The following is a 115,343-nucleotide window of genomic DNA, read 5'->3' as shown; positions in this document are numbered from 1 at the left end:
GAATGCAGGTTGAAGGTGCGGTTCACCGACACCGCGTTGGGAATGGGCGGAATGGACAGGCCGCCGGGCACGACCGACCCCAGCGAGCCCGCGGCATTGGCCAGCGGCGAGGTGTCGAGGTTGAAGGTGGTGGCGACCCGGCCCGAAAAGCCCGAGAGCGACAGGGCCGGGCCCCCCAGGTGGGCCAGGGCCTCGGCCTTGAGGTCTTTGGCCTGCACGTCCATGCGCGCGTTGCGCACCTGGCCGGACGCCTCTTGCGCCTGTTGCAGGGCCTGCGCGTAGTCCAGCCCCTGCGCCAAGGCCGGTGCGCTCAGCGCGAGCAGAGCGGCCACGGAAACAAGGCTCCGCCAGTGGCGTGAAAAAGGCTTGGTCATCGGGACATTTCGCAGCGATGAAGGCATGTTGGACTGGCTGTAGAAAGTACCGGTGCCGCCCGTTGTTCCCTGCGAGAACACCCCACCCAGGCGGCGAAACGAACATACCACAGCCACCCCGCTGGCGGCCTCGATGCCCTCGGGTGGCATTAGGGAGGTGCCTCCATGGCGGGAGCGCATGCCATCATCGCCATGGCCCCGCCTTCCCGCACCAGGACCCGCCCGACATGAAGCTCCCCGACACCCCGCCAGCCCACGGCGTGCAACTCACCCCCGAAGGCCTGCCCCGCCTGCTGGCACAGGCCGGCGCGCTCGGTGCCATCCGCGTCGCGGTGGTGCACCCCTGCGACGAACTCAGCCTGCGAGGCGCGCTCGATGCGCGAGACGCCGGCCTGATCGAGCCGGTGCTGGTCGCGCCGCGAGCGCGGCTGGAAGAGCTGGCCGCGCAAGCCGGCCTGGACCTCTCGGGCCTGGGCATCGAGGACGTGCCGCACAGCCACGCGGCGGCCGCGCGCGCCGCCGAACTGGCCGGGCGCGGCGAGGTCGAGGCGCTCATGAAGGGCAGTTTGCACACCGACGAACTGCTCGGTGCCGTGCTGCCCGCCTCGGCCGGCCTGCGCACCAAGCGCCGCCTGAGCCACTGCTACCTGATGCAGACGCCCGCCTACCCCCGGCCCTTCATCATCACCGACGCGGCCATCCACATCGCGCCCACCCTGGAGGAAAAGGCCGACATCGTGCGCAACGCGATCGAACTCGCCCACACCATCGGCATCGACCTGCCACGCGTGGCGCATCCTCGCCGCGGTGGAGACCATCAACCCGCGCATGCCCGCCACGCTGGACGCCGCCGCCCTGTGCAAGATGGCCGACCGCCGCCAGATCACCGGCGCCCTGCTCGATGGCCCGCTGGCCTTCGACAACGCCATCTCGCCCGAGGCCGCGCGCGTCAAAGGCATCGATTCGCCCGTGGCCGGCCGCGCCGACGTGCTGGTCGTGCCCGACCTGGAAAGCGGCAACATGCTCGCCAAGCAGCTCGAGTTCATGGGCCATGCGGCCAGCGCCGGCATCGCCATCGGCGCGCGCGTGCCCATCGTGCTCACCAGCCGCGCCGATTCGCGCGCCACGCGCCTGGCCTCGTGCGCCATCGCCGTGCTGCTGGCGCACCGCTACCGGGTCAGCCGACCATGAGCGGCATGGTGCTCGTGCTCAACGCGGGTTCGTCCAGCATCAAGTTCGCCATCTTCGACGCCAGCGGCCCCACCGTGCCGCGCGAGCCGGCCTGGAAAGGCCAGGTGCGCGGCATCGGCGGGCCGCGGCCCACCACCGCCGACACCGACACCCCCGAGACCGCGCTGGCACTGGACCCCGCACAGCCCTACCACGAGGCCCTGGCGCACATCCTGCGCCGCGTGCGCGCCCACCTGGGCGCCACGCCACTGCGCGCGGTGGCGCACCGCGTGGTGCACGGCGGCCGCCAGTACTTCGACCCGGTGCGCGTGGACGCGGCCGTGCTGGCCGATCTTCAAAGCTACATCCCGCTGGCGCCGCTGCACCAGCCCTTCGCGCTCGACGCGATCCAGGTGCTGCTGGCCAGCGACCCGCGGCTGCCGCAGGTGGCCTGCTTCGACACCGCCTTCCACCACACCCTGCCCCAGGTCGAGCAGATGCTGCCCCTGCCCTACGCGGCCTGGGAACGGGGTCTGCGGCGCTATGGCTTTCACGGCCTGTCCTACGAGTACCTCTCGGTGGCGCTGCCCGAGCGGTATGGCGAGCTGGCGAAGGGCCGGGTGATCGCCGCGCACCTGGGCAGCGGCGCGAGCCTGTGCGGGCTGCAAGGCCTGCGCAGCCTGGCCACCACCATGGGCTTCTCGGCGCTGGACGGCCTGATGATGGGCACGCGCACCGGCTCGCTCGATCCCGGCGCGGTGATCTACCTGATGGAGATCGAGAAGCTCAGTCTGGAAGACGTGGGCCGCGTGCTGTACCACGAGTCGGGCCTGCTCGGCGTGTCGGGCGTGTCGTCCGAGCCGCGCCGCCTGTTCGCCGAGGAAGGCCGCGACGACCCCACCGGCGAACGCGTGCGCGCCGCGCTGGCGCTCTACGTGCGGCGCATCGTGCGCGAGATCGGCGCGCTGGTGGCCGTGCTCGGCGGCTTGGATCTGCTGGTGTTCACGGCCGGCGTGGGCGAGCACAGCGCCGAGATGCGCCGCCGCATCTGCCGCGACCTGGGCTTCCTGGGTCTGGCCCTGGACGAGGCGGCCAACGAAGCCAACGCCGCGCTCATCTCCGCACCCGGCAGCGCGGTGGCGGTGGCCGTCGAGCCGACCAACGAGGAATGGATCGCCGCGCGGCACGCCGCCGCGCTGATGCTCAGTCCGCCGGCCGCGCCACCTGGTGCAGCGCCCTGACCAGGTCCGACTCGGTGATGATGCCGGCCAGCCGGCGCTCGGTGTCGATGATGGGAATGTGGTGGTGCCCGCCTTCCGAGAACAGCGGCACCAGCTCGCTCACGTGCCGGTGGATGCTGGCCACACGCACCTCGCGCGTCATCAACTGGCCCACCACCTCCGGTTTGTCCGAATGCACCGTGCCGCTGCGCCGCATCAGCGCGCGGAAGCGGTCGCCGATGCCCTCGTGCCGGTCCAGCTCGGCGTGCCGCATGAAGTCCGACACCGTCACGATGCCCACGATGCGCCGCGCCCGATCCACCACCGGCAGCGCCTTGATGCGGTGCTGGCGCATCAGGCCCCAGGCCTCGCGCAACGGGGTGCCGAAGGACACCGCGATCGGCTCGGGCGTCATGATGTCGCCGCAGCGCAGGCTGCCGAAGTTGCGCTGGTAGGCCGCCGACTCGGCGTGGTGCAGCAGCTCCTCCAGGTCGTCGCGGCTCACGTCCAGCACCTGGTTGTAGTGCGCCAGGGCCGCGTCCAGGTCGGCCGCGCTGAAGCGGGCCGGCGCGGCGGTCGGCTCGTGCGTGGCCCGCACCTGGGCGTGCGGGTAGCGCCGCCCGCTCAGGCTGTTGTAGACCACGCCCGCCACCACCAGCAGCAGCGAGTTCACGAACATCGGGAAAACCGCGAAATGAAAGCCCACCGCGCCCAAGGAGGTCAGCAGCGCGGTCGCGCCGCCCGGCGGGTGCAGGCAGCGCAGCGCGAACATGAGCGCGATCGCCGCCGCCACGGCCAGCGCCGCCGCCCAGGCCGGGTCGGGCACCAGCATGGCGCAGGCCGCGCCCACCAGCGCCGAGAGCGTGTTGCCGCCCACCACCGACCAGGGCTGCGCCATCGGGCTCGCGGGCAGCGCGAACACCAGCACCGCACTGGCACCCAGCGGCGCCACCAGCCAGGGGCCCATGGCATTCGCCCCCGCCCACCATCGGCTCACCAGGGCCGTGAACAGGATGCCCAGGCCCGCCCCGGCCACGCTGCGCCAGCGCTCATGGGCATCGACGCGCACCGGCGCCGGCCAGAACGCCGCGAGGAAACGGGTGGCGCCTTCGAAGCGCGCGACGGGAGGCTGGCCATTGGGGTTCAATCGGGTCTCCGGAAGTCTTGAGATGGATCAAGGAAGCGCCGCTTTGGCGGCCCTGGCGCACGCGGGGGTGTCCGATCTCCCATAAGATTGATTCTAGATGGATCTTTTTGCGCGCCGAGGGTGCGGGGTCCGTGCACGGGAAACATCATGGGCGTCATGGCGGTCTGCACCGAGGAAGAGGTTTCGAGCATGGTCCATGCGTTCTACGCGCGGGTGCGGCGCGACGAGGTGCTCGGCCCCATCTTCAACGCCCACATCCACGACTGGGACAACCACCTCGCGCAGCTGGTGGACTTCTGGTCCTCCATCCTGCGCCGCACCGGCCGCTTCACCGGCGCGCCCATGCCGCGCCACGCGGCCCTGCCCGGCCTCACCCCGGCCCTGTTCCAGCGCTGGCTGGCCCTCTTTCACGAGACCACCGGCGCCCTGCCCAACCGCGCCATGGGCGAGCAGGCCTTCGCCATGGCGCAGCGCATCGCGCAAAGCCTCTGGTACGGCTACCAGCTGAGCAACAGCCCGGACGAGGTGCCCGCCGACCTCGTGCTCGACGGAGGCCCGCCGTGCGCCTGACCACCATGACCGACTACGCCCTGCGGCTGCTGATGTACCTCGCGCAGCAGCCGGATCGCCTGTGCACCATCGCCGAGGCCGCGCAGGCCCATGGCATCTCCGAAGCCCACCTCATGAAGGTCACGCACCACCTCGGTCTGCTGGGCTGGATCGAGACCGTGCGCGGCAAGGGCGGCGGCATGCGGCTGGCCCGCGCCCCGCACGAGATCGGCCTGGGCGAGGTGGTGCGCGACATGGAGCCCGACTTCCACCTCGTCGAGTGTTTCTCCAGCGGCAACACCTGCGTGCGCACGGGCGATTGCGCCCTGAACGGCGTGTTGCACAGCGCCCTGCAGGATTTCCTGGCGCGGCTCGACGGCGTCACGCTGGCCGACATCGTGCCCACGCGGCCCCTGCCGGCCACCCGCGTCGCGGTGCACCGCGTGGCGGTGCGCTGAGGCCTCAGGCCCGGGGCGGGTTGGGCCGGCCCAGCTCGACGATGGGCCCGGTGGAGGCGTACTGGTTGCCGCCCAGGCGCGTGAGCGGGCGGGTGCGCACCACGTCGAAGCGCCCGCTGGGCTCGATGAACTGGTCGTCCAGGTGCAGCGCCACCACGCGGCCGAACACCACGTTGCTGAAGGTGTCGCCGGGGCCGACGGGCTCGATGTTCACGATCTGCAGCAGCTGGCATTCCATGCAGGCGGGCGAGGCCGCCACGCGCGGTGGCCGCACCTTGTGGCTGGCGGCCTTCTCGAGGCCGGCTATCTCGAACTCGTCGGTGCCGTGAGGCGCGTTGAACGAGGACAGGTTCATCTGCTCGCGCAGGTCCCAGGTCACGAGGTTGGTGACGAACTCGCCCGTGGCGCGCACGTTGGCGATGGTGTCCTTCACCTCGCGGTCGTCGGGCGCGTTGCACGAGAACATGACCACCGGTGGCGCGGTGGACACCAGGTTGAAGTGCGAGAACGGCGCGAGGTTGACGCGGCCGTCCGCGCTCACGGTGCTGATCCAGCCGATGGGCCGGGGCGCGACGATGGCGTTGAAGAGGGAGCGCTTGAAGTCGGTCGCGGTGTCGAGGTCGATGTACATGTCAGAAGAATTCCGGGAAAAGAGTCAGGGCGTGGCGTTGACGATGGCGGCGCCCGCTTCACCGCGCACCACCTTCGCGAGGTTGTCGGCAGCCTGCTGGCGGCGGCCGAAGAAGCCCTCCCAGGTCCACGAGGCCACGTGCGGCGTGTTCAGCACGCGCGGGTGGGCGAGCAAGGGGTCGTCGCGCGCCGGGGGTTCGGGGTCGAACACGTCGAAGGCCGCGCCGGCCAGGCCGCCGGCATCCAGCGCGGCGATCAGCGCCGGCGCATCCACCAGCGTGGCGCGCGCCGTGTTGATCAGCACGGCGCCGGGCTTCAGGCGCGCCAGCGCCGCCGCATCGAGCAGCGGGCGGTCGCCGGGCAAGGCCGGGCAATGCAGCGACACCGCGTCGCTCTGCGCCAACAGCTCGTCCATGCCCACGGCTTGCACGCCCGCGGGCAGGTCGCGGGCCAGCGGGTCGTGCACCAGCACGCGCACGTTCCAGCCCGCCACGCGCTGCGCCAGCGCGCGGCCGATGCGGCCAAAGCCCACGATGCCCAGCGTGCTGCCGTCCAGCCCGCCGGCGAACACCTGGGGGCTGCGCCAGCCGCCGCCCTGCAGGTGGCCGCGGGTCCACACATGCAGCTGCTTGCGCAGCGCCAGCAGCAGGGTCATGGCGTGCTCGGCCACCGCCACGGAGTCGTTGCCGCCGGGCGTGTTGCAGACGGCAATGCCCAGGTCGCTCGCGGCCGCCACGTCCACCGTGTCCACACCGACGCCGATCTTGCTGATCACCTGGAGGCCGGGCAAGGCGGCCATCACCTCGCGCGTGACGCGGATGCCGCCGGAAATCAGCACGCCCCGGCACCCCTGGGCGTCGGCGATGAAGTCGGCCTCCAGGTGGCGGCGGTAGCCGGGGTCGTGGTTGGGCTTGCCCAGGCGCACGTCGAAGCCTTGCTCGCGCAGCCAGGGAATGCTGGGGTCGTCGGGCATCACGCGTTCCCAGATCAGGACGGGTTCGTTTCGTTGGGCGTTCATCAGGCGGGGTCTTCTCGGGAAGGGGGATCAGGCGTCGGGGAAACCGAACACGCGGGCGGGGTTGTGGACCAGGATCTGCTCGCGCAGGGCCGCGTCGGGCACGGCGCGCGCGAGCAGCTCGACCAGGTCGGCGTCGTTGGGCATGGTGGTCGTGGCCACGTCGTACAGCGGGTGCGGCCAGTCGGTGGCCCACAGCATGCGCCAGGGGTTGAGGGCGACCACCCGGCGGATCAACTCCACCGCATCGTCGTAAGGCGGTGCGAAGCGGTGGTCCACGCGCGAAACCTTCACCCACCAGTGGCCGCGCGTGACGGCCTCGCGCAGGAAGCGGAAGCCCTCGCCGTCGAGGTCGCCCGGGTTCAGGTAGGCCAGGTGGTCCACCACCACCTCGGCGCGGATGTCCAGCAGCAGGCGCGCGTGCGCTGCCAGTTCGTCGGCGGAGGCGTGCAGCGAGATGCTCCAGCCCAGGGCCTCGGCCCGGCGCACCTGGCGGCGGAAGGCCGTGGTGTCGAAGGCCGCGCCGAAGCGCGAGAGGATGTTGAAGCGCGCGCTGCGCACACCCGCCACATGCAGCTCTTCGCAGGCCGCGTCGGACACGCTGTCGTCGAGCAGGGCCACGCCCCGGTAGCGCGCCGGGTCCGCGCGCAAGGCGGTGAGCAGCACCGCGTGGTCGTTGCCGTACACCGAGGGCTGCACCAGCACCGCGCGCTGCACGCCCAGCCGCTCGTGCAGTGTGCGCAGCTCGTCGAGCCAGGCCACCGGCGGCTCGTAGCGGCGGCCGGGCAGCAGCAGGTCCACGCGCGCGGGGTCGAAGACGTGGACCGCGCAGTCGCACGACAGCGGCGGCAGCGCCACCGCCGGCTCGCGCGTGTCGCGCCGCCAACCGTGGTGCGCGTTCACGCGGACGCCGCGCTGGCGCTGTAGTCGCCGGCGTTGTGCACCCAGCCGCGCGCGATGAAGTCCTCGCGCGGCGGGCTGAACAGGTCGAGCAGCAGGTGGTGGCCGTCGCCCACACCCTCGGTGGTGTGCACCAGGTCCACCGGCACCACCACCAGCGAGGGCGATGGCGCAGCCAGGTGCTCGTCGTCGCGCCAGAGGTTGGCGTCCTTGCCCCAGGTCACCCGCAGGTGGTGGACGAAATTCCCCGCCAGCGCGAGCGAGCCTTGCTCCAGGTCGCCGTGGCTGTGCGGGCTCAAGGCCTTGCGGTCGCGCACGCCGTGGTACGACACCCAGTTGATGCTCAGCGTGTCGGTCTGCAGCATCTTCAGGCGCGGGTTGTCGGCCGGTGCCGGCACCTGGGCCATGTCGAACACCTGCACCAGCGGCGCGCCGGGCTTGCGGCGGAAGGGGCGGCCGGTGGGCTTGATGCGCGCGTCCGGCTCGGCATACGCAGCCTCGTTGAGCACCGTGGCGGGCTCGATGTCGGGACGGTTCGAGGCGATCACCGCGCAGGTGCCGGGCGCGGCGAGCCGCACGCTGGAGCGGCCGGCGGCCAGCACGCACACGCTGCCCGCGTTGGGCACCACCACGCTGGGCCCCTGCCCGGCTGGCGAGATGACCGCGCCCGCATCGGGAAAGACCAGCAGCATCTCGGCCGTGCTCTCGACGTCGAAGGGCTCGGTGCCTGCCTCGATCCACTCCACGATGAGGTTCTGCGCGCGCATGCGCCGGTGGCGGTTGCCCGCGACAGTGAGCGCGGGATGGTCGAGAAAGGCCGCGAAGCTGCGCGGACGGACACCGGGGGACGAAGGAGCGGGCGTGGATGGCATGAAGGGTGCGTGGAATGGATCGGGAATGCGGTGATCATCACCCGGTCCGCACCCGCGAGGCAATGCGAACGCGGCCGTTTTCTGCCTGCCGGAAAGCGGGCCGAGTTTCGTTGACACCCCTGGAGCCACTCGGGAATCATCGATCCATTCCCCTTTCTTCCATCGAGACCCGGAGACATTCATGACATCAGTTCAACGTTCCCTGCTCGGCGCGCTGGCCGGCGCCGCCCTCGCGCTGGGCACCGCCACCGCGCACGCCCAGGCGGACGACTTCCCCAACAAGCCCGTGCGCCTCGTGGTGCCCTTCGCCGCGGGCGGCACCATGGACCTGTTCGGCCGCCTCGTGGGCGGTGAAATGGCCAAGGCCCTGGGCCAGACGGTGGTGGTGGAAAACATGCCCGGCGCCGGCGGCTCCATCGCCACCGGCAACGTGGCGCGCTCCGCGCCCGACGGTTATTCGATCTGCTTCTGCGCCACCGGCAGCACCGTGATCCTGCCGCTGATGGACGCCAAGCTGCCCTACAAGGTCGCCACCGACCTGCCGCCCGTGGGCCACGTGCTGCGCATCGAGCAGACCATCCTCGTCAACGCCGAAAAAGGCGCGCCCAACCTGGCCGCGCTGGTCGGCAAGGCCAAGGGCAAGCCGGGCGGCATGTTCTACGGCACGCCGGGCAACGGCACCTCCAACCACCTGGCCGGCGAGCTGTTCAAGATCGCGGCCGGGCTGGACATCGGCACCGTGCACTACAAGGGCGAGTCCGCCGCCGTGCTGGACCTGCTCACCGGCCAGATCGACTTCATGGTGGCCTCGGTCTCCTTCGCCGACCCACAGGTCAAGTCGGGCAAGCTGCGCATCCTCGCGCTCACCGGCCCCAAGCGCGTCTCCGCCTACCCCGACGTGCCCACCATCGCCGAGTCCGGCTACCCCGGCTACGAAGCCACCACGCAGGTCGGCCTGCACGTCGCCAAGGGCACGCCGCAGGCGCGCATCGACAAGCTCAACGCCGCGATGAACACCGCGCTCAAGAGCAAGGAACTGCTGGACCGCATGGCCGCCAGCGGCGTCTCGCCCGTGGGCGGCACGCCCGACGGCTACGCCGCCTTCCTGCGCCAGGAGAACGACAAGTGGGGCAAGGTGATCAAGCAGGCCGGCATCAAGCTGGAGTAAGCCGACATGCCGACCACCCTGTTGATGCTTCCGCCCCAGATCCCCGCCACCCGCGACTGGGCGCAGCGGCTGGGCGCGGCTTTGCCCGAGCTGAAGATCGTCGTCGCCGAGACCCACGACGAGGCCCTGGCGGCCATCGCCCAGGCCGACGCCGCCGTGGGCACGCTCACGCCCGCGCTGCTGGCGGCCGCGCCGCGCCTGCGCTGGCTGCACTCGCCGCTGGCCGCACCGCCCACCGGCTATTTCTTCCCCGAGCTGGTCGACCACAGCCTGACCGTGACCAACGTGCGCGGCATCTTCAACGACCACATCAGCGCGCACATCCTGTCCTTCGTGCTGGCTTTCTCGCGCGCGCTGCACCGCTTCATCCCGCAGCAGCAGCGCGGCGAATGGCTGCAGCCGCCGCGCTACGAGGGCACGGTCTACCTGCCCGAGGCCACCGCGCTGATCGTGGGCGTGGGCGGGATCGGCGCGGAAACCGCGCGCCTGCTCGCGGCCTTCGGCGTGCGCGTGATCGGCACCGACGCGCAGCGCACCTCACCGCCCGAGGGCATGGCCGAGCTGCACCCGGCGCAGGCGCTGGACGGGTTGCTGCCGCGCGCCGATTTCGTCATCGTCACCGTGCCGCACACGCCCGAGACCGAAGGCCTGTTCGACCGCGCGCGCTTGCAGCGCATGAAGCGCGGCGCCTTCTTCATCAACATCGGGCGCGGCATGACCACGCGGCTGGACGACCTGCTCGCCGCGCTGCAGGCCGGCGAGGTGGGCGGCGCCGGGCTGGACGTGTTCGAGCAGGAACCCCTGCCCGCCGGCCACCCGCTGTGGACGCAGCCCGGCGTGTTCATCACGCCGCACGTGGCGATGTGGGGGCCCTATTACAACGAGCGCCGCTACGAGATCCTGCGCGACAACTGCGAACGCTTCCTCGCCGGGCAGGCGCTCGTCAACCGCGTCGACAAGGCGCTGTGGTACTGAGCCGGGGCCGCGCCATGGAGCTCAAGGGTATGATCCGCTCCCCCCTCCCGCCCCTGCGGGAGCGGACCGACGACGATGCCCATGGCCGACGACCCCGACGCCTCCGACGACCACCCCAGCGGATCGATCCGGGCCATCTCGCGCGCGCTGCAGATCCTGCGGATCATGAACACGCAGCCGACCTGGAGCCTGCACAGCCTGCACCTGCAGACCGCGCTGCCCAAGTCCACCATCTTCCGCATCCTGCACACGCTGCAGCTCGAAGGCTATGTGCGGCTGGAGGGCGGCGTGGGCGTCTACCGGCTCACCGAGAAAATCCTGGAGATGAGCGGCGGCTTCACCGAGAAGTCGCTGCTTGTCGAGGTCGGCTCGCCGCTGGCGCTGCGCCTGACCAAGGCCATCAAGTGGCCGGTGGCGCTGGGCGTGCTCGACGGCGACGCCATCGTGGTGCGCTACAGCGGCATGCCCTACAGCCCGATCGCCGCGCACTCCACCACCATCGGCCGGCGCCTGGGCCTGGCCGACACCGCCATGGGCCGCGCCTACCTGGCGTTCTGCCCGGAAGTGGAGCGCGAGATCCTGTTCGACATGCTGCGCGCCGCGCCCGGCGGCAGCCAGCTCGGCCACGAGGAACTGCTGCTGCAGGAACTCGCGGCCATCCGGCAACATGGCTACGCCGTGCGCCAGCCCAATCCGCAGCGGCGCACCGCCACCCTGGCCACGCCGGTGATGCACCGCACCGAAGTCGTGGGCCTCATGGGCATGACCACCTTCGGCAACCTCATGACACCGGCCACGGTGACGCAGTACGCGCCGCAACTGCAGGCGGCCGCCGCCGCCGTGAGCGAGGCCTACGCCACGCGGCTGCCGCCCAGCCCGGACACCGGCGCGCCTTTCTGACCTGCGGAAAGTCGCGCCGCGGCGCTTGCCGCGCCGGACCGGCACCATGACCATGGCGGCTTGGGCAACAACGCCCGCCATCCACAGGAAACACCGCTCGATGAAAACACGGGGCCACATCCGCCAGCGCGAACTCACACTGGGCACGTTCGTGAAAACCGACTCCCCCCAGATCACCGAGATCCTGGGCACCACCGACCTCGACTTCGTCGTGGTGGACGCCGAGCACGCGCCCTTCGACCGCCTCGCGCTGGACCGCCACATGATGGCCGGGCGCGCCGGCGGCATCCCGGTGCTGGTGCGCATCCCCGACACCGCGCCCGCCACCATCCAGTCCGTGCTCGACCTGGGCGCCGCCGGCCTGCTGGTGCCGCGCGTGGACAGCGCGGCGCAGGCCCGCGAAGTGGTCTCGCGCGCCCGCTACCGCCAGGGCAGCCGGGGCTTTTCCATCTCGCCGCGTTGCGCCGGCTACGGCACGATGCGCATGGCCGATGCGCTGGACGCGGGCGACCAGACGCTGATCCTGTGCCAGATCGAAAGCCCCGACGGCGTCACCGAGGCCTTCGACATCGCCTCCACCCCGGGCGTGGACGGCCTCTTCATCGGCCGTGCCGACCTCGCGCTGTCGATGGGCCTGGACGACAACCGCGCGCCAGCCGTGTCCGAGGCCTGCGATCGCATCATCGGGGCGGCGAAGGCGGCCGGCGTGAGCGCGGCCATGTTCGTGCCCAACGAGGCCGAGGCCCTCGCGTTCCGCGCGCGCGGCATCGACTGCTTCGTGGTCTCGTCCGACCAGTCGCTGCTGCGCCAGGCGACCCAGCAGTTCGCGGCGGCCAGCACCGCGCTGCGCCAGACCGCCGCGCGGCGCTGACGGCTCAGGCCGCCATGCCCAGCCGGCGCATCCAGCCGGCCAGCGCCTGCTCGTCGGCATTGCCGGCCTGGTAGGCCGCCAGCATGGCGGCGTGCGACTCGGGCCGGTGCTGGTTGAGCTTGACCTTGCACTGAAGCTTCGTCACCCGCAGTTCGAAAGCGGTGATGCCCTGCATCAGCTTGTGCTGGAAGTCCTCTTCCAGCCCGCGCCACTGGTCCGCGTAGGCCGGGTCGTGGTCGTGGATCAGGTGCTTGAGCAGGCGGTCCTTGTGGTCGAAGCCGTCCAGCACACGCGCCTGCACCGTGGCGTGCACCGCCAGGTAGTTCCAGGTCGGCACGCGGGCCAGATCCGGGTAGACGCGCGGCGTCATGTAGGCATGCGGCCCGAGAAAAGTCACCACCGCCTGCGGGCGCGCCGCCAGGTAGCGCCCGTGCGGGTTCGGCTTGGCGCAGTGGCCCAGCAGCGTGAGGCCACCGTCTTCCTCCAGCAGGTGCAGCGGCAGGTGGGTGACGAAGGGCAGGCCCTCGTCGTCGGTGGAGATCAGGCTGGCGAACGGGTGCGCGCGCATCAGCTCCAGGGCGATGGCGGGGTCCTTGGCAGCGAACTGGGGGGGCAGGTACATGGGGCGGCCTCTTGTGGGAACAGATCACTGTAACGCCGGTTCGCTTTCGCCACGCTCGCTCCTATCATCCGTGCATGACCCTGCGCATCGCCTTCGCACTGGTGTGGTCCCTCGCCTGTCTGAACGCCACGGCCCAGACCGGCAGCCCCGTGGCCCCGGGCAGCGGCCCGGCCGCGCAGCGCCCCCGCATCGCTCTGGTGCTCTCGGGCGGCGGCGCCCGGGGCGGCGCGCACATCGGGGTGCTCAAGGTGCTGGAAGAACTGCGGGTGCCGGTCGACATGGTCGTGGGCACCAGCGCCGGCGCCATCGTGGGCGCGGCCTACGCCACCGGGCTGCCGCTGGCCACCATCGAAGAAGAAATGAAGGGCCTGAGCACGGCCACGCTGTTCCACGACGTGGTGCGCGACAACCTGCCGATGCGGCGCAAGGCCGACGACGCGGCCAACTACGTCGGCCCCGAGATGGGCCTGGGCCCGCATGGCCTCTCGCTGCCCAAGGGCGCGGTGGCCGGCGTGGCGCTGGAGGCCGTGCTGCGCCGCCTCACGGCGCGCCAGCGCAGCGTGAACTTCAACCACTTCCCGGTGCCCTTCCGGGCCATCGCCACCGACCTCGCCACCTCCGAGATGGTGGAGCTCGACCACGGCAGCCTCACCCAGGCCGTGCGCGCGAGCATCGCCATCCCGGCCGTCATCAGCCCGGTGGAGCTCGACGGCCGCCTGCTGGTGGACGGTGGCGTCACGCGCAACCTGCCGGTGGACGTGGCGCGCCGCATGGGCGCGGACATCGTGATCGCGGTCAACATCGGCACGCCGCTGCTGCGCCGGGAGGACATCACCTCCCTGCTCTCGGCCTCCGAGCAGATGCTGCGCATCCTCACCACGACCAACGTCGCGCAGTCGCTCAAGGAGTTGGGCCCGCGCGACGTGCTCATCACGCCCGACCTCAGCCGCGTGAGCAGCAGCGACTTCGACCACCTCTCCGACGCCGCCCGGGCCGGCGAGGCCGCCGCGCGCGCGGCCAGCGCGACCCTGGCCGCCCACGGCCTGAGCCCGGCCGAATTCAGCGCGCTGCTGGCAGCGCGCGAGGCGGCGCAGGATCCCGGCGGGCAGCGCATCGACGCCATCCAGGTCAGCGGCACGCAGCGCGTGAACCCGCAGGCCGTGCTCGACGGCATGCAGACCCAGGCCGGCCAGCCGTTCGACGCGAACCGCGTGGACCAGGACCTGCAACGCCTGTACGGCTGGGGCGACTTCGAGGCGGTGAGCTACACCTTCAGCGAAGAACCCGGCCAGGGCCGCGTGCTCACCGCCCGCGTCACCGAAAAGTCCTGGGGCCCGCACTACCTGCGCTTCGGCCTGGGCCTCTCGTCCGACTTCGCCGGCGGCTCCTTCTTCAACCTGCTGGCCACCCACCGCGCCACCTGGCTCAACCGCCTGGGCGCCGAATGGCGCAACGACATCCAGATCGGCCAGACCGACCGCCTGCGCACCGAGTGGTTCCAACCCCTGCATCCCACGCAACGGTTTTTCGCGGCGGCCCACCTGGGCGGCGAGCGCAGCCCCTTCGAGCTGTTCAGCGACGAGGGCGTGCGCGTGGCGCGCTTCCGGCTGGAGCACTACGGCTACGGCGCCGACCTGGGCCTGCAGCTCGGCACGCAGGGGCAACTGCGCCTCGGTGTGCAGCGCGGCCGCGTGCGCCTGCAGAACGACACCAGCCTGCTGCCGCCCGGCCTGTTCGAGGCCGACGCCGACACCGCCGCCCTGATGCTGCGCCTGCAACTGGACACGCTGGACAACGTGCGCTTTCCGCGCGCGGGCTACGCGCTGGACGTGAAGCTGCACCAGTCGCAACCGCGCTGGGGCGCGAGCGACGACTACCGCAAACTCTCCGCCGCGTTCCGCACGGCGGTGGGCTTCGGCCGGCACGCGCTGGAGTTCTCCGCGCAGGGCGTGAAAGCCAGCGGCGGCACCCTGCCCGCCTACGAGACCTCCTTCCTGGGCGGCTTCCAGCGCCTCTCGGGCTACAAGACCAACGAGGTCTTCGGCAACGAATTCGTGCTCGGCCGCGTGAACTACAGCCACCGACTCACCAACGTGGGCTTCCTGGAAGGCGCCTATGCCGGCGTCTCGCTGGAAGCCGCGCGCATCGGCGACACGGCGTTCGGCCCGCAACGCGAGAAGAGCCGCTACGGCTTCGCCGTCTACCTCGCCATGGACACCCCCCTGGGCCCGGTTTACCTGGCCCTGGGGCGCGGCGACCACCGCCGCCACGCGGCCTACTTCTACCTGGGGCAGCCCTGACCACTGCCATACCGCCATGGACCTCCTGAACCACCCCGCCTTTCAAAGTCTTGTGCTGCCCCTGCTGCTGTGCATCGGCGGCGTGGCGGCCCTGCTGCGCACCACCGGCCCGAACCGGGCCGCGCTCGGCGCCGCCCTGGGCCTGCTGGTGGCGCTGGCCTGGTTTCCCGGTTTCGACTGGCCGGCCACCGCGCGCGCGCAGAAGCTGCCCTGGGTCGCGCTCGCGGGCACGGTGATCGCGGCGCTGCTCCTGTGGCGAGCGGCCCGGGGTCTGCCCACCCCGCGCCCCTGGTGGCGCGGCATCGCCCTGGCCGCCGTGCTCACCGTGGCCTGCCTGGGGCTGGCGGCGGCGGCGGGGCTCGGGGGATCGCTGCTGCTGGCCCAGCTGGCGCTGATGGTGGCGGTGACCACCGCCGTGCCGGGCCTGTGGTCGTGGTGGCGGCCCTCGTCCGGGCTGTGGATGGCACCGGCCGCCCTGCTGCCCCAGTTGCTGGCCGCGCTGTGGATCGCGGCCGCCCTGCCCATGGCGCCGTGGAACGCCGGGGCCGCCGACACCGCCACCGACGACCTCTACTACACCCCGCAGTGGAAATGACCCCACGCCCCGGGACCCCGCGCTCAATGCGATGATGGCCGCCATGCCATCACCCACGGACGCCACGACCGCCCAGGACATCCCCGCCGACTGGCCCGCGCTCTGGCAACAGATGCTGCAGGCCCGCACCACGGGCCAGGCCGCGCCGCCGCTGCGCTGGTGCGCGCAGCAAGGCTGGCAACTGGCGCCAGTGGGCGACGCGCGAAGCGCCGAGCTGTTCACGCTCTACAAGCCCTTGCTCGATGCGCGCCAGGCCGGGGGCGGCGCGCCCTGGGCCGTGGCCCAGCTCGGCCAGAGCCTGGACGGTTTCGTGGCCACCGTCACCGGCGACTCCTACTACGTGAACGGCCCGCACTGCCTGCTGCACCTGCACCGCCTGCGCGCGCTGTGCGACGCGGTGCTGGTCGGTGCCGGCACGGTCGCCATCGACAACCCGCAGCTCACCACGCGCCGCGTGCCCGGCCCGCAGCCGGTGCGCGTGGTGGTGGACCCGGCCGTGCGGCTGGACGGCCAGTCGCGCGTGTTCCGCGATGCGCAGGCCCCGTCCCTCTGGGTCTGCGACGCGCGGCACGCCGCGCTGGCCCGCGAGCGCCTGGGCAGCGCCCCCGCCGAGGTGCTGGCGGTGGACGGCCTGCTCGACGACAGCGGTGAGGGCTACCGCCCCGCGCTCGTCGCGCGGGCGCTGGCCGCGCGCGGCCAGCGCGTGCTGTTCGTCGAAGGCGGCGGCATGACCGTGTCGCGCTTCTTCACGGCTGGTGTGCTCAGCCGCCTGCACCTCATCATCGCGCCCGTGCTGATCGGCCAGGGCCGGCGCGGCCTGCGCGCGCCCGCGCACGACGTGATGGCCGACTGCCCCCGCCCGCCCACGCGCACCCTGCCGCTGGGCGAGGACATGCTGTGGGACCTGGACCTCAGCGGCTCGAGCCGCGCGTGAAGTCCCACCCGGACAGGGGCATGGTGGGCGCGCTCAGAGCAAGGGCCGCAGCTCGCGCGCCGCGTCCAGCAACAGCGGCAGCAAGTCCTTCTGGAACACCGGTCCCTCGAAACGATCGGGCGCGGCCACCACGTTGAGCGCCGCGACCGTGCGGCCCTGCATGTTGCGCAGCGGCACGGCCAGCGCGAACACACCCAACTCGTGCTCCTCTCGCGCAATGGCGATGTCATCGCTGCGCACTTGCGCGATGACGGCGCGAAAGGCCTTGTGTTCCACGGTGGTGTGCGGCGTCAGCCGGGGCAGCTCGCGGCCCTTGAGCCAGGCGGCGAACTCGGCGCGCGGCAGGCCCGCGAGCAGCACGCGGCCGGTGGAGGTGGCGTGCGCGGGCAGGCGCGCACCGAGGTGCAAGCCATAGGCCATGAGCCGCTGGCCACCCAGCGAAACATTGCGCGCCACGATCACGACCTGGTCGCCGTCGAGCACGGCGGCCGAGTACGACTCGCGCGTCTGCGCCGCGAGCCGGTTCAAGGTGGGCTGCAGCAGGCGCGGCAGGCGCGCAGAAGCCAGGTAGCTGCCCGAGAAGCGCAGCACCTTGGGCGAGAGCCAGTAGTGGCTGCCGTCGGACTCCAGGTAACCGAGGTGCGCCAGGGTCAGCAGGTGCCGGCGCGCCGCAGCGCGCGTGAGACCCGCGCGCTCAGCGGCCTGGGTGGCGTTGAGACGCTGGCGCTCGGTGTCGAAGCTCTCCAGCACCGCCATGCCCTTGGCGCATGCCTTCGATGAAATCGGCTTTCGCCATGGAAGGGGGGGCTGTGCTCATGGGTCGATTATGCCCAGGGGCATCCGAATTTGCGCGGTGATCGCGCAAGACTTTCGATCATCGCGCAAAGGCGTCTGCGCACCGTTGCGCTGGCGGGGCCCCGTTTTTAAGCTGCGTTCGTTGCACTTCACGCCATTCCAGGAGACACCCCATGCGAACCCAGGTCGCCATCATCGGCGCCGGCCCCTCCGGCCTGCTGCTCGGACAGCTGCTGCACAAGGCCGGCATCGACAACATCATCGTCGAACGCCAGAGCGGCGAATACGTGCTCGGCCGCATCCGCGCCGGCATCCTCGAGCAGATCACCACCGACCTGCTGCGCGAGGTGGGCGTGGGCGAGCGCCTGGACGCCGAAGGCACGGTGCACCACAGCATCGAACTGGTGTTTGCCGGCACCCGCCATGCCATCGACGTGCACGGCCTGACCGACGGCAAGGTCGTGACCGCCTACGGCCAGACCGAACTCACGCGCGATCTCATGGAGGCGCGCAGCGCCGCCGCGCTGCCCACCGTGTACGAGGCCGCGAACGTGGAGGTGCTGGACTACGACAGCGACCACCCCAAGGTGCGCTACCAGAAGGATCGCCAGACGCACGAGATCGAGTGCGACTTCATCGCCGGCTGCGATGGCTTTCACGGCGTGTGCCGCGCCAGCGTGCCCAAGGGCGCCATCACCGAGTTCGAGAAGGTCTACCCTTTCGGTTGGCTCGGCGTGCTGGCCGATGTGCCACCGGTCTCGCCCCACGCCATCGTCTACGCCAACAGCGAACGCGGCTTCGCCCTGTGTTCCATGCGCAGCCTCACGCGCAGCCGCTACTACGTGCAGTGCCCGCTGGACGACAAGGTCGAGGACTGGAGCGACCAGCGCTTCTGGGACGAGCTGCGCCTGCGGCTCGACCCCGAGATGGCGTCGCGCGTGATCACCGGCCCGACCATCGAGAAGAGCATCGCGCCGCTGCGCAGTTTCGTCGCCGAGCCGATGCGCTTCGGCCGCATGTTCCTCGCGGGCGACGCGGCGCACATCGTGCCGCCCACCGGCGCCAAGGGCCTGAACCTGGCCGCCAGCGACGTCAAGTACCTCTCGGGCGCGTTCATCGAGTACTACAAGGACAAGACCTCCGCCGGCATCGACACCTATTCCGAGCGCTGCCTGCGCCGCGTCTGGAAGGCCGAACGTTTCTCGTGGTGGCTGACCTCGTTGATGCACCGCTTCCCCGACACCGCGGGCTTCGGCCAGAAGATCCAGGAGGCCGAGCTCGACTACGTCGTGAACTCGGTCTCGATGTCGCGCTCGCTGGCCGAGAACTACGTGGGCCTGCCGCTGAACTTCGGCGAACGCTGAATCAGCGCACCCCAGGAAGACGGGCGACGGTGTCGCCCGTTGGCGCATCGGCGGCCGGGCTTGCGGGTACATTGCGGCGACGACCTTCCACAGCCCGACCGACATGAGTTCCTCCCCCCGCCCTGTCCCCGCCCTCCAGCCGCTGCGCGGCGTTCGTGTGCTCAGCCTCGCGCTGAACCTGCCCGGCCCAGCCGCCTTCATGCGCCTCAAGGCCATGGGTGCGCGCTGCGTCAAGGCCGAGCCGCCGGCCCCCAAGGGCGCCCCGGCAGGCAGCTCGGGCGACCCCATGGGGCAGTACAACGCCCGCGCCTACGCGACCCTGCACGATGGCATCCGCGTCATCTCGATCGATCTGAAGTCCGAGAAGGGCCAGGCGGCGCTGCACAAGGAACTGGCGCGCACCGACGTGCTGCTCACCTCCTTCCGCCCTTCGGCGCTGGAGAAGCTGCAACTCGGCTGGAAGGGCCTGCACAAGCGCCACCCTGGGCTCTCGGTGGTGGCGATCGTGGGGGCACCCGGTGCCCGGGCGGAAGAGCCCGGCCACGACCTCACCTACCTCGCGGACGCGGGCCTGGTCACCGGCCTGGACCTGCCGGCCACGCTGTTCGCCGACATGGGGGGCGCACTCATGGCCAGCGAAGCCGTGCTCAAGGCCGCGCTGGTCCAGAAGACCCAGGGCAAATCAAGCTTCCAGGAGGTTGCGCTGTCGGGCGCGGCCGAGTGGCTCGCCCTGCCCCGAACCTGGGGCCTCACCCAGCCTGCCGGTGCGGTGGGCGGCGCCCATGCGGGCTACCGCGTCTACCCCTGCAAGGACGGCCGCGTGGCCGTGGCGGCCCTGGAGCCGCATTTCGCTGCCGCGCTGTGCGCCGCAGCGGGTCTGCCGGCGTCGGACCTGCGCTCGTTGTTCAAGCCGGAGACGCACGCCGCGATCGCGGCCTTCCTTCAGGGCCGGACGCGAAAGCAGCTGGAGCGGCTGGCTGGGGAGAAGGACATTCCGCTGCACACGCTGGCCTGACCCCGGCCAGCGAACGGAACGCCCAGGCGCTTACTGCGCGCCCTTGCCTGTGAGCACCACGCCGACGGTTTCGAAGATGACCACGAGGTCGAGAAACAGCGAGTGGTTCTTCACGTAGTAGAGGTCGTACTGCAGCTTCTCCGCCGTGTCTTCCACGGTGGAGCCGTACTGATAGCGCACCTGCGCCCAGCCGGTGACGCCGGGCTTGACGCTGTGGCGCACCGCGTAGAACGGAATCTCCTGCGTGAGCTTCTCGACGAAGAAGGCGCGCTCGGGGCGCGGGCCGACCAGACTCATGTCACCGTTGAGCACGCTGAAGAGCTGCGGCAGTTCGTCGATGCGCAGCTTGCGAATCACTTTGCCCACGCGCGTGACGCGGCTGTCGCCCGCGGTCGCCCAGCGGGGAATGCCGTCCTTCTCCGCGTCGGTGCGCATGCTGCGGAACTTCACGACGTTGAAGGGCTTGTTGTTCAGACCCACACGCTCCTGCTTGTACAGGATGGGCCCAGAGCTCTCCAGCTTGATGATGAGCGCCGTCACCAGCATGATGGGCAGGGCCAGCAGGATCAGCACGACCGCGCCCGCGATGTCGAACAGGCGTTTGATGGTGGTGCGCAGGAAACCCTGGTCGAAGCCTTCGCCGAAGATAAGCCAACCGGCCGACACCGCATCGAGGCGGATCTGGCCGAGGTTCTGCTCGAAGTAGGTGGCGATGTCGGTCACGCGCACGCCCGCGAGCTTGCAATCGAGCAGCTCGCGCATGGGCATGCTGCCGCCGCGGCGCTCGGAGAGCGCAATCACGATCTCATGGACGCCCTTCTCGGCGACCACCTCGGTGAGCGACTGGCCCGGCTGCAGCGTGCCCCAATTTGTCACGAGGTGCTCGCGCTCATTGGGGCTGGCGAAATAGCCGCAGAGCTCGGCGCTCGATGAGGCCTTGATCAGGCTTTGCCCGACCGCTTGCGCTTTCGCGCCGGTGCCGTACACCAGCACCTTGCGGCGCGTGAGCGACTTGGGCAGGAACTCGCCGGTGAGCACCTGGATGACCAGCAGCAGGCCGGTGGCCATCATCACGATCACCACGGCCCAGGTGTGCCCGTAGAACGCCTTCATGGGCAGCAGCAGCAGCACGCCCACCACGATCAGGCCCATCATCATGAACGAGACCAGCACGCGGGCGCGCAACTGCGTGTTGTTGAACACGCTGCCCCGTTCGTACAGGCCCAGGGCCGAGTTGACCGCCAGGAAACCCATGCTCATGAGCAAGGCACGGAACAGGCCTTGTCCAATCTGCACGGCGGTCAGGTCTTCCGCGTCGGAAAGAAACACCAGGGTCGCCATGAACGCCGCGCTGATCAGGAGCAGGTCCATGAACATCTGCAGCAGCGTGCGGCGATCGAAGTAGTGGTTGAATAGCTTGATCAAACTTCTTTTTCCTGTAATGGCCCCGGGGGCTGTGCACGGCTCGGGCGCCCGTCCGAGAATACCGCCGACACCCCCTTCTGACGTTCTGTTACATAACGTGAATATTGCGGAATTCGGCGGAAGTGTGATGTTGTCAACAGGATCAGCAGCAGCATAAAAGCGATGCGCGGCAATTCGGTGACGCTGATGACCAGGCCGAGCACGCCCATGGCCGAGAGCGAGCCGGCCAGCGCCAGGGCCAGCGGATCCCCCGCCTTGAGGCCTTGAGCCACGCAGCGCCACGCCCACGCGGCCAGCAGGCCCAGCACCAGCCAGCCCAGCAGGCCGCGCTCGATGAGGATTTCCAGGTACAGGTTGTCCATGTGCCAGGGCTTGAAGCTGCTCTGCGCGGCGGGGAACCAGTAGCGCAACCCGGCCGAGAAGTCCGCGTTTTTCAGGATCTGCACGCCTTGCGGGTCCAGCAACTCCACCGCATGAATGCGGGCCGCGTGCCCGGTGCTCAGCACCGTCAGCGCGAACATGCCGTCGCGCCAGGACACTGCACGGCTCGCGTCCGAAAAGACCTGGCCCGACAGAGGGATGTCGTGCCACTGGGCCGCATCCGTGACGGCGGCTTCGGGCCTCACGTGCTTCCACTGGCATCGGAAGTCGTACAGCAGGTGCCGTTCGCACACGCTGAACAGCAGCACCACCGGGGCGTCGGTCTCGTAGCGGACCCGCACGCGGTAGTGCCCTTGTGGGGCCAGCGGGATGCGCTGGGTGAGACCGAAGTCGTAGGCGGCCTCCTGGCGCGTCGGCGGCCCCGAGAGCACCACCTGCCCGGCGCCTGCGGCGTCGCGCCGCCAACGCGCCTGCCCGGGAAACTCGCCATCCGGCACGCGCGCGCTGTAGTGCGCGGGCAGGCGCCCCGCGCCCAGGCCCAGCACCCAGTCGGCGGGCGTGCGCAGCAGGCCCAGCCCGCTCTGCCAGTGCGCCACGCGGTCCACCAGATCGGTTTCCGACTGCGCAAGCCGGCCTGTCATGAACGAGTGCCCACCGAGCACCCACACCGCCTCCGCCAGCAGCGCGAACACCAACACCCGCAGCGCCCAGCCGCGCCGCTGCCCGCCGGACGCCGGCTGGATCTGGCAGCGCCTGGCGACGATCGCCATCACCATCAGCGAGACGGTGACCGCGAGGTACAGCCCTCGGGAATACGTGGTGAGCACCGCGTAGGTGCCCAGGACGGCCAGGACCGCCGCGCAGGCCCAGCGCCAGCCGCCCGGCGCCAGCCAGACCGCCCAGAACGCCAGGGGCACGGCCATCGCCAGGTAGGCGTCGATGGCGCCGCCGCCCACGTGCATTTCCCAGAAGTTCGCCACCGTGCGGTAGGAGTCGGAGAAATTCAGCACACCGACGTACCGCCCGCGCTCCCACAGCACGAGCACGCAGACCCAGGCCAGCCCGCAGAGCAGGCCCGCGAGGGTGAAGCGCGCCATCTCCCGCTGCCGCTCGACCGGCACCCGCCGCAGCACGGGATACAGCAGCAGCGCCCAGAGCAGGCTTTTGGACACGCGCAGCGGGTTGAAGGCGCTGGCGTAGTCCGCGTGCAGCGCCTGCAACCAGCCGTCGCCCGAGGCCCAGCCGGCCGCCACCGCCCGCGCGCTGACACCGGCGTCCCGCAGCCCGATGAACAGGCTCAACAGCGCGGAGGCACCCAGCGCGACGAGCAGCCCGACCCACACCCGATCGGCCTTGAACTGGGTCTCGCTGGATGAAGAGGATGCCGCACGGCCAGAGAAGGCCTCGAACCCGGACCGCGCATGCGCGCCGGCCAGCACCGCGAGCACCAGCAGGTCGAATTCGTCGATCAGCCACCAGCCCGTGGAGGGCGCCAGGCTGGCCACGGGCAGGAGCATGGCCAGCAGTCCCCCGATGGTCCAGGGCCGCCAGGCGGCGGCACCCATGCACAGGCACAAGGCGCCCACCAGGAGCGCGGGGGCCAGGGGATGTTGAACGGCCAGACCCAGGCAGGTCAGTGCCGCGAGGGCGCCCAGGATCAGCGCGCCTGATCGCGGGCGCGCCATGGCTCAGCGCCCGATGGGCAGGTAGTCGAAGCCCTGGCTGCGCACCCAGGCCGGGTCGTACAGGTTGCGCCCGTCCACGATCAGGGGCTGTTTGAGCTTGGCCTTGATCAGGTCGAAATCGGGACTGCGGAACTCCTTCCACTCGGTCACGATGATCAGCGCGTCCGCCCCTTCCAGGGCCTCGTTGGGGTTCTGGGCGTAGCGCACGCGGGATTCGTCGCCCAGCACGCGCTGGGCTTCGTGCATCGCAACCGGGTCGTAGGCCGTGGCGGTGGCGCCGGCAGCCAGCAGATCGGCCAGCAGCTCCAGGCTCGGCGCTTCGCGCATGTCGTCGGTGTTGGGCTTGAAGGCCAGGCCCCACACGGCGAAGTGGCGCCCCTTCAGGTCCGCGCCCAGCTTGCGCTTGATCTTGTCACCCAGCACATGCTTCTGCGCATCGTTGGCCGCCTCCACCGCGGTCAGCACCTTCAGGTCCAGGCCGCCTTCGTCCGCCGCCGTCTTGATCAGGGCCTTGACGTCTTTCGGGAAGCAGGAACCGCCGTAACCAGCGCCCGGGTACAGGAAGTGGTAGCCGATGCGCGGATCGGAGCCGATGCCCTGGCGAACGCTCTCGATGTCGGCGCCCAGCTTCTCCGCCAGGTTGGCCAGCTCGTTCATGAAGCTGATGCGCGTGGCCAGCATGGCGTTGGCCGCGTACTTGGTGAGTTCGGCGCTGCGCACATCGGTGACGATCAGGCGCTCGCGGTTGCGCTGGAACGGCGCGTACAGCGCGCGCATGAGGTGCACCGCCTGCTCGTCGTCGGCGCCCACGATGATGCGATCGGGCCGCATGAAGTCCTCGACCGCCGCGCCTTCCTTGAGGAACTCGGGGTTGGACACCACGGCGTAAGGCGTGTCGACGCCGCGCTTCTGCAGCTCCTCGGCAATCGCTTCCTTCACGCGGTCGGCCGTGCCCACGGGCACCGTGCTCTTGTCCACCACCACCTTGTAGTCGGTCATGCGCTGGCCGATGCTGCGCGCCGCGGCCAGCACGTAGCGCATGTCGGCCGAACCGTCCTCATCGGGTGGCGTGCCCACCGCGATGAACTGGATGGTGCCGTGGTGCACGGCGCGGTCGACGTCGGTGGTGAAGTGCAGCCGCCCCGCCGCCACGTTGCGTTTGACCATCTCCTGCAGCCCGGGCTCGTAGATGGGAATGCCGCCCTCCTCGAGGATGCGGATCTTGTCGGGATTCAGATCCAGACAAAGCACATCGTTGCCCACCTCCGCCAGGCAGGCCCCGCTGACCAGACCTACATAACCCGTCCCTACCACAGTGATTTTCATGATGATTTTTCTCAGGCCGATAGATTCACAAAGCGCTCATCATAGCGACCGAACAAGTCGTTTTCAGCATTGAAATGCAGTCATAACGTTGCATTCGACACGCTCGCGGCTATCATGACCCGGACACAGAAACGGGGAACTCCATTGAAACCGAGGCGCAGATGGTTGTGGTTCGCTGCGTCAGGCCTGCTGGTTTTCCTCATGGCCGCCACAGCCTTTCTGGTGAGCGACCGGGGGCGGCGCCTGTACGCCGAGGCCAGTTCCCGGAGTCCGCAGGAGCTGATCCGCCATGCACAGCACCGGCTGGAAGGCCACCGCGTCCTGGAGGGCTTGCTTCTTCCAGGACTGCATGCCCTGCAGCGGCGCTGGGAAAGGACACCGCCACCGGGACCTTTGCCCACGCTCGGCAAAGGCCAGCAGAGGGTCTCCATGGCGCCCGCGGTGCCCGAAGCCGGCACGGTGATCCGCGTGGACACGGCCACCGGCCTGGCACAGGCTCTCCGGGAGGCCGGCCCCGGCACCCACATCGTCATCGCCCCTGGCCGATACAGCGTCAACAAGACCCTGCGGCTCGGGCAGGACGGCCGCGCACAGGCCCCCATCCTGGTGAGCGCCCTGGTGCCTGGCAGCGTCCAGCTGGACTTCACCCAGGTGGCGGGCATCCAGATCGACCGGCCCTACTGGGCCTTCGAAAACCTCAACATCCGCGGCGCCTGCGCGCGCGAACACGACTGCGAGCACGCCTTCCATGTGGTGGGTCGCGGTGCCTTCGCCACGCTGCGCAACAACCACGTGCAGGACTTCAATGCGCACATCAAGGTCAACGGCCTGGACGGCGAGTGGCCCGACCACGGCCTGGTGGCCTTCAACACCCTGACCAACCGCGCCACCCGGCAAACCGACAGGCCGGTCGTGATGCTCGACCTCGTCGGCGCCAGCCATTGGAAAGTGCAGGACAACCTGGTCACGAACTTCGCCAAAGGCCAGGGCAACCGGGTCGCGTATGGGCTGTTCATGAAGGGCGCCAGCGAAGGTGGGCGCATCGAACGCAACCTCGTGATCTGCTCGCCCACGGACGTGTCGCGCCCGGGCGAGCGGGTGGGCATCTCGTTCGGCGGGGGTGGCACCCAACCGGCGGCGGTGTGCCGCTCGGACGGCTGCGCGACCTTCGAGCACCGCCACGGGCTGGCCGCCAACAACATCGTGGCGCACTGCAACGACGCCGGGCTCGACATCAACCGCGCCAGCGACATCGTGCTGGCCCACAACACCCTGATCAACACGGCGGGCGTCTCCGCCCGACGGGCCCCGACACAGGCCCGCCTGCTCAGCAACCTGTTCGAAGGAAACATTTCGGAGCGGGATGGCGCGGCTTTGGGCCTCGAATGGAACACCCAAGCGCCGATGGCGCAGGTTTTCGTGAACCCGGATGCCTTACTTCTCCAATGGTTCGAGCCGCCGGAAACAATACCTTCGCGGACCTTTGTAACCAATGATTTCCGGGGCCTCGCGAGGCGGGACGCCACGCTGCCGGGCGCGCTGGAGCAGGATTTCCCAGTGAAACCCGCACCGGTCTCCGCGAATTGACGCCACGCCGCCCGAGCGGTCACTCTGACGGCAAGAAGTGCAACTCGTAACACGTGGCAACAGGGTTGTAGGGCGAGTCCTACGACAATAAGGGCTGCGGGGCATTTGGCGTGCCAGCCATTCCCTGGTTTCCCGGCCACGACTCCAAAGCGCTTGGGCGCTCGGTCAGGTCGGGTTTTTTGTGCCATCGGCATTTCACGAGGTGGGTCCATGCTCCCGCATGTCGTTCTGGACGGTGTGCCTGTCGGTCAACGCTCCAACCGCTGAAATGCCGCCCGTAAAGTCAACCGACGCACTTTTTTCGTGAACGTGGTCACAAGCCACCGACATTTTCGACCGTTCGTTCCCGCCAGCACACCTCTCACCGGCATCGCCATGAACCCTTCCAAGACCCCCGCCATCCGCGACGCCAAGTGGCTCTCCGTGCTTTTCATGATGGCGGCCATCTCGGGTTGTGGTGGCGGTGGCGGTGGTGGTACCGCATCGGCGCAAACCCCCGGCGAGACCGTGACCTCGACGCCCGCACCGGCACCGGCACCGGCGCCCTCGATCTTCCCGCGTCCTCCGGCACCCGCCCCTGCACCAGCCCCCTCCCCGGCTCCCGCGCCTGCTCCCGCACCGGCTCCAGCACCAGCCCCCGCCGCTGGCGTCGGTGGCCTGGCCTGCGCGGCCAACGCCATCACCTGCGTGGAAGTCTCCACCGGCACGGCCTCCAGCGCCCTGCCCATCACCTTCGGCCAGCCCTTCAAGGCCGGCGCCGTGCAAGCCAACCAGGGCCTGGTGCGCCACCGACAGCAGCGGCGCGAGCGTGCCCCTGCAGATGGATGAGGTGACCTCCCACCGCGACGGCTCCCTGCGCTTTGCCGTCCTCAGCGCCAAGGTCAGCAACCTCGCTGCCAACCAGCCCAAGCTGATCAACCTCTTCGCCGGTGCCAAGTCCTCGGCCACCCAGACCATCCCCGCCAGCCCCGACTGGAACCTCGAACTCGAGGCCAAGGTCTACAACGGCAGCACCCTGGTCTCCACCCTGGTGCGCAAGCCCCAGGACCTGCTCAAGCAGCAGATCGCCCAGGGCTCGGGCCGCCGCCTCAACGGCAGCGTTGCGCACCGAGTACACCGTGGTCGCGCCCTTCAAGGACAGCGCCAGCAACGCCGAGCACCCCCACCTCTCGGCCCGGCTGCACACCCGCCTGTACGACGGCGGCGCCAGCATCCGCACCGACATGGTCCTGGAGAACAACTGGACCTTCAAGGCCAACCCGGGCAACCTCACCTATGAGCTGACCGTGCGCCGCAACGGCCAGGTCGTGCACACCCAGCCGCGCATCACGCACAACTACCAGGCGCGCTGGCACAAGGTGCTCTGGACGGGCAACACGCTGCCCCAGTACCGCGTGCGCCACCACATGCCGTACTTCCTGGCCAGCAAGGCCACCTGGAACTACGACCTGAGCGTCAAGATTCCTGAGTCGGTCCTGGCCGACGAGGCCCGCGTGCTGGCCAGCTCGAACACCGCGCCCATGGGCCCGGCCATGCTGGTGCCGTACTTCCCCACCACCGGTGGTCGCTCGGAGATCGGCCCGCTGCCGCGCTGGACCGCGCTGTACCTCATCACCCAGGACGACCGCGCCCGCGCCAGCATGCTGGCCAACGCCGATGCCGCCGCCAGCGTGCCCGTGCACTACCGCGACGAGGGTTCCGGCCAGCCGCTGGATGTGCAGCGCAACCCCAACGTGTCGGTGCGTTTCGGTGAGTCTTCGCCCAAGCTGCCCACGCCGACAGGCACCACGATCTACACGCCGGACACCGCCCATCAGGCCTCGTTCGCCTACATCCCCTACCTGATCACGGGCGATGCCTTCTACCTGGACGAAGCCATGTTCTGGGCCAGCTGGAACATCGCCGGGGTCGACCCGTTCTACCGCGAAGGCACCAAGGGCCTGATTTACGGCAACGAGGAACGTGCCCAGTCCTGGGCCCTGCGCTCCATCGACGAGGCCTCGCGCATCGTGCCCGACAACCACCCCATGAAGTCGTACTTCCAGACCCGGTTCGCCAACAACCTGAACTGGTACGTGCAGAACTACCCGCAGAACGCCAACGCGGCCGCCCGCTCGCCCTTCGGCGCCATCAAGAGCCCGTGGGACACCAAGAAGGCAGGCCCCTGGCAAAACGACTTCATGACGCTGGTGCTCACGCAGATCGCCGAGGACGGTGACCCGCAAGGCCGCGCCATGCTGAACTGGATCACCCGCTTCACCGTCGGCCGCTTCCTGAACGAAGCCAACGGCTTCTGCGTGGCCAAGGCCCCGGGCTACTGGTGGGACGTCACCGACTCGGGCAACCAGTTCTTCAGCAGCTGGAAGACCTTGTTCGACACCAACTACGCCAGCCTCAAAAACACCCCGTGCGCCGGCATGGCGATCACCGAAGGCTCACCGGACCGCGTGGACGACTACGCCGCCTACGCCCGCGCCATGCTGGCCGCCACCAGCAGCGCCGGTGTCACCGGTGCCAGCACCGCCTACGCCACCTGGAAGTCCATGACCCCAAGGATGGACGCGGGCTTCGCCAGCGACCCCACCTGGGCCATCGTTCCGCGCTGAGCGGGCGACAGCGGCGGTCCACCCCAGCGGGTGGGCCCTGCTCATCAGCGCCGCCCAGCCTCTGGACCGTGGCGCGAATTTTCCTGTGAATGCGGCCGTTGGCCGCCCATCCCTCAACGTCCGCTCGTTGACGGGGAATTCCTTGCGCATTGCCCGCTAACACGCGGCTTCGAAATGCCGTCACCGGAATTCTTTCTTTCATATTCTTTCAACTCACCCCCTTTCCCGGAACGGAAAAGGATGGCCCAATCCTTTCAACGGGCAAAAACCACCTTCTGGCGGTTTTGGCTAATGTTTCATTATTTCGATCCGATAAGTCAACCTTAATTTAATTGCACCATTTTCCGAATTGGCGCATTCAATGCGCCTGATGCTCAGTGCGGCGCCTCCCGTGGGGAAACCACGATTGAGGCAACCAACTTTCCCGCTAGGCAAATCGCCCGGCACGCGCTGCCAGGCCATTCCACCTGGGCTTCTCGAAAAAAAGAAGTCACAGCCGTGAAATGGCAACGGGAAGTTAATAAAACACCCCAATCATTTCAACATGTTTCGCGACATGCATCACGAATGCCGCGCATCGTTTCCGGACGCCTGCCCATCGGCTTGCATTCCGAAAATGGCGGCAATCGAATTACATTGAATTCCAAGATCTGTTGACCCAGCAGGCCAATGCTTCGATCAGCCGTGTGCAAGCGGTTCTTTTCCTTCTTGACTTTCAGGTGCTCTCTCCATGTCCTCACTTTCTTCCTCCCCTCGCCCGGCATCGCATGCCAGCGTGCTGGCCGCCTGCGCGGTGATGTTTTCGATGGTGGCCGCGTCGGCGCAGGCCCAAAGCACCACCACCGCCGCAGCCACCACTGCCAACTGGAACCAGCTCTCCAAGGAGGGCCAGCTCTTTGTCGTCTCCGGCACCAAGAACGTTCGCTATGGCACCGGCAGCCGCTGGGTCTACAAGTCCGTGCGCACGGTGGGGCTCTGCTCGACCGGCTATTTCGGCTCCGATCCGGCCCGTGGCTCGGCCAAGACTTGCCAGGTGATGGCCGCCGCCACCCCGGCACCTGCACCGGCACCGGCACCGGCACCGGCGCCAGCCCCCGCGCCGGCTCCAAAGCCACCTGCGCCAGCGCCAGCGCCTGCGCCTGCGCCTGCGCCTGCACCTGCACCTGCACCTGCACCTGCACCTGCACCTGCACCTGCACCTGCACCTGCACCAAAGCCTCCCGCACCCGCACCCGCACCTGCTCCGGCTCCGGCTCCGGCTCCGGCTCCGGCTCCGGCTCCGGCTCCAGCCCCCGCACCTGCTCCCGCACCTGCTCCAGCCGTTGGCTCCGGTGGCCTGGCCTGCGCGGCCAACGCCATCACCTGCGTGGAAGTCTCCACCGGCACGGCCTCCAGCGCCCTGCCCATCACCTTCGGCCAGCCCTTCAAGGCCGGCGCCGTGCAAGCCAACCAGGGCCTGGTCGCCACCGACAGCAGCGGCGCGAGCGTGCCCCTGCAGATGGATGAGGTGACCTCCCACCGCGACGGCTCCCTGCGCTTTGCCGTCCTCAGCGCCAAGGTCAGCAACCTCGCTGCCAACCAGCCCAAGCTGATCAACCTCTTCGCCGGCGCCAAGTCCTCGGCCACCCAGACCATCCCCGCCAGCCCCGACTGGAACCTCGAACTCGAGGCCAAGGTCTACAACGGCAGCACCCTGGTCTCCACCCTGGTTGCGCAAGCCCCAGGACCTGCTCAAGCAGCAGATCGCCCAGGGCTCGGGCCGCCGCCTCAACGGCAGCGTGCGCACCGAGTACACCGTGGTCGCGCCCTTCAAGGACAGCGCCAGCAACGCCGAGCACCCCCACCTCTCGGCCCGGCTGCACACCCGCCTGTACGACGGCGGCGCCAGCATCCGCACCGACATGGTCCTGGAGAACAACTGGACCTTCAAGGCCAACCCGGGCAACCTCACCTATGAGCTGACCGTGCGCCGCAACGGCCAGGTCGTGCACACCCAGCCGCGCATCACGCACAACTACCAGGCGCGCTGGCACAAGGTGCTCTGGACGGGCAACACGCTGCCCCAGTACCGCGTGCGCCACCACATGCCGTACTTCCTGGCCAGCAAGGCCACCTGGAACTACGACCTGAGCGTCAAGATTCCTGAGTCGGTCCTGGCCGACGAGGCCCGCGTGCTGGCCAGCTCGAACACCGCGCCCATGGGCCCGGCCATGCTGGTGCCGTACTTCCCCACCACCGGTGGTCGCTCGGAGATCGGCCCGCAGCCACGCTGGACCGCGCTGTACCTCATCACCCAGGACGACCGTGCCCGCGCCAGCATGCTGGCCAACGCCGATGCCGCCGCTGGCGTGCCGGTGCACTACCGCGATGAAGGCTCTGGCCAGCCACTGGATGTGGAGCGCAACCCCAACGTGGCCGTGCGCTTTGGCTCCTCCACGCCCAAGCTGCCCACGCCGACGGGCACGACCATCTACACGCCGGACACGGCGCACCAGGCTTCGTTCGGCTACATGCCCTACCTGATCACCGGCGATGCCTTCTACCTGGACGAAGCCATGTTCTGGGCCAGCTGGAACATCGCGGCGGTGGACCCCTACTACCGCGAAGGCGCCAAGGGCCTGATCTACGGCAACGAGGAACGTGCCCAGTCCTGGGCCCTGCGCTCCATCGACGAGGCTTCGCGCATCGTGCCCGACAACCACCCCATGAAGTCGTACTTCCAGACCCGGTTCGCCAACAACCTGAACTGGTACGTGCAGAACTACCCGCAGAACGCCAACGCGGCCGCCCGCTCGCCCTTCGGCGCCATCAAGAGCCCGTGGGACACCAAGAAGGCCGGCCCCTGGCAAAACGACTTCATGACGCTGGTGCTCACGCAGATCGCCGAGGACGGTGACCCGCAAGGCCGCACCATGCTGAACTGGATCACCGGCTTCACCGTCGGCCGCTTCCTGAACGAAGCCAACGGCTTCTGCATGGCCAAGGCCCCGGGTTACTGGTGGGACGTCACCGACGCGAGCAACCAGTTCTTCAGCAGCTGGAAGACCCTGTTCGACACCAACTACGCTGGCTCGAAGGGCGCCTCGTGCGCCGGCATGGCGATCACCGAAGGCTCACCGGACCGCGTGGACGACTACGCCGCCTATGCCCGCGCCATGCTGGCCGCCACCAGCAGCGCCGGCATCACCGGTGCCAGCGGTGCCTACAGCAAGTGGAAGTCCATGACCCCGAAGATGGATGCCGGCTACGTGAACGACCCCACCTGGGCCATCGTTCCGCGTTGATCCCGCTTCAACCGCTCTGACCTTCAACAACCCTCTCTTCGCAGAGGGTTGTTTGTTTTTGGCGGGTGATGCGCGAGGCGCTCAGTGCGCGACGGCCGCGACTGCCTGTGCGGCGCCAACCCGTGAGCGCGCCAGTTGCTCGACGCGGGTCAGCGTGGAGAAGGTGCCGCCCAGGCGGTTCTGGAAAAAGCTCAGCACGGACTCGATGTTCGCCAGGAAGGCGACCAGATCGGCCTCGGTCTTGACGTACGGGGTGTTGCCCGGCTGCAAGGTCGGCGAGTGGTAGGTCATGGTGAACACACGAACGCCTTCGTGGAACAGCGTGGTGAGCAGGCGCTCCTGCGACTGCACATCGAAGCCTTCCGGGCTCAGCCTGCCGCGCTCCAGCCACTTCATGCGGCTCATGACGCCGGGCAGGCGAAGCCGCTGCGAGAGGTTGCTGCCGATGAGCCAGGGATTGGCGGGGCCCATGCGGCGCAGGCGGCCCGAGTAGCCCACGGTCATGGGCACTTCGAGCAAGGCGTGCGAGGCGTCGGTGAAAAAGGGGCGGTCGGACATGCCCTGGTAGTTCGGCCCGCCTTCGAAGGAAAAATTGGTGTGGGGCACCACGCTGCAGTCCACGGTGTAGCCCAGTTCCTGCAGGATGCCGAAGGTGTTCGGCCCCACGCCGTAGCGCCCGGCCTTGAACACCCGCGGCGCGCGGCCGAAGGCCTGGGCCACCGCGTCGGTGCTGGTGCGGATCTTGGCTTCCTCCAGCTCCAGCGGCAGGTTACCGTGGTACGAGTTGAACACCGACACCGTTTCGTTGTGTGGCGGCGTGACCCAGGGATGGCAGTGGGTGCCGAATTCCGCGCGGCCCGCGTCCACCAGCCCGCGCAGGTAGCGGGTGGCGGCCACCGAGCTGGCCACCGGGTAGTCCATGACGTAGGTCGGCACGACGCCGAACCGGTCGTAGAGCGCGTGCACCCGGTCCTGGGAGGAAATGGATTGGGTGGCGGTCGCCTGTCGGTTGAAGGGCTGGTTCCAGTTGAACTCTTCTTCGGTATCGACGACCACCAGCAGCACCGGCGCGACAAGGCCCAGTTCGACGGGCTGGGGGTCCAATCCCGGCAATCTCATCGAATCTTCTCCCGAATGCCGTGGTGCGTTGTGCATTGTTGTACATACCCCATGGGGCTAGCGCGATCTGTCACCGCACCAGCATACCGCGCCGGCTTTTGCGTGGGTGCGGAGTTCGTCACGCTTCTTCTCCCGCCTTCAGCGCGCGATCCACTTGCGCAGCACGGGGCCGAGCTTCTGTTCGACCCCGACATTGACCGCCCAGGCCACCAGCAGGGCCAGGGCGATCATGCCCAGGGTCACCAGCGTCATGCCCCAGGACGCGACCAGGCCGGACGCCACCGCCACGCTGAACAGGGCATAGCCGGCGTGCTGGTGGATCAGGTACAGCGGGTAGGTGAGGCGGCCGGACAAATCGCTCCATGTCGAGGGTTCAATCGGTACCTTGCGGCGAATCATCCAGTAGAAGAAGGCGAAATACGACAGCAGGATGGCCTCGATCACGAGGTTGTTGGGGCTGTCGTCCAGGGCCAGCAGCTGCTCCAGGCTGTCTGCCTGGCCATTTTCACGCCACAGGTACATGCAGGCCAGCGCGGCGCAGCCCAGCAGCGCCAAGCGCCGACGGGTGGTCCAGCCCGACTGCCGCACCAGGAAGAAGAAGGCGCCGGCGGCGAACAGGGGCGCCCATTGGGCGCTGGTGACGATCTCCACGGTGTACATGGGGCGAATGAAATTGACCAGCGACAGGCCCAGCCAGAGGATCAGCAGCGTCTCGATGCGCTTGAGCTGCCCGGTGGCGATCGCCACGCCGATCCAGAAGTAGAAATTGATCTCCACCGCCAGCGACCAGTACGCGCCATCGACGAGGTTCTGGCCGAACACCCGGGGCAGCATGGTCAGGTTGGCCGCGTACTGGGCCCAGGACTCGGGCTTGAACGGCGCGGCCGGCGCGGCCAGCTCGATCAGCACCGTCAGGGTCATGCACACCCAGAAGGCGGGCATCAGCCGGGACACGCGGGAGGCGATGAAACGCCGCACGCTCGAATTCTGGGCGGTCATCATGATCACGTAGCCGCTGATCATGAAAAACAGGTGCACCCCCACGTAGCCATAGGAAAAGACGTGGTACAGGATGGGGCTCTGCTGGCCCTGGATCGAGCCATCGCGAACCCCCGCATGGAAGTAGTGGAAGCCGACCACGATCAGGGCGGCGAAACCCCGGAGCCAGTCCAGTGCGGGTTGGCGGTGCGACTGCGAGGGTGGCGATTCGATCATGCGGGTTTCTTGGTCAGGACGGCCTCGATGGCCTGGAGCAACAACAGGGAACCGGTGGCATCGAGATGCAGGCCATCGCCCGCCAGGGACGCGCGGGCCAGGGCGCCCTGCCCCGGCACCGCGTCGACCATGGCATGGCCGCGCTGCCGGCACATCTCGGCCACCGACGCGTTGACGGCCTCGGCCGGGTTGCCGGGCGGCACGGGAATGCCGACACACACCACCTGGGCGGACGCGGGCATGCGGTCCAGGATCGCACCCCAGGCCAGCCGCACGTCTTCGGGCGTGCGGCCCTCGATCAGGTCGTTGGTGCCCGCGCCGAGCACCACCGCGCGGGCCCGGGGCAGCGAAGTGTAGCGATCGAGGCGCTGGCTCAGCCGCTGGGCCGTTTCACCGCCGATGGCGAAGTTGTAGGCCTGCGCCAGGCCCCCCGTGGGCAAGGTCTGGAGGTGGCTGTCGCCGAAGAAGAGGATCGCGCCACGCGGCACCAGGCGGTCCACGTTCAGCTGGTGGGCCATCGTGCGCCGCTCGAAGAGGCGCTGGGACACCGTGGGCGCGGACTGCCAACGCTCCAGGCGCCACAGGAACGCCTCCGAAAGGCGCGCGGAGCCGCCAATCGCCAGGACCGCGCAGGCGATCAGCGCCGCCACGCCCCAACCCGTCCACAGCGATAACCTAGGTGAATGTTTCACAAGATCAAAAGGCTTCGAGCCCGCAACAATGCGAGAGGGTCTGTTGCAAGAAGTCCTGCATCTTGTCAGTGTCGTTTGGTCGGGAATGTCGGAAATGCATTTCGGCGTGAGTTATGTCGTACAAACTGCGGGAAAGCGGCCCGGAAAGTCAGAAAAAATACAACACGACCGGGTTATCATTTGTTACACAAGTTTCTGATGGTACTCATTTGTATTCATTCGAGGAGCTTTCCTGCACGTAGGGGGTTTTTGCAATGCACTTCATGAGTCAGCAAGAGAACGACGCAGGTGAACCGAACCTGGGTCTCTGGCTGCGCAGCGGAGCACAGAGCCACGCGAACGCCGTGGCCCTGGAGTCGCCCGAGGGCGAGCCCCTGACCTACCGTGAACTGGCCTCTGCGGTGGCGGCGCGCGCGCGCGCCTTTGCCGACGCGGGCCTGCAAAGCGGTGAACGCATCGCGGTGGCCGCCACGCGCTCCACCGACACCATCATCTCGATCCTGGCCGCCGCCGAAGCCGGCATCGCCTATGTGCCGCTGGACCTGGCCTACCCGGCCGAGCGCCTGCGCGCCATGCTGGACGATGCGCAACCCCGCGCGGTGGTGGGTGAAGACCAGGCCTTGTCCACGCTGCGCTCGCTGGTGGGCGAACTGCCCACGCTGGAACAGCCCGCACCGGTGCAAGCCGCCCTGCACGCCTCGGCGCCCGACCTCACCTACGTGCTGTTCACCTCGGGCTCCACCGGCCGGCCCAAGGGCGTGGCGATGGGCGCGGTGCCGCTGCGCCACCTGATCCAGTGGCACGCCGACCACCCCCGCCTGGGCCAGCCCGCGCGCACCCTGCAGTTCGCGCCGCTGTCCTTCGACGTGCACTTCCAGGAAATCTTCTCCACGCTGGCCTGCGGCGGCACGCTGGTGCTGGTGCCGGAGGAACAGCGGCGCGACCCCGGCCTGCTGCTCAACGCCCTGATCCAGCGCCGCATCGAACGCATCTTCGTGCCTTACGTGGCGCTGCAGATGATCGCGGAAGCCTCGCGCGATGAATTGCCCACCTCCCTGCGCGATGTGGTGAGCGCGGGCGAACAACTGCAGGTCACGCCCGCGATCCGCTCGCTGTTCCAGCGCCTGCCGGGCTCGGAGCTGCACAACCACTACGGCCCGACCGAAAGCCACGTGGTCACCGCGCACGAGTTGCGTGGCGACCCGGCCGCCTGGCCCGAGATCCCCCCGATCGGCCGCGCCCTGCCGCACGTGCAGCTCGCCCTGGTGCCGTCCGAAAACGCCACCGACGAGCACACCGGCGAACTGCTGCTGGGCGGCGAGACGCTGGCCTGCGGCTACCTCGGCCGGCCCGAACTCACCGGCGAGCGCTTCCGCACCGACTTCGCCGATCTGCCGGGGCGCTGGTACGTCACCGGCGACCTCGCGCGCCGCGACGCCGAGGGCGTGTACACCTACCTGGGCCGCGCCGACCAGCAACTCAAGGTCGATGGCTTTCGCATCGAGCCGGGCGAGATCGAGCTGGCCATCATGGCCCAGGCCGGCATCAAGGACGCGGTGGTCACCGCGCCCGACCTGCCCGGCATCGGCAAACAACTGGTCGCGCACCTGGTGCTGCGCGAAGGCGCGCAAGCCAACACCAGCGAGCTGATCACCCGCATCCGCGCCGAACTGCGCGCCGCCATGCCCGAGTACATGGTGCCGGTGCGTTACGTGGTGCTGGATCGCCTGCCCACCACGCCCAGCGGCAAGATCGACCGCAAGGGCCTGCCCCTGCCGGCCATGGACACGGCCGCCGCCTCCGCTTCGAGCGACCCGATGGCGATCGTGCGCGGCCTGTGGCAGGAGCTGCTGGGCCTGCCCGCCATCGGCGACGACCAGAATCTGTTCGACCTGGGCGCGCGCTCGCTGCTCGTGATGCGCTTCGTCACGCGCCTCAAGGACCAGGGCGTCCAGGGCCTGAACGTGGCCGACGTGTACGACAAGCCCACCGTGGCCGGCATCGCCGCGGCGCTCGCCGGCCCGGTGAACGCGGGTCAGCGCAAGCGCCTGGCGCCGGCCCAGCCCACGGCCGGCATCGCCATCGTCGGCATCGCGACCCGCACACCGGGTGCCCGCCGCCTCGACGATTTCTGGCAGAACCTGATCGACGGCCAGGAAGGCATCCGCCAGTTCTCGCTCGACGAGCTCGACCCCAGCGTGCCCGACGCGGTGCGCTCGCGCCCCAACTTCGTGGCCGCGCACGGCGTGCTCGACGGCGTGGAGCACTTCGACGCCGGCTTCTTCGGCATCTCGGCGCGCGAAGCCACCATGCTCGACCCGCAGCAACGGCTGATGCTCGAGCTCAGCGTCTCGGCGCTGGAGCACGCCGCCATCGACGCCTCGCGCACCGACGCGCGCATCGGCGTGTACGCGGGCACCGGCAACAACGCCTACGCGCCCGCGCTGCGCAGCGAACAACCCGAGCTGGTGCAGCAGTACGGCGAATTCGCCACCATGCTCGCCAGCGAGAAGGACTACGTTGCGCACCCGCGCTGCGCAACCGCCTCAACCTCAACGGCCCGGCCCTGAGCATCCACACCGCCTGCTCCACCAGCCTGGTGGCCGTGGCCCAGGCCTGGCACGCGCTGGCCAGCGGACAGTGCGACGTGGCGCTGGCCGGCGGCATCAACGTGGCCGTGCCGCAGATCAGTGGCTACCTGCACGTCGAAGGCGGCATGGAATCCGCCGACGGCCATTGCCGGCCGTTCGATGCAGACGCCAGCGGCACCGTGTTCGCCAGCGGCGGCGGCGTGGTCGTGCTGCGCCGGCTGGAAGACGCCCTGGCCCAGGGCGACACGGTGTACGCCGTGATCCGTGGCGTGGGCCTGAACAACGACGGCGGCGACAAGGCCAGCTTCACCGCGCCCAGCGTCACCGGCCAGATGGGCGCCATCCGCATGGCGCTCGACCAGGCCGGCGTGAGCGCGCGCCAGATCGGCTACGTGGAAGCGCATGGCACCGGCACCTCGCTCGGCGACCCGATCGAGGTGGCCGCGCTCACCCGCGCCTGGCGCGAAGACACCGCCGACAGCCAGTACTGCGGCATCGGCTCGCTCAAGAGCAACCTTGGCCACATGGCCGCCGGTGCCGGCGTGGTGGGCCTGATCAAGACCGCGCTCTCGCTGCACCACGGCGTGATCCCCGGCACCCTGCACTACCGCCAGCCCAACCCGCAGATCGACTTCGAGAACACGCCCTTTCGCGTGGTGGCGCAGAACACCCCCTGGCCGCGCGGCGGCGAATCGCGGCTCGCGGCGGTGAGTTCGTTCGGCGTCGGCGGCACCAACGCCCACGTGGTGATCGAAGAGGCCCCGGCGCGTGCGCCCGCATCGACCGGCGACGGCCGCTGGCTGCTGCCCCTCTCGGCCCGCACCGCCGACGCCGCACTGCAGCGCGCGCGCGACCTGGCCGAGCACCTCGAACAACATCCCGAGCTGCCGCTGGGCGACGTCGCCGCCACGCTCATGCGCGGGCGCAAACCCATGGCGCAGCGCCTCTCGGTGGTCGCCGGCAGCGCCCAGGAAGCCATCGCACGCCTGCGCGCGGCCAAGAGCAGCGTGAGCGCGCTGCAGAAGCCGCGCCTGGTGTTCCTGTTCCCGGGTCAGGGTTCGCAACACCCCGGCATGGCGCGCCAGCTGGTGGACGAAGTGCCCGCCTTCCGCGAGGCGCTCGACCGCGCCTTGCCGTTGGCCGAGACCGCTCTGGGCGTGGACCTGCGCGCCTGGCTGGTGAGCGCCGACCCGGCCGATGCCGAGGTGGCCCAACTGCTGGCGCAGACGCGCTACGCCCAGCCGGCCCTGTTCAGCGTGTCCTACGCGCTCGCGGCCTGGCTGGACAGCCTGGGCATCCGGCCCGACGCCATGATCGGCCACAGCATCGGCGAGTACGCCGCCGCCTGCCACGCCGGCGTGTTCTCGCTCGAAGACGCGATGGCCGCCGTGATCGCGCGCGGCCAGGCCATGTTCGACCAGCCCGCCGGTGCCATGCTGGCCGTGCGCACCGGCCTGGATGCCGTGCGGGCCCTGTTGCCCGAGGGCATCGAGGTCGCCGGCTGCAACGCGCCCGCGCTCACCGTGGTGGCGGGCGGCCATGAAGCCATCGACCGCTTCGCCCAGGCCCTGGAGCGCAACGAGATCGATGCCACCCGCCTGCGCGTCTCGCACGCCTTCCACAGCGCCTCCATGGAAGGCGCGCTGCCGCGCGTCGTGCAAGCGCTCGCGCAGACCCGCCTGCAGGCACCCCGCCTCACCGTGTACTCGTGCGTGAGCGGCGCGCCGCTGCAGGCGCACGAAGCCACCGACCCCGGCTACTGGGCGCGCCAGGTGCGCGCGCCGGTGCTGTTCAGCAAGGCCGTGATGGCCGAGCTCGCCCAGGGCGAGACCGTGTTCCTCGAAGTCGGCCCAGGGCAGGCGCTCACCGCGCTGCTGCGCCAGCACCGCACACCCAAGGCCGAGGTGCCGCGCATCGTGTCCATGCTGGGCGCCGCGCAGGACCCCGGCCAGCCCGCCGAGCAGGGCCTGGCCGCGCTGGGTGCCCTGTGGTGCGCCGGCATCGAACCCGCCTGGCCCGTGGCCGCGACCGCGCGCCGCGCTCCCCTGCCCACCTACCCGTTCCAGAACGACCGTCACTGGTTTGCCCGCCGCACCGCGCCCGCAGGCGCCCTGCCGTCCGATGTTTCCCTCTCCGTTGCGAGTGCCGTCACCATGAGCCGAATACCCACCGTTGAAAACGAACTCAAGCGCGTCCTGAGCGACGTCTCGGGCATCCCCGCCGACGACATGACCACGGACGCCAGCTTTGTCGACCAGGGCCTGGACTCCCTCTCGCTCACCCAGGCCACGCTGGAGCTGGAACGCGTCTTCGGCGTCAAGCTGCGCTTTCGCCGCCTGATGGAAGACCTGGACAACATCGGCAAGCTCGCGCGCTTCCTCGATACCGAAATGCCGGCCGACAAGTTCGCGCCGGTGGCCCCCGTGGCGGCAGCCCCCGCGATGGCGGCCGGCATGCCCGCCCAGGTGGCCGGCTTCGCGGCCCCGGCGGCCCTGCCGCTGCAGTTCGCGGCCCTGCCCGGCGGCACGAACGCCGTGCACCAGCTGCTTCAGCAGCAGATGCAACTCATGGCGCAGCAGCTCGCGGTGCTGGCCGGCCAGCCCATGGCGGCCGCCCTGCCGATCGCAGCGGTCCCCGTGGCGCCCGCGCCGACCGTGGTGGCCTCGGCTCCGGCCGCCGCCGCGACGGAGGCCGAACCCGCCCAGCCCTCCATCAAGTCGCTGGTCGAAAAACCCTTCGGCGCCTCGCCCCGCCTCACGCTGGAAGCGCGCCAGGACTTCACGCCCGCGCAGCGCCGCTGGCTCGACGAGTTCATCACCCGCTACAACGCGCGCTCGGGCCAATCCAAGGCCTTCAGCCAGCAGCACCGCAAGGTCATGGCCGACCCGCGCGTGGTGACCGGCTTCAACCCGCTGTACAAGGACCTGGTCTACCCCATCGTGGTGAACCGCTCGCAGGGCGCGAACCTGTGGGACCTGGACGGCAACGAGTACATCGACCTGCTGTCCTGCTTCGGCGGCAACCTGCTGGGCTACCAGCCGCCCAAGGTGATCGAGGCGATGCAGCAGCAGCTGCAGCTCGGCCTGGAAGTGGGCCCGCAACACCCCTACGCGGCCGATGTGGCCCAGCTCATCTCGGAGTTCACCGGCATGGAGCGCGTGGGCTTCTGCAACACCGGCTCCGAGGCCGTGATGGGCGCCATGCGCATCGCGCGCACCGTCACCGGCCGCAAGACCATCGCCATCTTCACCAACTCCTACCACGGCATCTTCGACGAGGTGATCGTGCGCGGCACCAGGCAGCTGCGCTCGCTCTCCGCCGCGCCCGGCATCCTGGCCAACGCGGTGGAAAACATCCTGGTGCTGGACTGGAACAGCGAGGACTCCCTGCGCGTGCTGCGCGAGCGCGGCCCCGAGCTGGCGGCGATCATGACCGAGCCGATCCAGAACAAGTACCCCACGCTGCAGCCGCGCGAGTTCGTGCAGTCGCTGCGCCAGATCGCCGACAAGGCCGGCTGCGCGCTGATCTTCGACGAAGTCGTGACCGGTTTCCGCGTCGCCCCGGGCGGTGCGCAGGAGTTCTACGGCGTGCGCGCCGACATCGCCACCTACGGCAAGGTCATCGGCGGCGGCCTGCCGTTCGCGGCCATCGCGGGCAACGCCAACTGGCTCGACGCGCTCGACGGCGGCCACTGGCAGTACGGCGACGACTCCTACCCCGAAGCCGGCGTGACCTACTTCGCCGGCACCTTCGTGCGCCACCCGCTGGCGCTGGCCGCCGCGCGCGCCACGCTGCAACACATCAAGGCCGGTGGGCGCGAGTTCTACCGCAACCTCAACGACCGCACCCAGCGCCTGATCGACCGCCTCAACACGGCCTTCGCGGTGCGTGGCGCACCGGTCAAGGCGGTGCACTGCGCCTCGATCTGGCGCCTGCAGTGGGACGACAACCAGAAGCACATCAGCCTCTTCTACTACCTGGTGCGCTACCACGGCCTGCACCTGTACGAGCAGTTCGGCCACTTCGTCACCGAGGGCATGACCGACGCCCACACCGACCGCATCTTCCAGGTGTTCACCGACGCCATGGACGAGCTCATGGGCCTGGGCTTCATCACGCCCAAGGACGGCGGCGGTGCCCCACCCCCCTCGGGCCCGCAAGGCGGCACGCGCGCAGGCACCGACGCCCAGCTCTCGCCCGGGCAGACCGAGCGCTGGCTGGCCGGCGGCTTCGATCCCTCGGCCCGGCTGGCGCTCAACGAGTCGTTCTGCGTCAGCCTGCAGGGCGGCGTGGACCGCACCGCGCTGAAGGCCGCGCTGAACGACGTGCTGACGCGGCACGAGGCCTTCCGCATCCAGTTCGATCTGGAGGAACCCCGGCAGCGGGTCGCGCCGCAGCTGAACCTGCCCGTGGCCGAGATCGACCTGAGCGCGCAGCCCGACGCCGACCAGGCGCTGGACGACTTCTGCACCCAGGCCAGCCTGCGTGATTTCCCGCTCGACCAGGCGCCGCTGGCCGCCGTGAGCCTGCTCACCCTGGCCGACGGCCGCACCGTGGTGCACGTCGTGGCCAGCCACCTGGTGTTCGACGGCTGGGCCTCCAGCGTGTTCAACGCCGAGCTCGCCACCGCCTACAAGGCCCGCAGCATGGGCATGGCGCCGGCTTTCAAGCCGGCCGAGTCGCCGCTGGACTTCGCCGAGGAAGAGCAGGCCCGCTTCGACGGACCCGACGGCCAGGAAGCCCTGCGCTTCTGGCAGCAGCAGCTGCAGAACCCGCCCGCGCCGCTGAACCTGGGCGACCGCACCCCGCAGGGCCACCGCAGCTACGCGGCCGACACGCTTCGCATACGACTGGACGGCGAGCTGTTCAGCCGCCTGCGTGCGCAGGCCAAGCAGTCGGGTGCCACGCTGTTCCAGGTGCTGCTCATGGCGCTCACCCGCATGCTGCACAAGCGCAGCGGCCAGAGCGACTTCGTGGTCAGCATCCCCTACGCCAGCCAGAGCCTGCAGCGCCGCGGGCCGATCATGGCCGACGGCGTGCTCGACCTGCCGCTGCGCCTGGGCTGCCAGCCCGGCGAGAGCACCGAGGCCGTGCTGCAGCGCGTGCGCTCGCGCCTGATGGACGCGCTGGAGTACCCGCTCATGACCCAGGGCACGGTGGCCCGCGCGCTGGGCATCCGCAGCGCGGGCGACCGCCCGCCGCTCACCGGCATCTTCTTCAACCTCAACCCCAAGGTCGACCTCTCGGCCTACGCGCCCCTGCAGGCCGCCATGCACGAAGGCCGCAAGCGCGGCACGCTCAGCGAGCTGTTCTTCAACTTCTACGAACAGAACGACGCGCTCACGCTGGACCTGCACCACAGCAGCGAGTTCTTCAGCCCGCAGCGCGCGCAGGAACTGATCGATGCCCTGCGCGCCGAGATCGCCCACTTCGCGCAGCACCCCGGCGTCGAACTGCCGGTGCTCACCGCCGTGGTGGCGCCCGCGCCCGTGCGCCCTGCCACGGCACCGGACGCGCGCCTGATCGCCTGGAACCAGGCCACCGCCATGCCGCTGGAGCCGCATGCCCGCGTGGAGCAGTGGATCAGCCGCCAGGCCGCCGCCACGCCCGATGCCGTCGCCCTGGTGGCGCACGGCGTGAGCCTGAGCTACGCCGCACTGGAATCGCGCGCCAACCGCTTCGGCCAGCTGCTGCGCTCGCGCGGCATCGGTGCCGGCATGCGGGTGGGCGTGTGCCTCACGCGCGGCCCCAACCTCGTGCCCGCCCTGCTCGGCATCCTGAAGACCGGCGCGGCCTATGTGCCGCTCGACCCGGGCTTCCCCAAGGACCGCCTGCGCTACATGGCCGAGGACGCGGGCGTGCGCCTGGTGATCACCGACGCGGCCAACGCCAGCCTCTCGGGCGTGCCGCGCGAGCAACAGATCCGCATCGACGACGACGCCGCCGCCATCGCCTCGGCCTCCGACAGCGCCCTGCCGCGCCCCGCCGACTGGGCCGACGACGCGCCCATGTACGTCATCTACACCTCGGGCTCCACCGGCAAGCCCAAGGGCGTGGTGCTGCCGCAGAACGCGGTGTGCAACTTCCTCGCCAGCATGCGCCGCGAGCCGGGCCTGCAGGCCGGCGACCGGCTGCTGGCCGTGACCACGCTGTCCTTCGACATCGCGGTGCTCGAACTCTTCCTGCCGCTCACCGTGGGCGCCAGCGTGGTGCTGGCCCAGCGCGAAGACGCCATGGACGGCGAGGTGCTCGGCCGCCTGGCCGCCGAGCAGCGCATCAACGTGATGCAGGCCACTCCCACCACCTGGCACATGCTGCTCGACGCCGGCTGGCGCGCGCCCGCCGGCTTCCGCGCCCTGTGCGGCGGCGAGCCGCTGCCGCCCTCGCTGGCGCAGCGCCTGCTCGAGGCCGGCGTGGAACTCTGGAACATGTACGGCCCGACCGAGACCACCGTGTGGTCCACCCTGTGCCGCGTCACCGACGCGGCGCAGAAGATCACGATCGGCCACCCGATCGCCAACACCCAGGTCTGGGTGCTGGACGAGCAGATGAAGCCCGTGGCCATCGGCCAGGAAGGCGAGCTGTGCATCGGCGGCGCCGGCGTGCGCACCGGCTACTTCAAGCGCCCCGAACTCACCGCCGAGAAGTTCGTGGCCGACCCGTTCGACACCACCACGCCCGGCGCGCGCATCTACCGCACCGGCGACCTCGCGCGCTGGCGCGAAGACGGCACGCTGGAGCACCTGGGCCGGCTGGACTTCCAGGTCAAGATCCGCGGCTACCGCATCGAGCTGGGCGAGATCGAGGCCCGCCTCGCCGCCCTGCCCGGCATCGCCCGCACCGTGGTGATGGCCCGCGAGGACAGCCCGGGCGACGTGCGCCTGATCGGCTACGCCGTGCCGCACGCCGGCCAGCAACCCGACGCCGCCGCCCTGCGCGAGGCGCTGCGCGCCGGTCTGCCCGACTACATGCTGCCCCAGCAGATCGTGCTGCTGGATGCCATGCCGCTCCTGCCCAACGGCAAGATCGACCGCAAGGCCCTGCCCGCGCCCACCGGCCCGGCACCGTCGGCCAGCGCGGGCGCGGTCAAGCCCGCGCGCAACGACACCGAAAAAGCGGTGGTCGAGGCCATGCAGGCCGTGCTCAAGCTGCCCGCCGTCGGCGTGGACGAAGACTTCTTCTTCCTCGGCGGCCACTCGCTGCTGGCCGCCAAGCTCATGGGCCAGATCAACAAGGCCTTCGGCCTGCAGCTCAACCTGCGGGTGCTGTTCGAATCGACCACCGCCGAAAAGCTGGCGCGCCTGATCGACGAACAACGCGGCGCCACGGCGCCCACCCGCGAACCGCTGGTGCACCGCGCTGACCAGCGCCAGGCGCCGCTGACCCTGATGCAGGAGCGCATCCGCTTCATCGAGGCCATGCAGCCCGGCCGCACCGTCTACAACGCGCCCTCGGGCCACCGCCTGCGCGGCCCGATGGACCTGCAGGCCTTCGACCGCGCCTTCCAGGACATCGTGAAGCGCCAGCCGGCGCTGCACAGCGCCGTCGTGTCCACCGCTCAGGGCCCGGTGCAGAAGAACGTCGAGCTGCCCGCGTTCAGCCTGCTGCCGCTGGAAGACCTGGGCAGCTACCCGCCGAGCGAACAGGAAGCCGTGCTGCAGGAGCGGCTGGCCGCCCTGTCCGACCAGGCCTTCTCGCTCGAGCACGCGCCCCTGTTCAAGGCCCGCCTGTTCCGCCTCGCCGACGACCACCACGTGCTGTTCTTCATGACGCACCACGTGATCTGGGACGGCTGGTCGTTCGACCTGCTGTACGACGAGATGAACGCGCTCTACCAGGCCTTCTCGGAAGGCCGGCCCTCGCCGCTGCCGCCCCTGGCCCTGACCTACGGCGACTTCGCCGACTGGCACGCGCGCTGGCTGGACAGCGACGAACTGCAGGACCAGCTGACCTACTGGAAAAAGCAGTTCCTCGGCAAACCGGTGCAGGAGCCGCTGACCGACCTGGCCCGCCTGCCCGGCATGCTGCGCGAAGGCGCCACCGAGTCCATGCACATCGCCGCCGAGCAGGCCGACCGCGTGCGCGACATCGCCAAGCGCACCGGCTCCACGCTGAGCATCGTGGCGCTCTCGGTCTACGCCGCCATGGTCTCGCAGCTGCTGCGCGAGCCCGCGCCGACCATCGGCCTGCCGGTGCGCGGCCGCCCCACGCCCGAGCTCGACCCCATCATGGGTTTCTTCAACAACATGCTGCCAGTGCGCCTGCCGGTGGACACCTCGCTGAGCTGGCTCGACTGGATCGGTCGCGTGCGCGCCGCCGTCGTCGAGGCCTTCGCCCACCAGGACGTGCCCTTCGAGCGCATGGCCCACGTGCTCGAAGCCGAACAGCCCGGCGTGCACGCGCGCCTGTACCAGTGCATGTTCTCGTTCCAGGACGCGCGCAACCGGCCCACCCACTGGGGCCCGCTCGAGCACGAGCGCGTGCACGTGCGCCACAAGGGCGCCACCGAAGACCTCAACCTCTGGCTGGTCGAGATCCCCTCCGGCATCGAAGGTGGCATCCAGTACGACACCCACCTCTACCTGCCTTCCACCGCGAAGTCCCTGCACGAGCGCTTCGTGGCCCTGCTCGACGCGGTGGCCCGCACGCCGAACCAGACCGTGGCGCAGCTGATGGCGCCCACGCCCGCCGAACAGGCCCGCGTGCTGGCGCTGGACGCGCCGGCCGTGGCGCCCGCGCAAAGCCTGTTCGATCTGCTGGAGCAGCGCGCCAGCGCCCTCACCCCACCCGCGCTGCTGCGCATCGGCGGCACCGAACTCGACGCCCGCGAGCTGGTCCGCCGCGTGAACGACAACGCGGCCCAGCTCAAGACCCGCCTGCCCGCGGCGGGCCACCCGCTCACCGTGGCCATCGCGATGCAGGAGCCGGTGGCCCAACTGGTCACCGCCCTGGCCGTGCTGCGCCTGGGCCACCACTGCCTGCCCCTGACACCCGGCGACACGCCGCCCGCCGACGCGGTGGCTTTCGGCGACGCACCCTGGCTGCAAAGCCAGCCCGCCGCCACGGCGCGCAAGGCGGCGGTCCAGCCGCAAGCCTTCGACGCCGCGCTGGTCGCCCAGATCAGCGCCGGCCTCGCCCGCCAGGCCCACCTGCTGGTGGGCGACTGCCTGCGCGCCAGCGCCCACGCCACCGGCACCGCGCTGACCCTGCTGGGCCTGGCGCTGCACACCGGCGGCCGGCTGGTGCTGTGGGACCAGGCGCCCGACGGCGCCACCCTGGTGGCCGACCTCCAGCGCGAGCGCACCGGCCTCGTCTTCGCGGACGCCAACACCTGGGCCGACGCCCTGCAGGCCCGCCGTGGCGCCTCGCTCTCGGTCATCGCCGCCGTGGACGCGCGCGACAACTCCCCCGAACTCGTGGCGCAGCTGCTGGACGCGGGCCTTTCCGTGCTCAACGTGCTGCAGACCGATTCACTGCCCCTGCCGCTGGCCGCCCACTGGGTGGCCGACGCGGCCGAGGCCGGCCTGGTGGGCCGACCCCTGGTGCCGCACACCGTGCGCGTCGCGCCGCGGCCCGAGGGCACGGCCCCGATCGGCGTGGCCGCCCCCGTCTGGGTGAAGGCCGGCGCGGCGGGCGCCTGGACAGCCAGCCACACCAGCGCGCGCTGGCGCAGCGACGGCGTGCTGCAACACGTGAGCGATGCGAACGAACCCACGGTGCTGCTCGGCGGTGGCCTGGTGGACCTCGAGGCGCTGGAGCAGGCGGCGCTGGCGCTGCCGGGCGTCGACGTGGCCGCCGCGCAGGCCGCGGTGGACTCGAACGGGCGCCGCCGGCTGGTGATCGGCCTGCAGGCCAGCGGCCTGTCCGCCGCGCAGCGCGAATCCCACGCCCGCGCGCTGCTCGACGCCGTGCCCACCGAGGCCCGCGCGGCGCTCGACCTGCGCTGGTTCGAGCAGATCGTGCGCCACCCCTCGGGCCGGCTGCAGCTGGCGCAATCGCGCGCGCTCAAGGCGCAGGCGAGCCAGACCGGCGACCGCTTCGCCGGCACGGCCACCGAGCAGGCCATCCACGCGGTCTGGAGCGAGCTGCTGGGCATGAGCCACATCGGCCGCAACGACAACTTCTTCGACCTGGGCGGCACCTCGCTCACCGCCATGCAGGCCGTGCTCAAGCTGGAGCAGCAGATCGGCAAGCAGATCAGCCCGCGCCGCTACGTGAGCGAAACGCTGGCCCAGCTCGCTGTGGCCTACGACGCCACCGGTGCCGACACGCCGCCGGCCTCCGCGGCCGCCAACGCCGACGCGGCCGAACCCGCGCCGGGCCTCATGAAACGGCTCGCGCGCCTCGTTCAACGGGCCTGACCCGGCACACCACCGATTCGATTCCATGGACCTTGCGATCAGACGTTTCGGCCGCCCCGGGCGGGAGATGGTGGGCGTGTACCAGACCGCCAGCAGCGGTGGCGCACCGCGCGCGCGCTTCCTGCTGTGCCGCCCGCTCGGCCAAGAGGCCGTGCGCACCGCGGCCATCTACCGTGTCGTGGGCGAACGGCTCGCGCGCGAGCGCTGTGAATCCCTGCGCTTCGACTACCACGGCACCGGCGACTCCCCCGGCAACGAGGAAGACCAGTCGCTCAGCGGCTGGCTGGACGACACCCTGGCCGCCCACGAGCAGCTGCAGGACGGCGATGGCGCGCCCGTGATCTGGTTCGGCATGGGCCTGGGCGCCACCCTCGCGCTGCGCGCGGCCCTGCGCGCGCGCAAGCCGCCCACGCAGCTCGTGCTGTGGGAACCGGTGCTCGACGGCCCCACCTACATGCGCCAGCTCATGGAAGGCCACCAGCGCGAACTGGTGCGCATGTTCCGCGTGCCCTGGGACCGGCTGCTCGCCAGCGACAAGGGGGTCGCCCCCGGCCTGCCGGGCGACCTGCTGGGCTTTCACGTCGGCCAGTCCCTCGCCGACGAACTGCAGAACCTGCGCGACGTGCAGGTGGCGCCCGCGCTGCGGCGCGGTGTGCGCGTGCTCTGCGCCGTGCCCGATGAACAGCGCGGGCATTTCGCCGACCTGGAGAACCACCCCGAATTCCGCCTGCACAATATCGGGCAGATCACCGACTGGATGTCCAGTCAGGCGATGGGCACGGCGATCGTCCCTCCGGACCTGCTGCGCGCCGTTCTCTCCACCCTCGACTGACCGATGGCCGAACACACCCTGACGCTGGGGATCGAAAACCACCTCGTCGCCACCTTCACCCCCGCCGACACGGGCTTCAACGGCGCGCCGCCCGTCGTGGCCCTGTTGACCAACTCCGGCGTGATCCCGCGCAGCGGGCCGCACCGCATGAACGTGCACCTCGCGCGCCGCCTCGCGGCCCAGGGCATTCCTTCGGTGCGTTTCGACATGAGCGGCCTGGGCGACAGCCGCCGCACCGCCAGCACCCTGCCGGTGGTCGAACAGTGGGTGGCCGACACGCGCTCGGTGATGGACGCGGCCCAGGCGCGCTTTGGCTGCGCGCGTTTCATGATGGTGGGGTTCTGTTCGGGCGCCGAGGTGGCGCACCTGGTGGCGCTGGAAGACCCGCGCCTGCGCGCCATCCTGCTGTGGGACCTCTACGCCTACCCGACGGCCGCCTCACGCACCCGGACCTTCTTCTACAAACTGCGCCGCGCGGGCCTGGCGGGCGCGGTGCGCAAGGCGGCCGACCGGCTGCTCGGCCTGTTCCGCGCCAGATCCACCGACGGCGATGGCGGCAACGGCAGCGGGCGCGCGGTGGAAGTGTCCCTGGCGCCACCGAAAGAGGTCTTCGGCCAGCGCATCCAGACCCTGAGCGACGGTGGCGTGGAGCTGCTGTTCGTCTACTGCGGCGGCGAGCCCGAGTGGTTCAACCACGCCGGCCAGTTCAAGGGCATGTTCGGCCAGTTCCCGTTCCACGAGAAGGTGGGCTTCAACTACCTGGAAGTGTCGGACCACCTGATCACGACACGCACCGCGCAGCAGGCCTTCCTGGCCATGACCGACGACTGGCTGACAAGCCGCGTGCTGCCTTCGAACCGCTGAACCGTTCGCTCAGCCCTTGGGCGGCGAGCGGAAGTTGGTCGCCTTCATCCACGTCTCCACCAGGCCGATCAGGCGGGCGCGGTTGGCCGACGACGCGAAGGTGTGGTCGCATTCCTTGAAGTACTCCAGCCACAGCTGGTCGCCGAAGGTCAACAGGGGGAAGGCGTCCAGCAACTGGCGGCGGTAGTTGTGCTGGCGCTGCCGGTCCGAGGTGAGCACGGCCAGCATCTGCACACCGCTGCCGAGCGCGCGGCCGTAGGCATTCTGCAGGAAGGCCTTGACCTTCGGATCTTCCAGCGACGGCCCCCGGGCCTCCACCTCTTCGGCCGGCGACCCGCCGGGCGCCTTGCGGCTCAGGCGGCGCCGCAGCGCGCGCCAGATCGGGTGGCGGCCCAGCATCAGGTTCAGCCAGGCGCGCAGGCCCAGGATGCGGTGGCCGTAGTGGTGCACGTAGTAGCCCAGGGTGCGCGGAATGGACGGGTCCATCAGCGCCACGCCCACCACGCGCTCGTCGGTGCCGGCGTAGATGATGGAATGGTCGGCGCCCGAGCACAGGCCCACCAGCACCACGCGCTGCACCTGGCGCGTGGCCTGCAGCATGTCCAGGATCTCGCGGATATCGGCCATGGTGGCGTCCAGCGGCGGCAGCGCATCGCTGCGCGCCTCGCTGTCGCCCAGGCCGGAGAGGTCGACCCGCAGCACACCGAAACCCGCGGCCGCCAGCGCGCGGGCCAGCAGCACGTGCATGCGGTTGGGGCCGACGCGGTGGATGATGCCGGCGTTGAGGATCACGACAAAAGGCGCGTCGGGCACGGCCGAGCGCGTGGACGCGGGCGTGATCACCCCGACCATGGATTTGCGGGGGCCCAGCAGCAAGGCCTGTTCGACGACGCGTTCCATCAGGCCAGCCACTCCACGACGCGCTGCAGCAGCTTGACGGGCACGGCGCCCGCGCCGGAATGCTGGTCCTCCAGCCAGGCGGGCTGGCTCTGGATGTGCTCGAAGGGCTGCGCGCCGGGCCGCGCCGTTTCGAGCGCGGTGCGCACGGCGTCCTGCCCGAGCACGTTTTCCGACACCACCATGAGCGTGCGCGCCGGCAGGCCGGGCGCGTGCTGCAGCAGGTCGATGGCCTGAAGCTCGGTCGCCAGGGCCACGGACATGGGAAAGCCCAGCAGCTCCCCGGCGTTCACCTTCAAGGCGCGCTCGCGGGCCACGGCCGCGTCCAGGCGCTGCAGGCCGGCCAGGTGATCGGCCCCCTGCACCACCGGATCCCACAGCACCACGGCATCCACGTCCTTGCGCCGCACCGGCGCCACGCGGGCCGCGAGCAGGCCACCCAGGCGCAGGCCCACCAGGCCCACGCGCTGCAGGCCGGCGGTGTCCTTGAGTTCGTCGATGGCGGTTTCCACGTCGGCCTGCCAGCCTTTCAGGTCGCCCTCGTTCGTGTCCCCGGCGGAATCGCCGGTGCCGTAATAGTCGAAACGCAGCACGTGCACGCCGGACTCGGCCAGCAGCCGGCCGAGCTGGCAGACGCTGCGGTGCGCGCGCAGGTACTCCGTGCCCCAGGGCGGGCAGATCACGACCCCGCGCGCCTTCCCGCCGCGCGCGTGCGCCGGCGTGTAGACGCCGAACAGGCGGCGCGAGCTCTCACCAAAAAACAGTGGCGTCATTCCTGGAGGCTTCCCTTTTCGGCGGCCGCGGTGGCGCACCACCTGACGCAGGTTCTGGAAGAACAATGTACGCGCATCCATGCGCCACCCCAACCGCTTTTCCACCGCCTGCGCCACGCGCAGCGACAGCAGGGAATGGCCGCCGAGTTCGAAGAAGTTGTCCTCGGCGCCCACGCGATCGACGTGCAGGATGGCGCGCCAGATCTCGGCCATGGCCTGCTCGTGGCCCGGCTCGGGTGCGACGAAATCGCGCGCGGCCTGCACCGCGTGGCGGAACGGGTCGGGCAGCGCGGCGCGGTCGACCTTGCCGTTGGGCGTGAGCGGGATCGCGTCCACCGCCGCCACCACCGACGGGATCATGTAATCCGGCAGCTGCTTGCGCAGGAAGCGGCGCACATCGCTGGCGGTCAGGTCTTCGCCCGGCTGGAACGCCAGGTAGGCCACCAGCCTCACATCGGCCGGGCCGGCCTCGCGGCCCATCACCACCGCCTGGCGCACGGCCGGGTGGGCGGACAGCGCGGTCTCGATCTCGCCCAGTTCGATGCGGTAGCCACGCACCTTCACCTGGTGGTCGAGCCGGCCCAGGTGGTGCAGATGGCCTTGCGCGTCCCAGCGCGCGAGGTCGCCGGTGCGGTACAGGCGCGCACCCGGCTCGCGGGCGAAGCGGTCGGCCACGAAGCGCTCGGCCGTGAGCTCCGCGCGCTCGTGGTAACCCGTGCGCAGCGCCGGCACCGCCGATGCACAGCTCACCGGGCACGCCGATCGGCACGGGCTCGCCGCGCGCATCGACCACGTAGACCTGCGTGTTCGCAATGGGCCGGCCGATGCGGATGGGCGCCGGCGAAGGCTCCACGCGCTGCACGGTGGACCAGATGGTGGTCTCGGTCGGGCCGTAGAGGTTCCACAGCTGGGCCACGCGCTCCAGCAGGCGGTCGGCCAGGTCGCGCGGCAGCGGTTCACCGCCGCAGAAGGCGCGCAAGGGGCGCGCCGGGGTCCAGTCGGTTTCGAGCAGCAGGCGCCAGGTGGCCGGCGTGGCCTGCAGCACCGTGGCCCCGCACGCGGCGAGCCAGTCGGCCAGCGCCGCGCCGTCGGTGACGGTGTCGCGCGAGGCGAGCTCGACCCGCGCGCCCACGGTCAGGGGCAGGTACAGCTCCAGACCGGCGATGTCGAACGACACCGTGGTCACGGCCGCGAGCACGTCGTCGGCGCCCAGGCCGGGCTGCAGCGCCATCGACGCCAGGAAGTTGGCCAGCGCGCCCTGCGGCACCACCACGCCCTTGGGGCGGCCGGTGGAGCCGGAGGTGTAGATCACATAGGCCGCGTCGCCGGCGCCGGCCGAGGGCGCCGGGTTCTCGCCACTGTGCGCGGCGATCGCGGCCGCGTCGGCCAGCGGGTCCACGCAGCGCACGCCTTCGGGTGCGCTCACGGCGTCGGCCGCCTCGCCCGCCGTGACCAGCACCTGCGCGCCGCTGTCTTCCAGCATGTAGGCCAGGCGCTCGGCGGGAAAGTCGGGGTCCAGCGGCACATAGGCCCCACCGGACTTGTGCACCGCCAGCAGCGCGATCAGCAGGTCCAGCGAGCGGTCCATGCAGATGCCCACGCGCACGCCGGGCCGCACGCCCAGGCCCTGCAGGTGGTGCGCGAGCTGGTTGGCGCGGCGGTTCAGCGTGGCGTAGTCCAGGGTCTGGCCCTCGAAGCCCGCCGCGGTGCGCGTGGGCAATTCGGCGGCCTGCCGCTCCAGGCGCTGGGCGAAGAGCGTGGTGTCCAGCGCCTGCGTGGTCTCGTTGAAGCCGTGCACGAGCTGTTCGCGCGCGGCCGGCGTGAGCAGGGGCAACTGGCTGATCGGTGCCTCGTGGTTCGCCACCGCGCCGCGCAGCAGGGCCTGCAGCTGCGAAGCGAGGCGCTCCATCATGCCGCTCGAGTAAAGGTCGCTGCGGTACTCCAGGCTGCAGACCAGCCGGCCGCCCTCCTCGCGCGCGAACCAGGTCAGCTCGTGCAGCGCACCACCGCCGGTGATGGCCAGGCCGCTCTCGCTGGTCGAGCCCTGGCTCTGGGCGTTGACGTTGTGCTGCACCACCGCCACCTGGAACAGCGGCGAGTGCTGGAACGAGCGCACCGGGCGCAGCCGCTCCAGCACGCTTTCGAAAGACACCTCGCGGTGCTCGTGCGCGTCCAGCAAGGCGCTGCGCGCGCGGCGCAGCAGTTCGCTGAAAGCCGGGTCGTCGCCGGCCTGCAGGCGCACCACCTGCAGGTTCACGAAGGGGCCGATCAGGTTTTCGAACTCGGCGCGCTCGCGCACGCCCATGGGGCTGCCCAGCAGCAGGTCGCCCTGCGCCGTGTGCGCGCGCAGCAGCGCGGCGGTGGCCGCCAGCAGCGCCATGTAGACCGTGGCGTTCTCGCGCCGCACCAGCTGGCGCAGGCCCGAGAGCAGCTCCGCGTCCAGCTCGAAGTCCACCGAGGCGCCCTTGGGCGGCGCGTCGGACAGCGGCAGGTCGGCGGGAAAGGCCGAGAGCTGGGGCGCGCCTTGCAGCGTGCGTTCCCACCAGTCCAGCCCGGCGGAGGTGTCGACCGCGTGGCGCTGCCAGGCGGCGTAGTCGGCGTACTGCAGCGCGGGCGCGGCGGCTTCGTCGCCACGCGGCGCCGCCAGCTCGGCCGCGATCTCGCGGCGCAGCACGTGCAGCGACCAGGCATCGACCGCGATGTGGTGCGCCGCGACCATCACCACCCAGCTGTCGCCGGCGGTGGCGTAGACCTCGAAACGCGCAGGCGTCTCGTGCGCCAGGTCGATCGGCGTGTGCACCACGCGCTCTACATCGGCGTCCACCTGCCATTTCTGTTCGGTCGGGGTCAGGTGCCGCAGGTCGTGCATGCGCACCTTGGGCACCTGCACGCGGCGGCCCGTGGGCTTGCCCTGTTCCTCGACGAACACCATGCGCAGGCCGAGCTGGCGCGCGTGCACGCGCTCGATCGCGGCCACCAGGGCTTCACCGCTCACGCCCAGGGGCGCGAGCCAGGTGGTGGCGATCAGGTAGGTGGTGCTGTCGGGTTCGAGCTGCTGCAGGATCCACAGCCGCTCCTGGAACGGCGACAGGGGCAACGGCCCGTCGTGCGCCACGCCGGCCGCCGGCCCGGCGCCGGGGGCGCGGCGCTGCGCCAGCAGCGCGAGCAACTCGGTCTTGTGTTCACCGATGGCGTGTTTGAGGTCCTCGTCCAGGCGGCCTCGGGCCGCGCTCACGCGCAGGCGGCCTTCGTCCGCCGTCAATTCGACGCCCAGGCCTTGCAGCTGTGCCAGCAACTCGTGCGCGTTCAAAACTCGATCTCCTCCCGGTCCTCATCCCCAGCGCCGCTCTCGGGCTGGCCTGTGCTCCTGGCGCCCGATGCGCCCTGCGCCACCACTTTCGCCGCCAGTTGGCGGATGCTGGGGCCTTCGAACAGGTCGCGCAGCGACAGGCGCGCGCCGAATTGCTCTTCGATGCGCGCGATGATGCGGGTGGCGATCAGCGAATGCCCGCCCAGCGCGAAGAAGTCGTCGTCGAGCCCGATGTCGTCCACACCCAGCAGGTCGGCCCAGATGGCGCCGATGCGCGCCTCGATCTCGCTCGGGGCCAGCGCCTGCAGGTCCACTGGGGCGGCGGCGCCCGGCTCGGCCGAGGCGGGCGGGCTCTGCGTGGCCTCGCCCGAGGTGCGCAACCAGGCCTTCAAGGCCTCCACGTCGCGCAGCATGTCGGGCATGACCTGGCGGGTGACGTACACATGCGGCAGGCCGCTGGCGAGCACGCGCCCGAAAGCTTCAGCGCCCTCCTGCGGGCGGATGGCGTAGCGCAGCGCGGCGTGCGAGCTGTCGCCCCCCTGCGCGGCCGAGAAGCCGACGTCGCGCCACGAATCCCAGCCCACCGCGAGCACACGCTCGCTCGAGCGCGCGAGGCCGGACTTGGCGAACGCGTCCTGGAAGGCGTTGGCGGCCGAGTAGTCGGCCATGCCGGCCGAGCCGAAGGAGGTGCTGATGGACGAGCACATCATGAAGAAATCGAGCCCGGCGCCAGCGAGCACGCGGTCCAGCACCAGCGTGCCTTCGAGCTTGGGCCGCAGCACGGCCTCGATGCTTTGCGCCGTTTTCTCGAACACCGTGCCGGTGCCCAGCGCGCCCGCGGCATGCACCACGCCGTGCACCGCGCCGAAACGCGCGCGCGCCATGGCGACCACGGCCTGCATCTGCGCTTCGTCGGCCACGTCGGCCGAGCACAGCAGCACCTCGGCGCCCGCGGCTTCCATCGCGCGGATGCCGGCGATGCGCTCCTTCTGCGGCGCGGGCGTGTCTTTCGCCGCCAGCAGCGTGTCCCACTGCGCGCGGTCGGGCCAGGCCGAGCGCGACACCAGCACCAGCCGGGCCGCGCGCGCGGTGCGGGCCAGCCATTGGCCCAGCGTGAGGCCGATGCCACCGGCACCGCCGGTAACGAGGTAGGTGCCACCCTCACGCAGCGGCAGCGCGCCCGCGCCCGCGTCGGCGCCCAGGCGCTGCGGCGTGAGCGTGGGCGTCCAGCGGTGGCGCCCACGGTAGGCCACCACGCCGTCCGGATCGGGCCGGGCCGCTTCGGCGCGCAGCGAGGCGGCCAGCCGGGGCGCGGCCTCAGGCGTCCATTCGCTGCCCGCCAGATCGATCGCGCGGCAGTGCACGCCGGGCACGTCCAGCGGCAGGAGCAAGGCCGGGCCGAGCAGCAGCGCGCGCTCGGGCCGAACGGACTCGGTGCCCAGCACCGGCTCGCGGTCGCTGCTGAGCACCAGCACCGGCAGCGGCTGGGCGCGCTTCACGCCACCCAGCGCGCGCGCCAGGCAGATCAGCGCGTCGAAGGCCTGGCGGCGGCCTTGCGGCAGTGCGGCGTCCAGGGCGCCGGCCATCAGCGGCGCATCGGGCGCCACGTTCCAGGCGTGCAGCACGCAGGCCAGCGGTGCCTCGCCCAGGGCGCCGAACAGTTGATCGTGGTCGGCCTGAGAACTGGGCGCCACCTCGTAGTGCGTGGCGGAGACCTGCCGGAACACGTCACCGGTGGTCACCGAGACCACCTCGGCGCCCTGCCCGGCCAGCGCGCTCGCCAGGGCCTGTGACGCGGCATCGTCGCCCCGGAACACCAGCCAGCGGCCCTGGGCCTCGGTGGACGGCGACAGAGCGGTCGGCAAGGCGCCCGCGCGTTGCCAGGAAGGTTCCCAGAACCAGTCGTCGACGGGCCGCTGCACGGCGGCCTCCGCCACCGGGGCCGCCGCCTTGGGGGGCGCGGCCTTGGGCGCCGCCGGGTCCACCGCGTGGCGCTTGCGTTCGAACGGGTAGGTGGGCAGCGGCACGCGGTGCGGCCGCACCGGGCCGTGCAGGCCGGCCCAGTCGAGCGACACGCCCGCGAGCCAGAGGCGGCCGGCGGCGTCGAGCACCGCCTGCGAGCCCTGGCGGGCGTCGCGTGCATTGCCCATGGACAGGCTGGTGCGGCGCACGCCTTCCACGCCCAGCGTCATGCCCGCCAAGGTGCGCCAGCGAGCGGCCGGGGCCGACCTCGAGCAGGTGCAGCGAGGCATCGGCCGCCAGCGTGCGCACGCCGGCCTCGAACAGCACGGCGCGGCGCAGGTGCTCGGCGTAGTACGCGGGCGAGGTGGCCTGGGCCGGTGTGATCCACAGGCCGGTGACGTTGGACACGTAGGGCACGCCGGGCGCGGCCAGGGCCATCTTCTCGACCAGCGCGGTGAACGGCGCGAGCACGCCTTCCATCATCGAGGAATGGAACGCGTGCGAGGTGTGCAGCGGCTGGGCGTCGATGCCCTGCTCCTTCAGTTGTTTGAGGCAGGCGTCGAGCACTTCGTGCGGGCCGGAGATGGCGCACAGGCCAGGCGCGTTCACCGCCGCGATCTCCAGCGTGCCGGCCGGCGTGGCCAGCCACTTCTGCAGCTCGGAAGCGCTGAGCTGCACCGCCGCCATGCCGCCGGGCGCCATGCCCTGCATCAGCTGGCCGCGCGCGGCCACCAGGGTGAGCGCATCGGCCAGCGACATCACGCCGGCCAGGTGGGCCGCCACGTACTCGCCGATGCTGTGGCCCAGCATCGCGGCCGGGCGCACGCCCCACGACTGCCACAACGTCGCCAGCGCGTACTCGGTGACGAACAGCGCCGGCTGGGCGTAGCGGGTTTCGTTGATGGTGAGGTCGCCCGCGGGGGCGAACAGCACTTCGCGCAGGTCGCGGCCCAGGGGCTCGCGCAGCAGCTCGGCGCAGCGGTCGATCGCATCGCGGTACACGGCGTGTTGCGCGTACAGGTCGGCGCCCATGCCGGCGAACTGGCTGCCCTGCCCGCTGAACAGGAAGGCCACCGGGCGCTCGCCGCCTTCGTGGCGGGCCGTGTGCACCGGGGCGCGCTTGGGCGCACCGAGCGCGGCCACCGCGTCGGCGGCGGTCGCGGCCACCAGGGTGCGGCGGTGCGGGAAGGCACGCCGGCCTTCCTGCAGCGTCCAGGCCACGTCGCGCAGGTCCTGCGCCGCGCCGGGCCCGGCGAGGTGCTCGCGCAGGCGCTGCGTGGCGGCTTCGAGCGCGGCCTCGCTGCGCGCGGACAGCACCAGCAATTGCGGTTGGCCTTTGGTTTCTGCGCGCTCCAGCTCGGGCGCTTCCTCCAGCACCACGTGGGCGTTGGTGCCACCGATGCCGAAGGAACTCACGCCCGCGCGGCGCGGCGCATCCCCCGCTGGCCAGGGCGCGGCCTGGGCGCTGGCGGTGAACGGCGAGCGGTCCAGGCCGAGCTGCGGGTTGGCCTGGCGGAAGTTCACCAGCGGCGGCAGCTCGCGGTGCTGCAACGCCAGCACGGTCTTGATGAGGCCGGCCACGCCGGCGGCGGCGTCGAGGTGGCCCAGGTTGGCCTTGAGCGAGCCCAGGCGGCAGAAGCCCTGGTCGGCGGTTCCGGCCTCGAACACCTGGCGCAGCGCCGCGATCTCGATCGGGTCGCCCAGCGGCGTGGCGGTGCCGTGCGCCTCCAGGTAGCCGATGCTGCGCGGCTCCACGCCGGCCAGCATCTGCGCCGTGGCGATGGCCTCCACCTGGCCGTCCACGCTGGGCGCGGTGTAGCCGGCCTTGCCGGCGCCGTCGTTGTTGATGGCCGCGCCGCGGATCACGGCATGGATGGTGTCGCCATCGGCCAGCGCATCGGCCAGGCGCTTGAGCACCACGATGCCGGCACCGGCGCCGGGCCGCGTGCCCTTGGCGTCCACGTCGAACGGCCGGCAGTGGCCGTCGGGCGAGAGGATCATGCCCTCCTGGAACAGGTAGCCCCCGCGCTGCGGGAAGTTCACCGACACGCCACCGGCCAGCGCGATGTCGCACTCGTGCCGCTCCAGCGCGCGGCAGGCCACCTGCACCGCCACCAGCGAGGTCGAGCAGGCGGTCTGCAGCGTCATGCTGGGTCCGTGCAGATCCAGCTTGTAGGACACGCGCGTGCAGAGAAAGTCCTTGTCGTTGCCCAGCATGAGCTGGTAACCGCCGACCGAGGCGGCCAGCGCCGGGTCGCGCAGGATCTGCGACAGCAGGTAGGTGTTCATGCTGGCGCCGGCGTAGACGCCGACGGCCTGCGCGATCGCGCCGGGCGCGTAACCCGCGTGCTCCAGCGCCTCCCAGGCGCACTCCAGGAAGATGCGCTGCTGCGGGTCGATCACCTGCGCCTCGCGCGGCGACATGCCGAAGAAGCCGGCATCGAAGTGGTCGGCGTTCTCCAGCACCGTGCCCTTGCGCACGTACTGAGGCTGCGCGCTCAGGGCCGGGTCCACGCCGGCGCCGTGCAGGTCGGCGTCGCTGAACGGTTCGAGCGACTCGACGCCCTCGCGGATGTTCCGCCAGAACGCGTCCAGATCGCGCGCGCCCGGGAAGCGCCCCGCCATGCCGACGATGGCCATGGCGTGCTCGGGAAATTTCTCGCTGGGACCCATCCCCTTACCCCTGAATCTGTTTGGCGGCGCGCGCGCGGGCGCGCTCCAGCGCCCCACTGGCGCCCACCGGTGTTGACATGCGTTCGGCCTGGGCGGCCACGGTGGTGCGCTGGAACAGCTCCACCAGCGGGAACTCTTTCCCGAACTCGCGCTGCATCGCCGACTGCAGCCGGACCAGCAGCAGCGAGTGGCCGCCGAGGTCGAAGAAGTTGGCGTGCAGGCCCACGCGCTGGGTGTTCAGCACCTCGCGCCAGAGCGCGGCGACCTGGCGCTGCACCGGCGTCATGAGGGCCTCGTCGGCGACGTCGGCCGCCTCGTCCATCACCAGCGCCGGCGCCGGCAGGGCCTTGCGGTCCACCTTGCCGTTGGGCGTGAGCGGCAGCGCCTCCAGCACCATGAAGAGGTTGGGCACCATGTACTCGGGCAGCTGCACGCGCAACGTGGCGCGCGCGGCCTCGGTCTCGAAAGTGGCGCCGGGCTGGCTCACGACATAGGCCACCAGGCGCTGATCGCCGGGCGTGTCCTCGCGCACGTGCACCACGCAGTCCTTGATGCCCTCGTGTTTCGCGAGCACGGTTTCGATCTCGCCCAGCTCGATGCGAAAGCCGCGCACCTTGACCTGGTGGTCGCGCCGGCCGACGAACTCCATGCGGCCGTCGGCCAGGAAGCGCACCACGTCGCCGGTGCGGTAGACCCGCGTCGGTCCCACGCCGGGCAGGTCCAGTGTCACGAACTTCTCGGCCGTCAGGTCGTCGCGGTTGCGGTAGCCGCGCGCCAGGCCGTCGCCACCGATGCACAGCTCGCCGCCCACGCCCACCGGCGCCGGCAGGCCCGAAGGCTCCAGCACATAGACCTGGGTGTTGGCGATCGGGCGCCCGATGGAGATCGCGCGCTGCGTGTCGGTGACGCGCCAGACCGTGGACCAGATGGTGGTCTCGGTCGGGCCGTACATGTTCCACAGCTCGCCGCCGGTGGCCAGCAGCTTGTCGGCCAGGTCACGCGGCAGGCCTTCGCCGCCGCACAGCATCTTCAGACCGGGCCGGCCTTGCCAGCCGCTTTCCAGCAGCAGGCGCCAGGTGGCCGGCGTGGCCTGCAGCAGCGTGGCCTCGGACCGGTCGAGCAGCGCCGCCAGGCGCACGCCGTCGAGCGCGGTCGCGCGCGAGGCCAGCACCACCGTGCCACCGACCGTGAGCGGGCCGTGGATTTCCAGGCCCGCGATGTCGAACGACAGTGTGGTCACCGAGACGAAGCGGTCCTGCGCGGTGATGCCCGGCTCGCGGTGCATGGACAGCAGGAAGTTCACCACCGCGCGGTGCTCCAGCATCACGCCCTTGGGGCGGCCGGTGGAGCCGGAGGTGTAGATCACGTAGGCCAGGTCGCCGCAAGCCGCCAGGGGCGCCGGGTCGGCGGCCGGCTGGGCCGCGAGCGTGGCGGCATCGCGGTCCATGCAGACCGCTCGGATGCCGGTAGGCAGGCCTTCGGCCTGGGTCGACTGGGTCACGACGATGGACAGCTCCGCGTCTTCCATCATGTAGTCGATGCGGTCCTTGGGGAACGCCGGGTCGAGCGGCACGTAGGCCGCGCCGGCCTTGAGCACGCCCAGCACCGCGACCACCATGTCTTCGCTGCGCTCCATCCACACCCCGACCAGCGACTCGCGCCCCGCGCCCAGGGCGCGCAGGTGGTGGGCCAGCTGGTTGGCCCGGGCGTTGAGTTCGGCGTAGCTCAGCGCCACGTCCTCGAACTGCAGCGCCACCGCGTCGGGCGTGCGCCGGGCCTGCGCCTCGAACAGGCCGTGCACGGTCTGCTCGGTCGGGTACGGCATGGTGGTGGCGTTCCAGTCCAGCAGCAGCTGGCGCTGTTCGCCGTCCGTCAGCAGGGCGAGTTCGCTCACGCGCGCGTCCGGCCGCTCCACGAAGCCTTCGAGCAGCTTGCGGTAGTGGTTGAGCATGCGCTCGATGGTCGAGACGTCGAACAGGTCGGTGTTGTATTCGAAGTAGCAGCGCAGGCCGTGCACGATGTCGAACACGTCGACGGACAGGTCGAAGCGCGAGGCGGTCACGTCCAGGTCCACGCTGTCGCAGCGCAAGCCGGGCAGCTCCAGGCTGGTCATGGACAGGTTCTGCAGCACGAACAGCACCTGGAACAGCGGCGAGTGGTCCAGCTCGCGGCGCGTGCCCAGCTCGTCGACCAGCATGTCGAACGGCATCTCCTGGTGCGCGTAGGCCCGCAGCGCGCGCTCGCGCACGCGGACCATGAGTTCGCGCACCGTCGGGTCGCCGTTCAGGTCGGCGCGCAGCACCAGGTTGTTGGCGAAGAAGCCGATGGTGTGCTCGACCTCGGAGCGGTTGCGGTTGGCGATGGCCGAGCCGATGGCGATGTCGGTCTCGCCGCTGTAGCGGTGCATGAGCACCTGGAAGGCCGAGAGCATCACCATGAACAGCGTCGTGCCCTCGGCGCGGCCGAAGGCCTTGAGGCGGTCGGAGAAGGCGGGCGTGAGCTGCAGCGCGCAGCGCGAGCCGTGGGTGGTCTGCACCGGCGGGCGGGGCCGGTCGGTGGGCAGCTGCAGCATCGACGGCAGGCCGGCGAGTTCGCGCTTCCAGAACGCCAGGTGCTCGTCGATCGCGCCCTGCGCGAAGGCGCGGCGCTCCCATTCGGCGTAGTCGTAGTACTGGATGGGCGGCTCGACCACCGTCACTTCGTGGCCGGTCGCCAGGCGCGAATACAGGTCGCGGAACTCCAGCATGAAGATGCCGAGCGACAGGCCGTCGGACACGATGTGGTCCAGCGCGAAGGCGAACACCTGCTGCTGCCCGCTCTCGCGGATCAGGCCGGCATGAATCAAGGGCGCCTGCGACAGGTCGAACGGGCGGCGCGCGATGCTTTCGATGGCCTGCTTGCACGCCGCGTCGCGCGCGGCGCCCTGCAGGTGCGAGATGTCGATGCGGTCCAGGTGCACGCGGGCGTTCGGGTCGATCACGAAACGCGGCTCGCCCTGCACCGAGATGAAGCGCGTGCGCAGGCTTTCGTGCCGCGCCACCAGCACCGCCAGCACGCGCTCGAGCACGGCCTCGTCCAGCGGCCCGGTGATGCGCAGGGACGCCGCGATGTTGTAGGCGTGGCTGGTGGGGTCCATCTGGCGCAGGAACCACAGCCGCTGCTGGGTGTGCGAGATCGGCATGTCGGCCTGGCGCGGCACGCGCTCCAGCGCCGGCAGCACCGAGCGGGCGGGCGCGGTGCCGTGCGCCGCCAGGTAGGCCTTGACCTCGTCCTTGCGCCGCCCGAGTTCCTCGCGGAGTTCGGCCGTCACCGCGCCTTTGGGCGCGTTGACGCTGAGCCGGTCTCCGTCGAGTTTCAGATGGATGTCCAGCCCTTGAAGCCGCTTGATCAACTCAACGGTATCGCTCACAACGTGAGTTCCTCCCGGCTGTCGGCGTCGGAGGCATCCGAGGTGTCGTCATCGCCATAGAGGCTGTTCAGGTGGGTCGCCATCTCGCCCACCGAAGGCCATTCGAAGGCGGCCGTGGCGGCCACGCTGCGGCCCAGCGCCTGTTGCAGGCGGTTGCGCAGTTCCACCGAGGTGAGCGAGTCCAGGCCCAGCGCGGTGAAGGTCTGGTCCACCGGGATCGATTGCGGCGAACCCGCCAGGCCCAGCACGGTGGCCAGCTCGCGGCGCACCAGCGTCACGAGCTGTTCGCGCCGCTCCTTGGCCGGCAGGCTGGCGTAGTCCACGCGCGCGGCGCTGCCCTGGGCCTGCGCCACCGCCGCGGTTCTGCGCGGCCGCGAGCAGGTCCGACAGGAGCCTGGGCGCCTGCCCGGCCGGCATCTGCTGGCCCAGCAGCGCCCAGTCGATCGGCGCGACCGAGCTGCGGGTGGCGTTGTCGCGCAGCAGCACGCTCAGCGCCTGCATGCCTTCGGCCGGCGACAGCGAGGCCAGGCCTTGCGCACCCGCCTTGGAGACCGTGCCGGCCCGCACCGCCATGCCCACCTCGCTCCACGCGCCCCAGTTGACGCTGAGGGCGGAGCGGTCCGCGTCACGGCGCTGGCGCGCCAGCGCATCGAGAAAAGCGTTGGCCGCCACGTAGTTGCCCTGCCCCGCCGAGCCGAACACGGCCGACAGCGAGGAGTAGAAGACCACGAAGTCGGGCCGGTGACCGGCGCGCTCCAGGGCCACGCTCAGGCGCCACGCGCCGTCGGCCTTGGGCCCCATCACGGTGGCGAAGCGTTCCGGCGTCTGCTTGATGAGCACGCCGTCGTCGAGCACCGCCGCGCCGTGGATGACACCGCCCAGCGCGGGCATGTCCTTCAGGGCGGCCATGAGGCGCGCGATGCCGTCGGCCGTCGCGACGTCGGCCGAGACAGTCTTCACGCTCACGCCCTCGGCTTCCATGGCCGCGATGGCGTCGCGCGCGGTCGCATCGGGTTCGCTGCGACCGGCCAGCAGCAGGTGGCGGGCGCCCTCGCCGGCCAGCCATTGGCCTGCCAGCAGGCCCAGGCCCTTGAGGCCGCCGGTGACGAGGTAGGTGGCGTCGTCGCGCACCGCCTGCGTGACCTTGCGCGGGTCCACGCGGTGGCGGAACACCACGCGGCCGATGTGCTTGGCCTGCGCCATGTAGCGGAAGGCGTCGGGCGCGTTTTCGAACGGGAAAGTGGTGCAAGGCAGCCACGGCAGCACGCCCGACTCGATCTCCTGCAGCACGCGCGTGAAGATCTGGCCCACGATCTCGGGGGTGTCGCGCGCGTTGTCGTTGCAGTCCACGATGTGGTACTCGATGCCCCGGTTGAGCTCGGCCACGCGCTCGTGCGTCCACAGGCCGCGCTTGCCGATCTCGAGGAAGACGCCGCCGTCGGACAGGCATTCGAAGCTGCGATCCAGCAGCTGGCCGGCCAGCGAGTTGAGCACCAGGCGCACACCCTTGCCTTCGGTGATGCGGGCGATCTCGTCGGCGAACGAGTCGCTGCGCGAGTCCAGCGGGTGGTGCACCCCGAGGCGGCGCAGTTCCTCGCGCTTCTCGGGGCTGCCGGCGGTGGCGAAGATTTCCGCGCCCGCGCGGCGGGCCAGCGCGATGGCGGCCATGCCCACGCCGCCCGCGCCCGAGTGGATCAGCACGCGGTCGCCCTTGCTCATCTTGCCCAGCAGGTTGAGTGTGATGTCGGCGGTGAGGTAGGCGGTGGGGGATCGCGGCGCCCTGCTCGAAGCTCACGCCGTCGGGCAGCGGTGCGACGAATTCCCAGCGCGCGATCGCGTGGCTGGAGAAGGCGCCTTCGAGCATGGCGACCACGCGGTCGCCGACCTTGAACTGCGTCACGCCCTCGCCCACGGCCACGACCTCACCCGAGGCGTCGCTGCCCAGGTGGCGGATCTCGCCGGGGTACATGCCCAGCGCGCTGAGCACGTCGCGGAAGTTCAGGCCGCTGGCGCGCACCCGGATCTCGACCTCGCCTTTACCGGGTGCGCGGCGCTCCAGCGTGCCCAGGGTCAGGTTTTCGAGCGTGCCGCGCTCGGTGATGTTCAGGCGGATCGGCGCGTCGTCGATGTGCGGCGCGTTGGAGCGCGGCTGGCGCGCCAGGCGGGCGGCGTAGCGCACGCCCTTGCGCAAGGCGACCTGGTTCTCTTCGCTGCCGGACAGCATTTCGTCGAGCAGCAGGCGCGCGTCGCTGGGCGTGGCTTGCGGATCGAGGTCCACCAGGGTCACGCGCAGCTCGGGGTGCTCGGTCGCGGCCACCCGCGCCAGGCCGGCCACCGGGGCCTGCGTGATGCGCAGTTCCTCGGTGCCGTCCACCGACTGGCTGCCGGCGGTGGCGATCCACAGGCGCGGCGCCGACGGCAGCCCGGCCTGCGCCAGGGCCTGCAGGGTCAGCAGCGCGGCGTCCACGCCGAAGCGCTGCACCGCGCTGGGCAGGTCGTCGTCGCGCAGCGCCGGCACGCGCAGCGGCCACAGCGACACCACGCCACGCAACGCGCCACTCTCGGCGGCCTTGGCGATCAGGCGGGCGTACTCGCCGGCCTGGGTCTCGTCGATCACCGTGGCGCCCGCTCCGGCCGCGCTGCCCGAAGGCAGCACACGGAGGGCCTGGCCACCGCGCTGGGCGATCTCGTCGGCCAGCCGCTGGCCACGGCCCTGGCCTTCGTCGAACACCAGCCAGGTGCCTTCGGCGGTGGCGGGCTCGGCCACCAGGGCCTCGGGCTTCCATTGCAGTTCGTAGAGCCAGTCGGCCACCTGCGCGTCCACGCGCTGGCGGAACAACTCGCGGCTGGCGCGGCGGCAGCGCAGGCCTTCGAGCAGGGCCACGGGCTGGCCGTCGGGCGTCTCGATGTGCACGTCGAGCACCAGCATGTCGCTGTGCGGCGGCGCCGGGCGCACGCGCGCATGGCTGCGCAGCGTGGCGGTGGGCGTGGCGTTCCAGAGGTAGCGGTCCACACCGATGGGCAGGTAGAAACGGCCGTCGTTGGCGCTGGGCAGCGTGTCCATGGCGACCGCCGAGGTGTGGAAGCAGGCGTCGAGCAGCGCGGGGTGCATCAGGTACTTGCCGGCATCGGCCTGGACCGCGTCGGTCAGCACGATCTCGCCGATGGCCTCGCCCTCGCCGCACCAGACGCGGCGCATGCCGCGGAAGCCGGCGCCGAAATCGACGCCCAGCTTGCGCACCTTCTCGTAGAACGGCGCGACCTCGACCTCGTTGGTCAATCGCTTCGCCGCGTCGGCCACGGGCGACACCGGCACCGCCTCGACCGGGCCACGCAGCGGCTCGGCGCTGGCGTGCTGGGTCCATTCGGCGTCGGGCCGCTTCGCGTCGCGGCTGAACACCCGCACGCGCGAGGGCGCACCGCCCAAAGCCTTGTCCACCGAGACCTGCATGAGCCGCTGTTCGCCGTCGAGCAGGGGCATGGGTTCGCCGATCTCCACCGCCGTGAGCCCGGTGACGGCCGGGTCGGCCTGCCGCGCCCCGGCCAGGGCGGCTTCGAGGTAGGCGGTCAGCGGCATCACGGCCTCGGACGCGATCACGTGGTCCACCACCCAGGCCGGGCTGGTGGCGTCCACCGTGCGTTCGAACTGCGCGGCCACACCGGCCACGTTCAGGCGCTCGCCGAGCAGGTCGTGCACGGAGTCGCCGGCCACTCGGCGGGCGCGCGGCGCGAAGGGCACCAGGTAGGCCTGGCGCTGGAAGGGGTACAGCGGCAGCTCCAGGCTGTGGCGCACGCCCGGGCCCTGCACCGCCGTCCAGTTCAGTTTCGCGCCACGCACATACAGGCGCGCCACGCTGTCGAGCATCTGTTCCCAGCCGCCCTTGCTGCGCTTGAGCGAGGGCAGCCAGTCGGTCGCCGTGCCTTCGGGCACGCACTGCATGCCCAGGCCGATGAGCGTGGGGTTGGGCCCGACTTCGAGGTGCACGTCGCACTGCGTGGCGGCCAGCGCGCGCGCGCCGCTCTCGAAGGCCACCGGTGCGCGCACATGGCTGGCCCAGTAGTCGGCCATGCGGGAGCCCCATTTCGCCCAGTCCATGGGCGCGCCGTCGAGGTTGGAGATCCAGGTGAGCGTGGGCGCCGAGTGGGTCACGCTGGCGGCGAGCTGGCGGAATGCTTCCACCATGGGGTCCATCAGCGGCGAGTGGAAAGCGTGCGACACCGACAGCGCCTGCGTGCGCACGCCCTGCTCGGCCAGGCGCGCCGCGATGGCCGTCACCTCGGCGCCGGCACCGGCGATCACCAGGTTGCCCGGCGCGTTGAAGGCGGCGACCGACACCTTGTCGGCGTGCGGCGCGATCTCGCGCTGCACCAGCGCCGCGTCGCCCTGCACCGCCACCATGGCGCCACCGGCCGGCAGCGCCTGCATCAGGCGGCCCCGGGCCGCGATCAGGCGCGCGCCGTCTTCCAGGCTGAACACGCCCGCGACCACGGCGGCGGCGAACTCGCCCACGCTGTGGCCGATCACCACCGTGGGCTCGATGCCCCAGCTGCGCCAGGTGGCCGCGAGCGCGACCTCGATGGCGAACAGCGCGGGTTGCGTGAAACCGGTCTGGTCCAGGCTGCCACCGGTCTCCTCGAACATCACCTCGCGCAGCGGCCGGCCCAGCAAGGGGTCGAGCACGGCCGCGCAGCGGTCGATCGTGGCCTTGAACACGGGCTCGGCGTCGTAGAGCTCGCGGCCCATGCCGACGTACTGCGCGCCCTGCCCGGTGAAGAGGAAGGCCACGCGGTTGCGGCCGCTGGCCGAGACGGAACCCTGCACGGCCGACTGGCCGGTGCTGGCGAGTTCGCGCAGCTGGGCCAACATGCCGGCGCGGTCGGCCGCGACCAGCACCGTGCGCAGCAGGTGGTGTGAACGGCCGATGGCGGCGGTGGCGCACACGTCGGCCAGGGCATCGGTCGGGCGTTGTTCCAGGTGGTCGGCGTAGCGCTGCGCCAGCGCCTGCAGCGCCGCGTCGTTCTTGGCCGACAGCGGCATGGCGTACAGCGGCCGCGCGGGCGCGGCGGCCAGCGCGGGCGCGGCGGGCGGCTCGGCCACCAGCACGTGCGCGTTCATGCCGCTGAAGCCGAAGGCGCTGGCGCCGGCGATGCGGCGCGCGTCGCCCACCGGCTTCCAGTCGTGCAGCGCGGTGCTCACGCGCACCGGCAGTGTGTCCCAGGGGATGGACGGCGTGAGCTGCTTCACATGCAGGCTGGCGGGCAGCTTCTGGTGGCGCAGCGCCATCACCAGCTTGATCACGCTGGCGCAGCGCCGGAGGCGGCTTCGAGGTGGCCGATGTTGGATTTGACCGAACCGACCTCGAAGGGCTGGTGCATGGCGCGGCCTTCGCCGTACACGGCGGCCAGCGCCTCGACCTCGATCGGGTCACCCAGCGAGGTGCCGGTGCCGTGGGCCTCGACGTAGCTCACGTCGGTGGGTTTGAGGCGGGCCGAGGCCAGCGCCTGGCGCACCACTTCCTGCTGAGCCAGGCCGTTGGGCACGGTCAGGCCGCTGGAGCGGCCGTCCTGGTTGATCGCCGAGCCCGGGATCACGCCCAGGATGCGGCGGCCGTTCGCCACGGCGTCGGACAGGCGCTCGAGCACGATCAGGCCGCAGCCTTCGCCGCGCACGAAGCCGTTGGCCGAGGCGTCGAAGGTCTTGCAGCGGCCGTCGGGCGACAACATGCCCCACTTGGAGATCAGCACGAAGGGGTCGGGCGAGAGGATGGCGTTGACGCCGCCGGCCAGCACCAGGTTGCTCTCGCCGTTGCGCAGGCTCTGGCAGGCGGTGTGGATGGCCACCAGCGAGGACGAGCAGGCGGTGTCGATCGCCATGCAGGGGCCACGGAAGCCGAAGGTGAAGGACACGCGGCCCGCCGCCGCGTTGAGCGCGGTGCCGGTGGCCAGGTAGATGTCGCTGCGGGCCGGGTCGGCCACGTCGATGCGGTTGGAGTAGTCCATCGACGTGATGCCGACGAACACGCCGGTCAGACTGCCGTCGAGCTGGTCGGTCGGGATCGCGGCGTGCTCCATCGCCTCCCAGGCCACCTCCAGCAGCAGCCGCTGCTGCGGGTCCACGCCCGCGGCCTCGCGCGGCGACATGCCGAAGAAGCTGGGTTCGAACTGGTCGATGTCTTTCAGGAAGCCGCCGGCCTTGGTGCGCGCCTTGCCCTGCTTGCTCGGGTCCGGGTCGTAGTACGCGTCCACCTCCCAGCGGTCGGCGGGCACCTCGCCCACCACGTCCTTGCCCTCGGTCAGCAGGTTCCAGAAGCTGTCGGCGTCTTCCGCGCCACCGGGCACGCGGCAGGCCATGCCCACGATGGCGATCGGCTCGTGCTTGGCGTTCTCGACCGCGTCCAGGCGGGACTGCAGGCGCTCGATGGCGCCGAGCGCGTTCTGCAGCATGTTGCGCCGATCGGCGGCGGGCGCCGGCTGGGCGGGCGTCGATTCAGGGGGGTTGGTCCGATCTGACTGCATATCACTTCCTCACTGAAAACTTCATCACGGCGTCGACCGCGCCATCACCGCGTCGCGGGCATGCAGGCGCGGCTCGCGCAGCCACAGGCAGAGCGCAGCACCAACGATCAACAGGAGCCCCAGCGCCATGCGCGGGACCGACATATCATGCCCCAGCCCTGCCACCCAGAAGAGCGGCACGGTGAAGGCAATTTGTAAATACGCGAAGGGTGCCGAAATACTCACGGGCGCGGCGGCGGCGGAGCGGTCCAGCGCCAGCAAAGCCACGTAACCGAGCAGGCCGATCGCCACCATGGTGAGCAGGTCGGTCAGCGGCGGCGTGATCCACAGGCCGGGCATGGCGGGCGTGAGCGCCACGAACACGCCGGCGGCGGTGTAGAACAGGTTGGTGCGGGTGGTTTCGGTGCGCAGCGAGCGCGTCATCACCACGTAGACGCTGAAACACAGGGCCATGCCCAGGGGATAGACCAGCAGCGACGGCCCCGGCAGCCCGTACAGGCCGTTGACCAGCAGGCCACCCAGGCAGGCCACGAAGGTCGCACCCAGACCAGCAGCGGCACGCGGTCCTGCAGAAACACCCAGGCCAGCCCGAGGATCAGCACCGGGCTGATCCAGAAGATCGTCATGACCGAATGCCCGGGCACGCCCATCTGCATGCCGATCACCCAGGACGCGGGCATGCCGAGCATCAGCAGCGAGCGCGCCACATGGAACACCGGGCGGCGCGTCTGCCAGAGCGAGGCCGGCTCGCGCCATCCCCACAGCGCCAGCATCAGCGCCAGGTGCACGGCATAGCGGGTCCAGACCACCTGGTACGGGGAATAGTGGCGCAGCACGTTCGCGGCCATGGCCTCGATCCCCGCCCACAGCAGGACGAAGGCCAGCATCAGCAGGATGGCGCGGCGGTTGGCAGTCACCCTGTCACCTCCTTCAGTCCAAGCCCGCGTGGCCGGTGTCGGCCAGCAGCGAGGTCATGTGCCAGGAAGACCCGCGCCGGCGCTGGCGCAGCGCGAGCCACAGGCCGGCGGCGAGCAGCACGGCGCCCACGGCGATCAGGCCCGGCAGCGGGTGCGATGCCACCCAGGCGAAGGCCAGCGTGAAACCGATCTGCAGGTACAGCAGCGGCGCGGTGCGTGAGATCGGCGCCACCGCCGTCAGCCGCTCCAGCGCCAGCAACGCGCCCAGGCCCAGCACCGCCACGCCCACGAGCAGCAGCAGGTCGGGCGCGCTCGGTGTCACCCAGCCCGAGGGCATCAGCGGCAACAGCAGCAGGCAGGCGCCCAGGCCGGTGTAGAACAGGTTCACGCGGGTGGGCTCGGCGTGCAGCAGGCGCGTCATCACCACGTACACGCTGAAGCAGGCGGCCATCGCCACCGGGAACACCAGCAACTCGGGCCGGGGCAGCGCGTGCGGGCCCAGCAGCAGGAACACGCCCACGCTGGCCGCCGCCGCGAAGCCGAAGAGCCTGAGCGGCACGCGCTCGCGCAGCACCAGGCGCGACAGGCCCAGGATCATCAGGGGCGCGATCCAGAACACCGCCAGGAAGGTGACCGGCGCCAGGCCGCGCTGCACACCCAGCGACCAGCAGGCCGGCATGCCCACCATCATCGCGGCGCGGAACAGCTGCGACACCGGCCTGCGCGTGCGCCACAGCGAGGGGCCGTTGCCGCGCCCGAACAGCATCCACAACAGGGCCAGGTGCAGCGCGAAGCGCAGGCACACGACCTGCGCGAGGCCGTAGCGCTGCAGGAGCACGCCGGTGAGCGCCTCCTCGGCCGCCCACAGGGCCACGAAGATGATCGTCAGGCGCATGCCAAGAGAACGGTATTTCATCGGGTCTGCTCCAGTCTGGCCAGCAAGCGGGCCTCCAGTTCGTCGTCGCTGAGCGAATCCAGGTCCGCATCGGCATCGGGCACCTCGACCTCGGCCACCGTGGCGGGCGCCGCGGTGGGTGCCGGGGGTGCGGCCGGCTTGACGGTGAGCTGGGTTTCCAGAAAGCGCGCGAGCGCGCCCACGTTGGGGTAGTTGAAGGTCAGCGTGGACGGCAGCGCACGGGCGGCGCCGCGCTCCAGCCGCCGCTTGAGTTCGACCGCCATCAGCGAGTCCATGCCCAGGTCGAACAGCCCGGTGGCGATCGGCACCACGGCGGGCCCGGCCAAGCCGAGCACCGAGGCCACCTCCTGCCGCACGAACTCCACCAGCAGGTCGTGGCGCATCGCGGGCGGCGCGGCCTCCAGCCTCGCCTGCAGCGAAGGCCCGCTGTCCGCGCGCGGCGCTTCCACCACGGCGGCGCGCGGTGCGATGCCCAGGTGCGACAGCAGCGGGCGCGATCGGCGCGCCTCGTGCAAGGCCTTGAGCGCGCTCCAGTCCACCTGGGCCACGACCGCCTGCCGCGCCGTGCCGCCCAGCAGGCGGCCCAGCGCGTCCAGCGCGTCGGCGGCGGCCATGGGCTGCAGGCCGCCTTCGCGGTAGCTGCGCTGGTCGTCGCTGGAGGCCAGGCGCATCACCTCCCAGGTGCCCCAGTTCACCGAGATCACGCGGCGCGAGGCGTCGCTGGCCTCGGCCAGCGTGTCGAGGAAGGTGTTGGCGGCCGCGTAGTGGGCCAGCCCCGAGGCGCCGAGCAAGGCGGTGGTCGAGGAGAACAGCACCAGGAAATCGAGCGGCATGCCGCGCGTGAGGCGCTCGAGCACCAGCGTGCCCGCGAGCTTGGGGGCCAGCATCTGGCGCACCATCGCGTCGTCGAGCTGGAGCAGCGGCGCCGCGCTCAGCGCGGCGGCGGCGTGCATCACGCCGCGCAGCGGCGGCGCGTCGCGTTTGAGCTGTTCGAAGGCGCGCGCCATCGCGGCCTCGTCGGCCACGTCGGCCTGCACCGCGTGCACGCGAGCACCCAGGACCTCGATCTCGGCCACGCCGGGCGCGCCGAGGTCGGGGTTGCGCCCCAGCAAGGCGATGTGGCGCGCGCCGTGTTCCGCCAGCCAGCGCGCCACCACCAGGCCCAGGCCGCCGAAACCGCCGGTGACGAGGTAACAGGCGTCGGCGCTGAAACTCAGCGGTGCGGCGGGCGGCGTGTCGGCCTGGACCAGGCGCGCCACACGGCGCTGACCATCGCGCCAAGCCACCTGGTCTTCACCGTCCACCGCGTCGAGCGCTTCCAGCAGCGTGTCCGCGGTCGAGGCCGACGGCAGGTCGATCAGGCCGCCCCAGGCGCCGGGCTGTTCGAGCGAGAAGCCACGCCCCCATCCCCACAGCGGCGCCTGCCAGGCGGCGCCCGGGCTCATGGCCCCACCGGCACCGCCTTGCACGCCCTGCGTCACGAACCGGATGCGGCCCTGCCCTTGCGCGGCCGCCGCCAGCCAGCGGCGCGGCGTTTCGCCCGCGAGCGTGTGAGTCAGGGTGGCGGCTTCGCGGTCGTCGAGACCGCGCTCTGCGAGTTCGAGGCCGGCCAGGTAAATGATCTCGCCCAGCGCGCCGGCGGGCGGCACGGCGTCCGCCGCCAGGATTTGCACCTGGTCGCCGCGCGCGCGCAGGCGCTCGGCCAGCGCCTGGCCCAGGCCCTGCACGTCGCCCACCAGGGTCCAGGTCTGGCCGCCGAGCGGGGCCTGCGCCAGCATCAGCGCCTGCTGGGCCGCGCCGCGCGTGGTCCAGCGGTCGTCGGGCACCGCGCAGGCGCCCTGGAAGCCCAGGCCTTGCAGCGTGGCCAGCCAGGCCGAGCGCGGCACCAGGGGGTAGTCGGGCCGAAGGGCCGTGTCGGTGAAACGCCACCAGCCCTCGGTGAGGCCGAAGGTGAGGTCCACCCAGCGTTCCGGGGCCACGCCCTCCAGCAGGAACAGCATGGCGCCGGGTGCCATCAGGCTTTTCGCGTGGCGCAGGGTCTGGGCCAGGTCGGCGGTGGCGTGCAGCACGTTGGCCGCGATCACGATGTCGTAGGCACCGGCCGCGAAGCCTTGCGCCAACGGGTCGCGCTCGATGTCGAGCAGCGCGTGGCGCACGAAGGGATAGGCGGCGAAGTTCTCGGCCGCGCGCTCCAGGAACAGCGGCGAGAGGTCGGTGAAGGTGTACTCGGTGCGCTCGGCGGGCAGCAGCGGCAGCACGTAGGTGGTGGTGCCGCCGGTGCCGGCGCCGATTTCCAGCACGCGCAGGCGCGCGCCGGCGGGCAGTTGGGCGATGGCCGATTGCAAGGCTTCGCCGAGCGCGCGGTTGTAGGTCTGCGCGTAGGGCGAGTCCACGTAGAGCTTGCGCGCCTCGTCGAACGAGCCGCCCGGGAACAGCAGCTGCAGCGGGTCCTGCTCGCCGCGCAGCACGGCGGCCAGCGCGGGCCCGCAGCGGCGCAGCGTGCGCAGTTCGCCGTCGACCTCGCCGAAGGTCTGCATCAGCGTGTCGTAGCGCGTGGCGGCATCGGCCGTGCCCAGGCGGGCCAGCACCGTGTGGCGATCCCCTTCGCCACGCAGCAGGCCGTCTTCGGCCAGCATCTGCAGCAGGCGCGCGAACAGGCGTTCGTGGCGCAGCACGACGCCCAGGCGCTGCGATTCACCGGCGGTGTCGAACCCGCGCCCCGGCGTGTCGTCGAAGCCGAGCTGGCGCAAGGCGGTGGCGACGTGATCGGTGCTCAGGCGATCGAGTTCGGGCAGCAGCCGTTCGTACACGGCCAGGCCGTGCTCGGCGGCCAGCGCGCCGAAGCGCTCGCGCAGGGCCGGCGCGAGGCCGGCGGGATCGGGCAGCGAGGCAGCGGCCGGCGCATGGGCCGGCGCGTCTTCCCACACCACCTCATGAAACAGGCCATGGCCCGAGGCATGGCCCAGGGACCGTGCCAGCGCGTCGCGCGAGGCGCGGCGCAGGTGCACGCCGCGGATCTGGCCGAGCACGCCGCCGTCGAGCGAGCGCAGGGTGACTTCGGCCTGCCACTCGGGCGGCTGCGGCTCCTGGCCCGCCGCGTTGAGCAGGCGGGCATGGCACCACAGGCTGGCGGGCAGCGGGCCGGCCAGGTCGATGCGGTCCAGGCCGGTGAAGAGGTAGGTGTGTTCGGTGTCCTCGGTCTGCGGCAGGGTCAGGCCGATGGATTGCAAGGCGCCGTCGAGCAGCGCGGGGTGTGCCCAGGTCACGGGCTCGTCGGCGCAGGCGGTGGGCAGCGCGATGCGCGCCAGGGCCTCGCCGTCGCGGCGGTGCACTTCCTGCAGGCTGCGGAAGGCGGGCCCGAGGTGGATGCCCAGGGCTTCGAGGCGCTGGTGGTAGCCCTCGCCACTGGTGGCCGCGCCCAGCGCGTCGCGCGTGGCGGTGAAGCTGGTGGTGTCGGCGCCGGCCTGGGCCTGCTGCGCGCTGCCGGGCTGCAGCCGGCCGCTGGCGTGCAGGTGCCATTCGCCCGACCCATCGGCCGCCTGGCTGTAGACGGAGAACGGCTGCGAACCACCGGACTCGGGACCCAGGTGGGTCTGCACCGTGCGGCCCGCCTCGGGCAGCACCAGGGGTTCGACGATCTCGAAGGCCTCGACCGCGCGCAAGGCACGGCCGTTCACCGCCTGGGCCGCGCCCTGCGCGAGCTCCAGCAGCAGCGGGCCGGGCACCAGCACCACGCCCTGCACCACGTGGTCGGCCAGGTAGGGCGTGCTCGTGGGCGAAAGCAGGGTCTCGAAAATCGGCACGGCGGTCGGCAGGCGCCGGCCCGGCAGGCCGCTGGGCGCCGGCGCGCGCACGGCTTTTTCGGCGGTCGGCGTGATCCAGAAATCGCGCCGTTCGAAGGGATAGGTCGGCAGGTCCACGCGCTGGCGCGCGTAGGGCCGGTCCACGCCGGCCCAGTCGACCGCCGCGCCCCGCACGTACAGCGCGGCGAGGCTGGCGTTGAGTTCGTGCCAGTCGCTCTTCTCGCGCCGCAGTGAGGTCAGCAGCAGGTGGTCCTGCTCGGGCAGGCTGCGCTGGGCCAAGGCGACCAGCACCGGATGCGGGCCGACTTCCAGGAACACGCGGTAGCCCTGCGCCGCCAGCGAGGCGATGCCTTCGGCGAAGCGCACCGGCTCGCGCAGGTGGTCGCGCCAGTAGCGCGCATCGGGCGCGCCCGGCGCGGGCAGCGCGGCGCCGCCGGTGACGTTCCAGGCCACGGGAATCTGCGGCGCGCGCATGGTCACGGCGCGCGCGCAGGCTTCCATCGCGTCCAGCGCGGGGGCCACCAGGGGCGAGTGCGCGGCGAGCGAGACGAACAGTTTCTGGCCCTGCACGTTGCGCGTGGCGAAGTCGGCGAGCAAGGCGTCGACGGCCTTCGAATCGCCCGAGACCACCACGCTGTCGGGCGCGTTGATGGCGGCAATGGCCAGCCGGTCGGCCATGGGCGCGATGGCCCGGCCCACCTCGTCGGCCGAGGTGAACACGGCGGCCATGGCGCCGCCGGGCGGCAGCGCCTGCATCAGGCGGCCGCGCTCGGCGATGAGTTTCAGGCCTTCTTCGAGCGTGAACACGCCGGCCACACAGGCCGCCACGTACTCGCCCACCGAATGGCCGATCACGGCCGCCGGCGCGATGCCCCAGGCGCGCCAGAGCTGCGTGAGCGCGTATTCGACGGCGAAGAGCGCCGGCTGCGTCCAGGCGGTTTCGTGGATGGCCGCGCCTTCGGCCGGCCCGGCGCGCAGCACGGACTTGAGCGTGCGGCCCTGGGCGTCGGCGCCCAGCAGGCTGTCGCAGCGGTCGATGATGTCGCGGTACAGCGGCGAGGCGGCGTACAGCGCCTCGCTCATGCCGGGGTACTGCGAACCCTGGCCGGTGTAGAGGAAGACCACCTCGGGGGCCACGCCCGGCGTGGCAGTGCCCCGGTGCAGCGCGGGGTGTTCGCGGCCCTGGGCGAAAGCCTGCAGGGCGGCGCGCGCTTCCTGCGCGTCGCTGGCCACCACGGCCAGGCGTTCGGCGAAATGCGAGCGGCCCACGCCGGCGGTGTGGGCCACGTCCGCCAGCGGCGCGCCAGCCGCGAGCGCGTCGGCGAAGCGGGCAGCGAGCGCGCGCAGCGCGGGCTCGGAACGGGCCGAGAGCGGCAGGCAGTGCACCGGGCGCTGGTCGCCCGAGGCGGCGGCCACGGGCGCGGGGGCCTCTTCGATCACGACGTGCGCGTTGGTGCCGCTGAAGCCGAAGGAACTCACGCCAGCCAGGCGCGGGCGTTCGCCGCGCGGCCAGGCATGGCCGTCGCGCGTCACGCTCACCGGGTACTGCGACCAGGCGATGTGCGGGCTGGGTTCGCTGAAATGCAGGTGCCGGGGGATGCGGCCGTGCTGCAGCGCGAGGATCACCTTGATCACGCCGGCCACGCCGGCCGCCGATTCGAGGTGGCCGATGTTGGTCTTGACCGAGCCGATCAGCAGCGGGTTCGCCGCGTCGCGGCCCGGGCCGAGCGCGCCGGCCAGGGCGCGCACCTCGATCGGGTCGCCGAGCGAGGTGCCGGTGCCGTGGGCCTCCACGTAGCCGATGTCGGCCGGGGCCACGCCGGCGTCGGCCAGCGCGGCGCGGATCACGGCTTCCTGCGCCGGGCCGTTGGGCACGGTGAGGCCGCCGCTGCGGCCGTCCTGGTTGGCGGCACTGCCCCGGATCACGGCGAGCACGCGGTCGCCGTCGGCCTGGGCGTGGCTCAGGCGCTTGAGCACCAGCACGCCGCAGCCCTCGCCGCGCGCGAAACCGTCGGCCGAAGCGTCGAAGGTCTTGCAGCGGCCGTCGGGCGCGAGCATGTGCGCCTTGGTCAGGGCGATGGTGGTCTCGGGCGAGCACATCAGGTTCACGCCACCGGCCAGCGCGGTGCGCGATTCGCCGCTGCGCAGGCTCTGGCAGGCCACGTGCAGCGCCACCAGCGAGGACGAGCAGGCGGTGTCGATGGACATCGCCGGGCCCTGCAGGCCGAGGAAATACGAGACACGGCCCGAGGCCACGCTGTGCGCGTTGCCCGAGGCGATGTAGGCGTCGATGCTGTCGCTGCCGCGCTGCAGCACGCGGTGGAAGTGGTCGCTGTTGCACAGGCCGAAGAAGACGCCGGTGGGCGAACCGGCCAGGCCTTCGGGCGAGAGGCCCGCCTGCTCCAGCGCTTCCCACGACACCTCCATCAGCAGGCGCTGCTGCGGGTCCATGGTGAGGGCCTCGCGCGGCGAGATGCCGAAGAAGGCGGGGTCGAAACCGGCCACGTCGTCCAGGAAGCCGCCGTTGCGCACCGACATGCGGGCCGGGGCGTCGGGATCGGCGTCGAAGAAGGCGTCCTTGTCCCAGCGGTCGGCGGGCACGTCGCGGATCGCGTCGCGCCCGGCTTCGAGCAGGTCCCAGAACGCTTCGGGGTTGGTGGCGCCGCCGGGGAAGCGGCAGCCCATGCCGATCACCGCGATGGGCTCGTTGGAATGCGTGCCCGCGGCTTCCGCCTTTTCGTGCAGCTCCAGCGCCAGCAGCGCCAGGCGCTTGGGCGAGAGTTTGCTGATGCGGTCGAGAAAGTCGCTCATGTCGTCTTCATCCCTTGCGTTGCGCGCGTTGCGCGAGCAAGCGGTCCACTTCTTCGTCGGAAAGGTCTTCGATCGCGTCCACCATGCTGGCCGGCTCTTCGACCGCGACCGCCACCGCCTCGGGCGCTGCGGGCGCGGGCGGCTGGATCACGTCGTTGAGCAGGTAATCGGTGAGCGTGTCGATGGTCGGGTAGTCGAACAGCAGGGTGGCCGAGAGCGTCTGCCCCAGCGCCGAGCCCAGCGTGTTCCTCAGTTCCACCGCGAGCAGCGAGTCCAGGCCGAGCTCGCCCAGCGGCGTGCGCGGATCGACCGCGCGGGCCGGGTCCACGCCCAGCGCCTTGAGCGCGCGCTCGCGCACGAAGGCCGCCACCAGCGGGCGACGGCGCCCGGGCGGTGCGTCCTGCAGCTGCTGGCGCAGGCCGGCGGCCGGTGCGCTAGCGCCGGCCTTGGCGGCGGCCACCGCCACGGCGCCCTGCCCGGCCACGCCGGCCAGGAAGGCCGGCGGCGTGGACAGGCCCATCGCCTGCAGGTAGCGCGGCCACTCGATCGGCAGCACGGCGGCCTGGGCCTCGCCCTGGGCCAGCAGGCGCTCGAAAGCCAGCAGGCCCTGCGGCGGCGTGAGCGCGCCGATGCCCTGCGCGGCCAGGCGCTGCGCGAGCTGGCGATCCGCCGCCGCACCCACTTCCGTCCAGGCGCCCCAGTTGATGCTCAGGCCCGGCAGGCCCCGGCCCTGGCGCTCGTGGGCCAACAGGTCGAGGAAGGCGTTGGCCGCCGAATGGTTGGCCTGCCCGCGCGAGCCGAGCACGGCCGCCACGGAGGAGAACAACACGAAGAAGTCCAGCGCGTCGCTGCGGGTGAGCTGGTCCAGCAGCCAGCCGCCGCGCACCTTGGGCGCGAAGACGTGCTCGAAGCGCGCCGCGTCCTGCTGCAGCAGGCCCGCGTCGTCCAGCACCCCGGCGCTGTGCACCACGCCGCGCAGCGGCGGGCCGTCGGCGCGCATGCGCGCGAGCAGCGCGGTCATGGCCTCGCCATCGCTCACGTCCACCGCCTCGGCCACCACGGTGGTGCCCAGCGCGCGGATCTCATCAAGCACGGGCGCCACCTCGGGCGTGACGCCCCGGCGGCTGATCAGCACCACGCGGCCCGCGCCCTGCTCGGCGAGCCGGCGCGCCACCACCGGGCCCAGCCCGGCCAGGCCGCCGGTGATGAGGTAGGTGCCGTCGCGGCGCACCGAGGCCGGCGCGGCCGCGCCGTGGCGCACCACGACCTTGCCGGTGTGTTTGGCCTGGGCCATGAAACGGAAGGCGCGCTCGGCCTCGTCCAGCGCGAACACGTGGCGCGGCAGCGGGGCCAGCCGGCCTTCGCCCAGCTCGGCCACGAGGCGCGCCAGCATGCCGCCAATGAGCGCCGGGTCGCGCTCGCCGGTTTCGCCCCAGTCCACGATGTGGTAGCGCAGGCCCCGGTTCAGCGCCTGCACCCACTCGGGTGTCTTGATGCCGCGCTTGCCGATCTCGACGAAGCAGCCGCCATCGGCCAGCGCCCGAAAGCCCGCGTCGATCAGCTCGCCCGAGAGCGCGTTGAGCACGGTGTCCACGCCCCGGCCTTGCGTGAGCGCGAGCACCTCGTCGGCGAAGTCGGCGCTGCGCGAATCCATCACGTGCGGCACGCCCATGGCGCGCAGCAGCTCGCGTTTCGCTTCGGAGCCGGCGGTGGCGAACACCTCGGCACCGGCGCGCTGCGCCAGCCGCACCGCCGCCATGCCGACACCGCCGGCCGCCGCGTGGATCAGCACGCGGTCGCCGGCCTTCATGCCGGCCAGGTGGCCCAGGCAGAACTCGGCGGTGACGAAAGGAATCGGGAAGGACGCGCCCTCTTCCGCGCTCAGGCCGGCCGGCCGGGGCTGCACGAAGGCGGCGCGCGCGATGACGTGCGAGGCGAAGCTGCCGCCGGCCACGGCCAGCACGGCATCGCCCACGCGCAGGTGCGTCACACCGGGGCCCACCGCGCTCACGCGGCCGGCGCACTCGCCGCCCAGCGGGCCGGGGTCGCCGGGGTACATTCCCAGCACGTTGAGCACGTCCTTGAAATTCAGGCCGGTGGCCTCCACCGCGATCTCGACCTCGCCGGCACCGGGCGCGCGGCGCTCCAGCGGCTGCAGGCCGAGTTCGTCGAGCGCGCCGCGGACGGCGGGCGCGAGGCGGTAGGCGGCCGGGCGGCCGGTGCTGCCCGTGACGGGTGAGCGCCGCAGGTGCGCCAGTTGCGCGGCGCGGCGTTCGCCCGCGCGCCAGGCGATCTGCTTCGACGCCGACGGGCCGCCCGCCGGCGCGTCGAGTTCGGCCAGCAGGGCCTCGATCTCCGCGCCCTCTTCCAGGTCCACGCAGGCACAACGCAGTTCGGGGTGTTCCAGCGCCACCGCCTTGGCCAGGCCCCACACCGGCGCCTGCGCCGGGTTGAGCGCGCGGTCGCCCTCGTCGATGCGCTGGGCACCGCGCGTGGCGAACCACAAGGGGGGCGGCGCGCCCAGGCCGATGAGCGCCTGCGCCAGCAGGGTGCCGCTCACGGCGCCCACGGTCTGCGCGGCGCTCAGCTGGCTGGCCGAGAGACCTTCCCAGGGCTCGGCGTCGAGCGACCAGGCGTGCACCACGCCGTGCACCGCCTGGCCCTCGGCCTGCAGCTCGCTGAACACGCGGCGGTGGTCGGCGGCGGACGCCGGGTTGATGCTGAGGGTGCCGTCGGCACCCGACATGAAGCGTTCACCCGCGCGCACCAGCACGCACTGATCGCCGCGAGCGCGCAGTCGATCGGCCAGTTTTGCGGCCACGCCGCCTTCGTCGGCCCACAGCAGCCAGCGGCGCGCGGCCGGGCCGGCGGCGCGCGCCAGCAGCAGCGACTGCAGGGCCAGCGTGCCCTGGTGGCCGCCGCCTTCGGGCAGGGCCGTGCGTTCTTCGAAGCCCCGGTCGGCCAGCAGCGAGAGCCAGGCCTCGCGCGGCAGGGTGGCGTAGTCGGGCCGCAGGTCGGTGTCGTCGAAGGCCCACCAGCCTTCGGTGAGGCCCACGGTGAGGTCGAACCAGCGCTGCGGTGCCGTCACCTCCAGCATGGCCAGCAGGCCGCCGGGCACGAGCAGGCCGCGCACGCGGTCGAGCGTGCGGCGCAGGTCGGCGGTGGCGTGGATCACGTTGGCGGCGATGACCACGTCGAAGCTCTGCGGATCGAAGCCCTGCGACTTCGGGTCCTGTTCGAGGTCGAGCACCGCGAAGCGCATGAAGCCGTGCGCGGCGAAACGTTCCCTGGCGCGCGCCACGAACAGCGGGCCGATGTCGGTGAAGGTGTATTCCACGCCCTGCGTGGGCAGGCGCGGCGCCACGCGCGCGGTGGTGCCGCCGGTGCCACCGCCGATTTCCAGGATGCGCAGCGGCCGGCCGCTGCCCGCGGCCTGGTGGGCCATCACGGCCAGCATGACCTCGGTCATCAGGCCGTTGAAGACCTGGGCGGTGGGCGCGTCGCGGTACATGCGCTCGGCGGTGTCCAGCGAACCGCCGGGGAACAGCAATTGCATGGGCTCACGTTCGCCGCGCAGGGCCTCGGCCATCTCGGCGGCCACGCGGCCGGTCATCTCCAGCTCGGCGGTGGCGTCCGGGTAGGCGGCCTTCAGGCGCGCCAGTTCGGTCTCGGGCTGCGCCTCGTGCAGGGCACGGCGCACCACCCAGCCGGAAGCCTCGCGGGCCAGCAGGCCCACCTCGCCCAGGATCGCCAGCAGGCGGCCGAACAGGCGGTGGTGGCGCGCCTGCACGCCCAGGCGCGCGGCCAGGGTGGCTTCGGTGGCGTGTTCGCCCACGGCGGGCGCCCAGCCCAGGCGCGAGAGCGTGCGCACCACGTACTCGGCGCACAAGGCTTCGAGCTGGGGAATGAAGGCGTCGTAGGCGTCCAGGCGCGCCGATTGGCGCAGCGCGGGCAAGGCCTGCATGGCCTGGGCGCTCAGCAGCGGTAGCGGGGCCTGCGGCGCGGCGTCCTGCACCAGCGCCGGCGCGGCGCGCCACACGGTCTCGTACAGGCAGTCGTCGAGCCAGCGCTCGCCCAGGCGCGCCAGCGCGTCGCGCGAGACGCGCTTGAGTTGCACGTCGGCCAGCTCGGCCAGCAGCGTGCCGTCGGCCTGCCAGACGGTGACGGTGGCGCGGCTCGATTCGGCGCTGCTGGCGAGCACGTTCACATGGCTCCAGCAGCGCGCGCCGGGCGTGCCGTGCAGCGCGAAGCGGCCGATGCCGATGGGCAGGTACAGGCCTTCCTCGCCGTCGGTGGGCAGCGCGGCGGCCAGCACCTGCAGGCAGCCGTCGAGCAGCACGGGGTGCATGCCGTAGGCGCCGGTTTCCCGGGCCAGCGCATCGGTCAGGACGATCTCGCCCACCGCCTGCGACGGCCCGCGCCACAGGGTTTGAATGGACTGGAAGCCGGGGCCGAAGTCCAGGCCACGGCGCGCGAAACCTTCGTAGAAACCGGCGATGTCCACCGGCTCCGAACATGCGGCCTTCAGGGCCGCCAGGGGAACCCGTCGAAGCCGGCGCGGCGCCCGCGCGCAAGGTGCCCGACACATGGGCCACCCAGGGTTCGGCGTCGGCGGCGTCTTCACCCAGGCTGCTGAGCGTGACCGCCACCGCGCCGCCCTGCCGCGCCGCGCCGCAGACCACCTGCAGCGTGCGCGCGGCGCCGTCGTCGGCCAGCAGCATCGCTTCCTGCACGGTGATGTCTTCGACCGCCACCGGCCCCTGGCCGAACAGCTGGCGCGCGGCGGTCAGCAAGGTGTCGAGGTAGGCGGTGGCCGGCACGACCACGTGGCCTTGCACCCGGTGTTCGCGCATGAAAGTGGGCTCGTCCGCGCTCAGGCGGGATTCAAAAACCGTTTCGCTGCCCGCGCCACGCAACCGCGTGCCGAGCAGGGGATGGCCCGTGCCCCGGCCGCGCACCGCGGGCACCGGCGCGGGTGGCTTGGCCTGGAACCAGCAGCGCTCGCGCTGGAAGGGGTAGGACGGCAGGTCCACCGTGCGGCCGGGGCCACCGGCGCGCCAGTTCAAGTCGGCACCGGCCAGGTACAGCGCGCCGACGGCGTCGAGCATCTGTTCGCCGTCGTGGCGCCCCTTGCGCAGGGACGCGACCAGCGTGGGGCCGGCATCGCCCCAGGCGCGGCTGGCCATGGTCAGCAAGGTGGGGTGCGGGCCGATCTCGATGCACACGTCCGGCCGCAACGCGGCCAGCGCCTGCAGGCCGTCGCCGAAACGCACCGCCTCGCGCACGTGCTGGCGCCAGTAGCTGGCGCGGGTGAACGCCTCGCTCGCCAGCGCGCCGCTGAGGTTGGACACCACGCGCAGGCCGGGGCGCGAGAAGCGCAGCTGCGCCGCCTCGCGCTCGAAGGCGTCGAGCATGGGCTCGACCAGGGGCGAGTGGAAGGCGTGGGAGACGGTCAGGGCCTGGGTGCGCACGCCCTGCCCCGCCAGTTCGCGGCAGACCGCGTCCACGTCGGCCTGCACGCCGGAGATCACGACCTGGTCCACGCCGTTGACGGCGCCCAGCGACACGCTGTCGCGGTAGGGTTCGATGGCTTTTTTCGCCTGTTCCTCGGTGGTGAAGATCGCCGCCATGCCGCCGCCGGCGGGCAGCGCCTGCATCAGGCGGCCGCGCACCGCGATCAGGCGCAGCGCGTCTTCCAGGCTGAACACGCCGGCCACGCAGGCCGCCACGAGTTCGCCCACCGAATGGCCGATCACCGCCTGCGGCGCGACGCCCCAGGTGCGCCACCATTCGGTGAGCGCGTATTCGACCGCGAACAGCGCGGGCTGGGTGTAGGCGGTCTCGTTGAGCGGCGAGGTCTCGCCCTCGGCCGGGAACAGCACGGACAGCAAGGGCCGTTCGAGCTGCGGCGCGAGCAAGGCGGCGCAACGGTCCAGCGCGGCGCGGAACACCGGTTCGCTGTCGTACAGGCCTCGGGCCATGCCGGCGTACTGCGCGCCCTGGCCGGTGAACAGGAAGGCGATGCGTGGCGGGTCGCGGCGCGTCACGCGGGCGGTTTTCACGCCCTCGGTTTCGGCGCCGCGCGCGAGCGCGTCGAGGCGCTCGCAGAGTTCGGCCACGCTGTGGGCCAGCACGGTGGCACGCTGCGCGAAGTGCGAACGACCGACGTTGGCGGTGAAGCAGATGTCGGCCAGCTCGGCGTCGTCGCGGCCACGCAGGGCCTTGGCGTAACTCGCGGCCAGGGCGGCGAGCGCGGTCTCGTCTCGCGCCGACAGCGCCATCAGGTGCGCGGTGCGCGCCGGGCGGGCCGGCAGCGCGGGGGCCTCGGGCGCTTCTTCGAGCACCACGTGGGCGTTGGTGCCGCTGAAGCCGAAGGAGCTCACGCCAGCGATGCGGCGCCCGTCGATGGGCTGCCAGGGCGTGTGCTCGGTGGGCACGCGCAGCGCGTGGTCGGCCCAGGGGATGTGCGGGCTGGGCGTCTTGAAATGCAGGTGGGCCGGGATCTCGCGGTGCTGCAGCGAGAGCACCAGCTTGATGAGGCCGGTGATGCCGGCGGCCGCTTCCAGGTGGCCGATGTTGGTCTTGACCGAGGCCAGCCACAACGGCTGCTCGCGGTCCTTGCCGAACACCGCGCCCAGGGCCTGCACCTCCAGCGGGTCGCCGAGCTGGGTGCCGGTGCCGTGCGCCTCGACCAGGCCCACTTCGTGGGGTGCCACGCCCGCGCGGGCCAGCGCCTCGCGGATCACGGCTTCCTGCGCCGGGCCGTTGGGCGCGGTCAGGCCGCTGCTGGGGCCGTCCTGGTTGACCGCGCTGCCGCGAATGACGGCCAGCACGCGGTCGCCATCGGCCTGGGCGTCGCTCAGGCGCTTGAGCACCACCATGCCGCAGCCTTCGCCGCGCGCGAAGCCGTCGGCCGAGGCGTCGAAGGTCTTGCAGCGGCCGTCGGGCGCGAGCATGCGCGAGTGCGACAGCGCGATGTACAGGTCGGGCGAGAGGATGAGGTTGACGCCGCCGGCCAGCGCCATGCGGCACTCGCCGCTGCGCAGGGCCTGGCAGGCCAGGTGCACGGCCACCAGCGAGGAGGAGCAGGCGGTGTCCAGCGTCAGGCTGGGGCCCTGCAGGCCCAGCAGGTACGAGAGGCGGCCGGAGACGATGCTGTGCGCCATGCCGGAGGTGAAGTGCGCGTCGAGCAGCGAGCGGTCGCCGCTCATGAGCTGCATGTAGGCGTAGTCGCTGGCGGTCACGCCCACGTAGACGCCGGTGCGCGAGCCTTCGAGCCGGTCGGGCGCCTGGCCGGCGTTCTCCAGCGCTTCCCAGCTCACTTCGAGCAGCAGGCGCTGCTGCGGGTCCATGCCTTGCGCCTCGCGCGGGGCGATGCCGAAGAAGCCGGCGTCGAACTGGTCCACCGGGCCGAGGAAGCCGCCCTGGCGCGTGGCGATGCGGCCCGGGACTTCGGGGTCGGCGTCGTAGAGCGCGTCCATGTCCCAGCGGTCGGCGGGCGTGGGGCCGATGGCGTCCACACCGTCGCGCATGAGGCGCCAGAAGCTGTCGGCGTCGTTCCCGCCGCCGGGCACGCGGCAGCCCAGACCGATCACCGCGATCGGCTCGCGCGCGGCGCGCTCCATGGCCGCCAGGCGCGACTGCGCGTCCTCCAGGGCCAGGAAGGCGCGCTTGAGGGGCGACAGGGCCGCAGGCTCCTGCGGCGCCGCAGCGGGGTTCGGACGCTCGTCGTTCATGGTTTTCCCAGGCGGTCGAGGAGCAGGGCCTCGATGTCCGCATCGCTCATGGCCGCGACCGCGGCCTCTCCCAGCACCGCCGGGGCGGGTGCAACTTCCATGCCCGTCGGGGCCCCCGGCACCGGGGCCTCGGGCGGCGCCAGGCGGCCCAGCAGGTGGCTGGCCAGGGCGTCGATCGTCGGGTAGTCGAACATCAGGGTGGCGGGCAAGGGCTTGTCCAGGCCCAGGCTGGCGCCCAGCTGGTTGCGCAGCTGCACCGCCATCAGAGAGTCGAAACCCAGGTCCATCAGGCGATCATGCCGCCCTGGTGTGTCGTTTTTGTCCAGGCGCAGCACACGCACGACCCGATCGCGCACGAATTCACGCAAAAGCTCCAGACGTTCGCCCGGCAGGGCCGCTTCCAGCTGCTCGCGCAGGGCGCCGGCGGGGGTCTGGGCCGGGGTGGCGCTGGGCGCCATCGCCTCGGACACCTCGCCGGCCTGCGCCGCCGGCGTGCCCGCCGACGCATCGCCGGGCACGCGCGCGACGATGACGTGCTGGCCCAGCCACTCGGCGCTGGAGCCGGCCTGGGGCCAGGCGCCCGCGGCGTCGAAACCGGCGTCGCGCAGCGCCTGCAGCCAGGTGGCGGGCGGCAGCAGCGGGTTGTCGGTGCGCAGGTCGTCGGCGAAATGCTGCCAGCCTTCGATCAGGCCGGTGGTCATGTCGAACCAGGCCATGTGCACGGTGGACTCGACCAGCAGCAGCACGCCGCCCGGGGCCAGCAGCTGGTGCAGGCGCGAGAGGGTCAGGCGCAGGTCCTTGCTGGCGTGCACCGCGTTGGCCGAGACGATGACGTCGAAACTGTGCGGCGCGACGCCCTGCTCCAGCGGATCGCGGTCCATGTCCAGCACGCCGTAGCTCACGAAGGGGTACGCCGCGAAGCGCTCGCGCGCCCGGTCCATGAAGAAGTCGGACACGTCGGTGAAGCGGTACGCCGTGCGGTCGGCCGGCAAGGCGGGCAGCAGCGAGGCGGTGGTGCCGCCGGTGCCGGCACCGACCTCGAGCACGCGCAGCTGGCGCCCCGGTGCCACCGAGGCGCCCAGGGCCTCGAAACCCGAGGCCGCGAGCGCGTTGATATAGCGCATGGTGGCCGAGCGCTCGTACAGGCCCTCGGCCAGCTCGAAGCCGCCACCGGGGAACAGGGTTTCCAGCGGGCTCTCGCCGCCGCGCAGCACCGGGCTCACGAGTTCGCCGCAGTGGCGCACGTAGGCCAGCAGGGGCTGGTTGTCGGCGAACAGCGCCTCGGCCTCGCGCCAGAGCGCGGCCAGGTCGGGCTCGGCCAGCGGCGCGGATGCCACGAAGCTGTCGCCCTCCTGCACGAGATCGCCCTGGGCGACCAGCCGGTCCAGCCAGCGCTGCACCAGGTGCGATAGGTCTCGGCGATGCCCGCGCGCTGCAGCACCTGGGCCAGGCTGTGGCGCTCGCCCGCCGCCTTGAACAGCCCGCCATCGCGCAGGGTGCGCACGGCGTGGGCCGAGGTGATGCGCTCCAGGCAGGCCCACTTGGCGGGGTAGGAGGCGGCGTTCAGGTCGAGCGGGCCGCGTTCGGCCTGGCGCTGGAGCGCGCGCGTGAGCGTGTCCCAGCGGCGGGCGGCGCCATCGGCCGGGGCGGCCGGCTGGCCCACCACGTCCATCCAGTGGCGGCGCTCGCGGAAGGGGTACGTGGGCAGGGCCACGCGCTGGCGGGCCTGGCCGGCGTCGAGCGCGGCCCAGTTCACGTCCGTGCCCACGAGGTACAGGCGCTGCAGGCCTTCGAGCAGGTCGGTCCAGTCGGCGCGCTCGCGGTGCAGCGAGGGCAGCCATTCGACCGGCGCGCCAGCGGCGCATTCGGCGCCCATGCCCAGCAGCACGGGGTGCGGGCCGATCTCGATGAAGTGCGTGATGCCCTGGGCCAGCAGCACCTGCAGGGACTGCTCGAAGCGCACGGGCTGGCGCATGTGGTCCAGCCAGTAGCCCGGGCGCCCGATCTCTTCCACGCCCGCGAACTGGCCCGTGAGGTTGGACACCAGCGCGATCTGCGGCGCCGAGAAGCGCACGCCTTCGAGCGCGCGGCCGAACTCGGGCAGCACCGGCTCGATCCAGCGCGAATGCGCCGCGTGCGGCACGCGCAGCGCCTTCGCGCGCACACCGGCGCGCTCCAGGTGGGCCAGCAGCGCGTCCACCTCGGTGCGCAGGCCGCTGACGACGAAGTGCTCGGGGCCGTTGTAGGCGGCGATGGTCAGCGCGCCGCCGGCACGGGCCAGCTCGGCCGTCACCACCGCCTCGGGCGCGAAGACCGCGGCCATGCCGCCGTCGGCGGGCAGCGCGTGCGTGAGGCGGCCGCGCTCGGTGACCAGGCGCAGCGCGTCGTCGAGCGGGAGCATGCCGGCCACGCAGGCGGCGGCGTACTCGCCCAGGCTGTGGCCCATCACGGCCACCGGCTCGATGCCCCAGGAGCGCCAGAGCGCGGCCAGCGCGTACTCGATGGCGAAGGTGGTGGGCTGCGCGTAGAGCGTGTCGTTGATCGGCGAGGCCTCACCGGGCGCGGCGAAGATCACCTCCAGCAGGCCACGCGGCAGCAGGGGCGCGAGGCGCGCGGCGCAGTCGTCCAGCGCCTGGCGGAACACCGGCGCGCTGTCGTACAGGGCCCGGCCCATGCCGGCGTACTGGGCGCCCTGCCCGGTGAACAGGAAGGCCACCTGCGGGCGCTGCGCGCCTTGCACCTGGCTGGCCTCGGCCTGGGCCAGACCCTGGCGGATCCCGTCGAGGTCGGCGCCGACCACGGCCACGCGGTGGCTGAAGTGGGCCCGGCCGGCGTTGGCGGTGAAGCAGAGGTCGGCCAGGGGCGCGGTGGCCGTGGCCAGCGCGGCCTCGTGGCGGCGCACCAGTTCCTGCAGCGTGGCGCCGTCGCGCGCGGAGAGCGCCAGCAGGTGCAGCGGGCGGTCCTTGCCCGCTGGGGCGGGTGTCTTCTGCGGGGCTTCTTCGAGGATGACGTGGGCGTTGGTGCCGCTGAAGCCGAACGAGCTCACGCCCGCGAGGCGGCGGCCTTCGATCGGCGCCCAGGGCGTGACCTGCGTGGGCACGGTCAGCGCCAGGCGGTCCCACGCGATGTGCGGGCTGCCGGTGCGGAAGTGCAGGTGCGGCGGGATCTCGCGCCGCTGCATCGCCAGCACCACCTTGATCACGCCGGCCATGCCGGCGGCCGCTTCCAGGTGGCCGATGTTGGTCTTGACCGAGCCGATGGGCAGCGGCTGCGCCGCGCTGCGGCCCTCGCCCAGCACCGCGCCGAGCGCGCCCACCTCGATCGGGTCGCCCAGCGGCGTGCCGGTGCCGTGCGCTTCCACATAACCGATCGCGCTCGCCGGCACCCGGGCCGAGGCCAGCGCCGCGCGCAGCACGGCCTCCTGGGCCGGGCCGTTGGGCGCGGTCAGGCCGCCGCTGCGGCCGTCCTGGTTGAGCGCGCTGCCACGCGCCACGGCCAGCACGCGGTCGCCCTGCGCCAGCGCGTCCGAGAGGCGGCGCAGCACGAGCACCGCGCAGCCTTCGCCGCGCACGTAGCCGTCGGCCTCGGCGTCGAAGGTCTTGCAGCGGCCATCGGCGGCCATCATGCGGGCGCGCGAGAAGTTGATGTTCATCTCGGGCGTGAGGATCAGGTTCACCGCCCCGGTCAGCGCCCGGTCGCACTCGCCCGCGCGCAGCGCCTGGCAGGCCTGGTGCAGCGCCACCAGCGAGGAGGAGCAGGCGGTGTCCACCACCACCGCCGGCCCCTGCAAGCCCAGGAAGTAGGACAGCCGGCCGGCCACCACGCTGTAGGCGTTGCCGGTGCTGAAGTAGGCGTCGATCAGCTCGCGGTGGGCGAACAGCGCGCGGCCGTAGTCGTTGTTGCTCACGCCCAGGTAGACGCCGGTGCGCGAGCCCGCGAGTTCGGGGCCGGCGTGGCGCAGCGTCTTCCAGCGCCTCCCAGCTGACCTGCAGCATGAGGCGCTGCTGCGGGTCCATGCTGGCGGCCTCGCGCGGCGAGATGCCGAAGAACTCGGCGTCGAAGCGGTCCACCTGGTCGATGAAGCCGCCGAAGCGCGTGGTCATCTTGCCCGGCGCGTCCGGGTCTTCGGCGTAGAGCGCGTCGAGCGACCAGCGGTCCGCCGGGATGCCCTGGATCGCGTCGGTGCCCGACCACAGCAGCTCGGCGAAGCTCTCGGCGTCGTGCACACCGCCGGGCAGGCGCATGCCCATGCCGACGATGGCGATGGGTTCGTGCAGCGCCGCCTGCGCGCGGGCCAACTGGGCCTTGAGATCGCGGATCTCGAGCAGCGCGCGCTTGACGGGGGTGAGCGCTTCGGCGCCCGGCGGGGTGTCTGTCATGTGTGCTCCGAGGACCCGCTTTCGAGTTCCTTCAACAAGAGGGCTTCGGCTTCTTCATCGCTGAGGTCGGCCAGTTCATCGAGCGCGGGCGGCGCGGCGGCGGGCGCGGCGAACGATTGCGCGGGCGCCGCCTCGACCTCCAGGCCCAGCGTGCGCAGCAGGCTGGTGGCCAGGGCGTCGAGCGTGGGGTAGTCGAACAGCAGCGTGGCCGGCAGCGGGTGCGCGAAGGCTTTGGCCAGGGCGTTGCGCAGCTCCACCGCCATCAGGGAGTCGAGGCCGACTTCCTTGAGTGCGATGCGGGGCTGCAGCGGCTGTGCCGATTCCAGGCCCAACACCTGCAAGGTGCGCTCGCTCAGGTAGGCGATGAGGGCCGCGCGGCGCTGGCCGCTGGGCATGGCCTGCAGCCGCTCCAGCACCGCTGGCCCGGCGGGCGGGGCAGCGGGCGCCGTGGTGGGCATGGCGGTGGCCAGGGTCTGGAAGAAGCCCGCGTCGGCCCCGGCCGGCAACTGCGCCAGGAAGCGCGTCCAGTCGATCGGCAGCACCAGCGCATGGGCGGTGCCCTCCTGCAGCAGCTGCGCCAGCGCGGCGAAGCCGGTGGCGGGCGTGATCTGGCCCAGGCCGCGCGCGGCCCACGCGCCGTGGCCGCTGCTGGCCGACTGGGCGGCCATGCCGACCTCGGCCCAGGCGCCCCAGGCCACGCTCAGGGCGGGCAGGCCCTGGCGATGGCGCGCGTGGGCCAGGGCATCGAGTTCGGCGTTCGCGGCCGGGTAGGCCCCCTGCCCCGCCGCGCCCAGCCACAGGCCGGCGGCGGAATAGAGCACGAAGAGATCGAGCGGCAGGTGGCGCGTGAGATCGTGCAGCACCCAGGCGCCGTGGGCCTTGCCGCGCAGCACGGCCTGGCAGCGCGGCCAGGTCTGGCGCAGCAGCACGGCGTCGTCCAAGGCGCCGGCGGCGTGCACCACGCCGCGCAGCGGCGGCATGGTGCGTGAAAGGCTCTCGAGCACCGAGGCCATGCGCTCGCGGTCGGCGGCGTCGGCCTCGAAGGTGTTCACGGTGGCGCCCTGCGCGCGCAGTTCGGCGATCACCGCCCGCGCGTGGTCGCCAGGCGCCGAGCGGCCGCTGAGCGCCAGGTGGCGCGCGCCCGAGGCGACCAGCCAGCGCGCCGTTTCCAGGCCCAGGCCACCCAGGCCGCCGGTGATCCAGTAGGTGGCGTCGGCGGCGATCGCCGCCGGCTGCGGCACGCGCAGCACGATCTTGCCCACGTGCTTCGCTTGCGCCATGAAGCGGAAGGCTTCCTGCGCGCCTTCCAGTGGGTAGATCCGCACCGGCAGGGGCGCAAGACTGCCATCGGCGAAGGCCTCGAGCAGGTCGTCGAACATGGGCCGCAGCAGGCCGTGGTCGGCCTGGGCTTCGGAGCCCAGGTCGTAGGCGTGGTAGCGCACATCGGGCCGCAGCGCGGCGGCGCTGTCCACGGTCAGGATGTCGCGCTTGCCCAGTTCCAGGAAAGTGCCGCCCTGGCCCAGCGCGCCCAGCGTGGCGGGAATGAAATCGCCGGCCAGGGAGTTGAGCACCACGTGCACGCCCTGCCCGTTCGTGGCGGCGCGCAGCTCGTCGGCGAAGGCGAGCGAACGCGAATCCATCACTTGCGCCACGCCCATCCGGCGCAGCAGCTCGCGCTTGTCGGGCGAGCCCGCCGTGGCGAACACCTGGGCGCCCGCGCGCAGCGCGAGCTGCACCGCGGCCAGGCCCACGCCACCGGCGGCGGCGTGGATCAGCACGCGCTGGCCCGGCCGCAGTTGGGCGAGGCGGTGCAGGCCGTGGTGGGCGGTGAGAAACGCCACCGGCAGGGCCGCGGCGTCTTCCACGGCCATGCCGGCCGGCAGCTTGGCGAGAAAGGCCGCCGGCACGGTCACGTCCGTGCCCAGGCTGCCGGGCGCGTAACCGAACACGGTGTCGCCCACCGCGAGCCCCTCGACGCCCGCGCCGATGTCGGTGACCTCCCCGGCGCACTCGGCGCCCAGCGGCACGCCGGGCGCGCTGTACATGCCCAGGGTGAGCAGCACGTCGCGGAAATTGATGCCGGCCGCGCGCACGCGCAGGCGCACTTCGCCGGCCTGCAGGCGGTGGGGCGTGGAGGCCTGCAGCCGCGCACCGTCGAGCGTGCCGGCCTGGGCCACCACCCAGTGGCGGGGCTCGCTGCGGCGCGCACCCTCGCCCCGGCGGTGGCGCACCAGCCGGGCCGCCCAGCGCTGCGCGCCACGCAGGGCGATGCGCTGCGGGGACGCGGGGGGTTGCCGCAATTCGGTCAACAGGTTCAGGGCCGCGTTCGCGGTGTCCGTGGGGTCCAGGTCGATCGCATGGACCTGCAGTTCCGGGTGCTCGACCGCCACCACGCCCGCCAGGCCCCAGAGGCCGGCCGCACGCGGCCGCAGGGCGTCGGCGGCTTCCTGGCCGCTGACCGCCTGCGCGCCCCGGCTCACCAGCCACAGCGGCGCGGGCGCGGCGCCCAGGCCCTGCACCAGCGCGAGCGCGCTGCCCACGGTGAGCCAGTCGTCGTCGTGCTCGGCGGGCCCGTCGAGCGGCGCCGTGTCCAGGCTCCAGAGATGCACCACGCCGCGCCACGGGCCGGCGGTGTCCAGGGCGTCGCCCGGTCGCACACGCACGCACTGCGCGCCGGCCTGCGTCAGGCGGTCCGCGAGTTCGTCGGCCACACCGGAGCGGTCGGCCAGCAGCAGCCAGCGGCCTTGCAGATCGGCCGTGGCGGCGAGCAGCGGCTGGGGCTGCCAGGCCAGGTCGTACAGCAAACCGTCGCTGGCATCGGCGGCCGCGAAGGCGCTGGCGTCGGCCGGGGCGAAACGCATGCCGTCCAGGCGGGCGACCACGGTGCCGTCGGGTTCGCAGAGGGTCACGCGCGCGGTGAGCGAGCTGCCGGTCTCGACCACGCTCGCCGACACCTGGAGGCGCCGCGACCGCGACGGGCGCAGCAGCAGCTCGTCCACCCCCAGCGGCAGGTAGAGGCTGGGCGGCAGGCCGCCACCGGCGTGGCCCGCGGCCACGGAACAGAGCTGCAGCGCGCCATCGAGCAACACGGGGTGCAGGGCATGGCCCGTGGCCAGGCCTTCGTCAGGCAGTTCCACCCAGCCGCTGGCGCACGCCAGGGCCGGACGCCACGTCCTGCAGCACGCGGAAACGGGGACCGAAGGCCACACCGAGTTCGGCGAAGCGCTGGTGGACCGCCGAGGCGTCCACGGCCTGGTCGGTGGTCACGGCATCGGCCACCTCGGCACCGTTCGCGGCCACGGCGCGGGCGTTCGCCACCGGCTGCCACCCATCGCCATCGAGCGCCTGGTGCAATTCGAGGTCCACGGCGCCACCCTCGTCCAGCGTGGCCGAGACCTGCCAGCGCGTGGCCGGCTCGTCCGCCTCGGCGATGACCAGCGGGCGCGAGAGCGTGAAGCCGGTGAGCCGCACGGCGTCGGCCCGCAGCAGGTCGCGCGCGGCCGCGCCCAGCACGTCCATCATGGCGGCGGCCGGCATCAGCAGGCGGCCGAAGATGCGGTGGTCGTTCAGCCAGGCGTGCGCGGCGGAGGCATCACCCTCGTGGATGCGCATCTTCTGGCTCGCCATGGGCAGGCGCCGGCCGAGCAAGGGGTGCACGGCCGCGCCCTGTGCCGTTGAAACGCTCGGGGTCGAAACAGGGCGCGGGCGGATCCAGTGGCGCTTGCGCTGCCAGGGGTAGGCCGGCAGCGGCACCACCTGCCCGCCGTCGGGCTGGAGCGCGTCCCAGGCCGGCATGAGGCCGGCGGCGTACAGGCCGGCGCAGGCCTGCAGCAGGGTTTCGCGCTCGGGCTTGCCGCGGCGCAGCGAGGTCAGCAAACGGGGCTCCACCTCCGCACCGGCCAGGCATTCGGCGATCGAGGCGCCGAGCACCGGGTGGGGGGCCGATTTCGAGGAACACGTCGAAGCCGTCGTCCGCCATGGCCTGGATGGCCGGGGCGAAGCGCACCGTCTGGCGCACGTTGCGGCCGAAGTAGCCGACGTCGAGCGGCTGCGGGTCGAGCAAGGCGCCCGTGACGGTGGAGTAGACCGGCACGCCCGGCGCCGCGCAGCGCAGGCCCGCGAGTTCGTCGGTGAGCCGCTGCTGGAACGGCGCCATCTGGGCGCTGTGGAAGGCGTACTGCACCGGCAGCATGCGGTGGGCCACGCCGCGCGCCGTGAGCTGGTCGAGCGCCTCGTCCAGGGCCTTCGCGTCGCCCGAGAGCACCACGCTGCGCGGCCCGTTGAGCGCGGCCACGGAGAGTTGGCCGTTCCACGGCGTCACGAATTCGTCGGCGGCTTCGGCGCTCAGGCCGACCGAGGCCATGCGACCCAGGCCGGTGGCCTGCTGCATGGTGCGGCCCCGATGCCAGACGACGCGGATCGCGTCGGGCAACGGGAGCACACCCGCCACGTGCAGCGCGGCCATCTCGCCGATGCTGTGGCCCACCAGGCCATCGGGCTGGATGCCCCAGGATTTCCAGAGCGCCACCAGCGCCACCTGCAAGGCGAACAGCGCGGGCTGCGCCACCTCGGTTTCGCCGAGCCGCGAGTGCGCTTCGTCCGCCGCCAGGGCGTCCAGCAGCGACCAGCCCGAGAGCGGGCGCAGCAGCGCGTCGCACTCGGTCATCACCGCGCGGAACACGGGCTCGCTGGCCAGCAGTTCGCGGCCCATGGCGTGCCACTGCGGCCCCTGCCCGCTGAACACGAAGGCCACGCGCGGCAGCGCGATGGACGAGCGCTGGCCGCTGGCCAGCGCCGGCGCGTCTTCGCCGAGCGCGAACTGGTTCAGGCGCGCGGCGATGTCTTGAGCCGACTGGCCGACCACGGCCAGGCGCACATCGTGGTGCGTGCGGCGCTCGGCGGCGGTGAACACGGCATCGGGCAGGGCCACCACGCCCTGGGTGAGGAAACCGGCCCAACGCTGCGCCACGGCGCGCAGGGCCTCGGGGCTTTTGGCCGACAGGGGCAGCAGGTGCCCGGTGCCGTCGCCGGGCGGGGACGGCTCGGCCGGCAGCGCCGGGGCCTCTTCCACGATCACGTGGGCGTTGGTGCCGCCCACGCCGAAGGAACTCACGGCGGCGCAGCGCGCCTGTGCGCCACGCGGCCAGGGCGTGAGCGCGGTGGCCACGGCCAGGCGCGTGCCGGCGAGCGAGATGTGGTGGCTCAGGCGGGTGAAATTGGGTTGCGGCGGGATCGCCTCGTGCTGCAGCGCCAGCACGGCCTTGATCAGGCCGACCACACCGGCGCCCGCTTCGAGGTGGCCGATGTTGGCCTTGGCCGCGCCGATGTAGCAGGTGCCGGCGCCGGGCGCGGGCTGGCCCACGGTGGCGGCCAGGGCCTCCACCTCGATCGGGTCGCCCAGCGCGGTGCCGGTGCCATGGGCCTCCACGAAGCCGATGCGGTGGGGTTCGAGCTGCGCGTTGTCCAGCGCCTCGCGCACCATGGCCTGCTGGGCCAGGCCGTTGGGGGCGGCCAGCAGCGTGGAGTGGCCGTCGGAGTTCACGGCCGAGCCGCGCAGCACGCCGAGCACGCGGTCGCCATCGGCCACCGCGTCGGCCAGGCGCTTGAGCACCACCACGCCACAGCCTTCGCCCCGGCCGAAGCCGTCGGCCGATTCGTCGAAGGTCTTGCAGCGGCCGTCGGGCGCCATGAAGCCGACCTTGGACAGCGAGACCATCAACTCGGGCGAGATCATCAGCGACACGCCACCGGCCACCGCGAGATCGCTTTCGCCGCTGCGCAGGCTCTGGCAGGCCAGGTGGATCGCCACCAGCGAGGACGAGCAGGCGGTGTCGATCGACAGGCTGGGGCCGCGCAGGTCCAGCAGGTAGGACAGCCGGTTGGCGACCACGCTGTGCAGCGTGCCGGTGAGCGTGCGCGCGTCGACGGCGGCCAGGTCGTTGTGCTGCATCTGCGCGTAGTCGCTGTGGTAGCTCGCGATGTACACGCCGGTGCGGCTGCCTTGGAGGCGCGCCTCGGACAGGCCGGCGTCGTCCAGCGCCTCGATGGCGACTTCGAGCAACAGGCGCTGCTGGGGATCCATGCGCTCGGCCTCGCGCGGCAGCACGCCGAAGTACGCGGCGTCGAAGCCGTCGATGCGGTCGAGGAAGCCACCCCATTTGGTGAGCGACTTCGCGGGTGCGGCGGCATCGGTGCTGTACCAGGCATCACCGTCCCAGCGGTCGGCGGGCACTTCGCGGATCGCCTCGCGGCCATCGCGCAGCAGTTCCCACAGATCGGCCGGCGACTCCACGCCGCCGGGCGTGCGGCAGCCCATGCCGACCACGGCGATGGGGTCGGCGCGCAGCACCGGCTCGGCCGATTCGCGCAATTGCCGCGCCATCAGCGCGAGCTTGAGGGCGGACAGGCCTTTGAGCGCGTCGGATGCCATCAGCCTCCTCCCCGGCGGCGGTTGCCGCGCAGCGCCAGCAAGGCGTCTTCATCGGACAGGGCGGCCACGACGGGCGCGGCCGGTGGTGGGGGGGCATCCTGGGCCGGTGGCGCCACCGGCGCGGCGGCATCGGCGCCCGCCAGATGCGCGGCCAGCGCTTCCACCGTGGGGTAGTTCCAGGCCAGGGTCGCCGACAGCGAGCGGCCCGTGGCGGCTTCGAGCCGGTTGCGCAGTTCCATCGCCATCAAGGAGTTCAGTCCCATCGAGCCCAAGGCCTTGCGCGGGTCCAGGCGCGCGGGCGCGATGCGCAGCACCGCCCCCACGGCTTCCTTCACCAGGCCCTCCAGCAGGCGGCGCCGTTCGGCCGGCGCTGCCGTGGCGAGTTGTTCACCCAGGCCCGTGGTGGCGACCGGTGCCGCCGGCAAGGCGGCCAGCAGGTCGCGGCAAAGCGGCGCGGAGCGGCCGGCCCGTGCCATCGCGAAGGCCGCCCAGTCCAGAGGCACCACGATCAGGTGCGCCTCGCGGCGCTGGCACAGCCAGGGGAACAGCGCGGCGCCTTGCGCGGGCTCGAACGCCCGGATGCCCTGGCGCTCCATCTGCGCGACGTTCCGGGCACCGGCGTCGTCGTGCACGAGGCCCGTGCCGGCCCACACGCCCCAGCCGATGCTGAGCGCGGGCAGGCCGCGCGCGCGCCGGTCCTGCGCCAGCGCGTCCAGCCCGGCGTTGGCGGCCGCGTAGTTGGCCTGGCCCGCCTGCGCGAACACGGCGCCGGTGGAGGAAAAGGTGACGAACAGGTCGAGGTCGGGCAGCAACTGGTCCAGCCAGCGCGCGCCCTGCAGCTTGGGCCGCAGCACCGCGTCGAAGGCGGCCTCGTCCATCTGGCTGGCCAGGCGGTTGTCGAAGGTGCCGGCGGCGTGCACCACGCCCCGGATCGCCGGCCAGGCCTCGGCGGCGTAGCGCGCGAGGAAGGCTTGCAACTGATCCTTGTCGGCCACGTCCACCGCGGCGACGTGCACCGAGGCGCCCTGGGCTTCGAGCGCGCGCACGGCGGCCACGCGCCGGCCTTCGGCACTGGCGGGGTCGAGCGCGCCCCAGACCGCGCGCTCGGGCAAGGGGGTGCGGCCCAGCAGCACCAGCCGGCGCGCCCCGCCTTCCACCATGGCCCGTGCCACGTGGCCGGCCACGCCGCCCAGGCCTCCGGTGATGAGGTAGGCCGCGTCGGCGCGCCACGCAAAGGGCTGCGCCAGGCGGTCGCGCTCGGCGCGCGCCAGGCACAGGACATGGCGATAGGGGCCGCGCCAGGCGACCTGGTCTTCGCCATCGGCGCACAGCAGGTGGTCCGCCAACGCGCCTGCGCCGCGGGCGGCGTCGAAGTCCGCGCCGAGGTCGATCAGACCGCCCCAGTGTTCGGGGTGCTCTTCGGCGAGCACGCGGGCGCTGCCCCAGAGCGCGCCTTGCTGCAGCTGCACGCGCTCGCCCGGCACCACCGCCTGGGCAGCCTGGGTGATGAACCAGAGGCGGGCGTCGGAGCCCGCGCTGCGCAGAGCGCGCAGCGCCTGCAAAGGGAGAAACGGCGCCGTGGCGTCCTCTTTCGCCCAGAGCACCACATGGTCGCAAGGCTCGGCAAGCGCGGCGTGCAGCCCGGCCAGCGGCACGCCGCGCGCCTGCATGCCCGAGGCGCGCAGCGCGGCCACCAGGGCCTCGTCGGCCGCACCGACCACCAGCCAGCGCGAAGCGCGCGGCGCGCTGTCGTGGGAAGGGTCGCTGGCGGTCCATTGGAGCTGGTACAGCCAGTCCAGCGAAGCGGCGTCCGGCTTGCGGGTCGGGCCCGGCGCGCCGCTGGCGTTGAAGCTCGGCACCTCGGCCGCGTCGGCCCAGTGCCGTTCTCGCTGCCAGGGATAGGAAGGCAGGTCCACCCAGCGGCCCGGCGCCGGCTGGCTCGCGCGCCAGTCCACGGGAATACCGTGCGTCCACAGGGCGCCCAGTGCGGCGCGGGCCCCCAGGCAGGCCGGCTCGTCGCGGTGGCCGCAGGCCACGGTGGCGATGTCGCGCGCGGCGATCTGCGCGGTCTGCTGCAGGGACGGCAGCAGGACCGGGTGTGGGCCGAGTTCGACGAACACGGTGATGCCCTCGGTCAGCATCTGCTCCACGGCGTGCGAGAACAGCACCGGGCGGCGCAGGTTGTCCGCCCAGTAGGCGGCGGGCATTTCATGGCCCTCGACGCGGCGCGCGCGCACGGTGGAATACAGAGGGCAGCGGGCGGCCGAGGGCGACAGGCCGTCGAGTTGCTGGGCCAGTTCCTGCGCGAGCGGCTCCATCTGCGGGCTGTGCGAGGCCACATCCACCTTCACCAACCGGCAGAAGATCTGCTCGCGCTCGAGTTCGGCCATCACGGCCTGCACCGCCTCGGGCTCGCCCGAGATGACGCTGGATCGCGGGCTGTTGCTCACCGCCACCGACAACCGGTCTTCCCGGCCTCGCAGGCGCTGGCGCGCATCCTCCATCGACAGCTCCACCAGGGCCATGGCGCCCAGGCCGCTGACGCGCCGCATGAGCCGGCTGCGCGCGCACACGATCTGCATGGCCTGCCCGATGTCGAGCACGCCGGCGATGCAGGCCGCGCCCACCTCGCCCATGCTGTGGCCCACCACCGCGTCGGGCTCCACGCCCCAGGAGCGCAGCAGCGCCGCGTAGGCGATCGCGAGGGACACCAGCACCGGCTGCACCACGTCGATGCGGTCGAGCTGGGCGTCGGCGCTGCCGGGTTCGGCCTGCAACAGGGCCAGGATGGACACGTCCAGGTAGGGCCGCGCGGCGGCATCGCACTGCGAAAGGATGTCGCGAAACACGGGCTCGTGAGCGATCAGCTGCCGCGCCATGCCGCTCCACTGCGCGCCCTGCCCGGGCACGACGAAAGCGAGCCGCGGACGCTCACCGGGGCGCGCCTGGACGCCCTCGCCTTCGCCCGAAGCGAAGCGCTGCAGGGCCTCGCGCAGCGAAGCCGCGTCCTGCGCGGCGAAAGCCGCCCGGACTTCCAGCGCCGAGCGCCGCAGCGCGGCCGCCTGGCAGAGTTCCTCCAGCGCCAGGGCCTCCGCGTCCGCGAGCCGATCGGCATACCGGGAAGCGAGCGCGCGCAAGGCCTCCGGGCTCCTGGCGGACAGCGGAAGCACCACCGCCGGGCCGGGGGCGGCGGGCGAAGCCTTCGCCTCGACCGCCGGCGCCTCCTGCAACACGACGTGGGCGTTGGTGCCCGCGATGCCGAACGAGTTGACGCCCGCCACGCGCGGGGTGCCCGATGCCGGCCAGGCCGCGAGCGAGGTCGGCACGCGAAACGGCAGCTCGCCCCAGGGCACGCCGGGATTGGGATTCACGAAATGCAGGCTGGCCGGCACCGCACCGTGGTGCAGCGCGAGCGCGGCCTTGATCAGCCCGGCCACGCCGGCCGCGCCCTCGGTGTGGCCGATGTTGGTCTTGACCGACCCGATGTGGCAGGTGCTGCCCGCCTCGCGGGCATCACCCAGCACGGCGCCCAAGGCGGCGATCTCCACCGGGTCGCCGGCGCGCGTGCCGGTGCCATGCGCTTCCACGTACGACACCTGCGAGGCGGCCACGCCGGCGTCGCGGTAGGCGGCGCGCAGCATCTCTTCGTGGCCGATGCGGCTGGGCCGGCCCATCACGCCGCTGCTGCGGCCATCGTTGTTCACCGCGCTGCCGCGAATCACCGCGTAGATGCGGTCGCCGTCGCGCACCGCGTCGGCCAGCCGCTTGAGCACCACCAGCCCGGCGCCTTCGCTGCGCACGTAGCCGTCGCCCGAGGCGTCGCCGAACTTGCAGTGGCCGTCGGCGGCCATCATGCGACTCTGCGAATAGCCGATGGTGATGTGCGGCTGCAGGATCATGTTCACGCCGCCGGCCAGGGCCAGGCGCGTCTCGCCGCTGCGCAGGCTGCGCACGGCCAGGTGCACCGCCGCCAGCGACGACGAGCAGGCCGAATCGATCGTCAGGCTCGGCCCGCGAAAGCCGAACACATAGGAGATGCGCCCCGACGAGGCGTAGCGCCCGCTGCCCAGCGTGGACGGGAAGTCGATCGCCTCGGGTTGGGCGAACAGCCGGGACTCGAAATCACTGACCCACTGGCCGATGTAGACCGCCGTGTCGCTGCCTTCGAGCTGCGGCACGTCCTGGCCGGCGTCTTCCAGCGCCTCCCAGGCCGTCTCCAGCAGCACGCGCTGCTGGGGATCGATCACCTGCGCCTCGCGCGGCGAAATGCCGAAGAAATCGGCATCGAACAGGTCCATGCGATCGAGGAAGCCCCCGCGCCGCGACATCATGCGGCCCGGGGTCGCGGGGCGGGCGTCGAAAAACCGCTGGAGGTCGATGCGGTCGGCCGGCACCTCGCCAATCGCATCCTGCCCTTCGCTCAAAAGCCGCCAGAAGCTGGCGGAGTCGATCACGCCCCCCGGGAAGCGGCACCCGATGCCCACGATGGCGACGGGTTCCTTCGAGGGGTGGTTCATGCCGAGGTCTCACGCGGCCGGGCCTCGGCCAGCAGCGGCGCCAGCGTGGCCGACAGGTCGGCCAGCAGCGGATCTTTCTGCGCCTGGAGGTAGAAGTGATCGCCCGGGAACACCCGCACGCGGAACGCGCCCTGGGTTTCGCCGCGCCAGCCGTCCAGGTGCGCGCGCGGCGTCAGCGGATCGTCCGAGCCGCCGAACACCGTGACCGGGCAGGCCAGCGGCGCGCGGGAGGCCGGCGGCAGGTGGGTCTCCAGCGCGTGGATGTCGGCCCGCAGCGCGGGCAACAGCAACGCCAGCAGCTCCTCGTGCTCGGCCACCTCGGGCGGAATGCCACCGTAGCGGCGGTTGATCTCGGTCACGAAATCGGCGTCCGACAGGACGTGCAGCAGGGGATCGGGGTTGGGCCAGTGCGGCGGCCGCCGGCCCGAGACGAACAGGTGGCGCGGCATCGGCGCGCCGGTCGCGTGCAGCGCACGCGCCACTTCGCTCGAGAGCACGGCACCCATGCTGTCGCGAAAAAAGGCGAACGGCAGATCGAGATGGGGTTGCAGCGCGGCCACCACGGCGCTGACGAGCTCGGGCAGGTGCGTCATCGCGGGCTCGTTCAGGCGGTTGGCGCGGCCAGGCAGCTGGATCGCGCAGAGCTCCAGATCGGCGGGCAGCGCAAGCGACCAGGGCCGGTACACGGCCGCGCCCACCCCGGCATGGGGAAAGCAGAACAGGCGGGCCCGCGCCTGCGGCCTGGGCGTGAAGCGTTGCAACCACAGGCTGTTCATCGCGCGCCCCACAGCCAGGCTGAAGATGGCGTCCCGATGGTCACGGTTGTTCCGCGGTCAGGATGTGAAGCGGTCCAGCGTTTCATCGTGTCGTCCCTTGCGATTCACCCCCCGCCACCATCGCGCGGCGAGGCGTGAACGTCTCTGCCTTCATGAAAGAATGATGTTACCAAACGTAGCATCGTGACAACGCGAAAGTACCTGCCATTAAGTGCATTTCCGCACACTTGGGGACGGGGCAGCAGTGAGGTAGTACTAGGTTGTCGCACTGCACTGGAAAGTGCTCGTGCACTATAGACGAATCCCTTCTCCTCCCAGCCCGGAAATATGACCATTCAAGCAGCCTTTTCCGCATGACCGCCACGCACCTGACCTCACCCGAAGCCATCGGCATCACCCTCTGGCTCGTCGACCTGAGCCTGCCCTCGTCGGACCCCGGCGATCCCGACCAGGTCGCGCTGCTCAGCGCGACCGAAAGGGCCAAGGCCGGCCGCTTCCATTTCGAGCGCGATGCCCGCCGTTACCGCGCCAGCCACACGGCGCTGCGCCAGCTGCTGGCGCAGGTCACGGGCCAGCCCGCGCGCGTCCTGAGCTTCGTCGAAGGCCCGTTCGGCAAACCGCGCCTGCGGGGCGAGGGGCAGCCCCACTTCAACATGAGCCACAGCGGCGACTGGGCGCTGATCGGGCTTTGCGCCGACGCGCCGATCGGCGTGGACATCGAGGTGCCACGGGAGATGAACGACCTCGAATCGCTGGCGCAGCGCAATTTTTCCCCGGCCGAGTTCCTGGCCCTGTGCGCGGTCGATCCGGACCAGCGCCTGGAGGCCTTCCTGCGCTGCTGGACCCGCAAGGAAGCCTGCCTCAAAGCCCTGGGCAGCGGCCTGTCCATCGAGCCCGGGGTGTTCGAGGCGGGGATCGAGACCGAGCCTCGGTTCACCGCGATCGACGTCCAGGGTCAGGCCTGTGCCATGGCGGTGCACAGCCTGGCACTGCCATTCCCCGGCCAGGCCGCCTGCGCGCGCCTGGCGGACACCGACCGCCACCTGGCGATGTAGCACGGCTTTCAGGCGCCCGCGCGGGGCCGGTCGCGGCGCCACCAGGCACCGGCGTTCCACAGGCTCAGCAGGCGCGCGCGGTACCAGTCGCGCCGCAGCTCGCCCACCTGGGCCAGCGCCCAGGTGGCGGCCAGCACCGCCAGCAGGAGCAGGCCGTACAGGCCCCAGCCGGGCTGCGACAGGCCCAGGGCGCTGGCGAACACCAGCAGGGTGAAATGGATCAGGTAGAAGCTGAAGGTGAAGCCGGCGAGCCGCTGGATCCAGCGCGCTCCGGCCCCCTTGAAGTCCCATTCACAACGCGCGCAGCCGATGACGAAGCCCGCGAAGATCAGGGCCACCACGTAGTCCGACAGCACATGGACTGTGGAACCCGGGTCGAAAGGCACGGGCAGGACCTGGCTGAAACCGGCGTACAGGCGGCGCGATGCCTCGTCGGTCACGCCCCGCAGGCCCGACAGGAAAAACACCAGGTAGGCGGCCACGGCAAGGCCCATGAGCAACCGTGCGGCGCGCGGCCCCATCCGCAGGCCGGGCAGGCGCCGCTGGAGCCAGACGCCCAGCAGCCAGACCGGCAGCAGCAGCACGATGCGCGGCCCCATCACGGCCAGTACCCCGATCAGGGCGACCCAGCGCAGCGGCCCGCGCAGAAACAGGGCCACGCCGAACAACACGTAGTACCAGACCTCGTAACCGAGCGACCAGTACGGTGCCATGCTGAACGGCTGGATGGCGCCGAACCAGGTCTCGCCCAGAAACAACCAGTGGAACGGCAGGTAGAACCAGAGCCTGGGGTACTGCCAGTCGGGTGTGTACAGGCTGGGGTTGAGCCGCATCCCGACCAGATCGATGGCCAGGGCCAGCAGCACCGCGGGCAGCGCGACGGAGTACACGCGCGAGAGGCGCGCCAGCGCGTACCGCCCTCCGCTGAGCTGGCGATCGCGGGTGGTGTGCGCGATCACCAGGCCGGAGATCACGAAGAAGGCGATCACCGCATCATCGGCCGACCGGTGCCAGGTGAGCGTGAGCGCCGGCGGCGCCACCTCGAGGTAGACCGAATGCCCGATGTAGACCGCCAGGGCCGCGAGCACGCGGCACAGGTCCAGCCACACGGAGAGCGCGGGCGTCATCGTCGCGGCAGGGCGCGCGGCATCGCTGGTCGCGGGCATGGGGGAACTCCGTCTGGGGGGGATGCTCAATGTAACAAATAGTTGACAAAGTGGACCCGCAAAAGTGGTGGGATTCCGCATTGCTTCACATCTGGCGAGGAATCGAATGCCCCAAACGCGACGAAACCCGTACACACTGCCGTACCACTGGAAAACCTTCGAAACCAGACGCCGTCGAGTCATGTCGGCTCACTACAATGCCACGCAACACCTGAGCCCCCCGTGAACCGCCCAGAGGCACTCGCCACCGCCGCGCCGCCGCACCCGCGTGCCCCCCTGCCCCAACGAAAATCCGGGAACCTCCGTTGAACATAAGAAAAAAAATCGGCCTGCAGTTTTTGGTGAGCAATGGCGCCACGGTCGCCAATTTCGCCCTGTCGGTCATCCTGGCGCGCCTGCTGACCCCCACGGACATCGGCATCTTCTCGATGAGCGCCATCCTCATCACCTTCGCGCACGTGTTCCGCGACTTCGGTGTGTTCTCCTACATCGTCAAGGAGAAGGAGGTCACGCAGCAGACCATCCGCACCGCGCTGGGCGTGCTGCTGGTGACGTCCTGGACCGTCGCCGCCATCCTGTTCTTCACGTCCGATGTGTGGTCGGTGTTCTTCAAGACACCCGAGGTCGGCGACGTGGTCAAGGTGCTGGCCATCGGCTTCGTCTTCATTCCGTTCGGCTCCATCCCCTACGCCCTGCTCACGCGCAACCTGGAGGTCAAGCGCACCTCCAAGGTCATGGCGATCTCGGTGGTGACCTACTTCATCACCACCATCGCCCTGGCCTACACCGGCCATGGCCACATGACCATGGCCTGGGCCAACCTGGTCAACATCATCGTCACGGGCGCGGCCTACCACTGGTACTCCACCACGCCCATCCCGTGGCTGCCCAGCCTCAAGGGCTGGAAGAAGATCACCCACTTCGGCACCGGCACCATCGTCACCTCCACCGTCGCCGCCCTGGACGCGGCGCTGCCCGACGTGATGCTGGGCAAGATGAGCACGCCCGCGGCCGTGGGCTATTTCAGCAAGGCCGCCTCGGCGGTCTCGCTGCCCTACACGGTGCTCAAGTCGACCATCGACTATTTCGCGCTGCCCTACCTCTCCAAGCTGCACCACGCCAACGAAGACATGGCGGCGGCGATCCAGCAGGCTTCGTCGTACATCTCCGTGGTCATCATCCCCGCCATGGTGTGGATGATGGTGATGGACCGGGAGATCATCCTGTTCCTGTTCGGTCCGCAGTGGGTGGCCAGCATCGACGTGATCCCCTGGCTGTGCCTCACGGGGGCCGCCGGCATCCTCTTTCGCCTGGTCACACCCGCGCTCACCAGCATCGGCAAGCCGTATGCGGCCGCCGTGCCCTCGCTGCTGGTGCTGTTGATCAAGGTGGTGCTGGCCATCATGCTGTTCGACGGCACCCTGGTGAGCTTCGGCATCGCCATGGCCATCGGCCAGATCGTGGGCATTCCGCTCTACGTCATGGTCAACAAGGTCTACTTCGGGCTGGGCGTGCGCCAGTGGCTGCGGGGCAATGTGCCCATCGTGCTGATCTCGCTGATCACCGGGACCTTCAGCTACGCGCTCAAGACCTACGTGCACCCCAACTTCCCGATCTTCTTCAGCCTGCTGTTCAACGGCGTGATGTTCGTCGCCGCCTGGTACGCCTGCATCATGCTGATGAAGCCGCCGATCGAAGCCGAGCTGCGGCGCTTCCAGGACAGCGCGGTGGCCTTGATCTTCAAGAAGGACGCGGCGGGCTGAACGGCCCCCGCGCCCACCGGCCTCAGGCCGGGGCTGGCGGCGGCACCTTGCCGGCCGCCACGGTCTTGCGGACGTGCTGCTTGAGCACCTCCATCAGGATCAGGAAGATGTAGGGCAGCTCGAAGTAGGCGGCGCTGAGCAGCGAGCCCGTCACCACGAAGGCCAGCAGGGCGGCGCCCAGCATGTCGGCCAGGTCGGACGCCCAGCGCAGCGAGGGCCCTCGCGCCTTGGTCAGCTTCAGGATTTCCCGGCGCGTGAGGAAGGCATTGCGCCCCAGCGCGACGAACAGCAGGAAGCCGATGAAGCCCATGTCGCCCATCACCTCGAACCAGATGCTGTGCGCGGCCAGGCCCGAGGGGCTGCTTGGCGCGACCTCGATGAAGGGCAGCAAGGTGGGGCCATCCTTGAACGAGTCCCAGAGCGCGGACGACTGCACGGCCCGGAAACCGCCACCGAAGACCGGGTTGGACAGGGCAATGGACGAGCTCACCCGCCAGGCGCCGAAACGGCCCAGCAGGGAATCGTCTTCCTTCGCGGTCTTGATGGTCTCCATGCGCTCGGACCACGAATCGGGCGCCAGCTGCACCACCACCGCCACGCTGATGGCCACGATCACGATGCCGATCATGCGGTTGCGGCTCTTCATGAGGATGAAGAAGACGATCACGCACAGGCCGATCAGGGCGCCGCGCGAGGCCGTGGCCACCACGGCGAAGGCCGTGAGCGGCAGCAGCACGGCAAAGCCGATCTTGGCCAGCTTGCGCGAGGAGATCTGGTAGAGGTAGTACAGCAGCGGCAACACCATCAGCAGCACCATCGCGAAGTGATTGTTGTCCCCGAACTTGGCGATGCCGCGCGCGTTGTGCCCGCCGCCGCTGGCGATGAATTTCAGCCCATCGAGGGCGCCGTGAAAGCTCGTCGCCAGCACCACCATCACCACCATGGCATGGATGCGGTAACGCGAGGTCACGAACACCGGCATCAACAGGCAGAACAGCACGGTCTTGACCAGGTTGCCGAAGAGCTCCCAGTTGCGGTCCAGGCCTGGGTAGGCGAACAGCGCGACAAAGAAGCCGTGCACCGCGAACAGCATCATCAGCACCGTGGTGCGGTTGATCTCGATGCGCTCGAAGCGGTCGCCCCGGCGCATCAGCAGCGAGGCCATGGTGACCAGAGCGAACAGCTGCACGAAGGGCACGGCGCCCATGAAGCCGTGCACGTAGCTGTTCATGGCGATCAGGCCGGCCCAGCCCCACAGCAGGTAGCCGATGAAGGCATTCGAAAAGCCCAGGGGCACGAAGAGCAGCACGGCCCCGAAGACCAGCAGGTCACGCATGGCGGTTCCTAGTTCCTTTTCTTCGGCGCGGGCGGTGCGTCATCGGTGAGCACCTCGTAGGAGAAGAAGCCCATGTCGGGCGTCTTCGGATCGCGGGCCTTGCGCCGCACCGCCAGCAAGAGCAGCGCGAGCAGCACCAGTTCGGCCAACAGCAGCAAGCCTTCGGTCATGCGAACCTCCTGAAGATGTCGAGTTGCCCCTGGGTGGTGGAATCCCAGGAAAAGGTTTCGGCGTGCGCGCGCGTGGCCGCGCGCGGGGGCAGGTCGCCCATCAGCCGGCCCCAGGCCTCGGCCAGGGCCGGCCCGTCACGGCGCGCCATCAGCAGGCCGGCGGCGTGCTGGCTGACCACCTCGGGCGTGCCCCAGATGTTGGTGGCGATCACCGGCGTGCCACAGGCCATGGCCTCCAGCAGCACATTGGCCCAGCCTTCGCGGCTGGAACACAGGGCCAGCGCATCGGCCGCGCTGTACCACCACTTGAGTTCGGTCTGCGGCACCACGCCCACCCAGCGCACGCGCTCGCTCACGCCCAGGCGCGCCGCCAGCGCCTTCAAGGCGCCCTGCTCCGGCCCGCCCCCGGCCACCAGCAAGGTCACGCCCGGCATGGCGGGCAGCGCCTCGATCGCGATGTGGTGGCCCTTGCGCTCGATCAGGTGGCCCACCGACAGCAGGTACGGCCCCTGCACATCCAGGCCCAGGCGCTGCCTCGCGGCCTCGCGCGGCTCGGGGGTGAAGCGCTCGAGGTCGACGCCGTTGCGCAAGGTGTTGAGCTTGCCCGGGTCCGCGCCGAGGGCGGCGAGCGAATCCATGAGCGCACGGCACACGCCGATGGAGGCCTGCGCCTGTGCGGCGGTCTGGAGGATGAGCTTGCGGGGAAAGGGGTACTCGGGAATGAGGTTCAGGTCGGTGCCGCGCGCGGTCACGACGAAGGGCTTTTTCAGCCAGCGCGCCAGCAGCCCGGCGGCCACCCCGTCGGGGTAGTAGTAGTGGGCGTCGATCAGGTCGAAATCGAAGCCCTGCTTCTGCAGGCGCCGCACCGTCGCCAGGGCCCCCAGGGCCATGGTGTAGGGCGCGAGGTTCATGCCGACCTTGGGCAGCAGCAGGTAACGTGGGTGGTGCACTTCCAGCCCGTTGCGCTGCTCCAGGCGCGGCGTGGCCGCGAACTGGGCGTATTCACCGAAGCGGGGCGACTTCAGCGGGAACCAGGGCACGGGCGCCACCACCTTGGCCTGGACCTGCCCGGTTTTCAGCAGCTCGCGCAGGCGGGTCTCGACGAAGATGCCGTGGATGGGCCGCACCTCGCTCGGGTACAGGCTGGAGAACAGCAGGATGCGAAGGGGCTTCAGGGATTTTTGCATTCGAACACCATCACACCTTCAAAACTTTTCCGGGACGTCTCGCGCCCCTGCGGGCAGGGCTGGGCCTTGTCGCGGTCGTTGTTGTCGCCCACCAGGTAGTAGCCGCGCGCCACCACCTCGTTGGGCAGCGGGCTGTAGCCGATCCACAGGCGTCCATGGGGCGTGTCGATGAAACGCGCCGCGCCCTTGAGGTGCAGGCGCTCCAGCCAGGTGTCGCCCAGCTTCTGGTAGATCCGGCGCCAGGTGTCGGAGTCGTCGATCTTCGCCGGATCCTGGATGGCGAGCAGGCTGCCCCAGCCCGGCCCCTGGAGGTAGCGGGCCATGGCCCAGTAGCGCACGTTGGAAGGGACGTAGATGTCGCGGCGCTCGGTGTTGTGCTGCGCGATGTGCCGGGCGACCTGGTGGAAGTCCATCTTGCGCGGGGTCTGCAGCCGCTCCCAGCCGGCGCCATACGCCGCCACGAAAACCAGCAAGGCCACCACCAGCGCCGCGCCCCACACCCGCAGGCGCGCGTCCGGCCGCAGGCGCTCGTGCAGGTGCACGGCCAGCGCCACGGCGAGGAAAGGCGCGGTGTAGGCCAGCGTGCGGTCCAGCCAGATGGGCCGCAGCACCAGCGAGATGACCCCCACCACCAGCACCGGCAGCACCACGAACGAGACCACGCAGGCCCTCACGTAGGCCGAGCCGAACACCAGCAGGTAGAACACCAGCGCCAGCACCAGGGCGGCGGCCACCGCGTACTGCGTGGTCGTGGCCCCGGGGAAGTAACCCAGCAGCCAGCCGCCGAGGGTCTGCGCCACGCTGTCGAAACTCGGCATGCGGGTGTGCGACACCGAACGGAAGCTGGCGTTCGCCAGCCAGGGCAGCAGCAACACACCCGAAATCCCGATGAACCCCAGCAGGGGCTTGAGGCGGCGGCGCTCGCCGGCCACCCAGCAGCGGATCAGCGTGTAACACAGCACCGACCCCACCGCGATGAACGCGATGCTGTGCAGCATGGACAGCGAGAGCACCAGCAGGCACATGGCCCACCAATGGCCGCGCCGGCCGTGCAGCAGCCATTGGTCGACGCAGTACCAGAGCAGCAGCACGTTGCAGCCCAGCATGGCGTACATGCGCAGGTCGGAGGCGTAGTAGATCTCGCTGCCCAGCAGCGCCGTGAAGGCCGCCGCCAGCAGCGCGGCGCGGCGGCCGGCCCGCGCGGCCACGCCCAGGTACACCACCACGATGGAACCCAGGCTCCAGAACACCGAGTTCAGGAGCAGCCAGGTGTCCTGTTTCGAGAACACGCCCCAAGCGTTGAGCTGCAGGTAGTACAGCGGCGGATGGATGTCGAAGCGCATCACCGCGACCACCACGTCCAGCGGATTCAGGTTGACGTAGCTCGCGCCGAAGATCTCGTCGTACCAGAGACCCCCATCGGCCCGGATCGCCATGAAGCGCAAGCCGAACGCGACCAGCAGCACCAGCAACAGGCCCATCAGGGCTGTGGCGCGGGAAAGGGCGGTGCCGTCAGCGGTGCTGCGCGTCATGGTTCACCTCGTCGGGGAAGCCTGGGCCAGGGAGGTCGACAGCGCCACCACCCGCCGGGCGTTGCCCGTCCAGGTGAGGCTGAGCCGGTCGATGGTGTCGTGCGCCGCGACGGCCAGCCGCTCGCGCAGGCTGTCGTCGGTGCAGAGGCGCGTCAGCGCGTCCTGCATGCCCGTGGGCACGGCCTCGTCGAACAGCAGGGCGTTGTCCTCGTGGGTCAGCACCTCCAGCAGGTTGGGGGTGGCGGGCGCCACGACGGCCTTGCCCAGCACCAGGTATTCCATCAGTTTCAGGGGCGAGGCATAGGGCGTCACGGCGGGCTGCAGGGCGACGTCGAAGGCGGCCACGTGCGCGGGCACCCGGTCGCGGTGGATCACGCCGGTGAAGGTCACGCGGTCGGCCAGGCCCAGGCGCCGGGCCTGCTGCTCGAGCGCTTCGCGCACCGGGCCGTCGCCCACCACCAGCAGGTGGGTGTGGGACGGCGCCTGCGGGGACGCCATCCAGTCGACGATGCGGTCCACGCCGTGCCAGTCGCGCACGAAGCCGGTGAAGCCCAGCACCAGGCGGCCCTGCAGGCCGAGGTGGGCCTTGGCGGTCTCCTGGGTCGGGGCCTGGGCGAAGTGCGCGCGGTTGATGCCGTTGGGGATGACCTGGATGCGCGAGTCGGGCACGCCGCGGGCGCGCACGTGGTCGGCCAGCACATTGGTCACGGGCAGCACGCAGTCCGCGCCGCGCCAGGCCACACCCTCGGCCCAGCGGGCCAGCCCCTGCAGGGCCAGGCCGCCACTGTGCTGCGAGCGTTCGAACACCAGCGGCGCGTTCACCTCCAGCAGCAAGGGAATGCCGAGCCGCTTCTTGGCCATCAGGCCGCTGAGCAGGAAGAGGTTGTAGCGTTCGTAGATGACGTCGGGCCGAAAGTCTTTCGCGGCCTTCATCAGCTTGCGGTAGGCCACCACGCTGTAGGCCAGCTCCATGAGTTCGTACAAGGCCTTGGGCATCAGGGCCTTGAGGCGGTGCACCCAGCCCATGTCGCTGCCCATCTGGCCATTGCCGCCCTGCCCTGGCGCGCTGCTTTCGGGCTCGTCGCCACCCGGACTGACCACGCGCACCTCATGCCCCTCGCTGCGCAAGGCCTCGATCATCTCTTCGATGTGCACGGCCTGGCCGTCTTTCGATGCCGTGCGGTGGTGGTACAGGATTTTCATGGGTCGAGCGGCCTCAGGCCGCCACAGAGGATCGGTGAAGTTGGCCATCGAACACCCGCTTCCATTGGGCGGTCATGAGGGCCTTGGCGTACGAGGCCTGCACCTTCTCGCGGCCGGCCCGGGCCCACGCCGGCCACAGGGGCTGCTGGTCCAGGGCGCGCGCGAGGGTGGCGGCGAACGGGCCGTCCTGCGGCTCGCAGAGGTTGTCGGGCGACACGTCCGAGAGGATGTCGCCCACGTCGCCCACGCGCGTGCGCACCACCGGCATGCCCACCGCCATGGCTTCGAGCAGCGCGATCGGCAGTTGCTCGGTGTCCGACGACAGGGCGAACAGGTCGAAGTCCGTCAGGCGCGCGGACGGGTCCTTGAGGTAGCCGGTGAATTCCACGTCGGCGGCGACGCCGAGCTGCTGCGCCAGCGCTTCCAGCTCGCCGCGCTGCGCGCCGTCGCCGACCACGATGAGGCGGGCGGAACGCCGGGCCCGCACGTTGGCGAAAGCGCGGATGAGGCGGGCGATGTTTTTCTCCGGCCGAAGCCCGGCCACCGTGCCGATGCGCACCGGTCGGCCTTCTTCCACCGACACCGCGCGCGCCGCCGCGGGAATGTCCACGCCGTTGGGGATGAAGGTGACCCGGCGCGCCGGCAGCTTCCACACACCCGTGGCCAAACGCTCCAGGTTGCGCGAGGCCACTACCACCGAGACGCGGTTCCAGCCCAGCAGCACGCGCCGCATCCAGACGCGGCGCGGCAGTTGCCGGGCGGCCTCTTCGGGGCCGAAGCCGTCTTCCACGTGCACGTGCGGCACCACGCGCGGCAGGTTGGCCGCCGCCCATTCGATGGCGCCCCAGTTGTAGGACAGCAGCAGGTCGGGTTTCAGGCGCTGGAGCAAGGCGCGAAAGGCGCCCCGGTTCGCCAGCGCCCCGCCCTTGACCACCTCGAGCCGCATCGGCTCCCAGTTCACCGCCGGGGCGAGCCGCTCACCGGCGTCGAAACAGTTGTCCATCGCCACGATGAGGTGGCGGTAGCCCGGCCCGAGGGCATTGCCAGTTGCACGAAGCGCGCCTGCGGCCCGCCCAGCTTGAAGGTCGAGAAGGCGTGCAGCAGCACGCGCGGGGGGCGTGCGCCCTCGCTCATGCAGAACCTTCTCCGGCGTGCACGGCCATGGCCTGGCGGTGGAAGGTCGCGGCATCGCTCACCGGTTGCCAGCCCAGGTCCTGTTTGGCGTTGCTGCAGTCGATTTTGGCCAGCAGGCCGCGCGACATCAGATCGCGCTTGAACGGTCGGGCCACGGCGCGGCCGGTCACGCGCTTGATCAGCCACTTGCCCATCTCCACCAGCCACAGGCCGGTGGGGGACGACGGCACGAACTTCAGCGGACGGCCGATGGTGCGCGAGAGGTCGGCCAGGTATTCGCGCGCGCTCGGGCGCACATCGCCCACCAGGTTGTAGGCACGGCCCGGCGCGGCGGGCGCCGTGACGGCGGCCACGATGGCCGAGGCGCAGTCGCCCACCAGCACCCAGGGCAAGGCGTTCTGGCCACCGTTCCAGCCGACGCAGTACTGGTCGTTATTGAAGAAGCCCAGGCCGCTGTGGAAGGGCGAGGTGCCCGAACCCACCACGAGGCCGGGGCGCATCAGCACGATGGGGAAGCCGGTCTTCTGATGGATGTCCATCAAGGCCTGGTCGGCCAGGGCCTTGGCGCGGGCGTAGTCGGCGCGCGTCTCGGGGCGGGGGTCCGGTGGCGTGGCGCCGGTGATGGTCTCACCCGCATCGCCCAGGAACAGGCTGGCGATGGAGCCCACGTGCACCATGCGCTGCACACCGGCCGCGCGGCACACCTCGGCCACCATCACGGCGGAATCCACCATCGCGGCGCGGATGGCCTCGAAGTTCGCGCCACCGCCGCCGTGCGCGAGGTTGATCACGTAGGGGGCGCCGGCGATCGCGCGCTCCAGGTCGGCCTTGTTCTTCACGTCGCCGCGCACGATCTCCACGCCAGGCCGACTGAAGACCGGCTGCAGGTTGTTCACGCCGCGCGCCATCACGCGCACGCGGTGGCCCTGGCCCAGCAGGGCCGCCACGGTGTGCGAGCCGATGAAACCGGTGCCGCCCAGCACCACGACCAGGTCACCCGTGGGCGCGGGCTCGGCCACCGGCGTGGCGCCCGCGGGCAAGGGCTTGAAGGCCGCGGCCATCTGCTCGCAGACCGAGACCAGCTCGGCGCCGAAGTCGAGGTCGATGCGGGGCTTGCCCTGGCTCTGCAGCTCCTGGTAGAAGGCCTGCAGGCTGCCCTTCATGCCCAGGTAGAAGGCGTCGGAGCGCGGCTTGAGCTTGGCCGTGGCGATGACGTAGTCGCGCAGCACCGAGAAGCCTTGCGACTTCACCTGTTGGCCCGTGGCGCGCGCCGACAGCCAGGCATCCACCGGCTCCATGTAGGCGGTGCGCTCCAGGGTGTGGAACTGGTTGGCGAACATGTCGGCCACCGCCACGCCGTCGTCGCAGACCACGGTCATGCGGCACACCGTGAACTCGGCGCCCACATGGAAGCGCATGTGGGCGGGCATGCGCTCGCAGCGCAGCGACACCTGGCAGGCGTTGTGAAGACCGACGCCGGGCGAGATTTCCACCGGGTCCTCGGCCAGCACCGAGAGCTCGCGCACCGAACCGGCGAGGTCGAGCACCTGCGACAGCGGGTGCACCGCCTGCTCCAGCAGGATGTTGAGCGGCTTGCGGAACATCCAGTGGCCGAACTGGCGCGCGGCCAGCTGGCGCAGCGGCACTTCGTACACGTAGTCGAGGTAACGCGGCTTGCCCAGGCGGCCCGACGCGATGGCTTCCTTGAGCTGCACGTAGGCGGGGTTGAACACCAGGTTCTGGTTCACGCCGATCACGGCGCCGGACTGACCTGCGGCTTCGCGCAGTTGCTCGCACTCGGCGGTGCTCACGCCCACCGGCTTTTCCAGCAGCACGGTCTTGCCCGCGGCCACGAAGGGCATGGCGGAAGACAGGTGGAAGTCCGGTGGCGTCAACACGTGCACGGTGTCGGCGTCCGAGGCGGCGGCTTCCTCGATCGAGTTGAACACGCGGCCCGCGCCGAATTCCTTGACCAGGCCCTGGGCGGTGGCGGCGTTCACGTCGAACACGCCATACAGCTCCACACCCGGGATCTCGCGCAGCGCGGCCGCGTGGGTCTTGGCGATATTGCCGGCGCCGACCAGCAGCACCTTCTTCTTGTTGCTCACAAACATCCTCCTGGAAATGAATTCTTGGCCCGTCAGACGGGCGCGCTCTTCTCGTTCTGCCGCAGGAACGCATCGAACATGATCAGCATCCACAAGGGCGTGGAATGGTCGGACTGGCCGCTCAGGTGTTCCTTCACCATGCGCTCGAGCACGGTGGCATTGAAGTAGCCCGAGTCCAGCATGCGCGGGCTCAGCACCGATTCGCGCATGCGCTGCGCCAGCGGCCCGCGCAGCCACTTCGCCAGGGGCACCGAGAAGCCCATCTTGGGCCGGTACAGCACGTCGTGCGGCAGCAGCGGCTCGAAAGCCTTCTTGAACACCGCCTTGCCCTCCCCGCCCTGGATCTTCAGATCGCTGGGCAGCGTGCGCCAGCCACTCGATGAGCTGGTGGTCCATCAGGGGTTCGCGCACCTCCAGCGAGTGCGCCATGGCGGCGCGGTCCACCTTGGTGTTGATGTCACCGACCAGCCAGGTCTTGTAGTCCAGGTACTGGATCAGCGCGAGCGGGTCGTCGGTCTGCGCGCGCTGGGCGTGCTCGCGGAACACCTCGATGGCGTTGTAGCCGCCCAGCTCGCGCTGAAACGCGGGCGAGAACAGGCGCGCGCGCTGGTCGGCGCGCAGGTGCGACATGCTGTGGTGGTAGGCCTGCACGCTGTCCATGGCCATGGCCTGGAAGGTGGTCTTGGCGCGGAACATGCGCGGCGCCCAGTCGGCCTTGGGGTAGAGCCGGCCCAGCGTGCCGAACACCGACTGGCGCAGGCCGTGCGGCAGTCGGTTGCGCACGCGCTCCTCGCCCAGGTGCATGCGGTAGCGCCGGTAGCCGCCCAGGCTTTCGTCGCCGCCATCGCCCGAGAGCGCCACGGTGACGTGCTTGCGCGCCATCTCGCAGACGCGGTAGGTCGGGATGGCGGAGCTGTCGGCGTAGGGTTCGTCGTACAGCCAGGCCAGGGTGTCGATCAGGTCGAAGTCGTCGCTCTTGACGATCTCCAGCCGGTGGTCGGTCTTGTAGCGGTCGGCGACCT

At 71.2% G+C, this 115,343-nt stretch carries 63 protein-coding genes and 10 pseudogenes (2 of these 73 running past the window's edge); 23 read left to right on the top strand and 50 right to left on the bottom strand.

Translation table 11 applies throughout. The annotated features are described in order from the left end of the window. Nucleotides 1-332, bottom strand: partial view of a TolC family protein gene (locus ACFJI0_RS10110; RefSeq protein WP_382324678.1) — the 5' end (the start) only. The gene continues 1,042 nt to the left of window position 1, outside the view; only the first 332 of its 1,374 coding nucleotides appear in the window; it begins with the start codon at nt 330-332; the stop codon falls past the left edge of the window. Nucleotides 333-649: 317 nt separating this feature from the next. On the opposite strand from ACFJI0_RS10110, the pseudogene ACFJI0_RS10105 reads away from it, so the two are divergent. Together ACFJI0_RS10105 and ACFJI0_RS10100 are read left to right on the top strand one after the other, a co-directional pair. Next, a pseudogene (locus tag ACFJI0_RS10105) lies at nt 650-1,565 on the top strand (bifunctional enoyl-CoA hydratase/phosphate acetyltransferase); the annotation flags it as partial. Next, nucleotides 1,562-2,785, top strand: a complete 1,224-nt coding sequence (locus tag ACFJI0_RS10100) for an acetate/propionate family kinase (RefSeq protein WP_382324676.1) — start codon at nt 1,562-1,564, stop codon at nt 2,783-2,785. The pseudogene ACFJI0_RS10105 and the gene ACFJI0_RS10100, both read left to right, overlap by 4 nt. On the opposite strand, the gene ACFJI0_RS10095 is transcribed toward ACFJI0_RS10100, so the two are convergent. Further along, entirely contained in the window at nt 2,748-3,911 is a 1,164-nt protein-coding gene (locus ACFJI0_RS10095; protein ID WP_382324674.1) for an HPP family protein, read from the bottom strand. The two genes, ACFJI0_RS10100 and ACFJI0_RS10095, sit on opposite strands and share 38 nt — an antisense overlap. A 147-nt stretch (nt 3,912-4,058) precedes the next feature. Here ACFJI0_RS10095 and ACFJI0_RS10090 point away from each other — a divergent pair, with 147 nt between their 5' ends. Continuing rightward, entirely contained in the window at nt 4,059-4,481 is a 423-nt protein-coding gene (locus tag ACFJI0_RS10090) for a group III truncated hemoglobin (protein ID WP_382324672.1), read from the top strand. Beyond that, on the top strand, nt 4,472-4,918 hold the full coding sequence (locus ACFJI0_RS10085) for an RrF2 family transcriptional regulator (protein WP_382324670.1): 447 nt from the start codon (nt 4,472-4,474) through the stop codon (nt 4,916-4,918). Before ACFJI0_RS10090 ends, ACFJI0_RS10085 begins: the two co-directional genes overlap by 10 nt. A 4-nt stretch (nt 4,919-4,922) precedes the next feature. Here ACFJI0_RS10085 and ACFJI0_RS10080 read toward each other — a convergent pair whose 3' ends face one another. The 4 genes from ACFJI0_RS10080 to ACFJI0_RS10065 are packed head-to-tail and all read right to left on the bottom strand — an operon-like array spanning nt 4,923 to nt 8,335. Next, a complete protein-coding gene (locus tag ACFJI0_RS10080; RefSeq protein WP_382158155.1) occupies nt 4,923-5,549 on the bottom strand; it encodes a flavin reductase family protein in 627 nt (208 codons plus the stop codon). Nucleotides 5,550-5,573: 24 nt separating this feature from the next. Beyond that, complete coding sequence (locus ACFJI0_RS10075; RefSeq protein WP_382324666.1) at nt 5,574-6,566, bottom strand: 2-hydroxyacid dehydrogenase; 993 nt, start codon at nt 6,564-6,566, stop codon at nt 5,574-5,576. 27 nt (nt 6,567-6,593) lie between these two features. Further along, complete coding sequence (locus ACFJI0_RS10070) at nt 6,594-7,466, bottom strand: amidohydrolase family protein (RefSeq protein ID WP_382324664.1); 873 nt, start codon at nt 7,464-7,466, stop codon at nt 6,594-6,596. Further along, nucleotides 7,463-8,335: a hypothetical protein gene (locus ACFJI0_RS10065; RefSeq protein ID WP_382324662.1), complete on the bottom strand. Its 873-nt coding sequence runs from the start codon at nt 8,333-8,335 to the stop codon at nt 7,463-7,465. The genes ACFJI0_RS10070 and ACFJI0_RS10065 overlap by 4 nt, the downstream gene beginning before the upstream one ends. 181 nt (nt 8,336-8,516) lie before the next feature. Here ACFJI0_RS10065 and ACFJI0_RS10060 point away from each other — a divergent pair, with 181 nt between their 5' ends. The 4 genes from ACFJI0_RS10060 to ACFJI0_RS10045 all read left to right on the top strand — a co-directional run bounded on the left by ACFJI0_RS10060 (nt 8,517) and on the right by ACFJI0_RS10045 (nt 12,249). After that, nucleotides 8,517-9,503, top strand: coding sequence for a Bug family tripartite tricarboxylate transporter substrate binding protein (locus ACFJI0_RS10060; protein WP_382324660.1), 987 nt, complete (start codon nt 8,517-8,519; stop codon nt 9,501-9,503). Nucleotides 9,504-9,509: 6 nt separating this feature from the next. Next, on the top strand, nt 9,510-10,478 hold the full coding sequence (locus ACFJI0_RS10055; RefSeq protein ID WP_382324658.1) for a D-2-hydroxyacid dehydrogenase: 969 nt from the start codon (nt 9,510-9,512) through the stop codon (nt 10,476-10,478). Between the two features lie 81 nt (nt 10,479-10,559). Next, on the top strand, nt 10,560-11,378 hold the full coding sequence (locus ACFJI0_RS10050) for an IclR family transcriptional regulator C-terminal domain-containing protein (RefSeq protein ID WP_382324656.1): 819 nt from the start codon (nt 10,560-10,562) through the stop codon (nt 11,376-11,378). A 100-nt stretch (nt 11,379-11,478) separates the two neighbouring features. Then, complete coding sequence (locus ACFJI0_RS10045; protein ID WP_382324654.1) at nt 11,479-12,249, top strand: HpcH/HpaI aldolase/citrate lyase family protein; 771 nt, start codon at nt 11,479-11,481, stop codon at nt 12,247-12,249. A 4-nt stretch (nt 12,250-12,253) separates the two neighbouring features. Here the strand turns inward: ACFJI0_RS10045 and ACFJI0_RS10040 are convergent, their stop codons facing one another. Next, nucleotides 12,254-12,871 (bottom strand): FMN-binding negative transcriptional regulator, encoded by a 618-nt coding sequence (locus ACFJI0_RS10040; protein WP_382324652.1) that lies wholly within the window; start codon nt 12,869-12,871, stop codon nt 12,254-12,256. Nucleotides 12,872-12,945: 74 nt separating this feature from the next. Between ACFJI0_RS10040 and ACFJI0_RS10035 the strand changes: the two genes are divergently transcribed. The 3 genes from ACFJI0_RS10035 to ACFJI0_RS10025 are packed head-to-tail and all read left to right on the top strand — an operon-like array spanning nt 12,946 to nt 16,700. Then, entirely contained in the window at nt 12,946-15,171 is a 2,226-nt protein-coding gene (locus tag ACFJI0_RS10035; RefSeq protein WP_382324650.1) for a patatin-like phospholipase family protein, read from the top strand. Nucleotides 15,172-15,187: 16 nt separating this feature from the next. Next, nucleotides 15,188-15,766 carry a hypothetical protein gene (locus ACFJI0_RS10030; protein WP_382324648.1) on the top strand — a complete coding sequence of 193 codons (579 nt, stop codon included), beginning with the start codon at nt 15,188-15,190 and terminating at the stop codon, nt 15,764-15,766. A gap of 43 nt (nt 15,767-15,809) precedes the next feature. Beyond that, entirely contained in the window at nt 15,810-16,700 is an 891-nt protein-coding gene (locus ACFJI0_RS10025; RefSeq protein WP_382324646.1) for a RibD family protein, read from the top strand. 33 nt (nt 16,701-16,733) lie between these two features. Here the strand turns inward: ACFJI0_RS10025 and ACFJI0_RS10020 are convergent. Further along, a pseudogene (locus ACFJI0_RS10020) lies at nt 16,734-17,517 on the bottom strand (IclR family transcriptional regulator C-terminal domain-containing protein). A gap of 151 nt (nt 17,518-17,668) precedes the next feature. Between ACFJI0_RS10020 and pobA the strand changes: the two are divergent. Together pobA and ACFJI0_RS10010 are read left to right on the top strand one after the other, a co-directional pair. Continuing rightward, nucleotides 17,669-18,859 (top strand): 4-hydroxybenzoate 3-monooxygenase, encoded by a 1,191-nt coding sequence (gene pobA, locus ACFJI0_RS10015; RefSeq protein ID WP_382324644.1) that lies wholly within the window; start codon nt 17,669-17,671, stop codon nt 18,857-18,859. 103 nt (nt 18,860-18,962) lie between these two features. After that, a complete protein-coding gene (locus tag ACFJI0_RS10010; RefSeq protein WP_382324642.1) occupies nt 18,963-19,874 on the top strand; it encodes a CoA transferase in 912 nt (303 codons plus the stop codon). Nucleotides 19,875-19,904: 30 nt separating this feature from the next. On the opposite strand, the gene ACFJI0_RS10005 is transcribed toward ACFJI0_RS10010, so the two are convergent. From ACFJI0_RS10005 to ACFJI0_RS09995, 3 genes are read right to left on the bottom strand one after another with little or no spacing between them, the layout of a single operon-like run. Further along, the gene (locus ACFJI0_RS10005) at nt 19,905-21,299 is read right to left on the bottom strand and encodes a TIGR03013 family XrtA/PEP-CTERM system glycosyltransferase (protein WP_382324640.1); all 1,395 of its coding nucleotides are present in this window, start codon (nt 21,297-21,299) and stop codon (nt 19,905-19,907) included. Continuing rightward, a complete protein-coding gene (locus tag ACFJI0_RS10000) occupies nt 21,296-23,365 on the bottom strand; it encodes an O-antigen ligase family protein (RefSeq protein WP_382324638.1) in 2,070 nt (689 codons plus the stop codon). Before ACFJI0_RS10000 ends, ACFJI0_RS10005 begins: the two co-directional genes overlap by 4 nt. A gap of 3 nt (nt 23,366-23,368) precedes the next feature. After that, complete coding sequence (locus tag ACFJI0_RS09995) at nt 23,369-24,691, bottom strand: UDP-glucose/GDP-mannose dehydrogenase family protein (RefSeq protein ID WP_291118608.1); 1,323 nt, start codon at nt 24,689-24,691, stop codon at nt 23,369-23,371. Nucleotides 24,692-24,892: 201 nt separating this feature from the next. Here ACFJI0_RS09995 and ACFJI0_RS09990 point away from each other — a divergent pair, with 201 nt between their 5' ends. The 3 genes from ACFJI0_RS09990 to ACFJI0_RS09980 all read left to right on the top strand — a co-directional run bounded on the left by ACFJI0_RS09990 (nt 24,893) and on the right by ACFJI0_RS09980 (nt 28,884). Further along, nucleotides 24,893-26,278 (top strand): hypothetical protein, encoded by a 1,386-nt coding sequence (locus ACFJI0_RS09990; RefSeq protein WP_382324636.1) that lies wholly within the window; start codon nt 24,893-24,895, stop codon nt 26,276-26,278. A gap of 375 nt (nt 26,279-26,653) precedes the next feature. Beyond that, nucleotides 26,654-27,106, top strand: coding sequence for a hypothetical protein (locus ACFJI0_RS09985; protein ID WP_382324634.1), 453 nt, complete (start codon nt 26,654-26,656; stop codon nt 27,104-27,106). A gap of 290 nt (nt 27,107-27,396) precedes the next feature. Then, a complete protein-coding gene (locus ACFJI0_RS09980) occupies nt 27,397-28,884 on the top strand; it encodes a hypothetical protein (RefSeq protein ID WP_382324632.1) in 1,488 nt (495 codons plus the stop codon). A gap of 678 nt (nt 28,885-29,562) precedes the next feature. Here ACFJI0_RS09980 and ACFJI0_RS09975 read toward each other — a convergent pair. Beyond that, nucleotides 29,563-29,766, bottom strand: coding sequence for a hypothetical protein (locus ACFJI0_RS09975; protein ID WP_382324630.1), 204 nt, complete (start codon nt 29,764-29,766; stop codon nt 29,563-29,565). A 484-nt stretch (nt 29,767-30,250) separates the two neighbouring features. On the opposite strand from ACFJI0_RS09975, the gene ACFJI0_RS09970 reads away from it, so the two are divergent. Further along, nucleotides 30,251-30,841: a hypothetical protein gene (locus ACFJI0_RS09970; protein ID WP_382324629.1), complete on the top strand. Its 591-nt coding sequence runs from the start codon at nt 30,251-30,253 to the stop codon at nt 30,839-30,841. Between the two features lie 1,408 nt (nt 30,842-32,249). On the opposite strand, the gene ACFJI0_RS09965 is transcribed toward ACFJI0_RS09970, so the two are convergent. The 3 genes from ACFJI0_RS09965 to ACFJI0_RS09955 form a co-directional block, all read right to left on the bottom strand. Continuing rightward, on the bottom strand, nt 32,250-33,272 hold the full coding sequence (locus ACFJI0_RS09965; RefSeq protein ID WP_382324627.1) for a glycosyltransferase: 1,023 nt from the start codon (nt 33,270-33,272) through the stop codon (nt 32,250-32,252). A 153-nt stretch (nt 33,273-33,425) separates the two neighbouring features. Beyond that, on the bottom strand, nt 33,426-34,502 hold the full coding sequence (locus tag ACFJI0_RS09960; RefSeq protein ID WP_382324625.1) for an acyltransferase family protein: 1,077 nt from the start codon (nt 34,500-34,502) through the stop codon (nt 33,426-33,428). Continuing rightward, a complete protein-coding gene (locus ACFJI0_RS09955) occupies nt 34,499-35,152 on the bottom strand; it encodes an SGNH/GDSL hydrolase family protein (RefSeq protein ID WP_382324623.1) in 654 nt (217 codons plus the stop codon). The genes ACFJI0_RS09960 and ACFJI0_RS09955 overlap by 4 nt, the downstream gene beginning before the upstream one ends. Before the next feature lie 305 nt (nt 35,153-35,457). Here ACFJI0_RS09955 and ACFJI0_RS09950 point away from each other — a divergent pair, with 305 nt between their 5' ends. The 4 genes from ACFJI0_RS09950 to ACFJI0_RS09935 are packed head-to-tail and all read left to right on the top strand — an operon-like array spanning nt 35,458 to nt 49,842. Then, entirely contained in the window at nt 35,458-37,764 is a 2,307-nt protein-coding gene (locus tag ACFJI0_RS09950; protein ID WP_382324621.1) for an amino acid adenylation domain-containing protein, read from the top strand. 29 nt (nt 37,765-37,793) lie between these two features. Then, complete coding sequence (locus ACFJI0_RS09945) at nt 37,794-48,146, top strand: amino acid adenylation domain-containing protein (protein ID WP_382324619.1); 10,353 nt, start codon at nt 37,794-37,796, stop codon at nt 48,144-48,146. A gap of 25 nt (nt 48,147-48,171) precedes the next feature. Continuing rightward, nucleotides 48,172-48,978, top strand: coding sequence for an alpha/beta fold hydrolase (locus tag ACFJI0_RS09940; RefSeq protein ID WP_382324617.1), 807 nt, complete (start codon nt 48,172-48,174; stop codon nt 48,976-48,978). A 3-nt stretch (nt 48,979-48,981) separates the two neighbouring features. Next, nucleotides 48,982-49,842 carry a serine aminopeptidase domain-containing protein gene (locus tag ACFJI0_RS09935; RefSeq protein ID WP_382324615.1) on the top strand — a complete coding sequence of 287 codons (861 nt, stop codon included), beginning with the start codon at nt 48,982-48,984 and terminating at the stop codon, nt 49,840-49,842. 9 nt (nt 49,843-49,851) lie between these two features. On the opposite strand, the gene ACFJI0_RS09930 is transcribed toward ACFJI0_RS09935, so the two are convergent. The 25 genes and pseudogenes from ACFJI0_RS09930 to ACFJI0_RS09810 all read right to left on the bottom strand — a co-directional run bounded on the left by ACFJI0_RS09930 (nt 49,852) and on the right by ACFJI0_RS09810 (nt 101,667). Further along, complete coding sequence (locus tag ACFJI0_RS09930) at nt 49,852-50,742, bottom strand: alpha/beta fold hydrolase (protein ID WP_382324613.1); 891 nt, start codon at nt 50,740-50,742, stop codon at nt 49,852-49,854. Continuing rightward, entirely contained in the window at nt 50,742-51,512 is a 771-nt protein-coding gene (locus ACFJI0_RS09925; protein WP_382158208.1) for an alpha/beta fold hydrolase, read from the bottom strand. The genes ACFJI0_RS09930 and ACFJI0_RS09925 overlap by 1 nt, the downstream gene beginning before the upstream one ends. Before the next feature lie 90 nt (nt 51,513-51,602). Further along, a pseudogene (locus ACFJI0_RS09920) lies at nt 51,603-51,992 on the bottom strand (phosphopantetheine-binding protein); the annotation flags it as partial. A 244-nt stretch (nt 51,993-52,236) separates the two neighbouring features. Continuing rightward, nucleotides 52,237-54,807: pseudogene (locus ACFJI0_RS09915) on the bottom strand (AMP-binding protein); the annotation flags it as partial. 11 nt (nt 54,808-54,818) lie between these two features. After that, the gene (locus ACFJI0_RS09910; RefSeq protein WP_382325596.1) at nt 54,819-56,639 is read right to left on the bottom strand and encodes an SDR family NAD(P)-dependent oxidoreductase; all 1,821 of its coding nucleotides are present in this window, start codon (nt 56,637-56,639) and stop codon (nt 54,819-54,821) included. Beyond that, complete coding sequence (locus ACFJI0_RS09905; RefSeq protein ID WP_382324611.1) at nt 56,551-59,424, bottom strand: type I polyketide synthase; 2,874 nt, start codon at nt 59,422-59,424, stop codon at nt 56,551-56,553. The genes ACFJI0_RS09910 and ACFJI0_RS09905 overlap by 89 nt, the downstream gene beginning before the upstream one ends. A gap of 37 nt (nt 59,425-59,461) precedes the next feature. Beyond that, nucleotides 59,462-62,866, bottom strand: a complete 3,405-nt coding sequence (locus tag ACFJI0_RS09900) for an amino acid adenylation domain-containing protein (protein ID WP_382324609.1) — start codon at nt 62,864-62,866, stop codon at nt 59,462-59,464. Continuing rightward, nucleotides 62,863-63,219 (bottom strand): acyl carrier protein, encoded by a 357-nt coding sequence (locus tag ACFJI0_RS09895; RefSeq protein ID WP_382324607.1) that lies wholly within the window; start codon nt 63,217-63,219, stop codon nt 62,863-62,865. Before ACFJI0_RS09895 ends, ACFJI0_RS09900 begins: the two co-directional genes overlap by 4 nt. Nucleotides 63,220-63,505: 286 nt before the next feature. Then, a pseudogene (locus ACFJI0_RS09890) lies at nt 63,506-64,534 on the bottom strand (SDR family NAD(P)-dependent oxidoreductase); the annotation flags it as partial. A 145-nt stretch (nt 64,535-64,679) separates the two neighbouring features. Next, nucleotides 64,680-68,150, bottom strand: a pseudogene (locus ACFJI0_RS09885) (acyltransferase domain-containing protein); the annotation flags it as partial. Between the two features lie 11 nt (nt 68,151-68,161). Beyond that, entirely contained in the window at nt 68,162-69,382 is a 1,221-nt protein-coding gene (locus ACFJI0_RS09880) for a beta-ketoacyl synthase N-terminal-like domain-containing protein (protein ID WP_382324605.1), read from the bottom strand. Nucleotides 69,383-69,406: 24 nt separating this feature from the next. After that, nucleotides 69,407-69,913 carry a hypothetical protein gene (locus ACFJI0_RS09875; protein ID WP_382324603.1) on the bottom strand — a complete coding sequence of 169 codons (507 nt, stop codon included), beginning with the start codon at nt 69,911-69,913 and terminating at the stop codon, nt 69,407-69,409. Continuing rightward, complete coding sequence (locus ACFJI0_RS09870; protein WP_382324601.1) at nt 69,805-70,299, bottom strand: EamA family transporter; 495 nt, start codon at nt 70,297-70,299, stop codon at nt 69,805-69,807. Before ACFJI0_RS09870 ends, ACFJI0_RS09875 begins: the two co-directional genes overlap by 109 nt. Before the next feature lie 13 nt (nt 70,300-70,312). Continuing rightward, nucleotides 70,313-71,215, bottom strand: coding sequence for a DMT family transporter (locus tag ACFJI0_RS09865; protein WP_382324599.1), 903 nt, complete (start codon nt 71,213-71,215; stop codon nt 70,313-70,315). After that, nucleotides 71,212-77,829, bottom strand: a complete 6,618-nt coding sequence (locus ACFJI0_RS09860) for an SDR family NAD(P)-dependent oxidoreductase (RefSeq protein ID WP_382324597.1) — start codon at nt 77,827-77,829, stop codon at nt 71,212-71,214. Before ACFJI0_RS09860 ends, ACFJI0_RS09865 begins: the two co-directional genes overlap by 4 nt. A 7-nt stretch (nt 77,830-77,836) precedes the next feature. Further along, nucleotides 77,837-82,417 carry an SDR family NAD(P)-dependent oxidoreductase gene (locus ACFJI0_RS09855; protein ID WP_382324595.1) on the bottom strand — a complete coding sequence of 1,527 codons (4,581 nt, stop codon included), beginning with the start codon at nt 82,415-82,417 and terminating at the stop codon, nt 77,837-77,839. Between the two features lie 58 nt (nt 82,418-82,475). Next, nucleotides 82,476-85,454 (bottom strand): annotated as a pseudogene (locus ACFJI0_RS09850) (type I polyketide synthase); the annotation flags it as partial. 107 nt (nt 85,455-85,561) lie between these two features. Continuing rightward, nucleotides 85,562-86,902: a methyltransferase gene (locus ACFJI0_RS09845; protein WP_382324593.1), complete on the bottom strand. Its 1,341-nt coding sequence runs from the start codon at nt 86,900-86,902 to the stop codon at nt 85,562-85,564. Further along, a complete protein-coding gene (locus tag ACFJI0_RS09840; RefSeq protein WP_382325594.1) occupies nt 86,785-89,526 on the bottom strand; it encodes a type I polyketide synthase in 2,742 nt (913 codons plus the stop codon). Before ACFJI0_RS09840 ends, ACFJI0_RS09845 begins: the two co-directional genes overlap by 118 nt. 31 nt (nt 89,527-89,557) lie before the next feature. After that, nucleotides 89,558-89,944: pseudogene (locus tag ACFJI0_RS09835) on the bottom strand (beta-ketoacyl synthase N-terminal-like domain-containing protein); the annotation flags it as partial. Then, nucleotides 89,941-93,081, bottom strand: a complete 3,141-nt coding sequence (locus tag ACFJI0_RS09830) for an SDR family NAD(P)-dependent oxidoreductase (protein WP_382324591.1) — start codon at nt 93,079-93,081, stop codon at nt 89,941-89,943. The gene ACFJI0_RS09830 and the pseudogene ACFJI0_RS09835, both read right to left, overlap by 4 nt. Continuing rightward, nucleotides 93,068-93,601, bottom strand: coding sequence for a hypothetical protein (locus tag ACFJI0_RS09825; protein ID WP_382324589.1), 534 nt, complete (start codon nt 93,599-93,601; stop codon nt 93,068-93,070). Before ACFJI0_RS09825 ends, ACFJI0_RS09830 begins: the two co-directional genes overlap by 14 nt. Then, the gene (locus tag ACFJI0_RS09820) at nt 93,537-96,374 is read right to left on the bottom strand and encodes a type I polyketide synthase (RefSeq protein ID WP_382324587.1); all 2,838 of its coding nucleotides are present in this window, start codon (nt 96,372-96,374) and stop codon (nt 93,537-93,539) included. Before ACFJI0_RS09820 ends, ACFJI0_RS09825 begins: the two co-directional genes overlap by 65 nt. Further along, a complete protein-coding gene (locus ACFJI0_RS09815) occupies nt 96,374-100,891 on the bottom strand; it encodes an SDR family NAD(P)-dependent oxidoreductase (protein ID WP_382324585.1) in 4,518 nt (1,505 codons plus the stop codon). The genes ACFJI0_RS09820 and ACFJI0_RS09815 overlap by 1 nt, the downstream gene beginning before the upstream one ends. Further along, a complete protein-coding gene (locus ACFJI0_RS09810) occupies nt 100,888-101,667 on the bottom strand; it encodes a thioesterase II family protein (protein WP_382324583.1) in 780 nt (259 codons plus the stop codon). The genes ACFJI0_RS09815 and ACFJI0_RS09810 overlap by 4 nt, the downstream gene beginning before the upstream one ends. Nucleotides 101,668-102,020: 353 nt before the next feature. Between ACFJI0_RS09810 and ACFJI0_RS09805 the strand changes: the two genes are divergently transcribed. After that, nucleotides 102,021-102,722, top strand: coding sequence for a 4'-phosphopantetheinyl transferase family protein (locus ACFJI0_RS09805; protein WP_382324581.1), 702 nt, complete (start codon nt 102,021-102,023; stop codon nt 102,720-102,722). Nucleotides 102,723-102,730: 8 nt separating this feature from the next. Here the strand turns inward: ACFJI0_RS09805 and ACFJI0_RS09800 are convergent, their stop codons facing one another. Next, nucleotides 102,731-103,888 (bottom strand): acyltransferase family protein, encoded by a 1,158-nt coding sequence (locus ACFJI0_RS09800; RefSeq protein WP_382324579.1) that lies wholly within the window; start codon nt 103,886-103,888, stop codon nt 102,731-102,733. Between the two features lie 341 nt (nt 103,889-104,229). Between ACFJI0_RS09800 and ACFJI0_RS09795 the strand changes: the two genes are divergently transcribed. Next, the gene (locus tag ACFJI0_RS09795; RefSeq protein ID WP_382158236.1) at nt 104,230-105,651 is read left to right on the top strand and encodes an oligosaccharide flippase family protein; all 1,422 of its coding nucleotides are present in this window, start codon (nt 104,230-104,232) and stop codon (nt 105,649-105,651) included. A 22-nt stretch (nt 105,652-105,673) separates the two neighbouring features. Here ACFJI0_RS09795 and ACFJI0_RS09790 read toward each other — a convergent pair whose 3' ends face one another. The 9 genes and pseudogenes from ACFJI0_RS09790 to ACFJI0_RS09750 form a co-directional block, all read right to left on the bottom strand. Further along, nucleotides 105,674-106,987: a putative O-glycosylation ligase, exosortase A system-associated gene (locus ACFJI0_RS09790; RefSeq protein WP_382324577.1), complete on the bottom strand. Its 1,314-nt coding sequence runs from the start codon at nt 106,985-106,987 to the stop codon at nt 105,674-105,676. Between the two features lie 8 nt (nt 106,988-106,995). Beyond that, nucleotides 106,996-107,157 carry a hypothetical protein gene (locus ACFJI0_RS09785; protein ID WP_382158240.1) on the bottom strand — a complete coding sequence of 54 codons (162 nt, stop codon included), beginning with the start codon at nt 107,155-107,157 and terminating at the stop codon, nt 106,996-106,998. Beyond that, the gene (locus tag ACFJI0_RS09780) at nt 107,154-108,344 is read right to left on the bottom strand and encodes a glycosyltransferase family 4 protein (protein WP_382324576.1); all 1,191 of its coding nucleotides are present in this window, start codon (nt 108,342-108,344) and stop codon (nt 107,154-107,156) included. The genes ACFJI0_RS09785 and ACFJI0_RS09780 overlap by 4 nt, the downstream gene beginning before the upstream one ends. Beyond that, nucleotides 108,329-109,876, bottom strand: coding sequence for a hypothetical protein (locus ACFJI0_RS09775; protein WP_382324575.1), 1,548 nt, complete (start codon nt 109,874-109,876; stop codon nt 108,329-108,331). The genes ACFJI0_RS09780 and ACFJI0_RS09775 overlap by 16 nt, the downstream gene beginning before the upstream one ends. 3 nt (nt 109,877-109,879) lie before the next feature. Then, nucleotides 109,880-111,079, bottom strand: a complete 1,200-nt coding sequence (locus ACFJI0_RS09770; protein WP_382324573.1) for a glycosyltransferase family 4 protein — start codon at nt 111,077-111,079, stop codon at nt 109,880-109,882. A 13-nt stretch (nt 111,080-111,092) separates the two neighbouring features. After that, nucleotides 111,093-112,082, bottom strand: coding sequence for a glycosyltransferase (locus tag ACFJI0_RS09765; protein WP_382324571.1), 990 nt, complete (start codon nt 112,080-112,082; stop codon nt 111,093-111,095). After that, a complete protein-coding gene (locus ACFJI0_RS09760; protein ID WP_382324569.1) occupies nt 112,037-112,213 on the bottom strand; it encodes a hypothetical protein in 177 nt (58 codons plus the stop codon). Before ACFJI0_RS09760 ends, ACFJI0_RS09765 begins: the two co-directional genes overlap by 46 nt. Then, a pseudogene (locus tag ACFJI0_RS09755) lies at nt 112,210-114,294 on the bottom strand (NAD-dependent epimerase/dehydratase family protein); the annotation flags it as partial. The gene ACFJI0_RS09760 and the pseudogene ACFJI0_RS09755, both read right to left, overlap by 4 nt. 59 nt (nt 114,295-114,353) lie before the next feature. Continuing rightward, nucleotides 114,354-115,343: pseudogene (locus tag ACFJI0_RS09750) on the bottom strand (XrtA/PEP-CTERM system amidotransferase); it runs 859 nt beyond the window's last position.

This window comes from Hydrogenophaga sp. UC242_53 (assembly GCF_042696965.1).
Taxonomy (GTDB): Bacteria; Pseudomonadota; Gammaproteobacteria; order Burkholderiales; family Burkholderiaceae_C; genus Hydrogenophaga.
This window is presented reverse-complemented; position numbering and strand designations above follow the sequence as displayed.

What these genes read in the sequence shown, in the direction of transcription:
- ACFJI0_RS10065 (WP_382324662.1), bottom strand. Translation starts at nt 8,335, where the DNA reads ATGCCATCCACGCCCGCTCCTTCGTCCCCCGGTGTCCGTCCGCGCAGC.
- ACFJI0_RS10040 (WP_382324652.1), bottom strand. Translation starts at nt 12,871, where the DNA reads ATGTACCTGCCCCCCCAGTTCGCTGCCAAGGACCCCGCCATCGCCCTG.
- ACFJI0_RS09990 (WP_382324636.1), top strand. Translation starts at nt 24,893, where the DNA reads ATGGCCGCCACAGCCTTTCTGGTGAGCGACCGGGGGCGGCGCCTGTAC.
- ACFJI0_RS10100 (WP_382324676.1), top strand. Translation starts at nt 1,562, where the DNA reads ATGAGCGGCATGGTGCTCGTGCTCAACGCGGGTTCGTCCAGCATCAAG.
- ACFJI0_RS10035 (WP_382324650.1), top strand. Translation starts at nt 12,946, where the DNA reads ATGACCCTGCGCATCGCCTTCGCACTGGTGTGGTCCCTCGCCTGTCTG.
- ACFJI0_RS09790 (WP_382324577.1), bottom strand. Translation starts at nt 106,987, where the DNA reads ATGCGTGACCTGCTGGTCTTCGGGGCCGTGCTGCTCTTCGTGCCCCTG.
- ACFJI0_RS09775 (WP_382324575.1), bottom strand. Translation starts at nt 109,876, where the DNA reads ATGACGCGCAGCACCGCTGACGGCACCGCCCTTTCCCGCGCCACAGCC.
- ACFJI0_RS09820 (WP_382324587.1), bottom strand. Translation starts at nt 96,374, where the DNA reads ATGGCATCCGACGCGCTCAAAGGCCTGTCCGCCCTCAAGCTCGCGCTG.
- ACFJI0_RS09925 (WP_382158208.1), bottom strand. Translation starts at nt 51,512, where the DNA reads ATGACGCCACTGTTTTTTGGTGAGAGCTCGCGCCGCCTGTTCGGCGTC.
- ACFJI0_RS10045 (WP_382324654.1), top strand. Translation starts at nt 11,479, where the DNA reads ATGAAAACACGGGGCCACATCCGCCAGCGCGAACTCACACTGGGCACG.
- ACFJI0_RS09865 (WP_382324599.1), bottom strand. Translation starts at nt 71,215, where the DNA reads ATGAAATACCGTTCTCTTGGCATGCGCCTGACGATCATCTTCGTGGCC.
- ACFJI0_RS10010 (WP_382324642.1), top strand. Translation starts at nt 18,963, where the DNA reads ATGAGTTCCTCCCCCCGCCCTGTCCCCGCCCTCCAGCCGCTGCGCGGC.
- ACFJI0_RS10055 (WP_382324658.1), top strand. Translation starts at nt 9,510, where the DNA reads ATGCCGACCACCCTGTTGATGCTTCCGCCCCAGATCCCCGCCACCCGC.
- ACFJI0_RS09805 (WP_382324581.1), top strand. Translation starts at nt 102,021, where the DNA reads ATGACCGCCACGCACCTGACCTCACCCGAAGCCATCGGCATCACCCTC.
- ACFJI0_RS10000 (WP_382324638.1), bottom strand. Translation starts at nt 23,365, where the DNA reads ATGGCGCGCCCGCGATCAGGCGCGCTGATCCTGGGCGCCCTCGCGGCA.
- ACFJI0_RS09985 (WP_382324634.1), top strand. Translation starts at nt 26,654, where the DNA reads ATGAACCCTTCCAAGACCCCCGCCATCCGCGACGCCAAGTGGCTCTCC.
- ACFJI0_RS09995 (WP_291118608.1), bottom strand. Translation starts at nt 24,691, where the DNA reads ATGAAAATCACTGTGGTAGGGACGGGTTATGTAGGTCTGGTCAGCGGG.
- ACFJI0_RS10025 (WP_382324646.1), top strand. Translation starts at nt 15,810, where the DNA reads ATGCCATCACCCACGGACGCCACGACCGCCCAGGACATCCCCGCCGAC.
- ACFJI0_RS09785 (WP_382158240.1), bottom strand. Translation starts at nt 107,157, where the DNA reads ATGACCGAAGGCTTGCTGCTGTTGGCCGAACTGGTGCTGCTCGCGCTG.
- ACFJI0_RS09930 (WP_382324613.1), bottom strand. Translation starts at nt 50,742, where the DNA reads ATGGAACGCGTCGTCGAACAGGCCTTGCTGCTGGGCCCCCGCAAATCC.
- ACFJI0_RS09770 (WP_382324573.1), bottom strand. Translation starts at nt 111,079, where the DNA reads ATGAAAATCCTGTACCACCACCGCACGGCATCGAAAGACGGCCAGGCC.
- ACFJI0_RS09765 (WP_382324571.1), bottom strand. Translation starts at nt 112,082, where the DNA reads ATGGACAACTGTTTCGACGCCGGTGAGCGGCTCGCCCCGGCGGTGAAC.
- ACFJI0_RS10090 (WP_382324672.1), top strand. Translation starts at nt 4,059, where the DNA reads ATGGGCGTCATGGCGGTCTGCACCGAGGAAGAGGTTTCGAGCATGGTC.
- ACFJI0_RS09855 (WP_382324595.1), bottom strand. Translation starts at nt 82,417, where the DNA reads ATGTGTCGGGCACCTTGCGCGCGGGCGCCGCGCCGGCTTCGACGGGTT.
- ACFJI0_RS10080 (WP_382158155.1), bottom strand. Translation starts at nt 5,549, where the DNA reads ATGTACATCGACCTCGACACCGCGACCGACTTCAAGCGCTCCCTCTTC.
- ACFJI0_RS10060 (WP_382324660.1), top strand. Translation starts at nt 8,517, where the DNA reads ATGACATCAGTTCAACGTTCCCTGCTCGGCGCGCTGGCCGGCGCCGCC.
- ACFJI0_RS10075 (WP_382324666.1), bottom strand. Translation starts at nt 6,566, where the DNA reads ATGAACGCCCAACGAAACGAACCCGTCCTGATCTGGGAACGCGTGATG.
- ACFJI0_RS09780 (WP_382324576.1), bottom strand. Translation starts at nt 108,344, where the DNA reads ATGCAAAAATCCCTGAAGCCCCTTCGCATCCTGCTGTTCTCCAGCCTG.
- ACFJI0_RS09880 (WP_382324605.1), bottom strand. Translation starts at nt 69,382, where the DNA reads ATGCAGTCAGATCGGACCAACCCCCCTGAATCGACGCCCGCCCAGCCG.
- ACFJI0_RS09905 (WP_382324611.1), bottom strand. Translation starts at nt 59,424, where the DNA reads ATGGCCATCGTCGGCATGGCGGGGCGCTTCCCGGGCGCGCGCGATCTG.
- ACFJI0_RS09815 (WP_382324585.1), bottom strand. Translation starts at nt 100,891, where the DNA reads ATGAACCACCCCTCGAAGGAACCCGTCGCCATCGTGGGCATCGGGTGC.
- ACFJI0_RS09800 (WP_382324579.1), bottom strand. Translation starts at nt 103,888, where the DNA reads ATGCCCGCGACCAGCGATGCCGCGCGCCCTGCCGCGACGATGACGCCC.
- ACFJI0_RS10050 (WP_382324656.1), top strand. Translation starts at nt 10,560, where the DNA reads ATGGCCGACGACCCCGACGCCTCCGACGACCACCCCAGCGGATCGATC.
- ACFJI0_RS09860 (WP_382324597.1), bottom strand. Translation starts at nt 77,829, where the DNA reads ATGAGCGACTTTCTCGACCGCATCAGCAAACTCTCGCCCAAGCGCCTG.
- ACFJI0_RS09940 (WP_382324617.1), top strand. Translation starts at nt 48,172, where the DNA reads ATGGACCTTGCGATCAGACGTTTCGGCCGCCCCGGGCGGGAGATGGTG.
- ACFJI0_RS09760 (WP_382324569.1), bottom strand. Translation starts at nt 112,213, where the DNA reads ATGAGCGAGGGCGCACGCCCCCCGCGCGTGCTGCTGCACGCCTTCTCG.
- ACFJI0_RS10030 (WP_382324648.1), top strand. Translation starts at nt 15,188, where the DNA reads ATGGACCTCCTGAACCACCCCGCCTTTCAAAGTCTTGTGCTGCCCCTG.
- ACFJI0_RS09935 (WP_382324615.1), top strand. Translation starts at nt 48,982, where the DNA reads ATGGCCGAACACACCCTGACGCTGGGGATCGAAAACCACCTCGTCGCC.
- ACFJI0_RS09950 (WP_382324621.1), top strand. Translation starts at nt 35,458, where the DNA reads ATGAGTCAGCAAGAGAACGACGCAGGTGAACCGAACCTGGGTCTCTGG.
- ACFJI0_RS09810 (WP_382324583.1), bottom strand. Translation starts at nt 101,667, where the DNA reads ATGAACAGCCTGTGGTTGCAACGCTTCACGCCCAGGCCGCAGGCGCGG.
- pobA (WP_382324644.1), top strand. Translation starts at nt 17,669, where the DNA reads ATGCGAACCCAGGTCGCCATCATCGGCGCCGGCCCCTCCGGCCTGCTG.
- ACFJI0_RS09960 (WP_382324625.1), bottom strand. Translation starts at nt 34,502, where the DNA reads ATGATCGAATCGCCACCCTCGCAGTCGCACCGCCAACCCGCACTGGAC.